This window comes from Xanthomonas chitinilytica, assembly GCF_026107455.2.
Lineage (GTDB): Bacteria > Pseudomonadota > Gammaproteobacteria > Xanthomonadales > Xanthomonadaceae > Stenotrophomonas > Stenotrophomonas chitinilytica.
On record NZ_JAPCHY010000010.1, the window covers coordinates 1 to 115,343 of the forward strand.

92 protein-coding genes and 2 pseudogenes (1 of these 94 running past the window's edge) are annotated in these 115,343 nt (G+C 70.3%); 66 read left to right on the forward strand and 28 right to left on the reverse strand.

Annotated features, from left to right (window positions below; genetic code table 11):
- From OK345_RS11870 to xylB, 3 genes are all read right to left on the reverse strand, one after another.
- On the reverse strand, positions 1-545 hold a 545-nt coding region (locus tag OK345_RS11870), incomplete at its 3' end, for an MFS transporter (RefSeq protein WP_265128194.1).
- Positions 546-782: 237 nt separating this feature from the next.
- On the reverse strand, positions 783-2,117 hold the full coding sequence (xylA, locus tag OK345_RS11875; RefSeq protein WP_265128195.1) for a xylose isomerase: 1,335 nt from the start codon (positions 2,115-2,117) through the stop codon (positions 783-785).
- A gap of 40 nt (positions 2,118-2,157) precedes the next feature.
- Complete coding sequence (gene xylB, locus OK345_RS11880; protein ID WP_265128196.1) at positions 2,158-3,654, reverse strand: xylulokinase; 1,497 nt, start codon at positions 3,652-3,654, stop codon at positions 2,158-2,160.
- A gap of 294 nt (positions 3,655-3,948) precedes the next feature.
- Between xylB and ttcA the strand changes: the two genes are divergently transcribed.
- From ttcA to OK345_RS11895, 3 genes are all read left to right on the forward strand, one after another.
- Positions 3,949-4,860, forward strand: a complete 912-nt coding sequence (gene ttcA, locus OK345_RS11885) for a tRNA 2-thiocytidine(32) synthetase TtcA (protein ID WP_265128197.1) — start codon at positions 3,949-3,951, stop codon at positions 4,858-4,860.
- A gap of 55 nt (positions 4,861-4,915) precedes the next feature.
- The gene (locus OK345_RS11890) at positions 4,916-5,824 is read left to right on the forward strand and encodes a recombination-associated protein RdgC (RefSeq protein ID WP_265128198.1); all 909 of its coding nucleotides are present in this window, start codon (positions 4,916-4,918) and stop codon (positions 5,822-5,824) included.
- Between the two features lie 124 nt (positions 5,825-5,948).
- The gene (locus OK345_RS11895) at positions 5,949-6,743 is read left to right on the forward strand and encodes a M48 family metallopeptidase (protein WP_265128199.1); all 795 of its coding nucleotides are present in this window, start codon (positions 5,949-5,951) and stop codon (positions 6,741-6,743) included.
- Between the two features lie 250 nt (positions 6,744-6,993).
- Here the strand turns inward: OK345_RS11895 and OK345_RS11900 are convergent, their stop codons facing one another.
- On the reverse strand, positions 6,994-7,860 hold the full coding sequence (locus OK345_RS11900) for an alpha/beta fold hydrolase (RefSeq protein ID WP_265128200.1): 867 nt from the start codon (positions 7,858-7,860) through the stop codon (positions 6,994-6,996).
- Positions 7,857-8,816: a ferrochelatase gene (hemH, locus tag OK345_RS11905; RefSeq protein WP_265128201.1), complete on the reverse strand. Its 960-nt coding sequence runs from the start codon at positions 8,814-8,816 to the stop codon at positions 7,857-7,859. The genes OK345_RS11900 and hemH overlap by 4 nt, the downstream gene beginning before the upstream one ends.
- Positions 8,817-8,982: 166 nt before the next feature.
- Here hemH and OK345_RS11910 point away from each other — a divergent pair, with 166 nt between their 5' ends.
- The 6 genes from OK345_RS11910 (at position 8,983) to OK345_RS11935 (ending at position 13,561) form a co-directional block, all read left to right on the forward strand.
- Positions 8,983-9,864, forward strand: coding sequence for a lipid-binding SYLF domain-containing protein (locus OK345_RS11910; RefSeq protein ID WP_265128202.1), 882 nt, complete (start codon positions 8,983-8,985; stop codon positions 9,862-9,864).
- Between the two features lie 75 nt (positions 9,865-9,939).
- Positions 9,940-10,167: a Sec-independent protein translocase subunit TatA gene (gene tatA, locus OK345_RS11915; protein WP_265128203.1), complete on the forward strand. Its 228-nt coding sequence runs from the start codon at positions 9,940-9,942 to the stop codon at positions 10,165-10,167.
- A gap of 15 nt (positions 10,168-10,182) precedes the next feature.
- On the forward strand, positions 10,183-10,650 hold the full coding sequence (tatB, locus tag OK345_RS11920; protein WP_265128204.1) for a Sec-independent protein translocase protein TatB: 468 nt from the start codon (positions 10,183-10,185) through the stop codon (positions 10,648-10,650).
- Complete coding sequence (gene tatC, locus OK345_RS11925; protein ID WP_265128205.1) at positions 10,647-11,402, forward strand: twin-arginine translocase subunit TatC; 756 nt, start codon at positions 10,647-10,649, stop codon at positions 11,400-11,402. Before tatB ends, tatC begins: the two co-directional genes overlap by 4 nt.
- Before the next feature lie 789 nt (positions 11,403-12,191).
- Positions 12,192-13,187 carry a trypsin-like serine peptidase gene (locus OK345_RS11930; RefSeq protein ID WP_265128206.1) on the forward strand — a complete coding sequence of 332 codons (996 nt, stop codon included), beginning with the start codon at positions 12,192-12,194 and terminating at the stop codon, positions 13,185-13,187.
- A gap of 113 nt (positions 13,188-13,300) precedes the next feature.
- Complete coding sequence (locus tag OK345_RS11935) at positions 13,301-13,561, forward strand: hypothetical protein (protein WP_265128207.1); 261 nt, start codon at positions 13,301-13,303, stop codon at positions 13,559-13,561.
- A gap of 320 nt (positions 13,562-13,881) precedes the next feature.
- Here the strand turns inward: OK345_RS11935 and OK345_RS11940 are convergent, their stop codons facing one another.
- From OK345_RS11940 to OK345_RS11950, 3 genes are all read right to left on the reverse strand, one after another.
- Positions 13,882-14,778: a BPSS1780 family membrane protein gene (locus OK345_RS11940; RefSeq protein WP_265128208.1), complete on the reverse strand. Its 897-nt coding sequence runs from the start codon at positions 14,776-14,778 to the stop codon at positions 13,882-13,884.
- 462 nt (positions 14,779-15,240) lie between these two features.
- Complete coding sequence (locus OK345_RS11945; RefSeq protein WP_265128209.1) at positions 15,241-15,969, reverse strand: glutamine amidotransferase; 729 nt, start codon at positions 15,967-15,969, stop codon at positions 15,241-15,243.
- 246 nt (positions 15,970-16,215) lie between these two features.
- Positions 16,216-18,033 carry a GspE/PulE family protein gene (locus OK345_RS11950; RefSeq protein ID WP_265128210.1) on the reverse strand — a complete coding sequence of 606 codons (1,818 nt, stop codon included), beginning with the start codon at positions 18,031-18,033 and terminating at the stop codon, positions 16,216-16,218.
- A gap of 192 nt (positions 18,034-18,225) precedes the next feature.
- On the opposite strand from OK345_RS11950, the gene glyQ reads away from it, so the two are divergent.
- The 10 genes from glyQ to OK345_RS12000 all read left to right on the forward strand — a co-directional run bounded on the left by glyQ (position 18,226) and on the right by OK345_RS12000 (position 43,435).
- On the forward strand, positions 18,226-19,137 hold the full coding sequence (gene glyQ, locus OK345_RS11955) for a glycine--tRNA ligase subunit alpha (protein WP_265128211.1): 912 nt from the start codon (positions 18,226-18,228) through the stop codon (positions 19,135-19,137).
- Positions 19,134-19,397, forward strand: coding sequence for a hypothetical protein (locus tag OK345_RS11960; protein WP_265128212.1), 264 nt, complete (start codon positions 19,134-19,136; stop codon positions 19,395-19,397). The genes glyQ and OK345_RS11960 overlap by 4 nt, the downstream gene beginning before the upstream one ends.
- Positions 19,394-21,538, forward strand: coding sequence for a glycine--tRNA ligase subunit beta (gene glyS, locus OK345_RS11965; protein WP_265128213.1), 2,145 nt, complete (start codon positions 19,394-19,396; stop codon positions 21,536-21,538). Before OK345_RS11960 ends, glyS begins: the two co-directional genes overlap by 4 nt.
- 345 nt (positions 21,539-21,883) lie before the next feature.
- The gene (locus OK345_RS11970) at positions 21,884-23,668 is read left to right on the forward strand and encodes an autotransporter assembly complex protein TamA (protein WP_265128214.1); all 1,785 of its coding nucleotides are present in this window, start codon (positions 21,884-21,886) and stop codon (positions 23,666-23,668) included.
- Between the two features lie 44 nt (positions 23,669-23,712).
- Positions 23,713-27,522, forward strand: a complete 3,810-nt coding sequence (locus tag OK345_RS11975) for a translocation/assembly module TamB domain-containing protein (protein WP_425510970.1) — start codon at positions 23,713-23,715, stop codon at positions 27,520-27,522.
- Between the two features lie 207 nt (positions 27,523-27,729).
- Complete coding sequence (locus OK345_RS11980) at positions 27,730-29,874, forward strand: S46 family peptidase (protein WP_265128215.1); 2,145 nt, start codon at positions 27,730-27,732, stop codon at positions 29,872-29,874.
- 93 nt (positions 29,875-29,967) lie between these two features.
- Positions 29,968-30,729, forward strand: a complete 762-nt coding sequence (locus tag OK345_RS11985; RefSeq protein WP_265128216.1) for a response regulator transcription factor — start codon at positions 29,968-29,970, stop codon at positions 30,727-30,729.
- A 406-nt stretch (positions 30,730-31,135) separates the two neighbouring features.
- Positions 31,136-39,037 (forward strand): SdrD B-like domain-containing protein, encoded by a 7,902-nt coding sequence (locus tag OK345_RS11990; protein WP_265128217.1) that lies wholly within the window; start codon positions 31,136-31,138, stop codon positions 39,035-39,037.
- The gene (locus OK345_RS11995) at positions 39,034-42,411 is read left to right on the forward strand and encodes an Ig-like domain-containing protein (RefSeq protein WP_265128218.1); all 3,378 of its coding nucleotides are present in this window, start codon (positions 39,034-39,036) and stop codon (positions 42,409-42,411) included. The genes OK345_RS11990 and OK345_RS11995 overlap by 4 nt, the downstream gene beginning before the upstream one ends.
- Positions 42,412-42,421: 10 nt before the next feature.
- Positions 42,422-43,435, forward strand: coding sequence for an OmpA family protein (locus tag OK345_RS12000; protein ID WP_265128219.1), 1,014 nt, complete (start codon positions 42,422-42,424; stop codon positions 43,433-43,435).
- 46 nt (positions 43,436-43,481) lie between these two features.
- Here OK345_RS12000 and OK345_RS12005 read toward each other — a convergent pair whose 3' ends face one another.
- Positions 43,482-45,428, reverse strand: coding sequence for a GGDEF domain-containing protein (locus tag OK345_RS12005; protein WP_265128220.1), 1,947 nt, complete (start codon positions 45,426-45,428; stop codon positions 43,482-43,484).
- A 135-nt stretch (positions 45,429-45,563) separates the two neighbouring features.
- Here OK345_RS12005 and OK345_RS12010 point away from each other — a divergent pair, with 135 nt between their 5' ends.
- Positions 45,564-46,964, forward strand: coding sequence for a sensor histidine kinase (locus OK345_RS12010; RefSeq protein ID WP_265128221.1), 1,401 nt, complete (start codon positions 45,564-45,566; stop codon positions 46,962-46,964).
- A gap of 60 nt (positions 46,965-47,024) precedes the next feature.
- Positions 47,025-50,477, forward strand: coding sequence for a hybrid sensor histidine kinase/response regulator (locus OK345_RS12015; RefSeq protein WP_265128222.1), 3,453 nt, complete (start codon positions 47,025-47,027; stop codon positions 50,475-50,477).
- Positions 50,478-50,592: 115 nt separating this feature from the next.
- On the opposite strand, the pseudogene OK345_RS12020 reads toward OK345_RS12015, so the two are convergent.
- A pseudogene (locus tag OK345_RS12020) lies at positions 50,593-51,072 on the reverse strand (manganese efflux pump MntP); the annotation flags it as partial.
- A gap of 2 nt (positions 51,073-51,074) precedes the next feature.
- Between OK345_RS12020 and OK345_RS17765 the strand changes: the two are divergent.
- Positions 51,075-51,389: pseudogene (locus tag OK345_RS17765) on the forward strand (response regulator); the annotation flags it as partial.
- 170 nt (positions 51,390-51,559) lie between these two features.
- On the opposite strand, the gene OK345_RS12030 reads toward OK345_RS17765, so the two are convergent.
- The 4 genes from OK345_RS12030 to acs form a co-directional block, all read right to left on the reverse strand.
- Positions 51,560-54,382, reverse strand: coding sequence for an AAA family ATPase (locus tag OK345_RS12030; RefSeq protein ID WP_265128223.1), 2,823 nt, complete (start codon positions 54,380-54,382; stop codon positions 51,560-51,562).
- A 412-nt stretch (positions 54,383-54,794) separates the two neighbouring features.
- Positions 54,795-55,364: a manganese efflux pump MntP gene (locus OK345_RS12035; RefSeq protein WP_265128224.1), complete on the reverse strand. Its 570-nt coding sequence runs from the start codon at positions 55,362-55,364 to the stop codon at positions 54,795-54,797.
- A 561-nt stretch (positions 55,365-55,925) separates the two neighbouring features.
- Positions 55,926-56,591, reverse strand: coding sequence for a response regulator transcription factor (locus OK345_RS12040; RefSeq protein WP_265128225.1), 666 nt, complete (start codon positions 56,589-56,591; stop codon positions 55,926-55,928).
- Between the two features lie 102 nt (positions 56,592-56,693).
- Positions 56,694-58,637, reverse strand: a complete 1,944-nt coding sequence (acs, locus tag OK345_RS12045) for an acetate--CoA ligase (RefSeq protein WP_265128226.1) — start codon at positions 58,635-58,637, stop codon at positions 56,694-56,696.
- Positions 58,638-58,872: 235 nt separating this feature from the next.
- Here acs and OK345_RS12050 point away from each other — a divergent pair, with 235 nt between their 5' ends.
- The 3 genes from OK345_RS12050 (at position 58,873) to OK345_RS12060 (ending at position 63,622) form a co-directional block, all read left to right on the forward strand.
- Positions 58,873-60,255, forward strand: a complete 1,383-nt coding sequence (locus OK345_RS12050; RefSeq protein ID WP_265128227.1) for a DcaP family trimeric outer membrane transporter — start codon at positions 58,873-58,875, stop codon at positions 60,253-60,255.
- Between the two features lie 128 nt (positions 60,256-60,383).
- Complete coding sequence (locus tag OK345_RS12055) at positions 60,384-62,045, forward strand: MFS transporter (protein WP_265128228.1); 1,662 nt, start codon at positions 60,384-60,386, stop codon at positions 62,043-62,045.
- A gap of 170 nt (positions 62,046-62,215) precedes the next feature.
- On the forward strand, positions 62,216-63,622 hold the full coding sequence (locus OK345_RS12060; protein ID WP_265128229.1) for a coniferyl aldehyde dehydrogenase: 1,407 nt from the start codon (positions 62,216-62,218) through the stop codon (positions 63,620-63,622).
- 9 nt (positions 63,623-63,631) lie between these two features.
- Here OK345_RS12060 and OK345_RS12065 read toward each other — a convergent pair whose 3' ends face one another.
- Positions 63,632-64,402 carry an SDR family oxidoreductase gene (locus tag OK345_RS12065; RefSeq protein ID WP_265128230.1) on the reverse strand — a complete coding sequence of 257 codons (771 nt, stop codon included), beginning with the start codon at positions 64,400-64,402 and terminating at the stop codon, positions 63,632-63,634.
- Positions 64,402-64,728 carry a nuclear transport factor 2 family protein gene (locus OK345_RS12070; protein ID WP_265128231.1) on the reverse strand — a complete coding sequence of 109 codons (327 nt, stop codon included), beginning with the start codon at positions 64,726-64,728 and terminating at the stop codon, positions 64,402-64,404. Before OK345_RS12070 ends, OK345_RS12065 begins: the two co-directional genes overlap by 1 nt.
- An 82-nt stretch (positions 64,729-64,810) precedes the next feature.
- Between OK345_RS12070 and OK345_RS12075 the strand changes: the two genes are divergently transcribed.
- Both OK345_RS12075 and xth read left to right on the forward strand, forming a co-directional pair.
- Positions 64,811-65,149: a winged helix-turn-helix transcriptional regulator gene (locus OK345_RS12075; protein WP_265128232.1), complete on the forward strand. Its 339-nt coding sequence runs from the start codon at positions 64,811-64,813 to the stop codon at positions 65,147-65,149.
- 221 nt (positions 65,150-65,370) lie between these two features.
- Positions 65,371-66,138 (forward strand): exodeoxyribonuclease III, encoded by a 768-nt coding sequence (gene xth, locus OK345_RS12080; RefSeq protein WP_265128233.1) that lies wholly within the window; start codon positions 65,371-65,373, stop codon positions 66,136-66,138.
- 140 nt (positions 66,139-66,278) lie between these two features.
- Here xth and OK345_RS12085 read toward each other — a convergent pair whose 3' ends face one another.
- Entirely contained in the window at positions 66,279-66,530 is a 252-nt protein-coding gene (locus tag OK345_RS12085) for a GlsB/YeaQ/YmgE family stress response membrane protein (protein WP_265128234.1), read from the reverse strand.
- 96 nt (positions 66,531-66,626) lie between these two features.
- Between OK345_RS12085 and OK345_RS12090 the strand changes: the two genes are divergently transcribed.
- From OK345_RS12090 to OK345_RS12180, 19 genes are all read left to right on the forward strand, one after another.
- Complete coding sequence (locus OK345_RS12090) at positions 66,627-67,283, forward strand: 4'-phosphopantetheinyl transferase family protein (protein ID WP_265128235.1); 657 nt, start codon at positions 66,627-66,629, stop codon at positions 67,281-67,283.
- A 69-nt stretch (positions 67,284-67,352) separates the two neighbouring features.
- Positions 67,353-67,994, forward strand: a complete 642-nt coding sequence (gene rsmG / locus OK345_RS12095; protein WP_265128236.1) for a 16S rRNA (guanine(527)-N(7))-methyltransferase RsmG — start codon at positions 67,353-67,355, stop codon at positions 67,992-67,994.
- A gap of 174 nt (positions 67,995-68,168) precedes the next feature.
- A complete protein-coding gene (locus OK345_RS12100; protein ID WP_265128237.1) occupies positions 68,169-68,966 on the forward strand; it encodes a ParA family protein in 798 nt (265 codons plus the stop codon).
- The gene (locus tag OK345_RS12105) at positions 68,966-69,895 is read left to right on the forward strand and encodes a ParB/RepB/Spo0J family partition protein (protein WP_265128238.1); all 930 of its coding nucleotides are present in this window, start codon (positions 68,966-68,968) and stop codon (positions 69,893-69,895) included. The genes OK345_RS12100 and OK345_RS12105 overlap by 1 nt, the downstream gene beginning before the upstream one ends.
- 76 nt (positions 69,896-69,971) lie before the next feature.
- Positions 69,972-70,280, forward strand: a complete 309-nt coding sequence (locus tag OK345_RS12110) for a helix-hairpin-helix domain-containing protein (RefSeq protein ID WP_265128239.1) — start codon at positions 69,972-69,974, stop codon at positions 70,278-70,280.
- A 91-nt stretch (positions 70,281-70,371) separates the two neighbouring features.
- A complete protein-coding gene (locus tag OK345_RS12115) occupies positions 70,372-71,337 on the forward strand; it encodes an NAD-dependent epimerase/dehydratase family protein (protein WP_265128240.1) in 966 nt (321 codons plus the stop codon).
- Positions 71,338-71,409: 72 nt separating this feature from the next.
- The gene (locus OK345_RS12120) at positions 71,410-72,132 is read left to right on the forward strand and encodes a glycosyltransferase family 2 protein (RefSeq protein WP_265128241.1); all 723 of its coding nucleotides are present in this window, start codon (positions 71,410-71,412) and stop codon (positions 72,130-72,132) included.
- A gap of 2 nt (positions 72,133-72,134) precedes the next feature.
- The gene (locus tag OK345_RS12125) at positions 72,135-72,476 is read left to right on the forward strand and encodes a lipid-A-disaccharide synthase N-terminal domain-containing protein (RefSeq protein ID WP_265155100.1); all 342 of its coding nucleotides are present in this window, start codon (positions 72,135-72,137) and stop codon (positions 72,474-72,476) included.
- A 96-nt stretch (positions 72,477-72,572) separates the two neighbouring features.
- On the forward strand, positions 72,573-73,007 hold the full coding sequence (locus tag OK345_RS12130) for a GIY-YIG nuclease family protein (protein WP_265128243.1): 435 nt from the start codon (positions 72,573-72,575) through the stop codon (positions 73,005-73,007).
- 120 nt (positions 73,008-73,127) lie between these two features.
- On the forward strand, positions 73,128-74,918 hold the full coding sequence (locus OK345_RS12135; protein WP_265128244.1) for a DUF885 domain-containing protein: 1,791 nt from the start codon (positions 73,128-73,130) through the stop codon (positions 74,916-74,918).
- Positions 74,919-75,071: 153 nt separating this feature from the next.
- On the forward strand, positions 75,072-75,242 hold the full coding sequence (locus OK345_RS12140; RefSeq protein WP_265128245.1) for a hypothetical protein: 171 nt from the start codon (positions 75,072-75,074) through the stop codon (positions 75,240-75,242).
- Positions 75,243-75,246: 4 nt separating this feature from the next.
- Positions 75,247-75,882 (forward strand): cation efflux transmembrane domain-containing protein, encoded by a 636-nt coding sequence (locus tag OK345_RS12145; protein WP_265128246.1) that lies wholly within the window; start codon positions 75,247-75,249, stop codon positions 75,880-75,882.
- A 67-nt stretch (positions 75,883-75,949) separates the two neighbouring features.
- Complete coding sequence (locus OK345_RS12150) at positions 75,950-76,642, forward strand: hypothetical protein (protein WP_265128247.1); 693 nt, start codon at positions 75,950-75,952, stop codon at positions 76,640-76,642.
- A 222-nt stretch (positions 76,643-76,864) separates the two neighbouring features.
- Positions 76,865-77,101, forward strand: a complete 237-nt coding sequence (gene rpmB, locus OK345_RS12155) for a 50S ribosomal protein L28 (protein WP_265128248.1) — start codon at positions 76,865-76,867, stop codon at positions 77,099-77,101.
- A gap of 10 nt (positions 77,102-77,111) precedes the next feature.
- Positions 77,112-77,279 (forward strand): 50S ribosomal protein L33, encoded by a 168-nt coding sequence (gene rpmG, locus OK345_RS12160; protein WP_231806348.1) that lies wholly within the window; start codon positions 77,112-77,114, stop codon positions 77,277-77,279.
- A gap of 201 nt (positions 77,280-77,480) precedes the next feature.
- The gene (gene cls, locus OK345_RS12165; RefSeq protein WP_265128249.1) at positions 77,481-78,902 is read left to right on the forward strand and encodes a cardiolipin synthase; all 1,422 of its coding nucleotides are present in this window, start codon (positions 77,481-77,483) and stop codon (positions 78,900-78,902) included.
- A gap of 87 nt (positions 78,903-78,989) precedes the next feature.
- Positions 78,990-80,390, forward strand: a complete 1,401-nt coding sequence (locus OK345_RS12170) for an FAD/NAD(P)-binding protein (RefSeq protein WP_265128250.1) — start codon at positions 78,990-78,992, stop codon at positions 80,388-80,390.
- Positions 80,391-80,431: 41 nt separating this feature from the next.
- On the forward strand, positions 80,432-82,627 hold the full coding sequence (uvrD, locus tag OK345_RS12175; protein WP_265128251.1) for a DNA helicase II: 2,196 nt from the start codon (positions 80,432-80,434) through the stop codon (positions 82,625-82,627).
- A 457-nt stretch (positions 82,628-83,084) separates the two neighbouring features.
- A complete protein-coding gene (locus OK345_RS12180) occupies positions 83,085-83,411 on the forward strand; it encodes a low molecular weight protein tyrosine phosphatase family protein (RefSeq protein ID WP_265128359.1) in 327 nt (108 codons plus the stop codon).
- Positions 83,412-83,479: 68 nt separating this feature from the next.
- Here OK345_RS12180 and rtcR read toward each other — a convergent pair whose 3' ends face one another.
- The gene (gene rtcR, locus OK345_RS12185) at positions 83,480-85,087 is read right to left on the reverse strand and encodes an RNA repair transcriptional activator RtcR (RefSeq protein WP_265128252.1); all 1,608 of its coding nucleotides are present in this window, start codon (positions 85,085-85,087) and stop codon (positions 83,480-83,482) included.
- Positions 85,088-85,273: 186 nt separating this feature from the next.
- Here rtcR and OK345_RS12190 point away from each other — a divergent pair, with 186 nt between their 5' ends.
- The 3 genes from OK345_RS12190 to rtcA all read left to right on the forward strand — a co-directional run bounded on the left by OK345_RS12190 (position 85,274) and on the right by rtcA (position 89,872).
- Positions 85,274-86,821, forward strand: coding sequence for an RNA-binding protein (locus OK345_RS12190; protein ID WP_265128253.1), 1,548 nt, complete (start codon positions 85,274-85,276; stop codon positions 86,819-86,821).
- A 701-nt stretch (positions 86,822-87,522) separates the two neighbouring features.
- The gene (locus OK345_RS12195) at positions 87,523-88,752 is read left to right on the forward strand and encodes an RtcB family protein (RefSeq protein ID WP_306332097.1); all 1,230 of its coding nucleotides are present in this window, start codon (positions 87,523-87,525) and stop codon (positions 88,750-88,752) included.
- 109 nt (positions 88,753-88,861) lie between these two features.
- Complete coding sequence (gene rtcA / locus OK345_RS12200; protein ID WP_265128255.1) at positions 88,862-89,872, forward strand: RNA 3'-terminal phosphate cyclase; 1,011 nt, start codon at positions 88,862-88,864, stop codon at positions 89,870-89,872.
- Positions 89,873-90,112: 240 nt separating this feature from the next.
- On the opposite strand, the gene OK345_RS12205 is transcribed toward rtcA, so the two are convergent.
- Positions 90,113-90,997, reverse strand: coding sequence for a DUF2785 domain-containing protein (locus OK345_RS12205; protein ID WP_265128256.1), 885 nt, complete (start codon positions 90,995-90,997; stop codon positions 90,113-90,115).
- A gap of 195 nt (positions 90,998-91,192) precedes the next feature.
- Positions 91,193-91,924, reverse strand: a complete 732-nt coding sequence (locus OK345_RS12210) for a ThuA domain-containing protein (protein ID WP_265128257.1) — start codon at positions 91,922-91,924, stop codon at positions 91,193-91,195.
- Between the two features lie 392 nt (positions 91,925-92,316).
- On the opposite strand from OK345_RS12210, the gene OK345_RS12215 reads away from it, so the two are divergent.
- Together OK345_RS12215 and OK345_RS12220 are read left to right on the forward strand one after the other, a co-directional pair.
- Positions 92,317-92,598 (forward strand): LbetaH domain-containing protein, encoded by a 282-nt coding sequence (locus OK345_RS12215; protein WP_265155102.1) that lies wholly within the window; start codon positions 92,317-92,319, stop codon positions 92,596-92,598.
- A gap of 79 nt (positions 92,599-92,677) precedes the next feature.
- Positions 92,678-93,124, forward strand: coding sequence for a universal stress protein (locus tag OK345_RS12220; protein WP_265128258.1), 447 nt, complete (start codon positions 92,678-92,680; stop codon positions 93,122-93,124).
- A 76-nt stretch (positions 93,125-93,200) separates the two neighbouring features.
- Here the strand turns inward: OK345_RS12220 and OK345_RS12225 are convergent, their stop codons facing one another.
- Positions 93,201-93,362 carry a hypothetical protein gene (locus OK345_RS12225; protein ID WP_265128259.1) on the reverse strand — a complete coding sequence of 54 codons (162 nt, stop codon included), beginning with the start codon at positions 93,360-93,362 and terminating at the stop codon, positions 93,201-93,203.
- A gap of 187 nt (positions 93,363-93,549) precedes the next feature.
- Entirely contained in the window at positions 93,550-93,834 is a 285-nt protein-coding gene (locus OK345_RS12230; protein ID WP_265128260.1) for a DUF2782 domain-containing protein, read from the reverse strand.
- 81 nt (positions 93,835-93,915) lie between these two features.
- Here OK345_RS12230 and polA point away from each other — a divergent pair, with 81 nt between their 5' ends.
- From polA to OK345_RS12245, 3 genes are all read left to right on the forward strand, one after another.
- Positions 93,916-96,684, forward strand: coding sequence for a DNA polymerase I (gene polA, locus OK345_RS12235; RefSeq protein ID WP_265128261.1), 2,769 nt, complete (start codon positions 93,916-93,918; stop codon positions 96,682-96,684).
- 616 nt (positions 96,685-97,300) lie between these two features.
- A complete protein-coding gene (locus OK345_RS12240; protein WP_265128262.1) occupies positions 97,301-97,480 on the forward strand; it encodes a hypothetical protein in 180 nt (59 codons plus the stop codon).
- Positions 97,481-97,526: 46 nt separating this feature from the next.
- A complete protein-coding gene (locus OK345_RS12245; RefSeq protein ID WP_265128263.1) occupies positions 97,527-98,003 on the forward strand; it encodes a DUF421 domain-containing protein in 477 nt (158 codons plus the stop codon).
- 10 nt (positions 98,004-98,013) lie between these two features.
- Here the strand turns inward: OK345_RS12245 and hemF are convergent, their stop codons facing one another.
- From hemF to OK345_RS12275, 6 genes are all read right to left on the reverse strand, one after another.
- The gene (gene hemF / locus OK345_RS12250) at positions 98,014-98,964 is read right to left on the reverse strand and encodes an oxygen-dependent coproporphyrinogen oxidase (RefSeq protein WP_265128264.1); all 951 of its coding nucleotides are present in this window, start codon (positions 98,962-98,964) and stop codon (positions 98,014-98,016) included.
- A 45-nt stretch (positions 98,965-99,009) separates the two neighbouring features.
- Complete coding sequence (locus tag OK345_RS12255; RefSeq protein ID WP_265128265.1) at positions 99,010-100,638, reverse strand: hypothetical protein; 1,629 nt, start codon at positions 100,636-100,638, stop codon at positions 99,010-99,012.
- Positions 100,639-100,669: 31 nt separating this feature from the next.
- Complete coding sequence (locus OK345_RS12260; RefSeq protein ID WP_265128266.1) at positions 100,670-101,251, reverse strand: hypothetical protein; 582 nt, start codon at positions 101,249-101,251, stop codon at positions 100,670-100,672.
- A gap of 34 nt (positions 101,252-101,285) precedes the next feature.
- Positions 101,286-101,720, reverse strand: a complete 435-nt coding sequence (locus OK345_RS12265) for an NUDIX hydrolase (protein ID WP_265128267.1) — start codon at positions 101,718-101,720, stop codon at positions 101,286-101,288.
- A 154-nt stretch (positions 101,721-101,874) separates the two neighbouring features.
- On the reverse strand, positions 101,875-104,238 hold the full coding sequence (locus OK345_RS12270) for a S9 family peptidase (RefSeq protein WP_265128268.1): 2,364 nt from the start codon (positions 104,236-104,238) through the stop codon (positions 101,875-101,877).
- A gap of 135 nt (positions 104,239-104,373) precedes the next feature.
- On the reverse strand, positions 104,374-105,399 hold the full coding sequence (locus tag OK345_RS12275) for a chorismate transformation FkbO/Hyg5 family protein (RefSeq protein ID WP_265128269.1): 1,026 nt from the start codon (positions 105,397-105,399) through the stop codon (positions 104,374-104,376).
- Between the two features lie 157 nt (positions 105,400-105,556).
- Here OK345_RS12275 and OK345_RS12280 point away from each other — a divergent pair, with 157 nt between their 5' ends.
- The 12 genes in view from OK345_RS12280 to OK345_RS12335 are tightly spaced (at most 23 nt apart) and all read left to right on the forward strand, a layout consistent with a single transcriptional unit that may run on beyond the window.
- Positions 105,557-106,297: a beta-ketoacyl synthase chain length factor gene (locus OK345_RS12280; RefSeq protein WP_265128270.1), complete on the forward strand. Its 741-nt coding sequence runs from the start codon at positions 105,557-105,559 to the stop codon at positions 106,295-106,297.
- Positions 106,290-107,093, forward strand: a complete 804-nt coding sequence (locus tag OK345_RS12285) for a lysophospholipid acyltransferase family protein (RefSeq protein ID WP_265128271.1) — start codon at positions 106,290-106,292, stop codon at positions 107,091-107,093. The genes OK345_RS12280 and OK345_RS12285 overlap by 8 nt, the downstream gene beginning before the upstream one ends.
- Entirely contained in the window at positions 107,080-107,340 is a 261-nt protein-coding gene (locus OK345_RS12290) for a phosphopantetheine-binding protein (RefSeq protein ID WP_265128272.1), read from the forward strand. The genes OK345_RS12285 and OK345_RS12290 overlap by 14 nt, the downstream gene beginning before the upstream one ends.
- A gap of 23 nt (positions 107,341-107,363) precedes the next feature.
- Complete coding sequence (locus tag OK345_RS12295; protein WP_265128273.1) at positions 107,364-107,618, forward strand: acyl carrier protein; 255 nt, start codon at positions 107,364-107,366, stop codon at positions 107,616-107,618.
- A gap of 20 nt (positions 107,619-107,638) precedes the next feature.
- Positions 107,639-108,190, forward strand: coding sequence for a COG4648 family protein (locus tag OK345_RS12300; protein ID WP_265128274.1), 552 nt, complete (start codon positions 107,639-107,641; stop codon positions 108,188-108,190).
- Positions 108,183-109,874, forward strand: coding sequence for an ApeI family dehydratase (locus OK345_RS12305; RefSeq protein WP_265128275.1), 1,692 nt, complete (start codon positions 108,183-108,185; stop codon positions 109,872-109,874). The genes OK345_RS12300 and OK345_RS12305 overlap by 8 nt, the downstream gene beginning before the upstream one ends.
- The gene (locus OK345_RS12310) at positions 109,864-110,652 is read left to right on the forward strand and encodes a glycosyltransferase family 2 protein (RefSeq protein WP_265128276.1); all 789 of its coding nucleotides are present in this window, start codon (positions 109,864-109,866) and stop codon (positions 110,650-110,652) included. The genes OK345_RS12305 and OK345_RS12310 overlap by 11 nt, the downstream gene beginning before the upstream one ends.
- Positions 110,649-111,590: a lysophospholipid acyltransferase family protein gene (locus tag OK345_RS12315; RefSeq protein WP_265128277.1), complete on the forward strand. Its 942-nt coding sequence runs from the start codon at positions 110,649-110,651 to the stop codon at positions 111,588-111,590. Before OK345_RS12310 ends, OK345_RS12315 begins: the two co-directional genes overlap by 4 nt.
- Positions 111,580-113,127, forward strand: a complete 1,548-nt coding sequence (locus OK345_RS12320; protein ID WP_265128278.1) for an HAL/PAL/TAL family ammonia-lyase — start codon at positions 111,580-111,582, stop codon at positions 113,125-113,127. The genes OK345_RS12315 and OK345_RS12320 overlap by 11 nt, the downstream gene beginning before the upstream one ends.
- The gene (locus OK345_RS12325; RefSeq protein WP_265128279.1) at positions 113,117-113,536 is read left to right on the forward strand and encodes an acyl-CoA thioesterase; all 420 of its coding nucleotides are present in this window, start codon (positions 113,117-113,119) and stop codon (positions 113,534-113,536) included. Before OK345_RS12320 ends, OK345_RS12325 begins: the two co-directional genes overlap by 11 nt.
- A 20-nt stretch (positions 113,537-113,556) precedes the next feature.
- On the forward strand, positions 113,557-114,174 hold the full coding sequence (locus OK345_RS12330; protein WP_265128360.1) for an outer membrane lipoprotein carrier protein LolA: 618 nt from the start codon (positions 113,557-113,559) through the stop codon (positions 114,172-114,174).
- A 7-nt stretch (positions 114,175-114,181) separates the two neighbouring features.
- On the forward strand, positions 114,182-115,343 hold the beginning of the coding sequence (locus OK345_RS12335; protein WP_265128280.1) for an MMPL family transporter. Its footprint extends 1,169 nt past the window's final position; the window shows 1,162 of its 2,331 coding nt (coding positions 1-1,162); its start codon is at positions 114,182-114,184; the stop codon falls past the right edge of the window.

Genomic DNA, 115,343 nt, shown 5'->3' on the forward strand with positions numbered 1-115,343 from the left:
CACAGCGCCTCGGTGGAGGCGCCGGCGGCCTTGGCCAGCAGCCAATTGGACAGGAACGCGCAGAACAGGCCGCTGATGATCGCGATCTGCTGCACCGTGGCCAGCCGCCCGCGGTAGCGGGCCGAGGCGACCTCGGCGATGTAGGCCGGCGACATCACGCTGGCCGCGCCGACGGCGAAACCGCCGATCACCCGGGCGACGATGAACACCAGCGAGCTGCCCGCGGCGCCGGCGCCCAGCGCCGAAACCAGGAACATCAGCGCCGCCACGATCAGCACCCCGCGCCGGCCCATCCGGTCGCCCAGGCGCCCGGCGAAGAACGCGCCGATCGCGCAGCCGAGCAGCATCGAGGCCACCTCGAAGCCGATGCCGGCCGAACTGGACTGGAAGGTCTGCTTCAGGCCGTCGACGGTGCCGTTGATGACGCCGCTGTCGAACCCGAACAGGAACCCGCCGATGGTGGCCACGCAGCTGATCAGGACGATGAAACGGGTGTTCTCCGCAGCGTGCGCGGTCGCGGCGGTTCCAGGCGTGGCGCTGCTCATGCCGGTGGATTCCCTCGGTTGTGTTCGGATCCATCGCACCGGCCGGGCCGGTGCCCCTCCCTCGATCGAACCGGTCGCGACCGGCCTTCGCGGTCCTTCGTGATGCGTGGATTCATCCGTCCTTCGTGATATGTGGATTCATCCGTAGAGCCGAGCTTGCTCGGCTGGAGCTTCGCCAGGAAAAGCAGCCGAGCAAGCTCGGCTCTACCGCATTCCCGGTCGGGCCGCCCTGCGCCATCAGCGCAGCAGGTACTGGTTCAACAGGTTCTCGTAGGCCTCCTGGCGGCCGCTGAGCTGCTTCGGCTCGCCGTTCCCGGCAGCCAGCGCGGCCAGTTCGGCCAGGCCCAGCTTGCCGTCGGCGAAGTCCTTGCCGGCGCCGTCGTCGAAGCTGGCGTAGCGCTGCGCGCGCCACTGCTCCCACGGCGAGGCGGTCAGCAGCGCGTGCGCCACCTCCAGCCCGCGCGCGAACGCGTCCATACCGCCGATGTGGGCGATGAACAGGTCTTCCATGTCGGTGGATTCGCGGCGCGGCTTGGCGTCGAAGTTCAGGCCGCCCTCCAGCCCGCCCTGGCGCAGCACCACCAGCATCGCCCCGACCGTGTCGTACAGGTCGGTCGGGAACTGGTCGGTGTCCCAGCCGTTCTGCGCGTTGCCGCGGTTGGCGTCGATGCTGCCCAGCAGGCCGGCGTCGGAGGCGACCTGCAGGTCGTGCTCGAAGGTGTGGCCGGACAGCGTGGCGTGGTTGGCCTCGATGTTGAGCTTGAAGTCCTTGTCCAGGCCGTAGTGGCGCAGGAAGCCGACCACGGTGGCGCTGTCGAAGTCGTACTGGTGCTTCATAGGCTCCATCGGCTTGGGCTCGATCAGGAAGTTGCCCTTCAGGCCGATGCTGCGGCCGTAGTCGCGGGCCGCGGTCAGGAAGCGCGCGAAATGCTCCTGCTCGCGCTTCATGTCGGTGTTGTGCAGGCAGGCATAGCCCTCGCGGCCGCCCCAGAACACGTAGTGCTCGCCGCCCAGCGCGACGGTGGCCTCCAGCGCCGCCTTGACCTGCACCGCGGCGCGCGCGACGACGGCGAAGTCCGGGTTGGTGGCCGCGCCGTTCATGTAGCGCGGGTGGCTGAACAGGTTGGCGGTGCCCCACAGCAGCCTGATGCCGCTGGCGTCCTGGCGCGCCTTGGCCAGCGCCACCATGTGCCTGAGGTTCTTCTCGTACTGGCCGATGTCGTCGGCGTCCGGCGCCAGGTCGATGTCGTGGAAGCACCAGTAGGGCGTGCCGAGCTTGGTGAAGAACTCGAAGGCGGCATCGACCTTGGCCTCGGCGGTGGCCATCGCCTCGCCCTGCTCCCATGGGAAGCGGCGGGTGCCGGGGCCGAACGGGTCGTGGCCAGCGTTGCCGAAGGTATGCCAGTAGCAGGTGGCGAAGCGCAGGTGCTCGGCCATGCTCTTGCCGCCGATCTCCCTGTCCGCGTCGTAGACCTTGAACGCCAGCGGGTTGTCCGAGTCGCGGCCTTCGAACGCGATCCGGCCGACATTGGGGAAGTATTCCCGGGCGCCGATGAAGGGTTGGATGCTCATGCGATGCTCCTTTCGTGATGCATATGCGAGGGGGAAGACGTCAGCTGGCGTACAGCGGCCGCACCGCGCCGAGGTGTTCGAGGAAGCGCTGGTAGGGGGGGCGATAGGCCGCCACGCGCTGCGGGTCCGGCACCGCGGCCAGCGCCGGGTCGGTGGCGACGTGCGCGGCGACCAGCTCGGCCAGCGGCGTCGCCTCGCCCTGCGCCCGGCGCAGCGACCACAACGCCTGCAGGGCCGCGCCGAAGGCCGCGCCTTCGGTATGCCGCGGCACCTCCACGCGCAGGTCGAACACGTCGGCGACCATCTGCCGCCAGGCCGGGCTGTTGGCGCCGCCGCCGGTCAGCACGATGCTGTCGAAGGCCATGCCGGCGCGGACGAAGGCATCGAAGCCGTACTTCAGGCTGTAGGTCGCCCCTTCCATCGCCGCGCGGTAGAAGTTGGCCGCGCTGGCGTTGGCCGGGTCCAGGCCGGTCAGCACGCCCTTGCCGTGCGGCAGGTCCGGGGTGCGCTCGCCGTTGAGGAACGGCAGCAGGGTCAGCCCGCCGGCGCCGGGCGCGGTGGCGGCGATGCGCGCATCGCCTTCGCGCGCGCTGAAGCCGAACAGCCTGGCGATCGACTCGGTGGCGACCGTGCAGTTCATCGTGCAGATCAGCGGCAGCCAGCCGCCGGAGGACGAGCAGAACGCCGCCCAGGCGCCGTCGGCATCGACCACCGGCGTGTCCGAATAGGCGAACAGCGTGCCCGAGGTGCCCAGGCTCATCGCCAGCCTGCCCGGCACCACCGCGCCGGTGCCGAACGCGGCCATCATGTTGTCGCCGCCGCCGGCCGCGACCACGACGCCATGCGGGAGGTCCAGCGCCTCGGCGGTGGCCGCCGCCAGCGGGAACAGGGTGCCGGCCTCCACCAGCGGCGGCAGGCATCGGCCCAGGTCGCGCTGCGGATCGGTGGCGTGCAGCAATTCCTTGGACCAGGTGCGGCTGCGCACGTCCAGCCAGCCGGTGCCGGAGGCGTCGCCGTACTCGCAGAAGTACTCGCCGGTGAGCCAGGAGTTCACGTAGTCGTGCGGCAGCAGGATGTGCGCCAGTTCGGCGTAGACCTGCGGCCGGTGCCTGCGCGTCCACGGCAGCTTGGAGGCGGTGTAGCCGGCCAGGATCGGGTTGCCGGCCAGTTCGATGGTGCGTGCCGGGCCGCCGAGCGCGGCCATGATCTCCCCGCATTCGGCCTGGGTACTGGTGTCGCACCACAGCTTGGCCGGCGCCAGCACCCGGCCGGCGGCGTCCACCGGCACGAAGCCGTGCTGCTGGCCGGACACGCCGATCGCTACCACCCGCGCGCGCTGCGCCGGTTCCAGCCGGGCAAAGCAGGCGGCGATCGCCTCGATCCACCATTCGGCACGCTGCTCGCGGCTGCCGTCCTCGCCGGCGATCAATTCCAGCGCCTGGTCGTGGGTGGCGACGAGGGCGCGCGCCTGCGGGTCGTAGGCGACCAGCTTGACGCTCTGGGTGCCGACGTCCAGCCCGACGAACAGGCCGCTCATGCCGCGCTCCGGCAGGTCGGCGGGTTCATGTTAGCGCTACCAAAACGGCTCCGAAAAAAAGCCACCGGGGAAGGGGCGATCGCTTGCATGCGGCTGCGGTTCGTGTCGTGGAGGCCTGAACTCTAGCAGCAGAAATCGAAAAGGCTTGTTGCATTGCGGAAGGGCGCCGGCCGCCGGCGCGGCCTGGCCGCGAAGCGTTGCCGGAGGGGGAGGAGACCTCCGCCGGCGGCGCCGTCGCCGCGGCCGGGAAAAGCGCTCGGGAGCCCGACGGGCACCGGCTACAATGCCCGGCTCATGAGTGCCGTCATTTCCCTGCCCGATCCCGCCCCCCGTGCGCGCGACCCGCGCGTGGCCGAGCGCGAACAGCACAAGCTGGCCAAGCGCCTGCGCCGCCAGGTCGGCCAGGCCATCGCCGATTTCGGCATGATCGAGGCCGGCGACAAGGTGATGGTGTGCCTGTCCGGCGGCAAGGACAGCTACACCCTGCTGGACATCCTGCTGCAGTTGCAGAAGAAGGCGCCGGTGCCGTTCGAGCTGGTGGCGGTGAACCTGGACCAGAAGCAGCCGGGCTTCCCCGAGCACGTGCTGCCGGAGTACCTGGCCGGGCTGGGCGTGCCGTACCACATCATCGAGCAGGACACCTATTCGGTGGTCAGCCGGGTGATCCCGGAAGGCAAGACCATGTGTTCGCTGTGCTCGCGCCTGCGCCGCGGCGCGCTGTACAACTACGCCGAAACCCATGGCTTCACCAAGATCGCACTGGGCCACCACCGCGACGACAGGGTGGCCACGTTCTTCATGAACCTGTTCCACCACGCCAAGCTCTCCGGCATGCCGCCCAAGCTGCGCAGCGACGACGGCAAGCACGTGGTGATCCGCCCGCTGGCCTACGTGCGCGAGAGCGACATCGTCGACTACGCCGCCGCGCGCCGGTTCCCGATCATCCCGTGCAACCTGTGCGGCAGCCAGGAAAACCTGCAGCGCAGGCAGGTCGGGCTGATGATGAAGCAATGGGAGAAGGACCACCCCGGCCGCATCGAGCAGATCGCGCGCGCGCTGGGCGACGTCCGCCCCGCACAGCTGGCTGACCCCACCCTGTTCGACTTCATGGCGCTGGGCCGCCGCGACGACGCGCCGCTGCCCGACGCGCATGCGTGGCTGGTCGGCGGCACACCCGACGCAGGTGCTGAGACGCCTGCCGGTTAATCTCGGGAGCGCGATCGCGTTCCCATCCTTACGAATCCCCGACTGCTGGTAATCCATGTTCTTCAAAAACCTGACGCTGTTCCGTTTCCCCACCTCGGTGGATTTCTCCGAAGTCGACAAGCTGCTGCCGCACGTGCTGCTCAAGCCGGTCGGCGCGCTGGAAATGACCTCGCGCGGCTTCATCTCGCCGTTCGGCCGCGAAGAGAAGGAAGTGTTCTCGCACCGCATCGGCGACGCGCTGTGGCTGACCGTCGGCGGCGAGGAGAAGATCCTGCCCGGCGCGGTGGTCAACGACCTGCTGGCGCGCAAGCTGGAGGAGATCGAGGAGAAGGAAGGGCGCAAGCCCGGCGGCCGCGAGCGCAAGCGGATGAAGGACGACCTGCTGCACGAGCTGCTGCCGCGCGCCTTCGTCAAGAGCTCGCGCACCGATGCGCTGCTCGACCTCAAGCACGGCTACGTGGCGGTGGACAGCTCCAGCCGCAAGACCGGCGAGAACGTGATGAGCGACATCCGCGGCCTGCTCGGCAGCTTCCCGGCGATGCCGCTCAACGCCGAGGTCGCGCCGCGCGCGATCCTCACCGGCTGGATCGCCGGCGAGCCGCTGCCCACCGGCCTGAGCCTGGGCGAAGAGTGCGAGATGAAGGACCCGGTGGAAGGCGGCGCGGTGGTCAAGTGCCAGCACCAGGAACTGCGCTGCGACGAGATCGACAAGCACCTGGACGCCGGCAAGCAGGTGACCAAGCTGGCGCTGGTGTTCGAGGACAACCTCTCGTTCGTGCTCGGCGACGACCTGATCGTGCGCAAGCTCAAGTTCCTCGACGGCGCCCTGGACCAGCTCGAACACGCCGACGAGGACGGCCGCCGTGCCGAACTGGACGCGCGCTTCGCGCTGCAGAGCGGCGAGATCCGCCGCCTGTTCCTGCTGCTGGAAGAGGCCTTCAAGCTGAGCAAGGCCGACAACTGAACCACCAACGGCGTCCACCCTTCCTGTAGGAGCGATGTCAGTCGCGACCACGCCTTCCCGGGAAAGCCCGGTCGCGACCGACATCGCTCCTACAGGTTGCCTGCGGCCGTCGTATGCTGTCGCCATGTCCCCCTCGCTGTTCCGTCGCCTGATGCCCGCCCCCGCCACGCCGGTGATCCAGCGCGACACGGTGCGGCTGCGGCTGGAGGAAGCGGAGATCGACGTGCTGCGCGTGCGCGATCCGCGCGCGCGCCGGCTCAAGCTCAGCGTCGACGAACGCGGCGTGCGGCTGACGCTGCCGCCGCGCGCCAGCCTGGTCGCCGGCGAGCGTTTCATGCAGGCCAACCGGCAATGGCTGATCGAGCAGCTGGCGCACTACCACCGCGACGACGCGCTGCCGCCGTTGCGGCGCGACGAACCGGGCTGGCTGCCGCTGCGCGGCGAACTGCTGCCGGTGCGCTGGCAACCGGGCCGCTTCGCGCAGGTGGAGGTGGACGCCGACGGCGCCTGCATCCGCCTGCCGCCGCGTGCGGGCGAGGCGGCGCTGCGGCGCGTGCTGCGCGAGTTCTACGAGGCGCAGATGCGTGCCGACGTCGGCCGCTGGCTGCCGCGCTACCTGCCGGGGTTGCCGCGGGCGCCGGCGCGGCTGCGGCTGAAGGTGATGTCCTCGCAATGGGGATCGCTGGCGCCGGACGGCTCGATGGCGCTGGACCTGGCGCTGGTGCTGGGGCGGCCGTCGGCGTTCGAGTACGTGCTGGTGCACGAGCTGTGCCACCTGCTGCAGGCCAACCACTCGCCGGCGTTCTGGGCCGAGGTGGAGGCGCGCTTCCCCGACTGGCGCGCCGAGCGCGCCTATTTCCAGGCCGAAGGCCGGCGACTGAAGGCGATGCTGCGGCAGCTGCTGCAGGCCGAGGACTGAGGCCCCGCGCCTGCCACCTGCCCAAAGCCGTTGCAAGAGCGACGTGGGTTGTGACCGGTGAGTCACCGACGGCCCTGATGAAGTCGGGAATCCAGCGCCCGGTCGCCCAGCCGGTATTTCCCGGGGGAAACCAGCGCTCGGCGGGCTGCCCGGAAAGCTCTTGACTGACGTCGCTCCTGCAACGGCTTTCTGCTGTGGGCAGGGGCGACGCTGCGCGGCCTCGGGCCGTCAGGTCGCGACCGAACCATGTTCAACGCGGGTCGGGCAGCGCCGCGTCCAGGAATTCCCGCACGATCCGCGCCACCGCTTCGGCCCGGTCCATGTGCAGGTGGTGATGGCCGGGCAGCACCGCCAGCTGGCCGCGGCGCAGCAAGGCGGCGCGCGCGCTGCGCAGCGGTTCGGGGAAATAGGCCTGTGCCGGGCTGGCGTAGATCACCTGCGCCGGACATTCGATGGCCGCCACCAGCGCGTCGATCTGCGCCTCGGTCGGGCGCAGCGCGGTCGGCAGCATCAGCCGCGGATCGCTGCGCCAGCTGTAGCCGCCGGGCACTTCCCGCACCCCGCGCTCGACCAGCAGCCGTGCCGACGTTTCGCCGAGCTGGTTGGCCATCATCCGTGCGCGCACCGGTGCGGCCAGGTCGGGAAACACCCGCAGGCGCTTGTCCGGCAGCGCGCGCAGCGCGGCCACATGCGCGCGCAACCGCTGCGCGGTGTCTTCCAGCGGCGCCGACAGCCCGCCCAGCGCCTCGATCGCCACCAGCGCCTCGACCCGCGCCGGTGCCGCGGCCGCCACCAGGCTGGCGATGCCGGCGCCCATCGAGTGGCCGAGCAGGGTGAAGCGCTCCCAGCCCAGGGCGTCGGCCGCCTCCAGCACCCGGGCGATGGCCTCCACCGCGGTGTACGGCGCGCCGGGCGGCAGGTGGTCGCTGTGGCCATGGCCGGGCAGGTCCAGCAGCACCAGGTCCAGCTGCGGCAACTGCGCGGCCAGCGGCAGGAAGCTGGCCGCGTTGTCGAGCCAGCCGTGCAGCGCCAGCACCCTGCGCCCCCCGGCATTGCCGCAGCGCAGCCCGGCGACCGCGAGCGGGCCGAGGTCGAGCCGGAACGGCTGCGGGGTCATGGGTCGGCGCTGGCCAGCGCCGCCAGTGCGCGGGCGTGGGCCGGGGCGTCGTTGAGGCAGGGGATGTAGCGCAGCTGCGCGCCGCGCTCGGCGACGGTCGCGGCGAAGCCCATCGCCACCTCCTCCAGCGTTTCCAGGCAGTCGGTGGCGAAGCCGGGGCAGACCACGTCGATCCGGCGGATGCCGCCCTCGGCCATCGCCCACAGCGTGGGTTCGGCATAGGGCTGCAGCCAGCGCTCGCGGCCGAAGCGCGACTGGTAGGTCAGCCGCCAGTCGTCGTCGCCCAGGTCCAGCGCGGTGGCGATGGCGCGCGCGCTGGCCTCGCAGCGCTGCGGGTAGGGGTCGCCGTCGTCGGCCACCCGCTGCGGGATGCCGTGGAAGGAGAACACCAGCTTCTCGCCGCGGCCGTGGCGCTGCCAGTGGTCGCGGATCGAGCCGGCCACCGCCGCCACCCAGCCCGGGTCGGTGGCGTAGTCGCGGATGCAGCGCACCGCGACCTGCGGGTTGCGCGCCTGCCACAGCCGCAGCCGGTCCTCGACCGAGGCGGTGGTGGTGGTCGAATACTGCGGATACAGCGGCAGCACCACGATCCGGCGCACGCCCTCGCGCGCCAGCGCGTCCAGTGCCGGGTCCAGCGCCGGCTGCCCGTAGCGCATCGCCTCGCGCACCCGCCACTGCGGCAACTCGCGCTGCATGCCTTCGGCCAGGCGCCGGGTGTGGACCGCCAGCGGCGAGCCTTCCGGCAGCCACACCTGCGCGTACTTGGCCGCCGAGCGGCCGCTGCGCAGCGGCAGGATCACCCCGTGCAGCAAGGGTTTCCACAGCAGCGGCGGGATCGCCACCACGCGCGGATCGCCGAGGAATTCGGCCAGGTAACGCCGCACCGCGGGGGCGGTCGGCGTCTCGGGCGTGCCTAGATTGACCGCGAGCAGGGCGGTGTCGGGTGCGTCGAGCATGGGCGCATTCTCGCAGGTGCGGGCGACGGCGGCGACGCCGCGGTGCCGATCGCGGCGATATGTCGCACCGATCGCGCCCCGGATCCGCTCACTGGCGATTCATCGCCGCGCTACTAATTTCAGGCACTTGCTTTATCTTCTTGTGCACCGACTTCTGGAGTCCGCCATGCGCCGCCTGCCGTGCCTCGTGTTGCTGTTGTCCGCCAGCCTGCTGTCCGCCGCCGCCGTGGCCGGCCCGCAGGAGGATCAGCGCGCCCGCAACGCGGTGCGCGTGCTCAGCGAGATCCAGGAGATCCCCGAGCAGGCCATCCCCGACAAGCTGCTCGACGAGGGCCGCGCGATCATCGTCATTCCCGACACGATCAAGGCCGGCCTGGTGATCGGCGGCCGCCGCGGCCACGGCCTGATGTCGGTGAAGATGGCCGACGGCGCCTGGTCCAACCCGGTGTTCGTCAAGCTCACCGGCGGCAGCATCGGCTTCCAGGCCGGGGTGCAGTCCTCCGACGTGATCCTGGTGTTCCGCAACGACCGCAGCCTGGACAACATCGTCAACGGCAAGTTCACCCTCGGCGCCGACGCCGGCGTGGCCGCCGGCCCGGTGGGCCGCAATGCCGCCGCCGCCACCGACGGCCAGCTCAAGGCCGAGATCTGGTCGTGGTCGCGCGCGCGCGGCCTGTTCGCCGGGGTCGCGCTCGACGGCGCGGTGCTGCAGATCGACGATGCCGCCAACCTCGACGCCTACGGCGCCAACACCACGCCGCGGATGATCTTCGAAGGGCGCGTGAACGAACTGCCGTCCGCCGACGTGGTCGCGTTCCGCGACCGCCTGGAGGAGTCCACCTACGCCGCCCGCGAGAAGCGCGGCACCAACGGTGCCGGCGCCGCGCCGCGCACCGCGCCGGTGGCGGTCGTCCCGCCGCCGGCGGACAACACCGAGGCCAGCACCGCGCCGTTGCAGCAGGTGCCGGCCCAGGACGTGCCGCAGCAGGGTTTCCAGCCGGTTTCCGAAGGCGAGATCCGCACCGAGACGCTGGACGGCGACAACTGACCTTCGGCACGCGCGCCCGTCGCTGCCGGGTGCGCTATCCTCGACTTCCTTATTCACGGACAACGCGAGCGGATCATGGGCAGTTTCAGCATCTGGCACTGGTTGGTGGTGCTGGTGATCGTCCTGCTGGTGTTCGGCACCAAGCGGTTGACGAGCGGCGCCAAGGATCTGGGCAGCGCGGTCAAGGAATTCAAGAAAGGCATGCGCGACGACGACAAGCCGGCGGCGCAGCTCGGCGACGAGTCGCGCAGTCAGGAAGCGTCGCGCGAAGCGCAGTCCGAGCGCGACCGCGACCCGCGCTGATCCGGGTTTTCCGGCGTGTTCGATATCGGATTCAGCGAACTGCTGCTGATCGCGGTGGTGGCCCTGGTGGTGCTCGGCCCCGAGCGCCTGCCCAAGGCGGCGCGCTTCGCCGGGCTGTGGGTGCGGCGCGCGCGCAACCAGTGGGATTCGGTGAAGCAGGAGCTCGAGCGCGAACTGCACGCCGAGGAACTCAAGCGCAACCTGCAGGACATGAAGGCCTCGCTGCGACAGACCGAAGCCCAGCTGCGCGACAGCGGGCAGCAGCTGCGCGACGAGGCCGGCGAACTGCGCCGGCAGCTGGAGCAGGAACAGGCCTCGGCGCTGGGCGAAACCGGGGACGGCGAACGCGCCACGGCTCCGGATGCCGACGGCGCGTCGGTCGATGCCGCGCCGAAGCTGGCGTCGACCGAACCGGAATCCGGATCCGAATCCGCCACACAAACGCCTGCCATGCATGACACTCCGCCGGAGCCGCGACCATGAGCGGCGGCGATGCCGGCGAGTCCAGCCTGGTCGAACACCTGATCGAATTGCGCGCACGGCTGGTACGCGGCCTGGTCGGCCTGGGCGTGGTGCTGCTGGCGCTGCTGCCGTTCTCGCGCACGCTCTACACCCAGCTGGCGACGCCGCTGATCTCGCAGCTGCCGGCCGGGCAGTCGATGATCGCCACCAACCCGGCCGGCGCCTTCTTCGCCCCGCTCAAGCTGACCTTCTTCACCGCGTTGTTCGTCGCGGTGCCGTGGCTGCTGTACCAGGCCTGGGCATTCGTGGCGCCGGGGCTGTACGCGCGCGAGAAGCGGCTGGCGCTGCCGCTGCTCGGCTCGGCGGTGGCGCTGTTCTACATCGGCTGCGCCTTCGCCTACTTCCTGGTGCTGCCGGCGGTGTTCCACTTCCTGACCACCTTCCGCCCGGACGTCATCGCCATCACTCCCGATGCCGGCGCCTACCTGGATTTCGTGCTGGCGATCTTCTTCGCCTTCGGCATCAGTTTCGAGCTGCCGGTGGCGATGGTGATCCTGGTGCTGCTGGGCTGGGTGACGCCGGCGCAGCTGCGCGAGGGCCGCGGCTACGCCATCGTCGGCATCTTCGTGATCGCCGCGGTGCTGACTCCGCCGGACGTGGTGTCGCAGCTGATGCTGGCGATCCCGATGTGCGTGCTGTACGAGCTGGGCATCCACGCCGCGCGCTGGCTGTCGCCGGGCCCACGCCCCGACCACAACGAATCGCCGCAATGACGAACGCCCCGCTGCGTTCCGTCGGTTGACCGCGGCATCGCCCGCGATACCGGACGCCCGAACCTCGATGGTCGGCGGCCGGCCAGTTCGAATCCCGCCTCCGCGCCATCGGCAACGACCAGCGCCCCCATGTTCCCTGGCGGGCAAGGCGCAGGTGCATCGCCTGCCAGCGAACTGCCGATCTCCGGATGCACCGGACGATACGGGACGGTCATCCGGAGCGCGTGAGGGATGACGGATATCGATGGATGCTCCCGGCATCCGCCGCGTGAAGCGGCAGCCATGCGGCCCACGGATGCGGTCGACGTGCGGCACCCCGCACGGGCATCCGTGATACGGGTCACGGCAACGCCGCGCTGCGCGGGGTATTAGCTTTCCCTGCAGGGGATCGGCCGACATGCCATCAATCCGAAGGCGACAGCGGATGACGTCCTGCATCCCGGCGTTGGATAGCCCAGCCAGCACGATCACACCCAGCTCCGCCCATCGGCCGCAGCAGGCCGGTGGGGCAGCGGGCCGCAGCGTTTGCGCGGATCGGACCGCGCCGTCCCCGGGCGCGGCGGCCGACGACGACAGACGAACAGGCAACGGATCGCGACACCAGGAACGGCAGGGCGCCGCAGGCAGCCCTGTCGGCACGGCCATGGAAGACCGTGTCCGCGGAGACGGGCGCATGGGCGCCGCCGTCTCCGCAACCCTCCGGGCTCGTACCGGACAAGGTCGGGAGCGCGCAGGACGCAGCTCCCCGGCCTCTCGCGAATGGATATTCCATCGACAAAGGAGCGTGTTATGAAAAGTCTGGCTGCACTGGGTTTGGCGCTGCTGGTATCGGCTACGGCGGCGGGCACGGCGGAGGCGGGGAAACCGGCGTTCGAGAAACTGGGCGGGAAAGCGAAGTTCATACACGGCGACAACCTGGTGACCGATGTGTTTCCGGAAACCGGCGCTTCGCTCGACGAGCGCCTGCAGACGCCGCGGCAGAAGGCGGCCGGGTTGAGCGCGATCATGGTCACCCGCGAGGGCGACCAGTACGTATCGAGGATGGCTCCCGAGGACGTGGAGCTGTTCGAGGATGCGATCAAGGCGCTGGAACTGCTCGGCCGCGTGCCGGACGCGATGCCCGGCTCGCCGCCGACGCTGCCGACCGTCCACGGCGACGCCTGGGCGGTGCCCAACGTCGTCATCGGCGCCGACAACAGGGTGCAGGTGACCAATACTACCGTCGCGCCGTACTGGAACATCGGTCGTATCGGGATCGGCTGCACCGGGACGCTGATCGGGCCGAAGCACGTCCTGACCGCGGGCCACTGCGTGTCCAACGGCGCCGGCAGCTGGTATTCCAGCCTGAACTTCACCGTGGCCCAGAACGGCAGCTACCAGCCGTGGGGGACGAAGTCGTGGGCGAACGTCATCACCTCCTCGGAGTGGCACAACAACGCGAACACCAACTACGACTATGCGTTGATCGTCCTCAGCGAACCCGCCCATGGCGGCTATGCCGCCTGGGGAACGTACTCCGGAGGCAACCACACCATCACCGGGTATCCGGGCGAGAAGCCGTTCGGGACGATGTGGACGCATTCCGGGGCGGTCTCGACCAGCGGTTCCTACCGGCTCTGCTACACCATCGACACCAGCGGCGGGAACAGCGGAAGCGGCATCTACGACAGCGGCAACCGCGTCCGCGGGATACATACCACGGGCTCGTCCAGCCAGAACTGCGGGACGCGGCTGACCAGCACCGTGTACAACACGATCCAGAACTGGATCTCCAGCAACCCGTGAGCGGGCGCTTGCGATCCTGAGCGGCGTCGCCGTGGTGCCCGGATGACCGGGCACCACGGTTCTCGCCGAAGCAACCCAGACGCGAGGTGGCGGACATGAGATGGATGCTTGCCGTGACGCTGGTACTTCTGGCGGGCTGTGGCATCGGCGGCAAACCGCCGGCGGTGGATCGCGAGCCGCTGGAGGCCGCGCTGATCGTCGGCAGCGCGGAATCCCCGGACCCGGTGCTGGCCAGGGTCATGGAGCTGGAGGAAAGCGGCGTGGTGGAAGACGTGGTGGTACACGAATCGTTCCCGGTGCAGATCCGCCTGCGCGCGCCGCGGCGGGTGATCGACGAATTGAACGGGATCCCGCGGGCCGGAGAGCTGCGTTAGGGCGTTTCGCGGCGCCCCTTCATGGCGACGGAAGCCGGTCGGATCCATGCCGGCCGCCCGCGGCGCTCCTGCAGCGGGAGCGAAGCCTCGCCGCTTGCCGCGGGGTCTTCCAGATCGTCATCCCCGCGCAGGCGGGGACCCAGCGACTCGACTGCGATGCTGGATGAAAGCCGGCGGTTTTCCGGAACCAGTGCCGGATCTGCATGAACGCCTGTGGATGACCGGCCCAACGGCTGTCGAAGAGCGCTTCCGCCAGCGCGGGGATGGCGAACAACGCCAGCCCGAAACGAAAACCCCGGCCGGGGCCGGGGTTCTGTGCATCATGCCGCGAAGATGTTGTCCGGCTGCGGGACCGACGACGGCGTCTGCGGGCCGTGGTCGAACATCTGCTTCCAGGCTGCATAGACGGCGCCGGCGAGCACCGGCATCACCACCGCCATCAGCAGCAGCTGCGCCACCCACAATGCCAGCAGCTGGCCGCCGATGAGCTGGGCGACCAGCGCCACGATCATCACCGCGAAGTAGATCGCGAACACCGCGACGAAGGCGAGCAGGAAGAACACCAGCATCGCCAGCAGGTTGTGCAGGCAGCCGCGCAGGCTTTCGCGCAGCGCCAGCAGGCCGTTGCGGTGCTGGAACATCACCTGCGGCGACAGCGTGAACAGCGCCAGCGCCATGGCGGCGAAGGTGGCCACCACCAGCAGCAGCCACAGCAGGATGCGCCCGGCCGGCAGGCTGGCGACCAGCGCCTCGATCGCCGCCGGGTCCGGCTGCGCGCCGGACTGGCTCATCTCGTTGAGCCGGGTCATCACCTCGCCCAGCTGCTGCAGGCCGCTGGTGCCCAGCAGCAACAGCAGCAGCGCGCCCAGCAGCAGGCCGGCGCCCAGCTGCGGCAGCAGCGCCACCAGCAGGTGCGGCGCACGGCCGTCGTGCAGGCCCTGCAGCAGGTGCGAGGGACGCGCTTCGCGGCCCTGGTCGACTTCGCGCACCGCCCATACCATGCCGCCGAAGAACACCGGGCCGGCCAGCGCCAGCAGGAACTGGGCCACGGTGGCCAGCGCCGGGTGCAGCAGCGACACCGACATCACCACCAGCGCCGCCACGCCCCACATCACGCCCAGCAGGCCCAGCGCCCGCGGCGCCTTGCGCAGCAGCACGAAGCCGGTCAACAGCCATTCCGCGCCGGCGGAGGCCGGCACCTTGCGAATCTCGCTCATTCCAATTCCGAAGCAGGGGGAAACGCCGGCAGGTCACCGACGTGGCGGGATTATCGCCGGAACCCGCGCCACCGGCGAGCCGGGCCCGCGGTTGCCGGGGCCCGGCCGGAAGACGTTCCTCGGCAACGGAGGGGCGGGTGCCGGCGATGCGACAGGAAGCGGCGGTCGGCTGCTGGCCGGATCGCGGCCCGACACGACGCAAGGAGGCGTGTCCATGCTGCCGGGACGCGTCGGCGCAGGCAGCGATGCCGGTGAGATGTGGCGCGGCGGCAGGCGGTCGCGGGGCCGTGCCGGGGATGCCGGTAGCCGCCGCCGGTGCGCGTGTCCCAGCCGGAGCGATCGATGACGGCAGGCGGGGCCGGAGGAAAGCCGGCCGCGGATCGTCGTGCCGTTGCCGGTCGTGCCGCAGGGCGGGCGACGCCGGTTCGCTGGAGAGCGGCGCCGCGCCTTGCCCGTCGCCGCTCAGTGCGTGGTGCCGGTGCGGACGTGGCGGACGAAGCGCCGCAGCAGCTGCCGCGCCAGCGGGGCGGCGCTGACCTCGCGGGCCACGGTGCGGGCGCAGCCGCCATGGCGGGCGATGCAGTCGGCGCGGGCGCGGACGTAGCCGCGCATGTGGTGGGTGGCGAACTCGGGATGGAACTGCAGGCCCCAGGTGTTGGCGCCCCAGCGGAAGGCGTGGCAGTTGTCCTGCACCGAGCGCGCCAGCACGGTGGCGCCGGCCGGGGCGCGCAGCACCGTCTGCAGGTGGGTGGCGTGGGCCGGGAAGCTGGCCGGCAGCCCGGCGAACAGCGGATCGTCGGCGGCCGGCGGCTGCAGGTCCAGGCGGATGGTGCCCGATTCGCGACCGGCCGGGTTGTATGCCACCTCGCCGCCCAGCGCATGCGCCAGCAGCTGGTGGCCGTAGCAGATGCCCAGCAGCGGCATGCCGGCGTGGGCGGCCTCGCGCAGCCAGCCGGCGCTGCGTTCGCTCCACTCGGCGCGGTCGGTGACGAACGCGGCCGAGCCGGTGACGATCGCCCCGGCGAAACCGGTGCGCGCCGGCAGCGGATCGCCGGCCGCCACGTTCGCTACCACGGTCTCGCGCGGGCCCAGCCCGGCGGCCACGCGGATCCAGTGCGGGAAGCGTCCGTAGCGCTTGAGCGGGGCGGCCGGCTGGCCGGTCTCGAGGATCAGGAAGGGCGGCGGACTCATCGTGGCGACATGGGACGGTACGTGGTCGATTCTAGGCGGTGCCGGACGCCGGGGCGCGGCCGTGCGGCCCGGCGCCTTAGAACCATGGGTTTGGTCTAAAGAACCATCGCACCATCTTTCGTAGAGCCGAGCTTGCTCGGCTGGGGCGTCATGGGAAGGCTTCAGCCGAGCAAGCTCGGCTCTGGGAAGGCCTCAGCCGAGCAAGCTCGGCTCTACTGGGACGGTTTCAGCCGAGCAAGCTCGGCTCTACTCCGTCGGTGGCAGCACCGACAGCACTTCCTCGACCGTGGTCAGCCCGGCGGCCACCTTTTCAAGCCCGGCGCGGCGCAGCGTGCGCAAGCCTTCGCCACGCGCGGCACGGCTGAATCCGGCCAGATCCATGTCGGCGCGGATCAGCCCGCGCAGCCGCGAACCCAATGGCAGCAACTCATACAGGCCGATCCGGCCCATGTAGCCGGTGCGCCGGCACTCCAGGCAACCGACCGGTGCACACGCCGCCACTTCATCAGGCAATGCCTCATCGGCATCGCGCAGGACCGCCCAGTCGGCCTCGGACAGGGTGTCCGGCTGCTTGCAGTGCGGGCACAGGGTGCGCACCAGCCGCTGCGCCAGCACCCCGTTCACGGTGGAGGCGATCAGGTAGTGCGGCACCCCCAGGTCGAGCAGGCGGGTGATCGCCGAGGGCGCGTCGTTGGTGTGCAGGGTGGACAGCACCAGGTGGCCGGTGAGCGAGGCCTGCACCGCCATCTGCGCGGTCTCCAGGTCGCGGATCTCGCCGATCATGATGATGTCCGGGTCCTGCCGCAGCAGGGTGCGCACGCCGGCGGCGAAGTCCAGGTCGATGTTGGTCTGCACCTGCATCTGGTTGAACTCCGGCGCGATCATCTCGATCGGGTCCTCCACCGTGCACACGTTCACGTCCGGGGTGGCCAGCCGCTTGAGCGTGGAATACAGGGTGGTAGTCTTGCCCGAGCCGGTCGGGCCGGTGACCAGCACGATGCCGTGCGGGCGCGCCACCAGCTCGTTCCAGCCGGCCGCTTCTTCCGGGCTAAAGCCGAGCTGGTCGATGCTCTTGAACGCGGCGTCCGGGTCGAAGATGCGCATCACGCACTTCTCGCCGAACGCGGTGGGCATGGTCGACAGCCGCATCTCCACCTCGCGCCCGCCCGGCGAACGGGTCTTGATGCGGCCGTCCTGCGGCCGCCGGCGCTCGGCCAGGTCCATGCGCCCGAGCACCTTGATGCGGCTGACCACCGCGGTCATCACCGCCGGCGGCAGCTCGAACACCTTGTGCAGCACGCCGTCGATGCGGAAGCGCATGCGCCCCATGTCGCGCCGCGGCTCCAGGTGGATGTCGCTGGCGCGCTGCTCGTAGGCGTACTGCAGCAGCCAGTCGACGATGTTGACGATGTGGTGGTCGTCGGCATTGACGTCGCCGGCGCGGCCCAGCTCCACCAGCTGCTCGAAGCTGGGCAGGGTGCCGCTGACCTCGCCACGGGCATCGCCGCGGGCGCCGCGCACCGAGCGGGTGACGCCGAAGAACTCCATGGTGTAGCGGTGCAGGTCCAGCGGGTTGACCAGCACCGTCTCGATCCGGCGCCGGGTCAGGTGCTGCAGGTCGGGCAGCCAGTCCTGCGCGGTCGGTTCGCTGGTGGCCACCAGCACCTTCTCCGTATCCACCGCCAGCGGCAGGATCCGGTGCCGGCGCGCGTAGGCGTGCGAGACCACCGCGGTGGCGGCGGCCACGTCGACCCGGGTCGGGTCGATGCGCAGGTGGCGGCTGCCGGTGCGCGCGGCCAGCCATTCGGTCAGCCGCTCCAGCCCCAGTTCGCCGGCCGGTGGCCGCGCCGCGGTCAGCTTGAGGTTGGCCAGCAGCACCAGCGGGTGCACCTCGCTGGCGTTGCGCGCGCCCTGGGCGGAAAAGCGGATGCGCTCGTGGTCGGCCTCGGCCACCATGCCGTCGGCGACCAGCGCCGCGGCCACGCGTTCGAACACCAGTCGCCCGGGAGGCAGCTGCGCTGCGCTGGGAGCCGGCCCGAACTGCACCGTTTGCCGCTGATCCATCCGCCAAATTCCTCAGAGCGTGCCATGTACATCGTGGTGGGGCGGCGGCCGGGTGGCTGTCGCGCTGCAGGCGTCCCTATGCAGACGCCGCGCGCAGCGACGCGCCCGTTGCCGCGGCGTGCCGGCATGCCGGGGAGCGCGGCCGCGACCGCTCGCTATACTAGCGCACCCCTCCGTACGGCAACCCGCAGCATGTCCGCACCCCGGCCTGTTCCGATCACTTTCCAGGGCCTGATCCAGACCCTCAACGATTTCTGGGCCCGGCAGGGCTGCGTGCTGATCCAGCCGCTGGACCTGGAGGTCGGTGCCGGCACCTTCCACCCGGCCACGTTCCTGCGCTCGATCGGCCCGGAAAGCTGGAATGCCGCATACGTGCAGCCCTCGCGCCGTCCCACCGACGGCCGCTACGGCGAGAACCCCAATCGCCTGCAGCGCTACTACCAGTACCAGGTGGCGATGAAGCCGAGCCCGGACAACATCCAGGAGCTGTACCTGGACTCGCTCAAGGCGCTGGGCATCGATCCGCTGGTGCACGACCTGCGCTTCGTCGAGGACAACTGGGAATCGCCGACGCTGGGCGCCTGGGGCCTGGGCTGGGAAGTCTGGCTCAACGGCATGGAGGTGACCCAGTTCACCTACTTCCAGCAGGCCGGCGGCCTGGAGTGCAAGCCGGTGCTGGGCGAGATCACCTACGGCCTGGAACGGCTGTGCATGTACCTGCAGAACTGCGACAACGTCTACGACCTGGTGTGGACCTACGGCCCGGACGGCACCGCGGTCACCTACGGCGACGTCTACCACCAGAACGAGGTGGAGCAGAGCACCTACAACTTCGAGTACGCCGACGTGGACGAGATGTTCCACCGCTTCGACGCCTGCGAGAAGGAAGCGCAGAAGCTGGTCGAGGCCGGCCTGCCGCTGCCGGCCTACGAGCAGGTGTGCAAGGCCAGCCACTCGTTCAACCTGCTCGATGCGCGCCGCGCCATCAGCGTGACCGAACGCCAGCGTTACATCCTGCGCGTGCGCGCGCTGGCGCAGGCGGTGGCGAAACTCTACGAGGCCAAGCGCCTGGAAGCCGTGGCCGCGAGGGCATCGGCGCCATGAGCCTTTCCGGAGCCGACGGGCTCGCCAGCGCCGGCTACGTGAACTTCCTGTTCGGAGCCCTGCTGGCCGCCTGGGCGATGAGCAACGGGCGCAGCGGAATCCTGTGGCTGATCTTCGACAGGGTGCTGGCACCGGTCGCCGGCCCGGTGATGCTGTTCGTGCATGGGCGCGCGCTGCGCCGCAAGCCCGATTCCGATGTTTCCGTGTTTCCCCCAACTGGGCGCAGCGACCTGATGTCGATGCGCAAGGACGTCATATGAGTGAAATGAAACCGCTGCTGATCGAGCTGGGCGTGGAGGAGCTGCCGGTCAAGGCGCTGCCGGGCCTGTCGCAGGCGTTCTTCGACGGCGTGATCGATGGCCTGGCCAGGCGCGGCGTCGCCTTCGACCGCGAAGGCGCCAAGCCGCTGTCCACCCCGCGCCGGTTGACGGTGCTGCTGCCGGGCGTGGAAACCGAACAGCCGGAACAGCGCTCGGAAGTGCTGGGCCCGTACGTGAACATCGCGCTGGATGCCGACGGCCAGCCGACCAAGGCGTTGCAGGGCTTCGCCGCCAAGGCCGGGATCGAGTGGACCGCGCTGGAGCGCACCAGCGACGCCAAGGGCGAGCGCTTCGTGCATCGTTCGGTCACGCCGGGCGCGCGCACCGCGCAGCTGCTGCCGGAGATCCTGCGCGAGGCCATCGCCGCGATGCCGATTCCCAAGCCGATGCGCTGGAGCGACCACGACTACGGCTTCGCCCGTCCGGTGCACTGGCTGGTGCTGCTGCACGGCAAGGACGTGGTGCCGGCCAGCGTGCTCGGCGTCGATGCCGACCGCATGAGCCGCGGCCACCGCTTCATGCACGACAAGCAGGTGTGGCTGAGCACGCCGACGGATTACGTCGAGTCGCTCAGGGCCGCGTTCGTGCTGGTCGATCCGGATGCGCGCCGCGAGCGCATCGTGCACGAGGTCAATGCCGCCGCCGCCAGGGCCGGCGGCGTGGCGCGCATCACCGACGACAACCTCGAGCAGGTGGTGAACCTGGTCGAGTGGCCGTCCGCGGTGCTGTGCGGCTTCGAGCGCGAGTTCCTGGCGGTGCCGCAGGAAGCGCTGATCGAGACCATGGAGGTCAACCAGAAATTCTTCCCGGTGCTGGACGGCGCCGGCAAGCTGACCGAGAAGTTCATCGGCATCGCCAACATCGAGTCGAAGGACGTGGCCGAAGTGGCCAAGGGCTACGAGCGGGTGATCCGCCCGCGCTTCTCCGATGCCAAGTTCTTCTTCGACGAGGACCTCAAGCAGGGCCTGGTGGCGATGGGCGAGGGCCTCAAGAGCGTCACCTACCAGGCCAAGCTGGGCAGCGTGGCCGACAAGGTGCAGCGCGTATCGGCGCTGGCGCAGGCCATCGCCCCGCAGGTGGGCGTTGACCCGGTGCTGGCCAAGCGCGCGGCCGAACTGGCCAAGAACGACCTGCAGTCGCGCATGGTCAACGAATTCCCCGAATTGCAGGGCATCGCCGGCCGCCACTACGCCATCGCCGGCGGCGAGGGCAGCGACGTGGCGCTGGCGATCGACGAGGCCTACCAGCCGCGCTTCGGCGGCGACGACATCGCGCTGTCGCCGCTGGGCAAGGTGCTGGCGATCGCCGAGCGCCTGGACACGCTGGCCGGCGGCTTCGCCGCGGGGTTGAAGCCGACCGGCAACAAGGACCCGTTCGCGCTGCGGCGCAATGCGCTGGGGTTGGCGCGGACGGTCATTGAGTCGGGTTTTGATCTGGATATTTCGGACTTACTTGGTGTTGCCTTCGGCAATGTGGATGAAAGTCGCGTCGAAGTCATGCAAAGAAATGCTTCTGCAAAGGGCGGCCTTCAGCTAGTTGGAATGGGTGTAGTCAATCCCGACCCGAGGCCAACCGACTTGTACGACTTCATCCTCGACCGCTTGCGCGGCTACTACACCGACAAGGGCGTCCCGGCTACCCACTTCAACGCGGTGGCCGAACTGAAACCGGCCTCGCTGTACGACTTCGACCGCCGCATCGATGCCATCGGCACCTTCGCCACCTTGCCGGAGGCCGAGGCACTGGCCGCGGCCAACAAGCGCATCCGCAACATCCTGCGCAAGGTCGAGGGCGAGATTCCGGGGCAGATCGACCCGGCGCTGCTGGCCGAGCCGGCCGAGAGCGAGCTGGCCGAAGCCGTGGTCGCCGCCATCGACGACACCAACGCCACGCTGGCGCAGAAGGATTACGTGGCCGTGCTCGGCCGCCTGGCGCGGCTGCGCCCGCAGGTGGACGCGTTCTTCGACAAGGTGATGGTCAACGTCGACGATCCGGCCGTGCGCGGCAACCGCCTGGCGCTGCTGCGCACCCTGGGCGACCGCCTGGGCAGCGTCGCCGCGATCGAGCACCTGTCCGGCTGATTGACGTTGCCCGCGATGGCCGGCGATCCGCAAGATCGCCGGCTGCGCGTTGCGGTGCCGGTTTGCGGCTGACCATCTTGGAGGGGGCTGCGGTAGGTACGATGGCGAGGTTCTTTGCCAGAAGGCAGTCCGTGCCTTTCTGTCGCGACTGACGTCGCTCCTACAAGGCAGCAGGGAACCCTGTAGGAGCGACGTCAGTCGCGAGCTTTTCGAGCAGCAGATGCGCCCCGCGAATGCGCACGCCGCGTCGACGCGCAGCAGGCATCCGTTCACGGCGATTTAACTGCGTCTGTGAAGCACGTCATGCGATATCGTCTGTCGCCGACGCCCCGTTATGCTGTGGCGATGCAGCCAAGATTCCTCGCCTCGCTCGCCCTGTTCCTGTGCCTTGCCGCGGTCGCGACCGCGCATGCCCGCGGCACCATCGAAAAGGTGGAGATCACCGGGCTGGACAAGGACGACGACGCGGCGATGATCGAGAACATCGAGGTCTCGCTGACGCTGTACGAGAGCCTGGGCAAGGTACAGGGCGAATCGCGGCTGGAGTACCTGCTGGCCCAGGCCGAACGCCAGACCGCCCAGGCGCTGGAGCCGTTCGGCTACTACAACCCGACCATCACCGTGGAGGCGCCGCGCGAGGGCGACCGCCTGCAGGTGCGGATCCACGTCGACAAGGGCGAGCCGGTACGGGTGCGGCGCGCGGACATCGCCATCACCGGCCCGGGCGAGGACGACCGGTACCTGCAGCAGGACCTGCGCGACTTCCAGCCGCGCAAGGGCGAGGTGTTCGACCACACCGCCTACGAATCCAGCAAGGTGGTGATCACCCGGCGGCTGGCCGAGCGCGGCTATTTCGATGCCGACTTCACCCAGCGCCAGGTGGCGGTGACGCGCGCGGAGAACGCCGCCGACATCGACCTGAGCTGGGACAGCGGCGGCCGCTACGACATGGGGCCGACCCGCTTCCACCAGGACTACTTCAACCAGGACCTGTTCGACCCGCTGGTGTACTGGGAAGAAGGCAGCTACTACCACGAGGGCAAGCTGGACCGGCTGCGCGAGTCGCTGACCAAGCTGGACTACTTCAGCACCATCGACATCCAGCCGCGGCCGGAGGAGGCCGACGACGACTGGCGGGTGCCGGTGGACGTGAACCTGGCGCTGGCCAAGCGCAACATCTACTCGGCCGGCCTGAGCTATGGCAGCGAGAGCGGCGCCGGTGTGCGCGCCGGCGTCGACCGCCGCTACGTCAACCGCCGCGGGCACAAGCTCAGCACCCAGCTGGACTACGCGCAGAAGCGCAAGAGCCTGACCACCAGCTACCGCGTCCCGGCGTTCCACTGGCTGGACGGCTGGTACACGCTCACCGCCGCCGCCTACGACGAGCAGACCGACTACATCGACCTGCGCAACGTGCGCCTGATCGGCAGCCGCAGCGGCGAGATCAACGAGCACTGGACCGCGATCGCCTCGATCAACGCGCTGCGCGAGCGCTGGCGCTACAGCTCGGCCGACAGCTTCGAGGGCTCGCGCTACGAATACTCCACGCTGCTGTACCCGCAGCTGGTGGCCGACTACGTGGCGGTGGACGACGAGTTCTTCCCGCGCCGCGGCTTCAGCGGCAACGCCACCCTGCGCGGCGGCGTCGAAGGCGCCGGCTCGGACACCAGCTTCGTGCAGGTGCACGCCACGCTGCGCTGGTACCTGCCGATCGGCGACAGCAACCGCCTGGTCCTGCGCGGCGAGGGCGGCACCACCTGGACCAGCGACCTGGTGGCGATGCCGCCGAGCCTGCGCTACTTCGCCGGCGGCGACCGCAGCATCCGCGGCTACGCCTTCCGCGAGGTCGGGCCGCGCACGCCGGCGCCGGACAAGTTCGCGCTCGGCGCCAAGAACGTGGTCACCGCCAGCGCCGAATACGAACACTATTTCGGCGGCGGTCCATGGGGCGCGGCGGTATTCGTCGACACCGGCAGCGCGTTCGACAACGACATCGACCTGCACACCGGCGTCGGTTTCGGCGTGCGCTGGAAATCGCCGGTCGGGCCGGTGCGAGTGGACATCGCCCACGGCCTGAACCATCCCGATTCGCAATTCCAGCTGTACCTCAACATCGGAGCGGACCTGTGAGCCGGCCTGCCGACGACATCACCCCGGAACAGCGCGAAGCGCGCATCGCCGAACTGCGCGCGCGCCGCCGGGCGCGGCTGCGGGTGCTGGCCGTCCGCAGCGGCATCGCCTTCGGCGCGCTGGCGGTGCTGCTGCTGTTGCTGCTGTACTGGCTGCTGCAGACCGTGGCCGGGCGCGAGGTGCTGATGGCGCAGGTGGTGGCGCGGCTGCCGGCCGGCGCCACGCTGACCTGGGAGCGTGCCGAGGGGCCGCTGGCCGGGCCGCTGATCCTGCACGACCTGGAGTTCCGCTACGACGACCTGCACTTCACCGCCAAGCGCGCCTACCTGGACCCTGACATCCGTCCGCTGCTGGGCCGCAAGCTGCGGCTGGACGCGCTGCAGATCACCGGCGCCACGCTCAACCTGGGCAAGAGCGACGAGCCGTTCGAGCTGCCGTCGTGGCCCGGCTCGCTGCCGCAGATCGAGATGCCGCTGGCGATCCAGGCCGACAGCATCGTCATCGACGGCTTCCGCATCACCCAGCTGGAGCAGCCGCTGATCGACATCGCCAAGGTGCGCGGCGGGCTGGAGATCGCCAACGGCGAGCTGCGCACCCGCCAGCTGCAGGTCGAAAGCGACCGCGGCGATTTCCGCCTGCACGGCGACTACCTGCCGCGGCGCGACTACCGCACCGACCTGGTGGTGTCGGCGCGGCTGCCGGCCGCGCCGGGCCGCACCCCGGCCTCGCTGGGGCTGGTGGCGCGCGGCGACCTGGCGAAGATGGAAGTGGCGCTGGCCGGCAACGCCCCGGCGCCGCTGCAGGCGCAGCTGGTATTCACCGGCCGCACCGATCCGGTGTGGGCGCTGACCGCGCGCAGCGACGCGCTGGACCTGTCGCTGCTGATGCCGCCGTCCGGCGATGCCGGCGATGGCGAGCCGCTGGCGTTCGACTTCACCGCCGAGGGCAAGGGCGGCCGCGCACAGCTGCAGGGCAACGCCCGCTATGGCGACATGGCGGTGGTGCTGGAGCCGTCGCGCGTCAGCCTGGACGACCAGGTGCTGTCGGTGGCGCCGCTGGTGGTCAATGCCTTCGACGGCCGCATCCGCCTCAACGGCACCGCCGATTTCCGCGACACGGACAACGCCAACTTCCGTTTCTCGGTGATCGCCAGCCAGCTGCGCTTCGTGCCCGCCGCCGATCCCGCTACCCCGGGGCAGGCGCCGGTGCCGGTGGAACTGGTGGAAGCGCGCATGGGCCTGGCCGGCAACCCGCAGAACTGGGCCGCGGTCGGCACCGCCACGCTCGAACGCGACGGCGAGCAGGCGCACCTGCAGTTCGACGGCCGCGGCAACGAGAACAACCTGCAGTTCAAGCAACTGCACGCCACCACGCCGGGTGGCGAACTGGACGTCACCGGCACGCTGGGATGGGCGCCGGCGCTGGAGTGGGACCTGACGGCGAAACTGGGCGGCTTCGATCCCGGCTATTTCGCGCCGGGCTGGGACGGGCGCCTGTCCGGCCAGCTGGCCAGCCGCGGCCGGCAACTGCCGGCGCCCGCCGCCGGTGCCGCCAGCCCGGGCTACGAGGCGCGCCTGGACATTCCCGGCCTGAAGGGCACGCTGCGCGGCCGCCCGCTCGACGGCAAGGGCCGCTTCGCCCTGCAGGGCCAGCAGGGCGAGGGCGAGCTGACGCTGGCGCTGGGCGGCAGCCGGGTGCAAGCCAAGGGCAAGGTCGGCGACCGGCTGGACATCGACGCGCAGCTGCAGCCGCTGCAACTGGACGACCTGCTGCCCGGCGGCAGCGGCAGCCTGCGCGGCAGCGTGCAGGTGCAGGGGCCGCGCAATGCGCCGGACATCACCGCCGAACTGTCCGGCAACGGCCTGCGCTGGGACGACTGGAGCGCCGACAGCCTGAGCCTGCAGGGACGGCTGCCGTGGCGCGGCGACAACGGCACGCTGGCGCTGCGCGGCAGCGCGATCGACGTCGGCATGGTGCTGGACAGCGTGCGCGTGGACGCCCGCGGCAGCATGGAGGACCTGCGTGTGGACGCGCAGCTGGGCAACGAGATGGCGCAGCTGGCGCTGCAGGGCGGCGTGCGCCAGGCCGGGCAGCAATGGCGCGGCGAGCTGGACGTGCTGCGCATCGACCCGGCCAAGGGCGCGCCGTGGCACTTGCGGCAGCCGGCCAGCTTCAGCGTGCAGGGCGCGGACTTCACCCTGACCGACACCTGCCTGGGCGCGGCCACCGGCGGCGCGCTGTGCCTGGCCGCCAACTGGCCGCGCGAGGGCCTGGTGCTGCGCGGCGACGCGTTGCCGCTGTCGCTGGTGCAGCCGTGGCTGCCGCCCAACGCCGGCCGCCGCATGCACCTGCGCGGCGAACTGACCCTGGACGGCTCGCTGCGTCCGCGCGGCAACGCCTGGGAGGGCGGGTTGAAGGTGGCCTCGCTGGAGGGCGGCATCCGCCTGGGCGACAACGCCCGCGGCGAACTGGTGCGCTACGACCATTTCTCCTGGGACGTGGACCTGACCCCGCAGCGCATCCATTCGCGGCTGGGCGTCGGCTTCCAGGGCGACGGCTACGTCGACGCCACCGTGGAGACCGGCTGGGATGCCGCCGCGCCGTTGACCGGCGAGCTGTACCTGCACATGTCGCGGCTGTACTGGATGGAGCTGTTCTCGCCGGACCTGGTGCGTCCGCAGGGCGTGATCGAAGGCCACGTCAGCCTGCGCGGCACCCGTTCGCAGCCGTCGCTGGGCGGCGAGGCACGGCTGAGCAACTTCACCGGGGAGTTCCCGGCGCTGGGCCTGAACTTCACCGAGGGCAAGGGCAACTTCACCGCGCAGCCGGACGGCTCGGCGCGCATCAACGCCTCGCTGCGTTCGGGCGAAGGCACGCTGGTGGTCGACGGCGGGCTGTCGTGGTTCGGCGACGCCACGCCGCTGCAGCTGCACATCAGCGGCAACAACGTGCTGGTGGCCAACACCAGCGAGTTGCGCGCGGTGGCCAATCCGGACCTGGACTTCACCATCGTCGGCCGCACCATGCAGCTGCGTGGCAGCGTCAACATTCCCGAGGCCGACCTGGACCTGGAACGACTGGACCGCGGCACCTCGGTGTCCGAGGACGTGGTGGTGCTGGACCCGGCCGATCCGGAGGAAACCGCTTCCTCGCCGCTGGACATGGACCTGGCGGTGACCCTGGGCGACGCGGTGAAGATGTCCGGCTTCGGGCTCAAGGGCGCGCTGGCCGGCAAGATGCAGGTGCGCGCGCGCCCGGGCCGCGAGATGACCGCCACCGGCGGGCTGGAAGTGAGCGGGCGCTACAAGGCCTACGGCCAGGACCTGACCATCACCCGCGGCCACCTGGTGTGGAGCAACCACGTCGTATCCGACCCACGCATCAACATCCGCGCCCAGCGCGTGATCGGCGACGTTACCGCCGGCATCGACGTCACCGGCCGCGCCCTGGCGCCGCGCGCCGACGTCTGGTCCGAACCGGCGATGTCGCAGTCCGAGGCGCTGGCCTACCTGGTGCTGGGCCGCAGCCTGACCGGCGTCGGCGGCGACCAGGCGCAGCAGGTCAACGCCGCTGCGGCGGCGCTGTCGGCCGGCAGCGGACTGCTGGCCTCGCAGCTGGGCGCCAAGCTCGGCTTCGACGACGCCGGCGTCAGCCAATCGCGCGCGCTGGGCGGCTCGGTGGTCGGCGTCGGCAAATACCTCTCGCCCAAACTGTACGTCGGCTACGGCGTCTCGCTGGTCGGCAGCGGCTCGGTGCTGACGCTCAAATACCTGCTGCGCCGCGGCTTCGACATCGAAGTGGAATCGAGCACGGTGGAGAACCGCGGCTCGATCAACTGGCGCAGGGAGAAGTAGCCGGTTCCCCCGCTGGCCGCAGGCAGAAACTGGGGAAGGGCATAGATGCGCAGCGTGCTGCTGTCTGCGGTGCTGCTGGTGGGCCGAAAGGCATGGGTGGGTGACGCGCTGCAGGTGACGGCGTGCCCCCATGACCGTTGGCGGTTGCCCAGCCAGGGAACCGGGGCTACCGTCGCCGTTTGACCTGCTCGTGCCTGTGGAGTGCCCATGAATCGCAAACCCCTGACCGCCGCGCTTGCGCTGGGACTGGCCGTCGCCGCCACCGCCCATGCCGATGAAGGCATGTGGATGCCGACCCAGCTGCCGGAACTGGCCAAGTCGATGAAGGCCGCCGGTTTCAAGGGCAATCCTTCCGGCCTGGCCGACGTCACCGCGCCGCCGCTCAGCGCGGTGGTGCGTGCCGGCGGCGGCACCGGCTCGTTCGTTTCGCCGGAGGGACTGCTGCTGACCAACCACCACGTGGCGATGGGGGTGATCCAGTACAACTCCAGCCCGGAACACGACTTCATCGCCGATGGTTTCATCGCCACGGGCCGCGCCGACGAGCGTCCGGCCAACCCGGATTTCCGGGTGATGGTGACGGTGGGCTTCGACAAGGTCACCGACGAGGTGCTGGCCGATGCGCGCGGCAAGACCGGTCGTGCCTATTACGACGCGGTGGACCGCGCCGGCAAGCGCATCGTCGCCGAGTGCGAGGCCGACGGCGCGGTGCGCTGCTCGGTGGCCAACATGTACTACGGCACGGACTTCTACCGCATCCGCCAGCTCGAGCTGCAGGACGTGCGGCTGGTGTACGCGCCGCCGCGCGCGATCGGCAACTACGGCGACGAGATCGACAACTTCATGTGGCCGCGCCACACCGGCGACTTCACCCTGCTGCGCGCCTATGTCGGTAGGGACGGCAAGCCGGCGGCCTACAGCCCGGACAACGTGCCCTACGCGCCGCCGGCGCACCTGAAGCTGTCGCTGGAAGGCCCGAAGGAAGGCGACTACGCGATGCTGGCCGGCTATCCAGGGATCACCTACCGCCACCGCACCGCCGGCGAGTTCGCCAGCCAGATCGACACGGTGCTGCCGCGCCGGGTGGAGGTGTTCCAGCAGCTGATCGACACCATCGAGGCCGCCACCGCCGCCGATGCCGCCGCGCGCACCCGCTACGCCTCGCAGCTGCAATCGCTGAAGAACAACCGCAAGCGCGCCGCCGGCGAACTGGAAGGGCTGCTGCGCAGCGATGCCAAGACCCGCCGCGCGGCCGACGAGCAGGCGATGCTGGCCGCCACCGACGGCAAGTATCGTGGCGACATCGACGCGCTGCTGGTCTCGCTGTCGCAGGGCGATGCCCTGGCCGAACGCGATTTCCTGCTGGAGCTGATCGCCGGGCAGACCCAGCTGTTGCGTTCGGCGCTGCTGCTCGAGCGCCTGCGCATCGAGTCGACCAGGCCCGATGCCGAACGCGAGAGCGGCTACCAGCAGCGCGACCAGGCGCTGATCGAAGGCACGCTCAAGCAGGTGCAGCGCCGCTACGATCCGGCGGTGGAGAAGGTGCTGCTGACCGCGTTGCTCACCCGCTACCAGCAGCTGCCCGACGCGCAGCGCGTGCCCGAGTTCGACGCTGCCTTCGGCCGCACTCCGGCGCAGCTGGGCAAGGCGCTGGATGCGCTCTACGCCGGCACCCGGCTGGGCGAGGAGGGCGAGCGCCTGGCGCGCTTCGCCGCCGCGCGCGAAGGCAAGCCGCTGGCGGCCGATCCGCTGCTGGCTGCGACCGCACCGCTGGTGGCCGCGCAGCTGCGGCTGGAGAACGAGCGCAAGGAACGCGAGGGCGAGCAGCTGCGGCTGCGTCCGGCCTACATGCAGGCGCTGTTCGCCTGGCGCAGCAGCCAGGGCCGCGCGCTGTACCCGGACGCCAACCGCACCCTGCGCATCAGCTACGGCAAGGTCGAGGCGCTGCACCCGCGCGATGCGGTGCACTTCCCGCCGGTGACCACGGTGGCCGGCATCGTCGAGAAGAACACCGATGCCTATCCGTTCGATGCGCCCCGGCCGCTGCTCGACGCCATCGCCAAGGGCGATTTCGGCAACACCGCCGACCCGGCGCTGAAGACCCAGACGGTCAATTTCCTCACCAACCTGGACACCACCGGCGGCAACTCCGGCTCGCCGGTGCTCAACGCCAAGGGCGAGCTGATCGGCCTGAACTTCGATTCCAACTGGGAATCGGTCAGCGCCAACTGGTGGTTCGACCCGCGCTACAAGCGTGCGGTGCACGTGGACATGCGCTACATGCGCTGGCTGATGGCCAAGGTCTACCCGGCGCCCGGCCTGCTGGCGGAGATGGGCGTGCCGCAGGAATAGCCGTCATGGCGGTCGCCGCGGCCCGCCGGTTTGGCCGGCCGCCGGCCGCGGGCTAGACTGCGACCCGGTTGACGGGGAGGCAGCGATCAGGTGATGGGGGGACACGACGATCCGGCCGGCGACACGCCGGCGGCCACGCGCACGGAACTGGAGGGGCTGGCGGTCTGGGTGGTCGAGGACGATCCGGAACTGCTGGAACTGATGGTCGACGACCTGCGCTGGCGCGGTGCGCAGGTGCGCGGGATGGACAGCGGCGAGGCGCTGTACCGCGAACTGGCGGTGGGCCGCTGCGACATCGTCGTGCTCGACGTCGGCCTGCCCGGCGAGGACGGCTACACCGTCACCCGCCACCTGCGTCGCGCGGTGGACATCGGCATCGTCATGCTGACCGGCCGCGGCGGCGCGCACGACATGGCCCACGGCCTGTCGCTGGGCGCGGACATCTACCTGGTCAAGCCGCTGGACCTGGACGTGCTGGCCGCGGCACTGCGCAGCCTGCGCCGGCGCCTGCCGCCGGCGATGGCCGCAGGTACGCCGGCCGCCATGGCGCCGGCGCCGCGCCAATGGAGCCTGCAGGCCGACGGCTGGAAGCTGTGCGCGCCCGATGGCCAGGTGCTGGCCCTGACCGAAGCCGAGCGCGCATTCCTGCGCGCGCTGTTCGCCACGCCCAGCGCGCCGGTGGAACGCGAGACCCTGATCGCGGCGATCACCGACCAGCCCTGGGATTTCGACCCGCATCGACTGGAGGTGCTGGTGCACCGCCTGCGCAGCCGGGTGAAGACGGCGACCGGCCAGCCGCTGCCGGTGCGTGCATTGCGTGGCGTGGGCTACCTGTGCCTGCCCAACGGAGACTGAGCAGGTAGCGACCGGGGTCTTCGCCCGGACCGTCCGAAGAGGTTCCATCGCATGGATGGCCACGGCGTGGCGTGATGCTGCCTGCCGGAGGTGCCGGGTGCGGGGGCGCCGTCATCCGCATCGTCGCCGGGCGGCGATCGCGATCGTTGCAGCGCGACTCCGGCACCCTCTCCATCAGAGCGTCGCATCGAGGCGGGGCTCCCGCCGGGTTTGCCCGGCTGCCGTGAGCCTGTGAGAGCGAGCGAGATCGTCCGGTACTGTCATTGACGGTACTCCCTCCCAGAATTCCCCCGCCCCATTGTCGCTGACCGACAAGGGGCATGGCCTGTCCGCGAGCCGGCACAGGCAGCCACATGCAGCGCACAGCAGACAGCGCCGCTGCAAACGATGGAATAGGGGAAAACGCGTGTACAAGCAGCAGGGTCGTGCCAGCGCCGGCATGGGCGCTTTGGGTGCCGTACTGTCACAGGTGAAGGCCGCCTTCTCGGCGGGCAACCATCGCCTGGGCATCTTTGGCCTGGCGGCCGCGCTGCTGGCTGCGCCATCGGCGCAGGCGGCGGTGACGCCCACCCAGGTCACCACCGCGCCGGATATCGGCATCGGCCAGCAGGTGGACGTCTCCATCAACTGGACGCGCACCGGGGGCGCAGGCGACACCATTTCCATCGTCATCCCCGCGCAGCTGCAGGTCGATCCGCCGGCGCCGCCGGCCAACTGCACCTATTCGGCGCCGAACATGACGTGCACGGCGCCTGCCGGCAGCAGCGGCATCCTGGTCTTCCCGGTGCAGGGTGCGATCGCGGGCGGTTTCAACCTCTCCGCGACCGGCACCTCCGGCCCGGCGGCGGCGTTCTCCGGCCAGGTACGCAACGCCGGCGACCTCACCGTCGTCAAGGACATGACCAGCCCGGCCAGCGGCAATCCGCTGGCCGGTGGCCTGGTCACCTTCCAGCTGGCGCCGAACATCGCCACGGGCGGCAACGAGGTGCCGGTCGGCGGCAGCATCACCATCACCGACACCCTGCCGGGCAATGCCAGCACCGGACTCGTGCTGGAGGAGATCGTGGTCAGCGGCCCGCTTACGCCCTCCTGCAACACCGTCGCCAATGCCAACAGCACGCGCACGCTGACCTGCACCTACAGCGCCGGCGGCAGCGCCATCACCGCAGCCCAGCTCAATGCCAGCCGGATCAACGTCACCGGCCGCACCGAGAGTCACGGCAGTTTCGTCAACACCGCCCAGATCAGTTCGGGCAACACGCTCTACATCGATCTGAACGCCGGCAACAACACCGTAAGCCTGCCCTACAACACCAATCCGGCCACGGACCTGGCGGTGGCCATCACCAGCACGATCAGCAACAGCTCGGCCTCGCCGTCGCCGGGCCTGAGCAGCCGGACCATCACCTTGACGGTGAGCAACAACGGGCCGATGACGTCGGCTGCCGGCGCCGTGGTGGAAACCGTGGTTCCCGCAGGCTTCACCCTGGGCACGCTGCCGGCCGGCTGCACTGCCGCAGCGGGCAGCCTGACCATCTCGCCGCCGGTCGGTGGAGGCACCCAGACCGGCAGCTGGAGCGGCACCAAGGTCACCTGTACCGCCGGTGCATTGAACGAAGGCCAGAACGCCCAGTTCGTGCTGCCCATCACCCTGGACAACGCGGGTCGCAACGGCCTGTACCTGCCGGCGGTGGTCACGCCCCCGGCAGGCCAGAACGATGGCAGGCTGGAGAACAACAGCGCGACCCGGCGCTACTGGATGGCGCCGTCGGCGGCCGACCTGGGCATGGGCAAGAGCAAGTCGCCGGCCAAGGTGGCGGCGGGCGGCACGGTCACCACCTCCCTGCGCGTCACCAACCATGGCCCGGAAACGGTCACCTGGGATGCCGACCATCGCCTGCGCGTGGTGGACTGGCTGGATCCGCGCGAAATCGCCGGCGGTGCCATCGGCACGCCGACGGGCGGCTGGAGCTGCATCGTCACCCCCAACTCGCCGCGAGCGGGCTATCCCGACCTGACCACCCAGGTGTCCTGCGAACACACCGGGCCGGGCATGATGGCGGTCGGCCAGTATCGCGAGTTCAGCTTTACCCATACCGTGGTCGACGCGGCCACCCTCGGCCCCGATCCGGTGGCGCTGCAGAACCTGGCCTGTACCGGCAGCGAGGTACTGCGCCTGCTGGGGCTGGACGAGAACGACGGCCCGCAGCCGGCGGACCCGGCCGATTCCGGCGCGTCCGGCGGCATCGGCGAGAACGGCCTCGATGGCCAGGACTGCCGCGGCGTCACCGGCCAGGGCACGACGATCCTGGCGGGCGAAGCGCGCGTCGGCATCGTCAAGGCATCCTCGGTGGACGGTACCAACTGGTACGACAACGTCGCCGATGCGCCGACGCTGGCGGCCGCCGACAACGACCTGCACTGGCGGATGACCATCACCACGGCATCGGTCGCCCAGAACCCCGCGCAGAAGACCATCCCGAACCTGCAGGTGAAGGACATCTACCGTGGCCTGATGCGGGCGGCGGGTACGCCCGGTTACGTCTCTCCGAACATCACCTTCAGCTACGACACCAGTGGCGCGCCCGGCGTGACGCACAGCTGCCCGGCGAGCATCTCCGGCAACCCGCAGAACCATGGGCATGGCAACGGCGTGGTCGAGACTGGCGGCACCTACGAGCAGGTCTGCAACTTCAACAACGTGCCGCCGGGTTCCACCATCGTGGTGACCGCCACGCTGACCCGGCCGCTGGGCGTGACCAACGCCAACGGCTGGCTGGACAACGAGGCCACGCTGGACTCGATCAACGCCTTCCTGGAGGACCTGTCCGGGGGCGGCAACCTCAGCGACAGCGCCCGCGTGGTGGTGGAGCGCCGCGCCGACGTGGCCCTGACCAGCAAGACCGTGGCGACCTCGATCCCGGCCAGTGGCGGCAACAACCCGATGGCCTCGGTGGGCGAGACCGTGATGTTCACCATCACCGCCCGCAACCAGGGCCAGGACCACATCGCCGCCGGCAACTTCCGCATCACCGACAGCCTGTTCACCGGCACGCCGAGCCCGACCGTTCCGGCGTTCGAGGTGCTGGGCGTCGACGCGGCCGACCCGGCGAAGATGAGCTGCGCGGCCAGCAACCTGGCCAGCGGCAGCATTTCCTGCGTCAACACCGGCGTCATCAGCCGCCACGAGGTGCAGACCATCACCGTGCGCGCGCGCGTCAAGCGGCCGGCGAGCTACGCCGGCGTGCTGGGCGACAAGCTGTACGAGAACGTCACCAACACCGCCTACGTCCACCTGGACAACATGTGCGAGTACCGCGTCGACGGCGTGGCGGACTCGGCCACCTGCGGCGACGCCAATGCGCTGGCCAACAACACCGCTTCGGCCGTGTTCGACGTGACCGTGCCCTCGTTCGACCTGCAGCAGGGCAAGGTGCCGCTGTTCCCCGCCGGGCAGAGCGAGTTCCGCGCCGGCGACGACCTGCGTTACCGCTTCAGCATCCGCAATGCCGGCCCGTCGATCGCCGAGAGCATCGTCATGACCGACAGGCTGACGGTGCCGGCCGGCTTCACCCTGGTACTGCAGGCACCCGCGCCGGGCAACCTGAACGCCGCCCCGGCCAGTTCCGGCTATACCCTGGCCAACAAGACCATTGCCTGCAGCCAGGCGGCGCCGAGCGCCGAGGCGGTGTGCACCTTCGACACGCTGGACGTGAACGAAGAGGTCAACTTCGAGCTGGTGTTCCGTCCGGTGGGCGTGGCCGACACCACGGTGATCTTCGGCAACGCGGTCAACGTCTGCGCCGACGAAACCAACAGCTACGAATCCTCGGGCAAGTGCGATGCCGATCCGGCCCAGGCCGGCAACAACCTGGCCGCGATCAACAACGTGCTGTTCCCGAGCACCGACCTGGAAGTGGTGAGCAAGACCGCCACGGTGTCGCCGGTCGATGTCGGCCAGCCGGTGCCCTGGCAGATCGTGCTGCGCAACAACGGTATCTCCACCTCCACCCAGATGCGCCTGGTGGATACCCTTCCGGCCGGTTTCGAGTGGGTCGGCAGCACCGCGCCCGGCGTCGGCAGCGCCACCGGCGGCGCCACGCTGAGCGCCGGCGGCGGCAACCTGACCGTGCTGGCCGGCCCGCCGGCGTCGCCGGACGCGGCCAACGTGTGCTACGTCTCCAACGGCATCGCCAACGTCACCGGCCCGGCCCAGCAGCAGGAAGTCACCTGCCACATCGACGGCAACTTCCCGGCCAACAGCGGCTTCACCCTGACCCTGCACGCGCGGCCCAAGGCCGGCGTGTACACCGGCCCGTACCTGAGCAACGTCAACAACCATGCGACCGTGTCGCCGGGCAAGGACGCGGACGGCGAAGACCTGGCCAAGGACAGCGACCCGGACAACAACGACGGCGACGGTCCGGTGCAGGTGCGCGACGCCTCCATCGGCGGCCGCGTGTTCCTGGACCGCAACAACAATGGCGACCAGGACGGCACCGGCGCTCCGCAGGATGCCGGCCTGAACGGCGTGAACCTGACCCTGACCGGCATCGACCTGTACGGCAACACGGTCAACCTGACCGTCACCACCGACGCGCAGGGCGACTACAGCTTCGGCAACCTGGCCCCGTCCAATGCCGACGGCTACACCATCACCCAGGACCAGGGCACGGTGCCGGCCGCCTACAACAACGGCGTGCCGCAACCGAACACCCCGCGCAGCAACCGCAACGGCACCAGCACCGGTGTGACCCCGGCGGCGGGCGGCTATGCGGTGAACAACACGCCGGGCAGCAGCGTCATCGGCGGCATCGTGCTGGGCAGCGGCGGCCAGGGCGTGCAGTTCGACTTCCCGGAAACCGACCTGCTGTCGCTGTCGGGCTACGTCTTCGCCGACAACGAACCCGACGACGTGTACGTGCCCGGCGTCACCGACACGCCGATCGCCGGCGCGACGCTGGAACTGCTGATCCTGCAGGGCGGCGTCTACGTTCCGGTCGGCGGTCCGTCCGCTACCGCCGTTACCGGCAGCGACGGCTTCTACGAGTTCAGCGGCCTGGTCGGCGGCGAAACCTACGCCGTGCGCCAGCTGCTGCCCACCGGCTATGCCAACAAGCCCAGCGCGGTGCGTCCGGGCCGGATCGGCGGCAGTCCCTGCACCGTCTGCAGCGTCGCCACCGGCGTGTCCGGCGACGCGGCCACCACCGACCGCATCAGCGGCATCGTGCTGAGCGCCAACGGTACCGACTTCAACTTCGGCGAGATGGCCCGCAACAGCAGCATCGGCGGCAAGGTGTGGATCGACCGCAACAACGACGGCGTGGTGGATCCGGACGAAACCGGCCTGCCCGGCGTCGACGTGACCCTGACCGGCACCGACGCGGCCGGCAACGTGCTGCCGCCGGTCACCGTGACCACCGATGCGGACGGCAACTACACCTTCGAGAACCTGCCGCCGGGCACCTACACCGTGACCGAGCCGACGCAGCCGGCCGGTACCAACAACGGCCAGACCGTTCCGGGCACCACGGGCGGCACCGGCACCCCGGCCACCACCACGCCGTCGGCGATCACCGGCATCACGCTGGGCGTCAACGAGCATTCCACCGGCAACAACTTCGGCGAGATTCCGCCGGGCGTCATTTCCGGCCGCGTCTACAACGACGGCAACGACAACGGCCTCGTGGACAACGGCGAGGGCGGCATCGCCAACGTCACCGTGGAACTGACCGGCACCGACGACCTCGGCCAGCCGGTGAGCATGACCACCACCACCGACGCCGATGGCCGCTACCGCTTCGAAGGCCTGCGTCCGGGCACCTATACCGTGACCGAGCCGACGCAGCCGCCGGAGACGCTCAACGGCATCACCACGCCGGGCAGCATCAACGGCACCCCCGTCGGCGTGGCCACGGACAAGGACACCACGCCGTCGGCGATCAGCCAGATCGTGCTGCCGCTGGGCGGCTCGTCCATCGACAACAACTTCGGCGAGATCGGCGATTCGCCGGACATGCTGGTCAGCAAGTCCTCGACCACGGTCAAGTTCACGGTCAACAACCTGGCCACGTACGTGATCCGCGTGCGCAACGGCGGCCAGCAGCCGTCCGCCGGCGAATACGTGGTGCACGACCGCCTGCCGACGGGCCTGAGCCTGGCCGCGACCCCGGCCGGCAACGGCTGGACCTGCGGCGGCGCGGTGGGCGATACCCGCTTCGAGTGCCGCAGCTCGGACGTCATCGGCGCCGGTGCGACCTCGCCCTCGGAAATCACCGTCACCGTGAACGTGTCGGCGGCCGCGGCCGAAGCCGGCACCGTGAACAATGCGGTGCTGGTCGAAGGTGGCGGCGAGAACCCGTTCCGCACGCCCACCCCGGAAGAGCGCGCCGCGTTCGACGGCGACGTGGAAGACCTGCCGCTGTGCGAAGACGGCATCACCCGCAACGCCTGCCGCGTGCCCAACGAGGTGCAGCTGTCGGCGTCGGTCGGCGGCACCGTGTGGTTCGACATCGGCAGCGAGGACTCGCTGCTGGACGGCGGCGACGAACGCCTGCCGTCGTGGATCGTCGAACTGGTCGATCCGGCCAGCGGCGAGGTGGTCAAGACCACCACCACCGCGGCCGACGGCAGCTACCGCTTCGGCGACGTGGTCCCGGGCGTGGAGTGGAACATCCGCTTCCGCGATCCGGCCTCGGGCACGCTGTGGGCGTGGCCGGTGAACCGAGAGAACGCGGCCGGTACCGGCGTGTCCTGCGATGCGGCGGCGGCCATCGCCAACGGCGAGGCCAGCGCCTGCCGCACCACCGACGGCGGCGTCAGCCAGCTGCAGGTCGTGCTCAAGCCGGGCGCGCACCTGCCGCAGCAGAGCCTGCCGGTGGATCCGTCGGGCGTGGTCTACGACTCCAGCACCCGCGACCCGGTACCGGGCGCGGTGGTGACGCTGGTGCCGGTGGGCGTGTGCAACGGCTACGACCCGCTGACCGCGGTGCTCAACGCCGCCGGCGGCGGCTACACGGTCGAGGGCAATGCGATCTCGATGACGGTGGGCAGCAACGGCTACTACCAGTTCGTGTTCGGCCCGGGCGCCCCGGACCGCTGCGAGTTCCGGCTGACGGTGACCCCGCCGGGCGGCTACCAGTTCGTGTCGCAGGTGATCCCGCCGCAGGACGGTTCGCTGTCCCCGCCGGGCGGACGCGGCAGCAGCCATCCGGTGCAGCCGCAGGCGACCGCGCCGACCGGTGCCGTCGGCACGGAGACCCAGTACTGGCTGACGCTGTTCTCCGGTTCGGCGACCGGCGGCATCATCCACAACCACATCCCGCTGGATGCGGCGGTGGCGCCGGGCCTGGTCATCACCAAGACCGGCGACCGCCGCATCGCGGAGATCGGCGACACCGTGCAGTACACCATCACCATCCGCCAGACCGCGGGCAATCCGCTGCAGACGGTGAACGTGGTCGACACCCTGCCGCGCGGCTTCACCTACATCGAAGGCACCGCGCGTGCCGGCGGCGTGGCCGTGGCCGAACCGCTGGGCAAGCCGGGTCCGCAGCTGGGCTTCGACGTTGGCCCGCTCAGCACCGGCGGCCAGATCGTGCTGACCTACCGCGTCCGCATCGGCGTCGGCGCGCAGCAGGGCGATGGCGTCAACCGCGCCCAGGCCCACGGCTGCTCCATCGCCGGCGGCTGCATCGATCCGGTCAGCCTGACCCCGTTGCCGGGCTCGGTGCCGTCCAACCGTGCCGAGTACCGCGTGCGCGTCACCGGCGGCGTGTTCGCCGAGGAAGCCTGCGTGCTGGGCAAGGTGTTCGTGGACTGCAACAACAACCACGTGCAGGACGAGGAGGAGCTGGGCATCCCGGGCGTGCGCCTGTACTTCTCCAACGGCACCTGGGTGATCAGCGATTCGGAAGGCAAGTACAGCTACTGCGGCCTGCCGCCGCAGAGCCACACGCTGAAGGTGGACCCGTCCACCCTGCCGGCCGGTTCGCGCCTGACCACCAGCTCCAACCGCAACCTGGGCGACGCCGACAGCCTGTTCCTGGACCTGAAGAACGGCGAGCTGCATCGCGCCGACTTCATCGAGGGCAGCTGCTCCAACCCGGTGATCGAGCAGGTCAAGGCACGCCGCACCCAGGGCGAGGTGCGCGCGCCGGAGACCGAAACCGGGCAGTCGCAGCTGCGTTTTGAAAGCAAGCCGCTCCGTGCGCCGCAGCAGGCCACGGACTCGGCCAACCAGAGACCGATCGTGGAACCCAGACCCAACCCGCCATCGGCGTCGGCCGCGCAGGAGGTGCAGCCGTGAGCCGCCTGTCCTGCCTGCGGCAGATGCCGCGACTGAGCCTGCTGGCCTGTGCCCTGGCCGCAGCGCCGGCGCTGGCCCAGAGCGTGGCCACCGGCAGCCGCTTCACCCCGGTGCTGGGCGATGCCGACACCCTGTACCCGCGTTCGCCGGCGAGCGTGGACGCGGCGCCGGAAGCCATCGCCACCCGTTCCGGCGCGGCCGACTATCGCCTCAACCAGGGCGTGGACCGCGTGCGGGTGGAGGTGGACCGCGACGGCGTGCCGGCCGACGGCCAGACCCCGGTGCACATCCGCGTGCAACTGCTGGATGCCGAGGGCAGACCGCTGGCCGGCAAGGCCTTCGCCACCATCGAGCACAGCGGCGGGCGCATCCGCCTGCCCGGCTCGCGCACCGACGAGTTCGGTCCCGGCGCCAGCGATGCCGACAAGGTCACCCCCGGCATCCAGCTGGCGGTGGAAGACGGCGTGGCCGAGTTCGACCTGCTGGCCCCGCACGAGCCGCAGGACGTGGTGCTGCGCATCACCGCCGGCGGCCACACCGCCGAAGGCGTGATCGGCTTCCTGCCGGAGTTGCGCGAGCTGCTGGCCACCGGCCTGATCGAGGGCGTGGTCAACTTCCGCAACAAGTCCAACGCCAGCCTGATCTCGCCGGTCGAGCACAACGACGCGTTCGACCGCGACATCCGCCGCTGGGAGAAGCAGTTCAACAACGGCAAGGCGAACGCTGCCGCGCGCACCGCGTTCTTCGTCAAGGGCCGGATCAAGGGCGAGTACCTGCTCACCGCCGCCTACGACTCGGACAAGGACGTGCGCGGCCGCCTGCTGCGCGACATCCAGCCGGAGGAGTTCTACCCGGTGTACGGCGACTCGTCGCTGCGCGGCTTCGACGCGCGCTCGGCCGAGCGCCTGTACGTGCGCATCGACAACAAGCGCAGCTACCTGCTGTACGGCGATTTCCAGACCGGCGACACCCTGGCTACGGCCACCGGGATCGGCGGCAGCGGCGCGATCCCGCAGCGCAGCCTGAGCACCTACAACCGCACCGCCACCGGCCTGGGCTGGCACTTCGAAAGCGAGCGCGTGCGTTCCAACGTGTTCGCGATCCAGGACTCGTTGCGGCAGGTGATCGAGGAGTTCCGCAGCCAGGGCAGCGGCCCGTACGCGCTGCGCAACAACGCGGTGCTGGAAGGCAGCGAGCGGGTGGAAGTGATCGTGCGCGACCGCAACCAGCCAAGCCGCATCGTCTCGGTGCGGCCGCTGGCGCGGCTGGTGGACTACAGCTTCGAGCCGTTCTCCGGGCGCATCCTGCTCAACCAGTTCATGCCGTCCTTCGACAGCGACCTCAACCCGGTGTCGCTGCGCATCACCTACGAACTGGACCAGGGCACCGAGAAGTTCTGGGTAGTCGGTGCCGACGGCCAGTTCAAGCTGACCGACAAGCTGGAAGTGGGCGCCTCGGCGGTCGACGACCGCAACCCGTTCGCCGAGTTCAAGATGGCCAGCGTCAATGCCGGCTACCGCTTCGGCGCCAATACCGCGCTGGTGGCCGAGTTCGCCCGCACCCGCAGCGAGATCAACACCAACTCGCTCAACCAGATCACCTCGCAGGGGCTGCAGGACCTGAGCGGCGAAGTGGAAGGCGATGCCTGGCGGGTGGAGTTCGGCCACGACGGCGAGAAGTTCGACGCGCGCCTGTTCGCCGCGCGTACCGATCCGGCGTTCAACAACCCGGCCTCGCCGCTGTACGGCGGCCGCGGCGAGTACCAGGCACGGTTGGGCTATACCGTCGGCCCGCGGCTGGAGCTGTATGTCGAAGGGCTGCGCAGCGAGGATCGCAATCCCGATGGCGGCAAGCGCGATGCCGGCGGCGCCGGCGTGCGCATCGGCGCCAGCGAACGGCTGACCTTCGACCTCGGCGTGCGCAGCATCCGCGAGACCATCGGCACCACCTCGCCGTGGTCCTCGGGGACGCCGTTCGGCAACCTCGGCGGCCTCACCGGCGGTTTCGCCACCGGTGCCGGCGGCGGTGCGCTGGGCTATGGCCAGCAGGCGCTGGACCCGGCCACCGGGCTGATGGTGATCAACGGCTCCTCGACCGGCAGCCCGATCACCAGCGACCTGCCGGTGGGCACCAGGCTGGAATCGGACAGCGCCCGCATCGGCGTCGGCTACCGCTTCAACGACCGCTTCAGTGCCGGCGCCGAAGCGGAGCAGAGCGTCAGCGGCGAGGACCGCCACCGCGTCGCCGCCGGCCTGGACTACCAGGTGTTCGAGCGCAGCCGCGTCTACGGCCGCTACGAGAGGCAGACCGGCCTGACCAGCGCCTACGGCATCACCACCACCGACCGGCAGGCCGATGCGCTGGTGTTCGGTATCGACAGCAGCTACCTGCGCGATACCCAGACCTTCAGCGAGTACCGCCTGCGCGATGCCATCAGCGGCCGCGACGTGCAGACCGCCTCGGGCATCCGCAACAACTGGGATATCGCCGAGGGCCTGCGCCTGAGCAGCTCGGCCGAGCACGTCAAGGTGATCGACGGCAACACCGGCGACAGCACCGGCCTGGCGCTGGCGCTGGACTACAGCGCCAACCCGCTGTGGCGCGGCGCCATCCGTGCCGAGCACCGGATTTCCGAGGACGTACCCGGCACCGAGGCCAACGAGGCGTTCGACACCACGCTGCTGCAGTTCATGCTGGCGCGCAAGCTCAGCCGCGACTGGACCCTGCTGGCGCGCAACTACCTGCTGGCGACCGACTACGAAGAGCGCGGCGACGTACTGCAGGACCGCTTCCAGATCGGCCTGGCCTACCGCGACACTGACCGCAACCGGGTCAACGCGCTGGCCCGCTACGAATACAAGCTCGAACGCGACGAAAGCGGACTGCTGCTGGTGGCCGGGCAGGCGGTGGACGGCGGCAGCCAGGACGTGCGCACCCGCGCGCACATCGTCTCCACCCATGCCGACTGGCACCCGTCGCGGCCTTGGTGGCTGACCGGGCGCATCGCCGGCAAGTGGCAGCAGGACCAGTTCGCCTATGGCGACGGCTCGCGCGTGGACAGCAGTTTCCGTGCGGTCCTGCTGTCCGGCCGGGTGGTCTACGACATCACCGAGAACTGGGACATCGGCGTGCTCGGCTCCACCTTCCGCGGCCAGTACGGCGCCAACCAGTACGCCTACGGCATGGAAGTGGGCCGGCTGCTGCGGCAGAACCTGTGGCTGTCGGCCGGCTACAACTGGACCGGTTTCGAAGGCGACCGCGACCTCAACGGTTACGAATACACCCAGCAGGGCTTCTTCCTGCGCCTGCGCTTCAAGTTCGATGAAGACCTTTTCCGCCCGGACCCGGTCCGTTACCGCGACCCGGCTCGCTGAGGATGACCCGATGACTCTTTCGCATACCCGTATCCGCCTGTCCCGCACGCTGCTGGCCAGCGCCCTCCTGGCCGGCCTGGCCGGCGCCGCCGGCGCCCAGCAGACCCGGCTGCAGCCGCAGGAAAAGCGCATCACCGACGAGGCGATCCATGCCGACCTGCAGGGCTACGAAGCCACCCAGGGCCGCATCCAGGCGCTCAACGACGGCGGCCGTCCGATCCGCGACTACCACCTGTCCAAGGCCCAGTGCTGGCTGGACGTGTCGTTCCACGAGTACACCCGCAACGACCGCAGCGCCTTCCCGCAGCAGGCGCTGACCGAGTCGGAGAAACTGATCGTGGACATGGAGAACGGCGTGGCGCCGATTCCCACCGACACCCCGCTGGTCAACGGCGCCAAGTACCTGCGCGACGACCTGTGGCAGCGCCTGCGGGTGATCCACGGCACCCCGGGCTTCGCCTGCGCGCAGCAGAAGGTGGCCTGCGGCGAGGTCGAGCTGGTGCATGCCGGCAACGAGTTCAACCAGCAGCAGTGGCGCCATTCCAAGCCCTACATCCAGATCGCCGAGGACCTGGTCAACGAGGCCGAGGCGCTGGCGCGCCAGTGCGACGTCGGCCCTGCCGCACCGGCGGCGCCGCTCGGCCCGCTGATCGCCAACGTGCTGTTCGAGTTCGACCGCGACCAGTACCGCGACATCCGCACCTACTCGCTGGAGAGCGTGGACCGTGCGCTGGCGACCATCGAGGGCGAGCAGCTGAAGCTGGCCGGGGTGGCGCTGGTCGGCCACGCCGACCGCATGCAGGGACGTGGCTACGACTACAACCAGGGCCTGTCGCAGCGGCGCGCGCAGACCGTGCGCGAACTGCTGATCGGCCGCGGCATCGACCCGGACAGCATCCGCTACGAGTACCGCGGCGACACCCAGCAGGTGCAGCAGTGCGAAGGCGTCAAGCCGCGTGCGGCGCTGCTGGAATGCCTGCTGCCCAACCGTCGGGTCGAGGTGCGTTTCGAGCTGGGGGAGTGAGCGCGGTCCTGCGGGTGCGGCGGCATGCGCACCCGCGGCGGACGGATCAGGAGCGATCGCCGCGGACGGCACCGCCGGACCGTGGCGGCACCACCGCCGTCGGCGGCGCTCCGTCGCCGCGGGGCGGCGACCACGACATCGGGCGGTCACCGCTGATCATGATCCAGCCCTGCGCCAGCGCCTGTTCGGGGTCGCGGAGGACGCTGTAGTGGTCGACATCGCGACCGGCGGCCAGCCCCCACAGTCCCGCCCAGGCATTTTGTCCGCTGCGCCGCGCCACCTGCAGCGCGCGGCTGGTCGCGCGCAGGGCATCGTCCGGGCGCATGCGCCCGCCGGGGAACAGCGGGTAGGACGCCACGCCGATCGACACCGTCAGGGTGAGGTGCTGGTCATGGCCGATTTCCACCTGCAGGCGTTCGATGCAACGGCGCAGATGCCCGGCCAGCGCGAACGCGGCGGCCGACGAGGTGTCGTGGCGCACCATCAGGAACGTGGCACCGCTCCAGCGGGCCAGCAGGTCGTGCTGGTCGCAGCCCTGGCGCAGGCTGTCGGCCACCGCGCGCAGCAGCAGGTCGCCGGCGGCATGCCCGTGCTGGTCGTTGAGCGCCTTGAAGCCGTCCACTTCCAGCAGCAGCACCGCGCTGCGGTTGTCGCCGGCGGGTGCTGAGGTGGCGGCCTGCAGCAGGCGCTCGGCCTCGCGCCGGTTCGGCAGTCCGGTCAGCGCATCGGTGGTGCCCAGCTGGCGCAGCCGCCGCTGCTGGCGGCGCATGCGCAGGTACGCGCCGCCGCCGCCCAGCAGCAGAACGCCCAGGGCGGCGAGGGCGGCATTGCGCAGCAGCCGGTCGCGGTTGGCTTCCTGGCTGGCGTTGATCCGCACCGGGTCCAGTGCCTGTTCCGCCCTGGCCTGCAGCCTGGCCAGGCGGTTGAGGCTGTCGCCCTTCATCCGCCCCTGGTCGATCTGCCGGGCCTGGCGCAGGTAGTCGCGGGCCTGCGCGGCATTGCCCAGCACGGTGTGGATCTCGGCCAGCAGGTCCAGGCTGTCGCGCACGCCTTCCGGGTACTTGCCGGGTTCGGCCACCGCCAGCGCCTGCTCGGCACGCGCCAGCGCGGCCTCCGTTCCGCCCTGTTCCAGCTCGATCCGTGCCAGCCGCTGCAGGGTCACCACCTGGCCCAGCGGATCGTTCTTCTCCTGCCAGGGCAGGATCGCCACGAACCCGGCCCGGGCTGCTTCGCTCTGCCCTTCGATGCGCAGCACCTCGGCACGGTGGCTGCGGATGCGGTGCAGCAGGATGTCCTGGTTCGGCACCCGGACGGCGATGGCCTGGGCACGGGCGAACGCCTTGCCGGCCTCGTCGTAGCGCTTGAGGTTGAGCAGGGTGTAGCCGTAGTTGTAATGCAGCATCATGTCCTGCGGCACCGGTGGCCGCTTGAGGTGGTCCGACAGCCGGATCGCCTGTTCCATGTAGCGCAGCGCGCCCTCCGGGTCGTCCATCTGCTCGGCGCGGATCAGCGCGATGCCGATCAGCGCGTTGATCTGCAGGTTGAGGTCGGCCTCGGCGATGCTCCGTTCCAGCAGTGCCTCGAGCAGCTCCAGGCCTTCCTGGGTCTGGCCGTTGCGCTGCAGCAGCACGGCGGCCATCTGCGAGGCCTGGCTGCGGTCCGTCGACGGCAGCTCCGGGGTATCCATCAGTGCGCGCAGGCGTGCGGCCGAGGCCAGGCTGGCGCCGCCCTGGCCCAGCAACTGCTGGGCGAAGCCGCGGCAGCTGACCGCCCCGATCTCCACCGACGGCGGCAGCGGCGATGCCGCCAGCAGCTCGTCGGCGATGGCCAGGGCCTGGGGCGGCGCGCCGTGCAGGACCGAATGGCAGCGCCTCACCTGCTCCATCAGGCGGCTGCTGCCGGCGACGGGTTGACCGTGGGCATGGCCGGCCATGAGCACGACAAGGCAGAGCAACAGCCGGCGGGAGCGCGCGGCGATCGGGGGAAAAGGCATGGAGGCTGGCATTTCCGGTCGATGGAACGGTTCCGCGAGGCAACAGCGGCATGGGCATCGCGGCTGCGGATGACCCGTAATATAGCGTTGTTCAAGAACATGGGCGGCACCCCGATGCCGCCGGGACCCCGAGTGATGCCCCTTACCGACCCCCGGCGGGATGCTTCCGCCGATCCCGCCGTGTTCGCGCCGCGCCCGGCCTGGTGGCGCGCGCCGGCCGCGGCCGACGTCGTGGACAAGCGCGGGATATCGATGCTGCGCCGCTTGCTGCTGCTGGTGCTCGCCTACCAGTTGGTCATGCTGCTGTGGGCCGGCTGGCGGCTGGGCGCGCAGCTGGACCGGACGATGCTGGCGCTGACCCTGGGCGGCATGCTGGTGTGCGTGGTGTCGCTGCAGCTGCTGCGCCGGCGCCGGCTGCAACTGGCCGCGGCGCTGTTCGTGCTGGTCGACCTGCTGCTGATGTCGGTGGCCTACGGCTACTGGGGCCTGCGCGCGCAGCTACAGGGATTGCTGCTGCAACTGCTGCCGGTGCTGCTGGCCGGTGCCTTGCTGGGCCGGCGCGCGTTGTGGCTGGCGGCGCTCTGGCTGTCGGCGCTGCTGGCGGTTGGGGCCTGGTCCGATGCCGCCGCCGGCTTCTACTACCCGAACCGGGTGGCGGCGGCGCTGCTGGACCTGGCCCTGGCCGGCTTCGGCGTGCTGATGGCCGCCTTCGTGCTCGACCAGTCGATGTCCTCGCTGCGCGAGAGCCTGCGTACCGCGCAGCGGCGTGGCAACGACCTGGCGCGCAAGCGCGACGAGCTGCAGCTGGAAATGCAGGAGAAGGAGCGTTCGCGCGAGCAGCTGGTGCACGCGCTGAAGATCGAGAACGTGGGGCGGCTGGCCAGCGGCGTGGCCCACGATTTCAACCACCTGCTGGCGCTGATCATGGGCTATGCCGGCAAGGGCCGTCGCAGCGACGACCCGGCCGAACTGAAGGCGGCGCTGCAGGGCGTGGAATCGGCCGCGCGGCGGGCGTCGGCGGTGACCCGGCGGTTGCTGGATTTCAGCCGCCAGGAAGTGGCCCGGCCGCAGCTGCTCGATGCCGCGGCGACCGTCGCGGCGATGGAGCCGATGCTGCGCCAGCTGTTCGATGCGAAGGTGGCGTTCGAGCTGGATACCGGCGGCGTGCGCTGCCAGATCCACTTCGATCCGGCGCAGCTGGAGCTGATCCTGCTGAGCCTGGCCGCCAACGCGCAGCAGGCGATGCCCGAGGGCGGCCGCTTCCGGCTGTCGCTGTCGTACCCGGAGCCGCGCGCCGAACTGCACATCGAGGTGTGCGACAGCGGCCATGGCATGAGCGAGGAGGTGCGCGCGCGCTGCCTGGAACCGTTCTTCACCACCAAGCCCAGCGGCCAGGGCACCGGCCTGGGCCTGGCGGTCACCGCCAACCTGGTGACCGCCGCCGGCGGCCGGATCACGGTGGACAGCGCACCCGGGCAGGGCGCCTGCTTCCGCCTGCGGCTGCCGGCGCGGCCGCTGCCCACCGTTCTCGGCTGAGCGCGATGGCACGCGTACGGTAGCGGCTACACTGCGCCCGGCCCGTCCGGAAACATATCCGTGGTTTCTAGCTGGATCCTGCTGCTGGTGTCGATCGGCTACGCTGCGCTGCTGTTCGGCGTGGCGTGGTGGGGCGACCGTCGCCCGATGTACCCGGACCGGCCATGGCTGCGCCCGGCGGTCTACAGCCTGGCATTGGCGGTGTACTGCTCGTCGTGGACGTTCTACGGCGCGGTCGGCACCGCGGTGCGCCATGGCGTGGGCTACCTGCCGATCTATCTCGGGCCGATCCTGCTGCTGCTGTTCGGTTGGCGCATCATCGAGCGGCTGGCGCTGATCGCGCGCAGCGAGAACGTGGTGTCGATCGCCGACTTCATCTCCTCGCGCTACGGCCGTTCGCGGCGGCTGGCGGCGCTGGTGGCGCTGATCGCGCTGATCGGGGTGATTCCCTACCTGGCGCTGCAGTACAAGGCGGTGGCGATGAGCCTGCAGGTGCTGGCCGGCGACTCCAGCGCCGGCAGCGGCTTCTTCACCGACCCGGCGCTGTACGTGGCGCTGCTGATGGCGCTGTTCGCCACCCTGTTCGGCACCCGCCAGGTGGATGCCACCGAGCACCACCACGGCATGATGCTGGCGATCGCGCTGGAATCGATGATCAAGCTGGTGGCGATGGTGGCGGTGGGCCTGTTCGCCTACCTGTGGCTGAGCGACCGCACCGCGGCGGTCGGCGAGTCGGTGCGCACGCTGTTCCAGCACACCCCGCCGGTGGGGCTGGTGTCGCAGACCCTGCTCAGTTTCCTCGCCATCATCTGCCTGCCGCGCCAGTTCCACGTGGCGGTGGTCGAGTGCGGCGACGTCGGCGACGTGCGCCGCGCGCGCTGGCTGTTCGGCGGCTACCTGGTGATCATCTCGGCGATGGTGCTGCCGATCGCCACCGCCGGCGTCACCCTGTTCGGCGCCAGCGGGCTGGTGGCCGACGACGCCATGGTGCTGGCGCTGCCGCTGGCCGAAGGCCGCACCGCGCTGGCGCTGGTGGCCTACATCGGCGGCTTCTCCGCCGCCACCGGCATGGTCATCGTGTCCTCCATCGCGCTGGCGACGATGATCAGCAACGACCTGGTGATGCCGGTGCTGCTGCGCCGCTCCGGCGACCACCAGGAAGCGGCCGACGTCGCCTCGCGGGTGCTGTGGATCCGCCGCCTGGCGATCCTGCTGCTGGCGCTGGCCGCCTACGGCTACTACCGCAGCAGCAGCAACGACAGCTCGCTGGCGTCGTACGGGCTGATGGCGTTCGCGGCGGTGGCGCAGTTCGCGCCAGGGCTGATCGGCGGCCTGTACTGGCGCGGCGCCAGCCGCCGCGGGGTCGAGGCCGGCATGGTGCTCGGCTTCGCGGTGTGGGTATACACGCTGCTGCTGCCGACCCTGACCCAGGGTGGCTGGATCGATTCGGGCTGGTTGCGCAACGGTCCGTTCGGCCTCTCCTGGCTGCGGCCGCAGCAGCTGTTCGGCTTGACCGGCTGGGATCCGCTGACCCACGGCACGTTCTGGTCGCTGCTGGTCAACGCCTTCACGATGATGGTGGTGTCGGCGCGCTGGCGGCCCGGCGTGGCCGAGCGCCTGCGCGCGGCGCCGTTCCTGGAGCCCTACGCGCAGCGCCCGGTGGTGGCCGGCGGCTGGCCCGGGCACGTGCAGGTCGGCGACCTGCTGGCGCTGGCGGTGCGCGTGGTCGGCGAGCGCCATGCCCGCCGCGCCTTCCAGGAACAGGCGCAGCTGCTCGAACGCGAGCTGCAGTCCTCGGCCGCGGCCGACCGCCTGTGGGTGCAGTTCACCGAGCGCCTGCTGGCCGCCTCGATCGGCGCGGCCTCGGCGCGGCTGCTGCTGACCAGCCTGCTGCGCGGCTCGGGCATGGACCTGGGCGAAGTGGTGGCGGTGCTGGACGAGGCCGGGCAGGAACTGCGCTTCAACCGCGAGATCCTGTCGACCACGCTGGAGAACATCAGCGCCGGGGTCAGCGTGGTCGATCCGGACATGCGCCTGACCGCCTGGAACCGCCGCTACCAGCAGATGTTCGACTATCCCGACGGCATGCTCTACGTCGGCCGGCCGGTGGCCGACCTGATCCGCTACAACGCCGAGCGCGGCGAGCTGGGCGAGGGCGACATCGAGGTGCAGATCGCCCGCCGCATCCGCTACATGCGCGCCGGCTCGCCGCACGTGTTCGAGCGCACCCGCGCCGACGGCAAGGTGATCGAGCTGCGTGGACAGGCGCTGCCGGGCGGCGGCTACGTCACCAGCTACAACGACATCACCGACTACAAGCGTGCCGAGAAGGCGCTGCTGGAGGCCAACGAGACCCTCGAACAGCGCGTGGCCGAGCGCTCGCACGCGGCCGAGGCCGCGCAGCAGTCCAAGACCCGCTTCCTGGCCGCGATCAGCCACGACGTGCTGCAGCCGCTCAACGCCGCGCGGCTGTTCGCCTCGGCGCTGCGCGACAGCCAGCACGACAACGAGGAGCAGCGCCACCTGGCCGAGCGCGTCGACGCCTCGCTGCGCGCGGCCGAGGAACTGCTCGACGGCCTGCTCGACGTGTCGCGGCTCGACGCCGGCGGCCTGCATCCGACCCTGGAGGATTTCGACGCCAGCGTGCTGATGCACGAGCTGGCCGCGCAGTACACCCCGGTGGCCGCCGGCCGCGGCCTGCGCCTGCACGTGTTCGCGCGCCAGGCCTGGGTACGCAGCGACCGCCGGCTGCTGCGCCGGGTGCTGCAGAACTTCATGGCCAACGCGCTGCGCTACACCCGCGCCGGCCGCATCGTGCTGGCGCTGCGGGTCCGCGGCGAGCAGGTGGAACTGCAGGTGTGGGACACCGGCCCGGGCATTCCCGAACACCACATGCGGCAGATCTTCGACGAGTTCCACCGCTACCAGCAGCCGTTCGACTGGGGCGAGCAGGGCCTGGGCCTGGGCCTGTCGATCTGCCAGCGCATCTCGCGCCTGCTCGGCCACGGCCTCAATGCGCGCAGCATCGTCGGCCGCGGCAGCATGTTCTCGATCAGCCTGCCGAAGGTGGCGCCGCTGCCGAGCCGGCCGGTGGCCGCACGGTCGCCGGCGCTGTCCAGCGGCGATTCGCTGGCCGGGCTGCGGGTGCTGTGCGTGGACAACGACCAGGAGATCCTCGACGGCATGCGCGCGCTGCTCGGCCGCTGGCAGGTGCAGGTGATCGCCGCCAGCACCGTGGACATGGCGCTGCAGAAACTGGTCGAACAGCCGGACGTGATGCTGGTGGATTACCACCTGCACGATCGCCTGGACGGCCTGGATGCGCTGGTGGCGCTGCGCGAGGCGGCGGGCCGGCCGCTGCCCGGCGCGCTGCTCACCGCCGACGGCCGCGACGAACTGAAGCGGCTGGCGCGCGAGCGCGGCTACCGGGTGCTGACCAAGCCGGTCAAGCCGGCCTCGCTGCGCGCCTTCCTGACTGCGTTCCACGACCCGTTGAAGGGGCGGGACGCATGATTCGATATCCGTAGAGCCGAGCTTGCTCGGCTGGGCTTTCCCGGCAATGCCCCAGCCGAGCAAGCTCCAGCCGAGCAAGCTCGGCTCTACAGGTCCCGGATTCCGGATCGCGGTTCTACGCGACCGGGTTCAGGTGTTCGTACAGGATGGTGCTGCCGACCAGGATCAGGATCACCCCGCCGACGATCTCGGCACGCTTGCCCACCAGCGCGCCCAGCATACTTCCGAGCATGATGCCGACGGTGACCATGACCAGCGTGCACAGGCCGATCACCGCCGCGATCACGCCGATGTGCACGTCGAGGAAGGCCAGGCTCACGCCCACCGCCATCGCGTCGATGCTGGTGGCGAAACCGGTGGTCGCCAGTGCCAGCAGGCCATGGCGCGCCGGGGAATCGTCTTCGGCATCGTCGGGCCTGAGCCCGGCGACGATCATGTGGGTGCCGAGCGCGCACAGCAGGCCGAAGGCGATCCAGTGGTCGAAGGCCTCGACGTAGCTGGAGGCGGCGCGGCCCAGCAACCAGCCGATCACCGGGGTGACGCCTTCGATGACGCCGAAGACCAGGCCGGCGCGCAGCGCATCGGGCAGCCGCGGGGGAGATCCTCGACAGCATGCGCGCTGCTCGGCCGCTGGCAGGTGCAGGTGATCGCCGCCAGCACCGTGGACATGGCGCTGCGGAAGCTGTCCGAGCGGCCGGACGTGATGCTGGTGGACTTCCACCTGCACGACCGCATGGACGGCCTGGACGCGCTGGTGGCGCTGCGCGAGGCGGCCGGCCGCTGCCCGGCGCGCTGCTCACCGCCGATGGCCGCGACGAACTGAAGCGGCAGGCGCGCGAGCGCGGCTACCGGGTGCTGACCAAGCCGGTCAAGCCGGCCTCGCTGCGCGCCTTCCTGACTGCGGTGCGGTAGCCGCCGTGCTTGTCGCAGGAGTGGGTTCAGGTCGAGGTTACGAGGGTGTTGGCAACGGGTGCCATGCTTGTGGCGGCAGGTTGGGGATTTGCATTCACCTACGCCTGTTCCACATGCGACTTGGCTGAAGAGGCGTAGCCCCGATCTGCGGGACTCAACGAACGGCCGGCTCAACGCAGGTCGTCGGCCTCGATCAGGCTGGCCTGTGCCGACTCGTTTGCGGCGAGGCGCTCGGCCTGGCGCTCGATCGCGCGCTCGAACACCTGGCGAACCGCGCGCGCGTTGCCGAAGTGCCCGTCGCGGTTGCGGTGCAGCACCACCATCAGTTCGGCGGCGGCGTCCCGCGCTGCGTCGGTCAGCACGAAGCCGGCGTCCTCGAAGAACCTGAGCAGGATTCCCGCCAGTTCCTCGGGGCCGTAGTCGTCGAACTCCACCATGCGGGTGAAGCGCGAGGCCAGCCCGGGGTTGGAGGCGATGAAACCCCGCATCTGCGTGGTGTAGCCGGCGACCACCACGCACAGCCGCTCGCGATGATCCTCCATCGCCTTGAGCAGGGTGTCGATGGCCTCCTGGCCGAAATCCTGCCCGCCGCCCTGCGACAGGGCATAGGCCTCATCGACGAACAGCACGCCGTCGAGCGCCTCGCGGACCACCTCCTGTGTCTTGAGCGCGGTCTGGCCGACGTGGCCGGCGACCAGGCCGCTGCGATCTACTTCCACCACATGCCCCTTGCGCAACAATCCTAGAGCGGCATAGATCTCACCGATCAGCCGGGCCACGGTGGTCTTGCCGGTACCTGGGTTGCCGCTGAATACCAAGTGCAGCGACACCGGCTGCGCCCTGCCGCCCTCGCTGAGGCGCCGCTGGTTGGCCCTGGTCAGGCTGACCAGCTTGCGCACTTCGGACTTCACCCCTTCCAGCCCGATCATCTGCTCCAGCCGGCGCATCGTCCCGTCGAGGTCGATGGCCACCGCCGCGGATGCGCCGCCGGGAATGTCTTCCTCCAGCAGTTCGGCGGCGTCGGCATCGTCCTGCCCGGCCAGGCGCTCGGCTTGCTTCTCTAGGATCTCCTCGAACAGCCGTCGGATCGCGCGCGCGTTGCCGAAGTTGCGGTCGCGGGTGCGGTGCATCTCGTTCACCACCCGCGTGATCTTCTCGCGCGCGCCGGGGGTCGCCCTGAAATGGTGCGTCTGCAATTGCCGGTCGAGGATCGCCAGCAGGGCGGCAGGATCGTAGTCGTCGAATTCCACGTAGCGGGTGAAGCGTGATTCCAGGCCCGGGTTGGAGGCCACGAAGCGGCGCATCTGCGCGGTGTAGCCGGCCACGATCACCGAGAAGTGGTCGCGCCGATCCTCCATTGCCTTGAGCAGGGTGTCGATGGCCTCCTGGCCGAAGCTGTCCTCGCCCTCGGACAGAGTGTAGGCCTCGTCGATGAACAGGATTCCACCCTGCGCGCGTTCCACCGCCTCCTGGGTTTGCGGCGCGGTTTGGCCGACGTAGCCGGCAACCAGTTGGCCGCGGTCAACCTCGACCAAGTGGCCCTTGTCGAGCAGGCCGAGTTGGCGGTAGATCCGGCCGACCAGCCGCGCCACGGTGGTTTTGCCGGTGCCGGGGTTGCCGGTGAATACCATGTGCAAGGACACCGGCGGCACCGGCAGCCCCTGTGCGCGGCGTCGCTCCTGCACTTTCACCAGGTTCACCAGTTTGCGGATCTCGGCCTTGACTCCGTCCAGGCCGATCAGGGCGTCGAGTTCGGCCAGCGCGTCGCCGTCGTCGGCCGGTGACGGTACCGTCGACACGGCGGCGCCCGTCTGGATCCGCGCCAGTACCTGACCGCTGGCCACGCTGTCGCCTTCCTCGAACGCCAGCGACTCCAGCACTCCATCGGCCGGGGAGGGCACCTCCAGCACGACCTTGTCGGTTTCCAGATCGACCAGCACCTCGCCCGAGCGAACCGCATCGCCGGCACGTTTGTGCCAGCTGGCGAGCACGCACTGGTCAATGCCGTCCGGCAGGGGCGGGATCCGCACCTCGTGCAGCGCCGAGCGTTGCACGCCGGCCACCTGAACCACCCGGCCGGTATTCCCTGCCTCTACCTGCACTTTGCCGAACACCTTGATCGCGCCATCCGGGTGGCAGTCGATCAGCCTGGCCGACGCATCGGAGTCGCACAGCACGTCGTTGGGCCGGTTGTCGCGGAAGGTGCATCCGGTGAGCACGATCGAGCCGCCATCCTGGGTCTCGACCGCATTGTCGTCGCAGTCGGCGAAGCTGCAGTCACCGGCTGCGACACGCGACCCGTCCACCACGTACAGGCCCGACGATGGCGTGCCATCGACGGTGCAGCGGTGCAGTTCACCGTGCGTCTGCTCGCCGAAGTGCATGGCCGGGCAATTATCCCCGCCACAGGCGGAGAACCGGCAATCCTCGGCCTGCAGGGTGGCGCCGGCACTGACCATGAGCGCATTGCTTGTGGTCTCGTGGATCGTGGTCGAGCGCATCGACAGGTGGCTGCCAGCCCCCTGTACCTGCACCGCCCCATCGACGCAGGCGGTGATGTCGCTGTCGGCCAGAGTGCACGCGATGCCCTCGTCGACCAGCAGCGCGGCTTTGACGGCCTTGAACCGGCACTTGCCGATGCCTGCCGTGGTCCCTTCCGAGACCGCCACCGCCGGCAACCGAACCTGTTCGAATACGCAGTTGTCCACCGCCAGCGGCGTCTCGCGTGCGAGGATGCCGTTGCCGTTGAGTTGCCAGAACCGGCAGGCGCGGATCGCCAGCCCGCTTGCCCGCTTGGCGTACACCCCGGTGCCGTCGCCCGTCAGCACGCACTGCTCCAGGTTCAGCCCGGCCTGCGGCATCACGCTGATGATCGCTCCGTCCGCCCCGGGTGGCATGGTCACAGTGAGATTGCGCAGTATTGCCGGAGCGGCGATGGTCAGCCGGCTGATGACGAAGGTGTCGTTGGAGGACGATGCGGCGCGCAGAACCACTGCCTTGTCGATCCGGCCAGCAGGATGGGCGTGTCGGCCCGGGGGCAACACGATCTCGTCCCCTGGTTGAGCTTTTGCCAGCGCGCTGGACAGGCTGAGTCCGCCGAAAAATCCCGTCTTGACCTCGATCACAGCCATACGCGAGCGCCTCCCCCTAGGCATGGTGCCCGTCGTTGTGGACGACGGGAAAGGCCATGACGTTATCACAACGGTTGCGGTGCAGACTTCGTGAGGCCGGTCATATCTCCGGCCATTTCCAGCAAACTGTTCGGATCTTCATTGAATAGCCATGATGAGGGCGGCCGCCAGCGGAGCAGGCTCCGCTATCGTGGAAGCTGACAGGGGATGTCTGCCATGCCGGTTGAGGTAGGTCGGAGCCATATCCCCGGCACTTGCTTCGGGCCGTGAGGCGTTATGTCGCAGCTTGCAGGTGTTCGTACAGGATGGTGCTGCCGACCAGGATCAGGATCACCCCGCCGACGATCTCGGCACGCTTGCCCACCAGCGCGCCCAGCATGCGTCCGAGCATGATGCCGACGGTGACCATGACCAGCGTGCACAGGCCGATCACCGCCGCGATCACGCCGATGTGCACGTCGAGGAAGGCCAGGCTCACGCCCACCGCCATCGCGTCGATGCTGGTGGCGAAACCGGTGGTCGCCAGTGCCAGCAGGCCATGGCGCGCCGGGGAATCGTCTTCGGCATCGTCGGGCCTGAGCCCGGCGACGATCATGTGGGTGCCGAGCGCGCACAGCAGGCCGAAGGCGATCCAGTGGTCGAAGGCCTCGACGTAGCTGGAGGCGGCGCGGCCCAGCAACCAGCCGATCACCGGGGTGACGCCTTCGATGACGCCGAAGACCAGGCCGGCGCGCAGCGCATCGGGCAGCCGGGGAGTGCGCATCGCCGCGCCCTTGCCGATCGCCGCGGCGAAGGCATCGGTGGACATGGCGAAACCGATCAACAGGATGGAAAGCAGGGACATCGCAGGCAGTACAGGTCGAGCGGATGCGGACAGCACGCGCACGCGCCCAACCTGTCGTTGCGCACGCGTGCCGCTGGTCTCGCCAACCGGTCTGGCTGCCCACGCCACGGCGCACTGGCCGAGCATGTTGACGTGGGCGCTTCCTGGAGCAGGAAGCAGGCTACTCCCCAAGGGGACGCGCATGATACGCCGCGAAATGCGGCGATTGCGCTTTTTTAGCGCACGTGCAGGCCCAGCTTCGATTCATAGCGCTGGCTATGCCGCAGTGTTCGCGGGCATGCTCGCGGACGTTTCGCCGCATCCGCGCGAAGGTGCGGTGGCGGTCCGTCGGACGGCGATCGTCGATGGTTCTGTTGTGTGGCCAAGCGCTCGGCCTGTGGCGCGGATGTCGGCCGGAACGCGGCGCCGCGTCGGTCGCCTGGCCTGGACGGCGAGGACGTGCATCGTCGCGGCACAGCGGGGGCGGTGCATGTCGGCAGCATCGCCCGGTCCGGCAACGGCCGGCGGCAGGGAAGCGTGCCGCTCGCACCGACGCCATGGCCGCGCCGGTGCAGGAGCGGCTCAGTCCTCTTCCGGCGGCAGCACGATGGCGTCCTCGTCGATTGCCAGCTTGCCGGCCATCAACACCGCCTGGGTGCGGTTGGTGACGCCGAGCTTGCGCAGGATCGCGGTGACGTGGGCCTTGATGGTGGCTTCGGAGACGCCTAGGTCGTAGGCGATCTGCTTGTTGAGGCTGCCCAGGCCGAGCATCTGCAGCACCCGGAACTGCTGCGGGGTCAGTTCGCGCAGGCGCTGGCCGATCTCGCGCTCCTCGTCGCCGGTGGGCGGCACGGTGTGGGCCTCCGGCGGCGCCCAGCGCTCGCCGTCGAGCACGGTGCCCAGCGCCTGGCCGATGGTGTCCGAATCGGCCGACTTGGGGATGAAGCCGAACGCGCCGTGGTCCAGCGCGCGGCGCATCACCGTGGCTTCCTCGCGCGCGGAGACCACCACCACCGGCAGCTGCGGGTGCAGCGCGCGCATGTGCACCAGCGCGTTGAAGCCCTGCGCGCCGGGCATGTTGAGGTCCATCAGCACCAGGTCGGCGTCGTTGTGCTGGTCGGCCAGCGCGTACAGCGCCTCGACGCTGTCGGCTTCGTACAGCTGCACGCCGGGGATCACCCGCTGCACCGCGCCGCGCAGGGCCTCGCGGAACAGGGGGTGGTCGTCGGCAATCAGGAGGGTAGGCATGGGGGCAGTCTGGTACATGGATGGAAAAACCGGAACAGGGGAACACGCCAGGTGGCGGCCGCGGACCCTCCCTCCGCGCGCCGCCGCCTGCCGGCAGTGCCGTTACCGCACCTTGCGCTCGTCCACCAGCGAGGCCACCACCGACGGATCGGCCAGGGTCGAGGTGTCGCCGAGCTGGTCCGGCGCGTTCTCGGCGATCTTGCGCAGGATGCGGCGCATGATCTTGCCCGAGCGGGTCTTGGGCAGGCCCGGCGCCCACTGCAGGTGGTCGGGCGCGGCGATCGGGCCGATCTCCTTGCGCACCCAGGTCACCAGTTCCTTCTGCAACTCGTCGCTGGGCTGCTCGTCGGCCACCAGGGTGACGTAGGCGTAGATGCCCTGGCCCTTGATGTCGTGCGGGAAGCCGACCACCGCGGCCTCGGCCACCTTCGGGTGCGAGACCAGCGCGCTCTCCACCTCGGCGGTGCCGATGCGGTGGCCGGAGACGTTGATCACGTCGTCGACGCGGCCGGTGATCCAGTAGTAGCCGTCCTCGTCGCGGCGGCAGCCGTCGCCGGTGAAGTAGCTGCCCGGGTAGGTGCGGAAATAGGTGTCGATGAAGCGCTGATGGTCGCCGTAGACGCTGCGCATCTGGCCCGGCCAGGAGTCGCGCAGGATCAGGTTGCCCTCGGTGGCGCCGTCCTTGATCTCGCCGTCGGCATTGACCAGAGCCGGCTGCACGCCGAAGAACGGCAGCGTGGCCGAACCGGGCTTGAGGTCGATGGCGCCGGGCAGCGGCGAGATCAGGATGCCGCCGGTCTCGGTCTGCCACCAGGTGTCCACGATCGGGCAGCGGCCGTCGCCGACCACGTCGTAGTACCAGCGCCAGGCTTCGGGATTGATCGGCTCGCCGACGCTGCCGAGCAGCCGCAGCGAGCTGCGCGAGGTCTTCTTCACCGGCTCCTCGCCCTCGCGCATCAGCGCGCGGATGGCGGTGGGCGCGGTATAGAAGATGGTGACCTGGTGCTTGTCGATGACCTGCCAGAAGCGCGACACGTCCGGATAGTTGGGCACGCCCTCGAACATCAGCGAGGTGGCGCCGTTGGCCAGCGGGCCGTAGACGATGTAGCTGTGGCCGGTGACCCAGCCGACGTCGGCGGTGCACCAGTAGATGTCGTCCTCGCGCAGGTCGAACACCGCCTCGTGGGTGTAGGCCGCGTACAGCAGGTAGCCGCCGGTGGTATGCAGCACGCCCTTGGGCTTGCCAGTGGAACCGGAGGTGTAGAGGATGAACAGCGGGTCCTCGGCATTCATGCGCTCGGGTTCGCATTGCGCCGGCTGGCTGTCGACCACGTCGTGGAACCAGCGGTCGCGCGGGGCCTGCATGTCCACCGCGCCGCCGGTGTGGCGCACCACCAGCACGGTCTCGACGGTATTGGTGCCCGGCAGCTTCAGTGCGGCGTCGACGTTGGCCTTGAGCGGGATCTTGCGGCCGCCGCGCAGGCCCTCGTCGGCGGTGATGATCAGCTTGCTGCCGCAGTCGCCGACGCGGTCGGCGATCGAGTTCGGGGCGAAGCCGCCGAACACCACCGAGTGCACCGCGCCGATGCGCGCGCAGGCCAGCATCGCCACCGCCGCGTCGACGATCATCGGCAGGTAGATGGTGACGCGGTCGCCCTTCTTCACGCCGAGGCTGCGCAGTGCGTTGCCGAGCCGGCAGACGCGCTCGTGCAGCTCGCGATAGGTCACGCCCTTGGCCGTGGCCTCCGGGCTGTCCGGCTCGAACAGCAGCGCGACCTTGTCGCCGCGCTTCTCCAGCTGGCGGTCCAGGCAGTTGACGCTGGCGTTGAGCTCGCCGTCCTCGAACCACTTGATGCGGAAATCCTGCAGGTCGTAGCTGACGTTCTTGATCTTCGTCGGCTTCTTGAACCAGTCCAGGCGTTCGGCCGCCTTGCCCCAGAAAGCATCGGGATCTTCCACCGATTCGCGGTACAGCTTCTCGTACTGGTCCTTGTCGATGCGCGCCTTGGCGGCGAACTGCGGATCGACGGGATAGATATCAGCCATGGCACCCTCACCTTGCACTTGGACATTTATGTGCGGCCGCAGCATGCCGCGCGGCCAGACCACTCCAGTTTGCCGCATCCGCCGCGGGCGGAGGCGCGGCCGGGCTTAGACCTTGGTCGTAACCCGCTCCGGCTTCGACTAATGGCGAATGGCGGCCCTTGCCGGCGACGCGCAACCTCGGCCCGACCGTGCCTGTAGCGCGGCAACGTCTTGCCACCGGGAGAGAGGCAATCCAATGAACCAACGCATGATGAAGACGGCCCGCAGGCCGTTGGCGGCCGCACTGTTCGTCGCGCTGATCGCGCCGGGCATGGCGTTCGCGCAGACCGCCAGAGAGCAGGCGCTTGAGGCCCGCGTGGCCGACCTGGAGCGTCAGGTGCAGCTGCTGCTTTCGGCCCAGCAACAGCAGCAGGGCCAGATCAGCCAGACGCAGACCGAGATCACCGAGGTCAAGGCCAGCCAGGCCGAACGCCCGGCGGTGCCGGCCGGCAAACAGCCGATCCAGGTCACCAGCATCACTCCGGGCGCCGCGCCGGGTACCACGTTCAAGTTCGGCGGCTTCATCAAGGCCGACTTCCTGGCCACGCAGACCGGCGACGGCCAGCTGGCCGACGACGCCACCGGCCGCGCGCTGTACCTGCCCGGGCAGACCCCGGTGCACGGCGCCGGCGGTTCGGGCGAGCGTTCCAGCGTGGACTACAACGCCCACGCCAAGTTCTCGCGCTTCAACCTGGGCGTGGACCACGTCAGCGAATCCGGCGACAAGGCCGGCGCGCTGGTGGAGATGGACTTCTTCGGCAACTCGCTGGGCAACCAGACCGCCACCAACACCTACGGCGTGACCCTGCGCCACGCCTACATGTACTGGAACAACTGGCTGGCCGGCCAGACCTGGTCCAACTTCATGGACGCCGGCTCGATCCCCGAAGCGGTGGATTTCGTCGGCCCGACCGATGGCGTGCTGTTCGTGCGCCAGGCGCAGATCCGCTACACCAATGGCGGTTTCAGCGCGTCGCTGGAGAATCCGGAAACCACGCTGATCGGCGGCGTCAACTCCGATCGCGGTTCGCTGCCCGACCTGACCCTGCGCTACGGCTGGAAGGGCGACTGGGGCACCTTCGGCGTCGCCGGCCTGCTGCGCCAGCTCAAGGTCGACAACCAGGCTACCGGCGCCGATGCGACCAAGGTGGCCGGCGGCCTGACCCTGGGCGGCAAGTGGGTGGTCGGCGACAGCGACAGCATCCATTACCAGCTCAGCGGCGGCGAGGGCATCGCCCGTTACGTCGGCCTTGGCATCACCCAGGACGCGTCCTACGACGTGCTGCGCGACGAGCTCGACCCGACCGGCGTGATCGCCGGCTACGTCGGCTGGCGGCATGCGTTCACGCCCAAGCTGCGCACCAACCTGATCTACGCCCGCAGCGACTACGACAACGACGCCTCGATCACCGGCCCGCTGGTGACCAAGAGCGTGCAGAGCATCCGCGGCAACGTGTTCTACACGCCGATGCCCAAGGTCGATGTCGGCGCCGAACTGATGTACGGCGTGCGCGAGATCGAGGACGGCCGCAAGGGCGACATCAGCCGCGTCCAGTTCACCACCAAGTACAGCTTCTGACGGTGACGCGAAGGGGTGCCGGCGCCGGCACCCCTTCGTCGATCCTGCAAATCCCCACGTCGGTCCGTTCCATGTCCTGAACACCCACCACATCCCGCTACACGATTGCTTCGGAGGGGAAGCGACTCATGTCCAGCACAACCGCAGCCACACCGGCCCCTGGTGCACTCACCAAGGGCCACAAGAAGGTCATCTTCGCATCGAGCCTGGGTACCGTTTTCGAATGGTACGACTTCTATCTGTACGGCTCGCTCGCGCTGATCATCTCCCGCCAGTTCTTCAGCGGCGTCAACGAAACCACCGGCATGATCTTCACGCTGCTGGCTTTCGCCGCCGGTTTCTTCGTGCGTCCGTTCGGCGCGGCCTTCTTCGGCAGCCTCGGCGACCGCATCGGCCGCAAGTACACCTTCCTCATCACCATCCTGATCATGGGCATCTCGACCTTCCTGGTCGGCGTACTGCCCAACTACGCCTCGATCGGCTTCACCGCGCCGGTGATCCTGATCGTGCTGCGCCTGGCGCAGGGCCTGGCGATGGGCGGCGAGTACGGCGGTGCCGCCACCTACGTGGCCGAGCATGCGCCGCCGGGCAAGCGCGGCTTCTACACCAGCTTCATCCAGACCACCGCGACGCTGGGCCTGTTCCTGTCGCTGGCGGTGATCCTGGGTTGCCGCTACGCGCTGGGCGTGGAGGCGTTCGAGGACTGGGGCTGGCGCATTCCGTTCCTGGCGTCGATCGTGCTGCTGGGCATCTCGGTGTGGATCCGCCTGCAGCTGAGCGAGTCGCCGCTGTTCCAGCAGATGAAGGCCGAAGGCAAGGGTTCCAAGAAGCCGTTCCGCGATTCGATCAAGGGCGGCAACCTGAAGCTGATGCTGCTGGTGCTGTTCGGCGCCACCGCCGGCCAGGCCGTGGTGTGGTACGGCGGCCAGTTCTACGCGCTGTTCTACCTGCAGAGCATGCTCAAGGTCGATCTGACCGTGTCCTACCTGCTGATCGCGGCGGCGCTGCTGCTGGCCACGCCGTTCTTCCTGTTCTTCGGCTGGCTGTCGGACAAGATCGGCCGCAAGAAGATCATCATGGCCGGCTGCCTGCTGGCCGCGGTGACCTACATCCCGATCTTCAAGGGCATCACCCACTTCGCCAACCCGGCGATCGACGAGGCCAGCCGCAACTCGCCGGCCGTGGTCGTGGCCGATCCCAACACCTGCAGCTTCCAGTTCGATCCGGTGGGCGTGCGCAAGTTCACCAGCTCCTGCGACATCGCGACCGCCGCGCTGACCCGTGCCGGCGTTCCGTACACCGTGGAAGCCGCGCCGGTCGGTTCCCTGGCCCAGGTCAACGTGGGTGAGCACTCGCTGAGTTCGTACGAGGCGGCCGGGCTGGCGGGCGATGCGCTCAAGTCCGCGCAGGGCGACTTCGGCGCTGCGCTGAAGGAGGCCCTGGTGGCGGCCGGCTATCCGGCCAAGGCCGAGACCGACCGCATCAACATCCCGATGACGATCCTGCTGCTGTGGCTGCTGGTGATCTACGTGACCATGGTCTACGGCCCGATCGCCGCCTACCTGGTCGAGCTGTTCCCGACCAGGATCCGCTACACCTCGATGTCGCTGCCGTACCACATCGGCAACGGCTGGTTCGGCGGCTTCCTGCCGGCGATCTCGTTCGCGCTGGTGGCCGGTACCGGCAACATCTACTACGGCCTGTGGTACCCGATCGGCATCGCGCTGATGACGCTGGTGATCGGCACGCTGTTCCTGCGCGAGACCAAGGACGTGGACATCACCAAGTAACGTTCTCTCCCGGACCGGCATTGCCGGTCATCCCGAGGCGCCGGTTCCCACCGGCGCCTTTTTTTTTGCCGGTGCGATGGCGGGAGCGGTCCGCCATGGCACCGCGTGGCTGCGCGGCGGCGGGCGAACGGCCACAATGGGCCGTCGTCGCCACCCGGTCGCCTGCCGCCATGTCCGAACAACCCGTCACGCTCGATGCCCTCCTGCTGCGCACACGCCAGGCGTGGGCGCGGCAGCGTCCCGATTTCCAGCAGCGCCGCGACGACCTGCGGCGGCTGCGCGCGGCGTTCAAGACGCGGCTGCCGGCGATGACGGAAGCCATCGCCGCCGACTTCGGCCACCGTTCGCACCACGAATCGCTGATCGCCGACGGCATGGCCGTGCTCGGCGAGATCGACCACCTGCTGCGCCACCTCAAGGGCTGGATGAAGCCGCGCCGGGTCGGCGTCGGCTGGCGCTTCTGGCCGGCGCGGGCGCAGCTGCGGCCGTTGCCGGTGGGCGTGGTCGGGGTGATCTCGCCGTGGAACTATCCGGTCAATCTGGCGTTGGTGCCGCTGGCCACCGCGATCGCCGCCGGCAACCACGTGCTGCTCAAGCCGTCCGAGCACACTCCGCGCACCAGCGCCTTCCTGCAGGAGCTGCTGGCCGAGGTGTTCCCGCCGGAGCGGGTGGCGGTGGTGCAGGGCGGCGCCGAGGTGGCTGCCGCGTTCGCCGCGCTGCCGCTGGACCACCTGGTGTTCACCGGTTCCACCGCGGTCGGGCGCAAGGTGATGGCCGCGGCGGCGGCGAACCTGACGCCGCTGACGCTGGAGCTGGGCGGCAAGTCGCCGGCGATCGTCTGCCCCGGCTATCCGCTCGAGCGCGCCGCCGCGCGGCTGGCCACCGGCAAGTGGTTCAACGCCGGCCAGACCTGCATCGCCCCGGACTACGTGCTGATCGATGCCGGCCGCGAGGCGGCGCTGGTGCAGGCGCTGCGCGCGCAGGTGCTGGCCCGCTACGGCGATTTCGCCGATCCGCGCGACTACACCCGGATCGTCAACGAAGGCCAGTACCGGCGCCTGCGCGGCATCGTCGACGACGCCCGCGCGCGCGGGCTGGAGGTGATCGAACTGGCGACGCTGGACCCGGCCGTGGCCGAGCGCGAGCGGCTGCTGCCGCCGACCGTGATCCTGCAGCCCGGCGACGACGCGGCGGTGATGCAGGAGGAGATCTTCGGGCCGATCCTGCCGGTGCGCGGCTACCGCTCGCTGGACGAGGCCATCGCCACCGTCAACGGCCGCGAGCGGCCATTGGCGCTGTACCCCTTCAGCGACGACCGCGACGCGATCGAACGCATCCTCGGCGCCACCGTCGCCGGCGGCGTCACCGTCAACGACACCCTGCTGCATTTCGCGATCAACGGCCTGCCGTTCGGCGGCATCGGCGCCAGCGGCATGGGCGCCTACCATGGCCGCGCCGGCTTCGATGCGATGAGCAAGCAGCTGCCGGTGCTGTGGCAGGCGCGCCGCGCCGGCAGCGATCTGCTCAAGCCGCCCTATGCCAGGGTGGCGCGCTTCATCGACCTGATCGTGCGCTGAGGCGCACGATCAGGTCACCGGCAGCGTGCCGCCGTCGATGGTGAATTCGCTACCGGTGATGGCGGCCGCAAGCGGCGAGAGCAGGAAGGCGATCAGGTTGGCCACCTCGGCCGGCCTGGCCGGCCGGCCCAGCGGAATGCCGCCCAGCGCCTGCATGACGATGCGCTTGCCGCCCTCGTAGTCGGTGCCGGCCTGTTCGGCCAGCCGCTGCGCCAGCGCCACCGAGGCCTCGGTCTCGACCCAGCCCGGCGCCACCCGCACCACGCGCACGCCGCGGGCGGCCACTTCCTTGGACAGGCTCTTGCTGTAGGTCGCCAGTGCGGCCTTGGCCGCGGCGTAGGCGGTGGTGGATTCGGGCAGCGGCAGCCGGCTCTGGATGGAGGTGACGTGGACGATCGCGCCGGCTCCCTGCGCCAGCATGCCCGGCAGCAGCGCGCGGTCCAGCCGCACCGCCGGGAACAGGTTGAGGTCCAGTTCCTTCCGCCATTGCGCATCGTCCAGCACGGCGTAGCCGCCGCCCGGCGCCGACGAGCCGCCCAGCACATGGACGATGGCATCCACGCCGCCAAGGCGTTCGGCCACCGCCTCCACCACCCGGTCGCAGCCGTCGGCCGTGCTCAGGTCGGCGGCGACGCACAGTGCATCGGCGTCTTGCGGATGCGTGCGTGCCACCGCGAGCACGCGCGCGCCCAGTTCGCGCAGCAGCGTCGCGGTGGCGCCGCCGATGCCGCGGGTGGCAGCGGTGACCAGCACCCGCCTGCCGTGCAGCGCCAGCTCCATCAGCGGATCTCCAGCGAGGCGATGCGGTCGCCGGCCAGTTCGACCGTGTAGTCCAGTTCGGCCGGGCTGCCGGGGAAGTCGCCGCTGGTGCGCACGCGCAGCCGCAGGGTAGCGCCGCGCCGCTGCACCGACAGCGGCTCGACCCGGTAGCGGTAGCGCGCCTTGGACGCGCGCTTCCAGGCCTGGATCGCCTCGATCCCGCGTATCGTGCCGCCCTCGTCGCGCACCACGGCATCGGCGGCGAAGCAGCGCGCGATGGCGTCCACGCCGTCGTGGTTCTCCTCTTCCAGGTACAGCGCCAGCGGCTGCGGCAGTTCGATGTCCATCGACGATTCCTCGGGGGATTTCTTGCGGGGCGAGCATCCTCGCCCTAGGCTGGCGCATGGACAAGAACGCACCGGAAAGTGAGTGACTGACGCCGGCGTAAGCAGGAAGGCCTACACCCCCGAAGCGGCGGCACGCGACGTCGAGGCGACGATCCGGCTGCTGGAAGGACGCTGGAAGCTGCTGATCCTGTTCCACCTGTTCGACGGCAAGGTGCAGCGCTATTCGGACCTGGAACGGCTGATCCCCGGCATCTCGCAGAAGATGCTGGCGCAGCAGCTGCGTGGACTGGAGGCCGACGGCATCGTGGCGCGGACGGTGTACCCGGAAGTGCCGCCGAGGGTGGAATACCGCCTGACCGAATGGGGCCAGGCGCTGTGCCCGGCGCTGGATGGCCTGCTGCAGTGGGCGGAGAAGAAGTGATCCCGGCCGCTCCCGCCGCTTTCCTGCGGGCACGACCCCGGTCGCGACGCGGTCTTGCCGGTGTGGCCGGTGCTGGCAGAAAACGGGAGTGCCGCCTGCTGCGGCAGGAATCCCGGTGGCGGCGGATTTTTCCCGCAAGGAAGCCGTCCTTCGATCCGCACCGTGCCTGCGCAGGCGGCAGGCCCTAAACTGGCCTGCGTTTTCGCCCGAACCCCGCATCCATGAAGATCGCCAGCTGGAACGTCAATTCGCTCAACGTGCGCCTGCCGCACCTGGAACAGTGGCTGGGCGCTTTCGCCCCGGACGTGGTCGGGATCCAGGAAACCAAGCTGGAGGACCACAAGTTCCCCGATGCGGTGCTGGCCGGGCTGGGCTACCGCAGCGTGTTCGCCGGGCAGAAGACCTACAACGGCGTGGCGATCCTGTCGCGGCAGGCGCCGGAGGACGTGCAGATCGGCATCCCCGGCTTCGACGACGAGCAGAAGCGCGCCATCGCCGCCACCATCGGCGACACCCGGGTGGTCAACCTGTACGTGGTCAACGGCCAGGACGTGGGCACCGAAAAGTACGCCTACAAGCTGCGTTGGCTCGATGCCGTGCACGACTGGCTGCGGGACGAGCTGCAGCGGCACCCGCAGCTGGTGGTGCTGGGCGACTTCAACATCGCCCCGGACGCGCGCGACGTGCACGACCCGGCGGTGTGGAACGACAACCACATCCTCACCTCCACCGCCGAGCGCGGCGCGCTGAACAAGCTGCTGCAGTTGGGCCTGCACGACGCCTTCCGCCTGCACCACGACGACGGCGGCATCTTCAGCTGGTGGGACTACCGTGCCGCCGGCTTCCGCCGCGACCTCGGCTTGCGCATCGACCTGACCCTGGTGTCCGATGCGCTGAAGGCCCGCGCCGTGGCCGCCGGCATCGACCGCGAGCCGCGTACCTGGGAGCGTCCCAGCGACCACGCGCCGGCCTGGGTGCAGCTGGGGTGAGGCACTGCCGGCCAGCGTGCGCCCCGGCCCCCTGAGTCGGCGGGCTGGGGCGAAGTGGCGGGTACGGGATGACGGGGAGAGGCCCACGGTCCGCCTCGCAGGCCGTGGGATGCCGGTGCGGATGCGGGGACGCGTTTCCTCTAGCGGATGCTCTTGCGGGTGAACAGGTTGACGATCGCCAGCAGGATCACCGCGCCTATCAGCGAATAGATGAAGGTGCGCAGGGTGATGGCATCGTTGATGCCGCCGCCGAACAGGAAGCCCGCGATCAGCGCGCCGATGATGCCGACCACGATGTTGAGGATGATGCCTTGCTGCGCATCGCGGCGCATGATGATGCTGGCCAGCCAGCCCACGATGCCACCGACGATCAACCAGATGATGATGCCCATGCTTGCCTCTCCTTGTCGCTGCGGTGCACCGGAGCCGGTGCTGTCGCCACAGTTAAAGCGCAGGCTCGTGAAGCCATCGTGCACTGGCCCGGCGGCATGAGCGGCGGCGGTATGGCCGGCGGGCACGGCCGCTGGCGGTTCGGCCCGGTGACGGTGTGGCGGCTGCCGCACGTGCCCGGCACCCGCGGCGAGCCGCAGGCGCGCGAACTGCTGGCCGCCGAGCTGGGCGGCAGTCCGGAACAGCTGCCGTTGACCCGCGACGAACGCGGCCGCCCGTGGCTGTACGGGCGCCTGGCGCATTACGGCACCGGCTGGAGCCACAGCGGCGGCTGGCTGCTGGTGGCGCTGGGCCGGCAGGTGCGGCTGGGGGTGGACCTGGAGCAGCAGCGGCTGCGGCCGCGGATGCTGGAGGTGGTGCGCCGCTTCTTCCATCCCGACGAGGCGGACTGGCTGGAAGCGCTGGACCAGACGGCCCGCGAACACTGGTTCTTCCGGGTCTGGTGCGCCAAGGAGGCGCTGCTCAAGGCGCACGGCCATGGCATCTCCTTCGGCCTGCACAAGCTGGCATTCGCGCCCACGGCCGACGGCGCGCTGCAGTTGGCGTGGTGCGATCCGGCGCTGGGCCAGGCCGGCCGCTGGCACCTGCACGAATGGCAGGCCTCGGCCGATTTCCGCGCTGCGCTGGCGTGGTACCCGGCCGCGCCGGTGCCGCCTTCGTTGCCCGGCCCGGAGTCGCCGCCGGCGGACGCCTGAGGCATGCCCCCCGCCGTCGGATACGCAAGGTTTGCGGTCCGGCCGAGCGCGCCTGCGATAATCGCCGCCATGAACGATTCTTCCCTGCCGGCCGGTGTGGCCGCCGAACTGGAGCGTGGCCTGCAGGCCATGGGCCTGGACGCCGCCACGCTGGCGCCACCGCTGCTGGCCTACCTGGCGCTGCTGGCGCGCTGGAACCGCACCTACAATCTCACCGCCATCCGCGACCCGCACGAGATGGTCACCCGTCACCTGCTCGATTCGCTGGCGATGGCGCCGCATGTCGAGAGCGGCAGCCTGGCCGACCTGGGCACCGGCCCGGGGCTGCCGGGCATCCCGCTGGCCATCGCCCGGCCGCAGTTGCAGGTGACGCTGGTGGAGAGCAACGGCAAGAAGGCCCGCTTCCTGCGCGAGGCGGTGCGCCAGCTGGGCCTGGGCAACGCCCGGGTGGCCGAATCGCGGGCCGAGGCGCTGGCCGAGCCGGAGGCCTACGACCACCTGACCGCGCGCGCGCTGGACACCCTGGCCGGGATCGTTGCCGTCGGCGGCCACCTGCTGCGCCGCGGCGGCACGCTGCTGGCGATGAAGGGCGTGTACCCGCACGAGGAGATCGCGCAGCTGCCGCCCGACTGGGAAGTGGCGCAGGTGTTGCCGTTGCAGGTCCCCGGCCTGACAGGCGAGCGCCATCTGGTGGTCTGCCGCCGGAAATAACGGCACACCCGACCGCCCCTGTAGGAGCGACGTCAGTCGCGACAGGCTTCATCGGGAAGGCCCCGGTCGCGACTGACGTCGCTCCTACGCAGGGCAGGGAGCCCGATTTCCCTGATCCGGTCCCCAGCCCGCATAATGCCCGGTCCAACCCTCCAGCCCACGAGGCTTTCCTGCATGGCTAGGATCATCGCCATCGCCAACCAGAAGGGCGGCGTCGGCAAGACCACCACGGCCGTCAACCTGGCCGCCGCCCTTGCCAGTACGCCCAAGCGCGTGCTGCTGGTCGATCTGGACGCGCAGGGCAATGCCACCATGGGCAGCGGCGTGGACAAGCGCGAGGTGGCCGCCTCCACCTGCGACCTGCTGCTGGGCGAGAACAGCGCCGCCGACATCCGCGTCACCGCGCCGGAAGGCTTCGACCTGCTGCCGGGCAACATCGACCTGACCGCCGCCGAGATCCAGCTGATGGAGCAGGGCGAGCGCGAGCAGCGGCTCAAGCGCGCGCTGGCGCCGATCCGCGACGAATACGACTTCATCCTGATCGACTGCCCGCCGGCGCTGTCGCTGCTCACGCTCAACGCGCTGGCCGCGGCCGACTCGGTGATCGTGCCGATGCAGTGCGAGTACTACGCGCTGGAAGGCCTGAGCGCGCTGGTGGAGACCATCGAGGCGCTGCGCGCCGGCCTGAACCCGGCGCTGGAGATCGAAGGCGTGCTGCGCACCATGTTCGACGTGCGCAACAACCTGGCCAACGCGGTCTCGGCCGAGCTGACCGAGCACTTCGGCGACAAGGTGTTCCGCACCATCGTGCCGCGCAACGTGCGCCTGGCCGAGGCGCCCAGCCACGGCCAGAGCATCGTCGGCTACGACCGCGCCTCGCGCGGCGGCGTGGCCTATCTCGGGCTGGCGGGCGAGATCATCCGCCGCAACAACGAACGCAACAAGGCCGCCAGGGCCGTGGAGACCGTCTGATGAGTATCAGCAAGCCGGCCGGTGGCAAGAAGCGCGGCCTCGGCCGTGGCCTGGACGCACTGCTCGGCCCCAAGGGCGCGGTGACCCAGGTGGCCGCTGCCGCCATTGCCGAGCCGCTGCCGGGCGAAGTGCTGCGCAAGCTGCCGCTGGACCAGCTGCAGCCGGGCAAGTACCAGCCGCGCCGCGACATGGACGACACCAAGCTGGCCGAGCTGTCCGAGTCGATCAAGGCCCAGGGCGTGATCCAGCCGATCCTGGTGCGGCAGCTGCAGGGCGACCGCTACGAGATCGTCGCCGGCGAACGCCGCTGGCGCGCCTCGCGCCTGGCCGGGCTGGACGAAGTGCCGGTGGTGGTGCGCGAGCTGGAAGACCGCACCGTCATCGCCATGGCGCTGATCGAGAACATCCAGCGCGAAGACCTCAACCCGCTGGAGGAGGCCGAGGCGCTGCAGCGGCTGATCAGCGAGTTCACCCTGACCCACGCCGAAGCGGCGCAGGCGGTGGGCCGCTCGCGCGCGGCGGTGTCCAACCTGCTGCGGCTGCTGGAACTGCCGGTGGCGATCCGGGTATTGCTGGAAAGCCGGCGGCTGGAAATGGGCCATGCCCGCGCGCTGCTGACGCTGGCGCCGGAACTGGCCAGCAAGCTGGCGCAGGAAGCGGCCGACCAGGGGTGGTCGGTGCGCGAGGTCGAGCACCGCGCCCAGCAGTTCGCCGCCGGCAAGGTGCCCGGCGCGCGCAAGGCCAAGCCGGCCGCCAGCACGCCGCAGGCCGACATCGCCTCGCTGGAGACCGAGCTGTCCGAATCGCTGGGCACCAAGGTGGCGATCAACCACGGCCGCGGCGGCAAGGGCAAGCTGGTGATCCACTACACCGACCTGGATACGCTCGACGGCGTGCTCGAGAAGCTGCGCGCGCGGCGCGACGCCTGACCCCGGCGCGCCGACCGATGCCACGTGTCGCCACGCCCCCGGACCCTGTCGCGCCGCACCCCGTACAGAAGAGCCGATGAACCCGAACAAGGTCGACCGCAACCACCTGCTGCGTCTGACCGACCTGCCGAACGTCGGGCCGGCCTGCGAGAAGGATCTGCGCCTGATCGGCATCCGCGTGCCGGCGCACCTGCGTGGTCGCGACCCGTACGACATGTACGCCCAGCTGTGCCTGCGCACCGGGGTGATGCACGACCCCTGCGTGATCGACGTGTTCCTGTCGATCGTCCGCTTCCTGGAAGGCGAACCGCCGCGGCCGTGGTGGGCCTTCAGCAAGGAGCGCAAGCAGACCCTGGCCCGGGAGGCGCCGCTCACCCTGTGGTGAGCGCCAGGGCAGGGAACGACGGAAACGCCATGAACGTCGCCGCATCGCCACGCGCCAGTACAGCTACCGCATCACGAGCCGGATCGATCCGATGAGCATCCTCGTCACCGGCGCCGCTGGTTTCATCGGCGCCTACACCTGCCAGGCCCTGGCCGCACGCGGCGAATCCGTGGTCGGGCTGGACAGCTACAACGACTACTACGACCCGCAGCTCAAGCGCGACCGCGTCGCCGCACTGTGCCCGGACACGGACATCCGCATGCTCGACCTGGGCGACCGCGACGGCCTGGCCGCGCTGTTCGACCAGGTCCGGCCGGAGCGGGTGATCCACCTCGCCGCGCAGGCCGGGGTGCGCTACTCGCTGCAGAACCCGCACGCCTACGTCGACAGCAACCTGGCCGGTTTCGTCAACGTGCTGGAGCTGTGCCGCCACCGCGGCGTGCGGCACCTGGTGTATGCCTCCAGCAGTTCGGTCTACGGCGATTCGGCCACGCCGCCGTTCTCCGAGGACCAGCGCGTGGACCAGCCGCGTTCGCTGTACGCGGCGACCAAGGCCGCCAACGAGCTGATGGCCCATGCCTACGCCCAGCTGTACGGCCTGCGCGCCACCGGGCTGCGCTTCTTCACCGTATACGGCCCGTGGGGCCGGCCGGACATGGCGCCGCTGCTGTTCTCGCGCGCGGTGCTGGCCGGACGCCCGATCGAGGTGTTCAACGAAGGCCGCATGCAGCGCGACTTCACCCATGTCTCCGACATCGTCGCCGGCGTCCTCGGCGCGTTCGCGCATCCCTCGGACGAGGCGGTGCCGCACCGGGTCTTCAACCTGGGCAACCACACCCCGGTGGAACTGGAGCGCTTCATCGGCGTGATCGAGGCCGCCGCCGGGCGGCCCGCGCACAAGGTCTACAAGCCGATGCAGCCGGGCGACATGGTCCGCACCATGGCCGATACCTCGCGCGCGAAGGCCGCCTTCGGCTACGAGCCGGCGACGCCGATCGAGAGCGGCCTGCCGCCGGTGGTGCAATGGTGCCGCGACTATTTCGGGGAACGCGCCTGACTTCATCCTCGGCTAACTTGCGCCAGGGAAAATGCGCGATCTTTGCTTTTCAAGGCACGGCCGGATCCTGCGATGAACCAACCCGAGCTCTCGGTGGTCATTCCCGTCTTCAACGAGCGCGACAACGTCGCGCCGCTGGTAGCTGAAATAACCGCGGCCCTGCGCGGCCGCACCGCGTTCGAGATCGTCTGCGTCGACGACGATTCCAGCGACGGCACCCTGGCGGTGCTGCAGGGCCTGAAGGCCTCCACCCCGGAACTGCGGGTGCTGCACCATGCCAACCGCAGCGGCCAGAGCACCGCGATCCGCAACGGGGTCAAGGCCGCGAACGCGCCCTGGATCGCCACCCTCGACGGCGACGGCCAGAACGACCCGGCCGACATCCCCAGGCTGCTGGCCGCGCGCGCCGCCGCCGCGCCGCAGGTCAAGCTGTTCGCCGGCTGGCGCGTCGACCGTCGCGACTCGGGGTCCAGGCGCTGGGCATCGAAGTGGGCCAACGCCATCCGCAGGCGGCTGCTGCGCGACGACACCCCGGATACCGGCTGCGGCATCAAGCTGTTCGAGCGCGCCGCGTTCCTCGACCTGCCGTACTTCGACCACATGCACCGCTACCTGCCGGCGCTGGTGCAGCGCGCTGGCTGGCAGACGCTCAGCGTGCCGGTCAACCACCGCCACCGCGGCAGCGGCGTGTCCAAGTACACCAACCTGGGGCGCGCGCTGGTCGGCGTGCGCGACCTGCGCGGGGTGGCCTGGCTGATCGCGCGCAGCAAGCGCACCGCGGTGGAGGAGTGTTGAGCATGGAGCTGGCCCTGCTCGACCGGCCCATCGAGTGGCTGTTCTGGACCGGCCTGCACGTCACCGGCTGGAAGCTGATCGGCTACACCGGCGCGCTGATGTTCGGCGGCCGCTGGCTGGTGCAGTTCGTCGCCTCGCGCCGCGCCGGCCGGCCGGTGATCCCGCGGCTGTTCTGGTACATGAGCGTGCTCGGCAGCCTGATGACGCTCAGCTACTTCCTGTTCTCGGCCAAGCAGGATTCGGTGGGCGTGCTGCAGAACCTGTTCCCCGCCTTCACCGCGCTCTACAGCCTGCGCCTGGACATCAAGCACCGCGGCTGGAAGCGCGACCGGGGTACGCATTGACGGCCGGCCCGCAGGCGATACTTCCCGCGACCGGTACGGGGCCGCGCAAGCCGGCGATGGCTGCAAGCAGTGGCGACGATGGAGGCGGAGACGACAGTGGCTGACGTGGATTTCGAAAAGTGGCCGTGGGTCGAGGAAATGAAGGACGTCGACTGGCGCGCCCTCACGCAGGGGCCGCACCTGGTCTACCTGCTGGCGCACGCCAGGCGCGAGGCGTTCTACATCGACGTGGCGACCAATGCCGGTGGGATCGAGGCGGCCTGGTCGCGCATCGTGCAACAGCAGCAGTCAAGCCTGCCCGAGTCGCAATGGAGGCCGCCCTACCTGGTCTGGTTCGAGCGGGCGGACGATGAGGCCAGCGCACAGGCCCGGGCCGCGCACATCCGGACCTTGCCGCATGCATGGCAGCGGCGGATGGTGGACATGATCAATCCCCTGTGGATGGACCTGCATGGCTGCTCGCTGGGGCTGCCGCTGGAATACATGCCGGTTGTCGGCGAGCGGTGCGTGGCCTCGTTCACCCATCGGTAGCAGGCGGCCGCGATCACTGCGGCCGCAGGACGGCGCCTGCGCCCGCGCAGGACTTTCGATCCATGCCGGGACCGGCCATGGGTGCCATGATGGGGCCTGCCTTCCCGGGAACCTGTGCTCGTGAAATCACCGCTCGTCGTCGCCCTGCTGCTCGTCCTGTCCCTGCCCGCCGCCGTCCAGGCCGCATCTCCCGCCGCCGCTGCCGCACCGGCCAGCCTGGCCGCCGAGAGCGCTGCCGATGCGCAGTTCCGCGCGATCTACGAGAAGGAATGGACGTGGCGCCAGAGCGGTGGCGGCGAAGCCAGCGAGGACGGCGACGCTCCCGCCAATGCCACCCGCCTGCCCGACGTCGGCGCCGCCGCCCAGGCCGAGCGGCTGAAGGTGTGGGAGGACGTGCTGGCGCAGCTGGACCGGCTCGACAGCAAGGCGCTGTCGGCCGAGAACCGCGTCAACTACGCCATCTACCGCTACCAGGTGGAGAACCTGGCCGACGCGGTGCGGCTGCGTGCCTACGAGATGCCGTTCAATTCCGATTCCTCGTTCTGGTCGAACCTGTCGTTCATGGCCCGGCGCGAGATGAAGACGGCGCAGGACTACCGCAACTACATCGCGCGGCTGGACGACGTGCCGCGCTACTTCGACCAGCAGATGGACAACATGCGCGCCGGCTTGGCGCGCGGCTTCAGCGTGCCGCGCGAGGTGCTGGAAGGGCGCGACGGCTCGATCTCGGCGGTGGCCGAACTGCAGGACCCGGCCGAATCGCCGTTGTACGCGCCGTTCAAGCGGCTGCCGGCCAGCATTCCCGCCGCCGAGCAGAAGCAACTGCAGGACCAGGCCCGGCGGGCGATCGGCGGCAGCGTGGTGCCGGCGTTCGGCAAGCTGCTGACTTTCTTCCGCGAGGAATACGTGCCGCAGGCGCGCACCACGCTGGCCGCCGAGGCGATGCCCGGCGGCGAAGCGTTCTACCGCCAGCAGATCCGCGAATACACCACGCTGGACCTGACGCCCGAGCAGATCCACCGCATCGGCCTGGAGGAAGTGGCGCGCATCCAGCAGGAGATGGACGCGATCATCGACCGGGTCGGGTTCCAGGGCCGCAGCCCGCAGACCCGCTTCGCCGACTTCCTGCAGTTCCTGCGCACCGATCCGCAGTTCTACGCCAGGACCCCGGAGGAACTGCTGCACCGCGCGGCCTGGATCTCCAAGCGGGTGGACGCGGTGATCGGCCGGTACATGACCCTGCCGCGCGCGCGCTTCACCATCGTCCCGGTGCCGCCGGACATCGCCCCGTTCTGGACCGCCGGCCGCGGCGGCATGGGCACCTACTGGGTCAACACCTACAACCTGCCGGCGCGGCCGCTGTACAACCTGCCGGCGCTGACCCTGCACGAGTCCGACCCCGGCCACGCGCTGCAGGGCGCGCTGGCGGCCGAGCAGGGCGAGCAGCCGGAGTTCCGCCGCAACAACTACATCTCCGCCTACGGCGAGGGCTGGGGCCTGTACACCGAGAAGCTGGGCGTGGAGATGGGCATCTACGAGACCCCGTACGAGGACTTCGGCCGCCTGACCTACGAGATGTGGCGCGCCTGCCGGCTGGTGATCGACACCGGCGTCCACCACAAGGGCTGGACCCGCGAGCAGGCGCTGGCCTACCTGCGCGACCGTACCGCGCTGAGCGAGCACGAGGTCACCACCGAGGTCGACCGCTACATCTCCTGGCCGGCGCAGGCGCTGAGCTACAAGCTCGGCGAAATCGCCATCGTGCGCCTGCGCGCGCAGGCGGAGAAGGAGCTGGGCGAGAAGTTCGACCTCAAGGCGTTCCACGACGTCGTGCTCCGGCAGGGCTCGGTGCCGCTGCCGGTGCTGGAGGAACAGATCCAGGCCTTCATCGCCGAGCGCAAGCAGGGCTAAGGCGCCACGAAGCCCCCCGTGGCAGCGCGGGCTGATCCGCGCGGCACGGCCCGGTCGCCCGGCCTGGCCGGGTGCGGCGGAACTGCGTTGCCCCGCACGGGCGGGAGCAACGGGCGCAAGGGCGCGGAAGGAACATGCGCGCAACGCGGTGGGGTGTCTCGCCAAGTAACCTCGCCCCCACGCCGGCGGGCGGCAGCTCCGGAAATACAGCGGCCGCTGGCCACGGTGGCGATCGGCGGCATCGTGTCGTCCACGTTGCCGGTGCTGTACCGCTGGGCGTACCGGCACGACAATGCCGGCGACGGGGCCGGACAGGAAGATTGAGGCGATGAGCGGGTGCTGCGGCTGCGGCAAGACCCTGGACGTGGCGGCGTTGCAGGCGCGGCAGCGGCGGGCGCTGTGGCAGGTGCTGGCGATCAACGCCGGCACGTTCGCGATGATGGTGCTGGCGGCCTGGCACAGCGGCGCGGTGTCGCTGCTGTCCGGCAGCCTGGACAACCTGGGCGACGCATTGACCTATGCGCTGAGCCTGGCGGTGGTCGGCGCCAGCCTGGCCGCCAAGGCGCGGGTGGCGCTGTTCAAGGCCGGCCTGATCCTCGCCGCCGCGCTGGCGGTGGCGACGGGCATCGGCTGGAAGCTGGCGCACCCGCAGGTGCCGCTGTTCGAGAGCATGGGGTTGGCGGCGATGCTGAACTTCGCCGCCAACCTGTTGTGCCTGCGCCTGCTGTGGCCGCATCGCCAGGGCGACATCAACCTGGCCTCGGCCTGGGCCTGCTCGCTGAACGATGTCTACGAAGGGCTGGCGGTCATCGCCGCCAGCGCCGCGGTATGGGCGTTCGGCGCCGGCTGGCCCGACCTGCTGGTCGCCGTCGCGCTGCTGCTGCTGTTCCTGCGCTCGGCCTGGAATGTCGCGCGCGCGGCGTGGCGCGAGCTGCATCCGCCGGGCGATGCCTGCGCCGGCTAGCCGCGCATGACATGATGCCGGCCGTCCGCCGCTTCCAGGGTCGGATGGCATGTCCAGGGAGACGGCCATGAAGGCGCGCCATGCTGTCATTGCTGCCGGGCTGCTGTTGGCGCCCAGCGGCAACGTCGCTGCCGAGGACGGCGACATCTACATCGAATTCCTGTGGTCGAAGCCGCCGGCCGGCGCCATCGCCCGGCAGCAGACTCGGCAGTTCGTCACGGAAGGCAACCACGACCACCAGGTCTGCGTCGCCGCCAATGCCGAACCCACCGAGGTGGGCGGGCTGCGGCTGGAGTTCCTCGACGCGCAGGGCGCCCGCGTTTCGCTGGAGCGACATCCGCACTACCGCGGCGCCAAGCACTGCTACCCCGCCAACCTCGGCAAGGGCGGGGTGCCGGGAGACTGGACGGTGCGTGCCGTGCTCGGGGACGGCCGCGAGCAATCGGCGCAGATCCGGGTGGACCCGCGCATCGAGGACTCCCCGCAATATCTGGAGCGCGGCGTGCCATACGTGGCCGGGCGGCCCAACTACGATGCCTCGATCCCGCCCGAAGCATGGGTCGGACGGCTGGTCTGGGCGATGGATGTCGATCCGCAGGGCAAGGTCACCCACGTGGAGGTGGAAGTGGCCGAAGGGGTGGGCGAGCGCCTGCGCGACCGGGCGATCGCGGCCGGCTACCTGACCCTGTTCCCGCCCGATCCCGGCCGGGTCGCCGAGCCGCTGCGCTGGCGCCGGACGTTGTCGTTCGCCCCCGAGTGACGAGGCCCCGGCCGTGGGCGGGCCGTGGATTTGCACTGGCGGCGGGCTCCCGGCATAATTGTCGGCTCGCTGTGTCCGGAAACCTCCGGGCCGGCGGCCGGGAACGCGTCATCCGGCCGCCCTCGACGGCGTAACCCATTGATTCCCATGACGCGTGGCGGGCAACCGCCGGGGCCGCCGTCTTCCTGGCCAAGGAAGTCACAACATCTATCGAGGTGCGCAATGTCCCGCGTATGCCAAGTTTCCGGCAAGCGAGTGCAGACGGGTAACAACGTCTCGCACGCCAACAACAAGACCCGTCGTCGTTTCCTGCCCAACCTGCACGAGCGCCGCTTCTGGGTGGCCAGCGAGAACCGCTGGGTCAAGCTTCGTGTTTCCGCGCACGCGCTGCGCACCATCGACAAGAACGGCATCGACGCCGTTCTGGCTGAGCTGCGTGCGCGCGGCGAAAAGGTCTGAGGAGTAAAGCATCATGGCAGGCAAGCGCGACAAGATCCGTCTGATTTCCTCGGCCAACACCGGCCATTTCTACACGACGGACAAGAACAAGAAGAACACCCCCGGGAAGATGGAGATCAAGAAGTACGATCCCGTCGTCCGCAAGCACGTGATCTACAAGGAAGGCAAGATCAAGTGACGTAGCGGCGCGTTCGCTTCGCGAACGTCTTTGCCGGCAGGTCATCCCCGCGCAGGCGGGGGATCCTGCGCCTCCAACGAAGCCCGCCGCAAGGCGGGCTTCGTGTTTTTCACTCCCGCCAAGGGCGGCGATCTTCCCCCGGCCGCTTGCGTTCCCCCGCCACTCCAGCAGAATCGGTCATCCTCCCTTCCGAGCGATGCGATGCTGTCCGAGGGGTTCCAGGCTTCCTGGCTGTTGCTGGCGCTGGACTGGCTGATCCGGCTGGCCGCCCTGTGCTGGATACCGGTGCGCACCAGCCCCGGCGCCGCGCGCAGCTGGCTGCTACTGGTGGGGTTCGTGCCGTTGCTGGGGCTGCCGCTGTACCTGCTGCTCGGCCATCCGTGGCTGTCGCACCAGCGCGTGCAGCGCCAGGCGCAGGTATCCCGCCGCATCCGCGAGCAGCAGGCGCTGCAGCACGCGCAGCGCTGGGCGCCGCGGACCGACACCGCCGTGGCCGAGATGGCGCCGCTGGTGGAGCGCCTGGGCGACTTCATGCCCACCCACGGCAACGCGGTGGAACTGCTGGACGACTACGACGGCGCGCTGCAGGCGCTGCTGGCCGATATCGAGCAGGCGCGCGAACGCGTGCACCTGCTGTACTACCTGATGTTCGACGACGCCGTCGGCGAAGCGGTGACCGCGGCGCTGGAACGGGCAGCGGCGCGCGGCGTGCGCTGCCGGCTGCTGCTCGACGCGGTGGGCGCCAAGCGCGGCCTGCGCCGCTACCGGGCCCGCCTGCTCGCCGCGGGCGTGGAGGTGCAGGCGATGCTGCCCGGCGGCCTGCGCTGGCGCCGCAGCGGACGCATGGACCTGCGCAACCACCGCAAGATCGCGATGATCGACAACCGCATCGGCTACGTCGGTTCGCAGAACCTGGCTGCGGCCGGATTCATCCGCGGCTTCCCCAACCGCGAGCTGGTCGCGCGGGTACAGGGACCAGTGGTCGCGCACCTGGAAGCGGTGTTCGCCGGCGACTGGTTCATCGAGACCGGGCAGGCGCTGGAAGTGCTGGCGGCGGTGCCGGCCCGCGCCGCCGACGTCGCCACCCAGCTGCTGCCCAGCGGTCCCGCCTATCCGTTCAGCAACGCGCGCGACTCGGTCGATGCGCTGGTGCACCTGGCGCGCCGGCGGATCGTGCTGGTGACGCCGTACTTCGTGCCCGACGAGGCCACGCTCGCCGCCCTGCGCATCGCCGCGCTGTCGGGCGTGGAAGTGCAGCTGATCCTGTCGGCCAGCAACAACCAGCCGCTCACCGCGTGGGCGCAGCAGGCCTACTACGACGAACTGCTGCGCTGCGGCGTGCGCATCGCGCTGTACCGGCCGCACTTCCTGCATGCCAAGCACCTGAGCGTGGACGAGGACATCGCCCTGGTCGGTTCGATCAACCTGGACATCCGTTCCTTCGCGCTCAACGCCGAGATCGGCCTGCTGTGCTACGACGCGGCGCTGGTGCAGCGCCTGCGCGGCATCGAAGCGGACTACCTGGCGCAGTCGCAGCAGCTGACGCTGGCGCAATGGCGGCAGCGCCCGACCTGGCGCCGCAGCCGCGAAGGCATCGCCCGGCTGGCCGACGCGCTGATGTGATTTAACGATTCCGAAACAGGAGCGTCGCGCATCACCTGATGCATGGCCGCCATCAGTCCGTCAGGTGCCATCCACTACAATCCGCGCATGATCGGAACCGATAACGCGCGGGTGTTCGACCTCGCCATCATCGGCGGCGGTGCCGCTGGCGTACTCACTGCCATCCAGGCGCTGCACCATGCCGGCCGGCCGTTGCGGATCGCGTTGCTCGAACCGCAGCCGCCGCTGGCGCGCGGCGTGGCCTACGCCACCCGTTATCCCGAGCACCTGCTCAACGTGCCGGCCGGCCGGATGAGCGGCCTGGTCGACGCGCCGGACGACTTCCTCGACTACCTGTGCGCGCAGCAGGCCTATCCGCAGCTGGATCGCGACACCCTGGCGCGCAGCTATGTCGCGCGCGCGCACTATGCGGACTACCTGCAGGCGCGGTTGCGCCAGGCGCAGGCCGACAGCGCGGCGCAGCTGGAGGTGGTCGAGGACCGGGTGGTGGCGCTGGAAGCCTCCGCCGACGGCCTGCGGTTGACGTTGCAGCAGGGCGGTGCGTTGTGGGTGCGGGCGGCGACGCTGGCCGCGGGCAATGCGCTGCGGCCGCTGCCGGCACGCGGCGCCGGTGCGCTGTCGCCGCGGCAGCGGGTGGAAGCCTGGGATTTCGACGCGGTGCAGGCGATCGACGCCGAAGCGGCGGTGTGCATCGTCGGTTCCGGGTTGAGCATGGCCGACAGCGTGGTGTCGCTGGCCGGGCGCCGGCATCGCGGCACGCTGCACGTGATCTCGCGCCACGCGCTGCTGCCGCTGCCGCATGCCGAAGGGCCGGCCGCCGATTTCGACCCGCAGCCGCTGCTGGCGATGGACCTGCGCCAGCGGGTGCGGGCGATGCGCGTGCATGCCGCGCAGGCGCAGGCGCGCGGCATCCCGTGGCAGAGCGTGATGGACCGCATCCGGCCGCTGGTGCAGGCGTTGTGGCAATCGTTGTCGTGCGCCGACCAGCGCCGTTTCCTGCGCCACGTGGTGCGCTACTGGGACGTGCACCGCCATCGCATCGCCGAACCGGTGCACGCGCAGCTGCGGCAGTTGCAGGAAAGCGGCCAGCTGCGGCTGCACCGCGGGCGGCTGGAGACGGTGTTCGCCGAAGGCGCCTGCGTGCAGGTGGCGGCGCTGGACGCGCAGCGGCGGCCGCTGCAGCTGGAAGTGCAGTGCGTGATCAACGCCACCGGCGTGGAGATGCGCGCGCAGGCCATGCGCAATCCGCTGCTGCAGCAGATGCTGGGGCGCGGCCATGCGCGGCCCGGCCCGCACGGCATCGGCATCGATACCGACGCCGACGGCCGCCTGGTCGATGCCGGGGGCCGGGCCGAGCCGCGGCTGCAGGTGGTCGGCAGCCTGCGCATCGGCCGCCTGTGGGAAAGCCTGGCGATCCCGGAACTGCGGGTGCAGGCGCGCGACGCGGCGCTGCGGATGCTGCAGCAGGTGCCGGCCGGCGCGGACTGAGCGCGTCCATCGCGCCGGCGGGTTTCCCGTAAAATGCGCCGATGGATGTTTCCCACCTGCTCGACGGCCTGAACCCGGCCCAGCGCGAGGCGGTTTCCGCGCCTCCCGGCCACTACCTGGTGCTGGCGGGCGCCGGTTCCGGCAAGACCCGCGTACTGACCCACCGCATCGCCTGGCTCAACGAAGTGCACGGCGTGCCGGCGCACGGCATCTTCGCGGTGACCTTCACCAACAAGGCCGCCGGCGAGATGCGCCACCGCACCGACCTGCAGCTGCGCAACGGCAGCCGCGGCATGTGGATCGGCACCTTCCACGGCCTGGCCCACCGCCTGCTGCGCCTGCACTGGCACGACGCCAGGCTGCCGGAGAGCTTCCAGGTCATGGACAGCGACGACCAGCTGCGGCTGGTCAAGCGCGTGGTGCAGCAGCTGGAGCTGGACGACGGCAAGTACCCGCCCAAGCAGATCGCCTGGTGGATCAACCAGCAGAAGGACGAAGGCCGCCGACCGCAGCACATCCAGCCCGAGCCGCACGACGCCTGGCTGGAGACGATGCGCCAGGCCTACGCCGCCTACCAGGAGCGTTGCGACCGCGCCGGGCTGGTCGATTTCGCCGAGCTGCTGCTGCGCGCGCACGAACTGCTGCGCGACAACCCGGCGCTGCTGGCGCACTACCGCACGCGCTTCCGCGAGATCCTGGTGGACGAGTTCCAGGACACCAACGCCATCCAGTACGCCTTCGTGCGGGTGCTGGCCGGCGACAGCGGCCACGTGTTCGTGGTCGGCGACGACGACCAGGCGATCTACGGCTGGCGCGGCGCCAAGGTCGAGAACGTGCAGCGCTTCCTCAAGGACTTCCCGGGCGCGCAGACCATCCGCCTGGAGCAGAACTACCGCTCCAGCGCCAACATCCTGGGCGCGGCCAACGCGGTGATCGCGCACAACCCCGACCGCATCGGCAAGCAACTGTGGACCGACAGCGGCGACGGCGAGCCGATCGACCTGTACGCCGCCTACAACGAGGTCGACGAGGCGCGCTACGTGGTCGAGCGCGCGCGGCAGTGGGTGCGCGACGGCGGCAGCTACGGCGACATCGCCGTGCTCTACCGCAGCAACGCGCAGTCGCGCGCGTTCGAAGAGGCGCTGCTGTCCGAGCAGGTGCCCTACCGTGTCTACGGCGGCATGCGCTTCTTCGAGCGCGCCGAGATCAAGGACGCGCTGGCCTACCTGCGGCTGATGACCAACCGCGACGACGATGCCGCGTTCGAACGCGCGGTCAACACGCCGGCGCGCGGCATCGGCGAGCGCACCCTGGACGAGGTGCGGCGGCTGGCGCGCGAGCAGGCGCTGTCGTTGTGGGAGGCCACCCTGGTCGCCACCCAGGGCAATGCGCTGGCCGCGCGCGCGCGCAACGCGCTGGCCGGCTTCACCGTGCTGGTCAACCAGCTCGGCGCCGAGACCGGCGACATGCCGCTGGCCGAGCGCATCGACCACGTGCTGGTGCGCTCGAGCCTGCGCGAGCACTGGTCCAAGGAAAGCCGCAACGCGCTGGACTCGGAATCGCGCACCGACAACCTCGACGAACTGGTGTCGGTGGCCTCGCGCTTCGTGCGCCGCGACGACGACATCGAGGAGGCCGGCGAGAACATGAGCGAGCTGGTCGCGTTCCTGTCCTACGCCTCGCTGGAGGCGGGCGAGGGCCAGGCCCAGGCCGGCGAGGACGGGGTGCAGCTGATGACGCTGCATTCGGCCAAGGGCCTGGAGTTCCCGCTGGTGTTCCTGGCCGGCATGGAGGACGGGCTGTTCCCGAGCGCGCGTTCGCTGGAGGAGAGCGGACGGCTGGAAGAGGAACGGCGGCTGGCCTACGTCGGCATCACCCGCGCGCGGCAGAAGCTGGTGCTCAGCTACGCCGAGTCGCGCCGCATCCATGGCCAGGACAGCTACAACATGCCGTCGCGCTTCCTGCGCGAGATCCCGCGCGAGCTGCTCAACGAAGTGCGGCCCAAGGTGCAGGTCTCGCGCCCGGCCTCGCTCGGCGCCAACCGGGTGATGGGCGGCCACGCCAACATCGAGGCGGCGCCGATCAAGCTGGGTGCGCTGGTCAACCATCCCAAGTTCGGCGAGGGCATGGTCACCGACTACGAAGGCAATGGCGCCCACGCCCGCGTGCAGGTCGAGTTCGCCGAGGCCGGCAGCAAGTGGCTGGTGATGGCCTACGCCAACCTGACGGTGCTGTGAGGTTGGCGTGGTGGTCGGGCCGTGGTCCTTGCGGGTGCCGGCTGTCGCGGATGGTTTGAAGGATGAAAGGATTCCTGAGCGGAGTCGCCTTCCTGGCCATCTACCTGGGTGGGGTTTTCGCTTTCTGGAGTTTGTCACTCGGCGGCGGGTGGTCCCTGTTGTTCGGAATCGCGTGGTTCCCCGTGGTGTCGAAACTCGTTGCCCAGATGGGCGTCTGGTTGGGCTGGACGAGGTCGAAGTCTTCTTGATGTCTCTTCGGGCGCGGCGACAACAACGAGGTTCTGGGCAGGTACCTGTCGTTGCTCGAAAGGCTCGCGACTGACGTCGCTCCTACAGGGTTCCATGCCCCCGTAGGAGCGACGTCAGTCGCGACGGGCGCGCGCCGAACCTCGATGCCTTCCGGGAAAAGTCGGCGATGGCCCGTGCCGATCCGGCGATGACCCGAGGTATGCGCCCGATGACCCGCCACGTGCTTTTCGTCTGCAGCCAGAACCGGCTGCGCAGCCCGACCGCCGAGCAGGTGTTCGCCGACTGGCCGGGCATCGAGACCGCCTCGGCCGGACTCAAGCCGGATGCCGAGGTGCCGGTGAGCCCGGAGCTGCTGCAGTGGGCCGACCTAGTCTTCGTGATGGAGCCTGTCCACCGCACCCGTCTGTCCAGCCGCTTCCAGCGCTGGTTGGGCGGCAAGAAGATCGTCTGCCTGGGCATTCCCGACGACTACGGCTACATGGATGCGGAGCTGGTCCGCCTCCTCGGGCAGAAGGTGCCGCCGCACCTGCGCTGACGCGGGCGCGCGACCGGGGCGCCACCATCGCCCGCAATCGGGGCGGCAAAAGCGCACCGGTCGCCGCGTCAGTCCGCGGTCGCATCGCTCGGGCGGCGCACCTGCTCCCAGTCCAGCCCGAAGCGGGCGAGGTACTTGCGCAGGCGATCGGCGTCGTTGGTGCTGGCGCGCTGGCTGCGCGATACCGCGAACAGTTCGCGGCCGGCGGCGGACAGCGAGCGCGAGCGGGCGCAGACGCGCACCACCTCTTCCAGCTGCACGCGGTCGAAGCGGTCGAGCCGGTCCGCCGCTTCGCCCAGCAGCGCGTCCAGCGGCGAGGGCCGGGTGCCGCCGCGCCATTGCCCGCGCAGCCGCGCGATTTCCTCCTCGACCCCCTGCAGTTGGATGCGGCCGGCGTTGGCCAGCGTCGCCAGGCGCATGATCGAGGCGCTGAGGTCGCGGAAGTTGCCCTGCCACGTCGCCTCGGGACCGGTGGCGAAGGCGAGGTAGCGGGCGCGTGCCTCGCGGTTGAACGCGACCCGCTGGTGCTGCTCGCGCGACCAGCGCTCCAGTTCGAACTCCAGGTTCGGCTCGATGTCCTCGGCGCGCTCGGCCAGGCCGGGCAGGCGATAGGTCCACAGGTTCAGGCGCGCCAGCAGGTCCTCGCGGAAGCGCCCCTGCAGCACGGCGTCCTGCAGGTCGCGGTTGGTGCCGGCGATCAGCTGGAAATCGCTCTCCACTTCCCGGTCGCTGCCGACTGGCAGGAAGCGCTTCTCTTCCAGCGCCCGCAGCAGCATCGCCTGTTCGTCCAGCCCCAGCTCGCCGATCTCGTCCAGGAACAGCAGTCCCTGGTGGGCCGAGCGCAGCAGGCCGGCGCGGTCGCCGGAAGCGCCGGTGTAGGCGCCCTTGACGTGCCCGAACAGGGTGCTCATCGCGCCGTCGCCGCGCAGGGTGGCGCAGTTGACCTCGACGAAGCGGCCGGGGAGCTGGTGCTTGAGTTTCTTCAGCTCGAACACGCGCTTGGCCAGCTGGCTCTTGCCGGCACCGGTCGGTCCCGTCAGCAGCATCGGCGCGCGCGAACGGGTGGCGACGGTCTCGATCTGCTCGATCATCCGGTTGAAGGCGGGGTTGCGGGTGGCGATGCCGCTCTTGAGCAGGTCGCGGTCCTGCAGCTGCTGCTGGTGGAAGCGCTGGGCGATGCGGTCGTAGCGCGACAGGTCCAGGTCGATCACCGCGTACATGCCCGGGTCCTTCCCGTTCTGCTTGCGCGGCGGCGCGGTCTGCAGCAGGCGGCCGGGGAAATGCCGGCTCTCGGTCAGCAGGAACCAGCAGATCTGGCTGACGTGGGTGCCGGTGGTGATGTGGATGTAGTAGTCCTCCTCCTCCGGCCGGAACGGATACCCGGCCAGGAAGTCGTGCAGGCAGGCGTATACGCCCTCGAACTCCCAGGGATCGGCCAGGTAGGTGTCGTGCAGGCGTACCTCGGTTTCCGGCGACACCAGCGCCAGGTCCTCGCGTACCAGGGCAGCCAGCTTGCCGAAGCGGCGCTGGTCGACCAGCAGCTCGAAGCGGTCCGGCAGGAAGTCCTCGTGCATGCCCAGCGACACCGTGGGGCGCCATTTTTCCCAGCGGCCGGGGCCGGCTCCCGCATCGAGCTGGGTGCCGAGCATGCCGAATACCACCTGGCGACGGTCCATATCCATCCTTATAAGAGGCGCGATGGAAATATATATAAATCCGTTGAGGTTGTGGCGTCTGGATCTCCTGAAATCAAGAAATATCCTTTTAATACAATTTGTTGGGTGGATTTCTGGAAAGTTGGCACGGCCGTTGCTCTATCCAGGGCAAGACACGACGCGGGCATTCCCGCCAAGGACAACGACATGGCCAACACCTCCCTCTTCGCTTCCCTCCGCGGCCGGCTGCTGCCGGCGGCCGGTGCCCGCAACGAAGCCGGCGGCCTGGCCCATGCCCGCGATCCGCGTGCGGCGCTGGCGCTGTTCGCCGCCACCGGCTGCCTCAACGGCACCTTCTATGCCGATGCCGACGTGCAGCTGGAGCGGGTGTTGGCGCTGTGCGCCGAGGTCGAGCCGGGGTTCGTCGCCCGCACCGCGGTGTACGCCCGCCGGAGCGCGCACATGAAGGACATGCCGGCGCTGCTGCTGGCCACGCTGAGCCTGCGCGACGCCGAGGCGTTCGCGCTGGCCTTCCCGCAGGTGGTCGACAACGGCCGTCTGCTGCGCACCTTCGTGCAGATCATGCGCAGCGGCCGGATCGGTCGCCGTTCGCTGGGTTCGCTGCCCAAGCGCATGGTGCGGCAATGGCTGGAGCAGGCATCGCCGATGGCGATCGTGCGCGCCGCGATCGGCCAGCAGCCGTCGCTGGCCGACGTGATCCGCATGGTCCACCCGAAGCCGCAGGACGCGGCGCGCGAGGCGCTCTATGCCTGGGTGATCGGGCGGCCGTACGACCAGGCGCTGCTGCCGGCGCAGCTGCGGGCCTACGAGGCGTTCAAGCGCGAGCCGCGCGGGATGCTGCCGGACCTGCCGTTCCAGTACTACACCTCGCTGGCGCTGGACACCGCGCAGTGGGCGCTGCTGGCGCGCAACTCGACGTGGCAGCAGCTGCGGATGAACCTGAACACCTTCGCGCGGCATGGCGTGTTCGAGGACCCGGCGATGGTCGCCGAGGTCGCGGACAAGCTGCGCGATCCGGAGCAGATCGCCCGTTCGCGGGTGCTGCCGTACCAGTTGCTGATGGCGTACCACGCCGCCGCGAACCTGCCGCAGCCGATCCTGGATGCGCTGCAGGACGCGATGGAAGTCGCCACCGCATCGGTGCCGAAGCTGCAGGGCGACGTGGTGGTGGCGGTGGACGTGTCCGGGTCGATGCAGTCGCCGGTGACCGGCTATCGCAAGGGCGCCACCTCGGCGGCGCGTTGCGTGGACGTGGCGGCGTTGATCGCGGCCTGCGTGCTGCGCGGCCATCCGCAGGCGCGGGTGCTGCCGTTCGACACGGCGGTGCGCCCGCAGCGCCTGAACCCGCGCGACAGCGTGATGACGCTGGCGCGGCAGCTGGCGATCAACGGCGGAGGAACCGCGGTGAGCGCGCCGCTGGCATGGCTCAACCAGCGGCGCGCCAGGGTGGATCTGCTGGTGCTGGTGTCGGACAACGAGAGCTGGCGCGACACCCGCGGCGGCGGACCGACCGAGACCATGCGCCAGTGGGCCGCGCTGAAGGCGCGTTGCCCGCAGGCGCAGCTGGTGTGCATCGACCTGCAGCCGGTGGCCACCAGCCAGACGGTGGAGCGCGGGGACGTGCTGCACATCGGCGGGTTCAGCGATGCGGTGTTCGAGCTGCTGGCCAACGCCAGCCTGCCGCTGGACCAGCGTCCGCGCTGGGTCGAACGCATCGCCGGGATGGCGTTGTAGGGGGCGACACGGAGGTCGCCGGGTAATGCCCGGCTGGCAATGGGGCCAGCCGGGCCGGGGAGGAGAAATCAGTTATCAGCTACATGGGAGAAGGCGGATGCCGGCCTGACTACATCGGGATCCGCCGGTTCGAATCCGGCACGTCAGGCCACTGTTGCCGTCTGCTCCCACCCTTTCGATGTCGGCGTGCACGAATGCCGGCGGAACTACAGCCCTTCACGCTCCAGGTCGCGGGTTCGAATCCCGCCCGCCGCGGCAACGCGGCGGTAGCTCAGTGGTCAGAGCGGGATGCCGCGGTCTCCATGCGGAGCCGCGGCAAATGTTCCGTCACTCTCGTCGTGCACGCCGGCGCCATGGTTCGCAACGCTTCATGCGCGGGCGCATGAGGTCCCTTCAATGTCGGCAGGCACGAATGCCGAAGGAACTACAGACTCTTAATCTCCGTGTCGCGGGTTCGACTCCCGCCCACCGCAGGCTGCGGTGGTAGCTCAGTGGTAGAGCAGGATGTTCCTTCACCCCTCGTCGTGCGGGCCGGCACCGATTTGCAACGTTCCATGCGGTGAATGCAGGTGGAACTACACAGGTAACCCTTCGGGGCGGGTTCGAATCCCGATTGCATCGCCAGGCATCCGCCTGGCCTCGCAAGCGGTTCCACCCCACCTTGTCACCGCACCTTTTGATTCGAAGATGACAGGAAAGCCATCATGAGCAACATCAATTACGACGTCATCCAGCAGCCGGGCGCGGCGCCGATCAAGCTGTGGACCCGCGGCGTGCCGCTGGAAGACCAGGCGCGCGAGCAGCTGCAGAACATCGCGCGGCTGCCGTTCATCCACCAATGGATCGCGGTGATGCCCGACGTGCACCTGGGCAAGGGCGCGACCGTGGGTTCGGTGGTGCCGACCGTCGGCGCGATCATCCCGGCCGCGGTCGGCGTGGACATCGGCTGCGGCATGATCGCCACCCGCACCACGCTGACCGCCAGCGATCTGCCCGACAACCTGTCGGCGCTGCGCAGCGCGATCGAGCGCGCGGTGCCGCACGGGCGCAGCGTGACCCGCGGTGGCCGCGACAAGGGCAGCTGGGACACGCCGCCGGAGCTGGCCGTCGAGGGCTGGTCGCAGCTGGCGGCCGACTTCGCGCTGATCTGCGAGCGCCACCCGAAGCTGAAGAACACCAACAACCTCAAGCACCTGGGAACGCTGGGCACCGGCAACCACTTCGTCGAGGTGTGCCTGGACGGGGAGCAGCGGGTGTGGTTCATGCTGCACTCCGGTTCGCGCGGCGTGGGCAATGCCATCGGCACCTACTTCATCGAACTGGCCAAGCGGGAAATGCGCCGCTGGATGATCAACCTGCCCGACCAGGACCTGGCCTATTTGCCGGAAGGCAGCCAGTACTACGGCGACTACGTGTTCGCGGTGGACTGGGCGCAGCGTTTCGCCCGCATGAACCGCGAGGTGATGATGCGCAACGTGGTCGCGGCGGCGCGGACCGTCATCGCCAAGCCGTTCGAGGCGCAGGCCGAGGCGGTCAACTGCCACCACAACTACGTCAGCCGCGAGCGCCACTTCGACAAGGACGTGCTGGTCACGCGCAAGGGCGCGGTGAGCGCGCGCAAGGGCGAGCTGGGCATCATCCCGGGCAGCATGGGCGCCAAGAGCTTCATCGTGCGCGGCCTGGGCAACGCCGACAGCTTCCACAGCTGCAGCCACGGCGCCGGCCGGGTGATGAGCCGCACCCAGGCGCGCAAGCTGATCAGCGTGGACGACCACGCCAAGGCCACCGCCCATGTGGAATGCCGCAAGGACGCCGAGGTGGTGGACGAGTCGCCGGCCGCCTACAAGCCGATCGAAGCGGTGATGGAGGCGCAGCGCGACCTGGTGGAGATCGTGCATACCCTGCGCCAGGTGGTCTGCGTCAAGGGCTGAGCGACAGCGCACGCCGCCCGTGCATGTGCATGCGCGTACGCGACATGCATCCAACGACATCCCGGCACCGAGGTGCCGGCAAGCTGCAATGGATTTTCCGGATATGGAGATGATCGAACTGGACGGGAGCGGTGGCGGCGGACAGCTGCTGCGTTCCGCCTTGACCCTCAGCCTGTGCACCGGCATCGGCTTCGGCATGAGCAACATCCGCGCCGGACGCCGTCGCCCGGGGTTGATGCGCCAGCACCTGACCGCCGTCAACGCCGCCGCCGCCATCGGCGGCGCACGCACGTACGGCGCTGAGCTGGGGGCGACGACGCTGCGCTTCGAGCCCGGCCCGGTGCAGGCCGGCGACTACCGTTTCGCCACCGGCAGCGCCGGCTCGGCGACGCTGGTGCTGCAGACCGTGCTGCCCGCGCTCTGGCAGGCGCCGGCGCCATCGCGGCTGCGGCTGGAGGGCGGCACCCACAACCCGCTGGCACCGAGCGCGGACTTCATCGCTGGCAGCTACCTGCCGGCGCTGGCGCGGATGGGCGTGCAGGCCTCGCTCGCGCTGGAACGGCCGGGCTTCCACCCGGCCGGCGGCGGCGTGCTGCACGCTACGGTGGCGCCGTGCGCGGCGTTGCGGCCGTGCGACTTCGACGCGCGCGGCGCATTGGCCGCGGTCGAGGCCAGGGTGCTGCTGTCGGGGCTGCCGGCCGCCATCGGCCAGCGCGAGCTGCAGGTGCTGGCCGAACGGCTGGGCGTGGACGCCCATCCGCGCCACGTCGAATGCGTGCGTCCGGCGCTGGGGCCGGGCAACACCGTCCTGGTCCAGGTCCGCCACGACGCGCACGTGGAAGTCTTCAGCGGCCACGGCGAGCGCGGCGTGTCGGCCGAACGGGTCGCCGGGCGCGTGGCCGAGGAGGTGCGCCGCTACCTGGATGGCGGCGCCTGCGTGGGCGAACACCTGTCCGACCAGTTGCTGCTGCCGATGGCGCTGGCCGGGGCCGGCGGCTTCACCACTCACGTGCTGAGCGACCACCTGGTCGGCAACGCGCGCCTGATCGAGAAATTCCTGCCGGTCGAGTTCGAGTGGCGGCAGGCCGGCGGGCAATGGCGGGTGACGGTGAGCCGTTGAGTCCCGGCGCGTGCGGCTGGTCCCGGCCCACCGGACAAGGGGGGCGGGGACGTGCCGGCCCGGTAGCGGTCGGTGATGCCGGGCAGTGGGCTGTGGGCAGATCCGTGCAGCGCGAGTGGCCACCGCCCCGCGGGGTGCCGTTGCATTCGAGGCGCTGCCATTGAAGTTCGGCGTTCCGGGCGTTCCCGGAGCCGGGTTCGTGCTGTGCTGCGACGGGTAGGCCGGAGCGGCTGCCTGCCGTCAGCCCAGGGTCCGCAACGCCGTGCGCAGCGCCTGGTGCAGTGGTGCCAGCGCAGGATCCGGGGCGAGATCGAGCTGCGCGTTCAGCGCCGCCAGGAAGGTCAGCAGGTTGTGCCGCCGCACCAGCCAGTCGCGATCGTTCCAGGCCGGTCCGGCCTCGTCCAGCCGCGCGGTCAGGCCGGAAAACCAGTGCCGCCAGTAGTCTTCGTCGTGCAGCCCGCGGCGCGCGGCGTACAGGACCGGCCGTGCCAGCCGCTCGTACTCGCCCTCGACATAGGCATGCGGCGCCGGCGGCAGCACCTGGCTGGCCACGGCGGCGAGCAGTGGATCCAGTTGCGCGCGGTCGAGGGCCGGATTCAACGCCAGCTGCATCAGCCAGTCGGCACCGTGCGCGATCCCGTGGCGCCAGCCGTCGCGGCTGTCGTAGCCGCGGTAGTCGCGGATCCCGGCCAGGTAACGCGCCGCCTGCGCCACCATCGCCACACGTTCGTCGTCGCCCATCCATGGCGCCCGCCGGTCGGTACGGGCGATCTCGGCCAGCATCAGCGCGGCGAACGGCGGGCCGAAGCCGGCAGGGTCCGGGGCGTGCAGGCGCGCGTAGCCATGCTCGCGCAGTTCGCGCAGCGTCGCCTCGTCGAGCAGGCCGCCGCGCATCCAGGCGGTCAGCGCGGCCAGCGCGGTGCCGTCGCGCAGCGCCGGGTCCCGCGCTTCCAGGCAGGGCAGCAGCGCCAGTGCCAGGCGATGGCGCTGCCCGGACTCCGCGATGGCGAAGTCTCCCTGCCTGAGCCGCTCGAACGTGGCGGGGTCCGCCGAGGGCGACGGGCAGGCGGCAGCGATCGCCGGGGCGAAGAGCAGGCCGAACGACAGCAGCAAGGCCGTGCGCATGAAGGGGAATCCTTGGGAATCGGGAGCATCACGTTGCCGCAATCGCAGGGGGGAGCCCTGTCGGCGTCGGGCCTGATGCTTGACGGGCCTTGGCATTGAGGCGGCATGGATGCCGAGGGTGCCGGAAGCGGAGGAGGCATATCGGAACGAAGGGGCACCCGGTGTGGCGATGATCGATGCCGGCCGGATTCCCCTTCAGCACTCCGTCGCCTGGCCGGCCGCGTAGCGCAGGCCGCGCCGCAGCTGCGCCAGGAAGTTCGCATCGGCGTAGACCGCGTCGTCGTGGCCCAAGCCGGTGTACCAGCTGCGGCCGCCGTCGAAGGCGTGGCACCAGGCGATCGGATGGTCCGCGCCCATGCGGCCGCCTTCGTAGAGCGTTTCGTCCACGGTGGCGACCACCCGTACCTGGCCGCGCGGATTGCTGCGGTAGTTGTAGAGCTCGTCGCGGATCGGCCAGGCTTCGCCGTCGGGCCGGCCGTCGCGTTCGGGCTGCACGCGGGTCGACTGCAGGCCCGGCGGGTGCCCGCCGAACCAGGCGCCGACCAGCTGGCCGTACCACGGCCAGTCGTACTCGGTGTCGGCCGCCGCATGCACGCCGAGGAAACCGCCGCCGCCGCGGACGAAGCCTTCCAGCGCCGCCTGCTGCGCCGGGTCGAGCACGTCGCCGGTGGTGCTGGCGAACACCACCACCCGGTAGCGGGCCAGGTTGTCCGGGTTGAAGTCGCCGGCATCCTCGCTGTGGTCGGCGGCCATTCCGGCGTCGGCGGCCAGCCGCCGCAGCGTCGCCACCGCGGTCGGAATCGAATCGTGGCGGAACCCGGCGGTCTTGCTGAAGACCAGGACGCGCTCGGCGGCAGGCGCGGCGGGAACGCTGCCGGCCATCAGCACGGCAAGCGAACACAACAGGACGAAGGCGGATCGGCGCATGTCCCGATTCTGCCATGGCCGCCAGCCCTGCCAGGTTGCGCACTGCAGCGAAGTCGCCGACGACCATCGGAGACCGGCATCGCCGCCGCCGTCTTTCCCGCACGGTCACGCCGTGGTCGGCATCCTCCCGGTCCGAGCGGAGGAATGGCGATGGACCCGAGCGAGAAGCGGAAGATGCCGCCCGGCCAGCCGCACGACCCGGGCGATGCGCAGCTGCAGGCCGGGCAGGCGGCGGCGACGGCGTGGATGGTGCGCTACAGCGCGGCGTTGGCCGAGCCGCCGGCGATGCGGCATGCGCGGCTGCGCGGACGGCCCGGCCCGGCCGGCGGCGGCGTGCTGGTACGGCTCCGTTCCACTGCGGCTGCGGCTACAACCCGCACCTGGAGGCCGGCGTGTTCCTGGACTTCGACTGCGTGGTCCGGGACGCGGCCGAGGTCCGCATCGGCGCCGGCACCGGGCTCGGGCCGGCGATACGGAACCACGCGGCCGACCATCCGCGCGATGCGGCCGGCCGCGCCGGTAGGCTGGAGTTGGGGCGGCCGGTGCGGATCGGGCGCGGCGTCTGGATCGGAGGCGGTGCCGCCGTCCTGCCGGGCGTCACCATCGGCGCCGGCACGGTGGTCGGCAACCCGGCGCGGCCATGCGCCCGCCATGCCGACGTCGCCGGCAATTGATCTGGCTCAAGGCGCGGCCGTCCGCACCGGTGTGTCATGGTAATCATCCCGCGAACGCGGGCAGTCCAGGAGCAACGACATGTACAAGCGCATTCTGATCGCCACCGACGGTTCCGAGCTCTCCGCCAAGGGCCTGAGCAAGGGCCTGGAACTGGCCCAGGGCCTGGGAGCCGAAGTCGATATCGTCACCGTGTCCGAACCGTGGGCCGTGGGCATGTACGACGCCATGGGCTGGAGCGTCGGCTACGAGACCAGCCCGGAGTACAAGCAGGACCGCGAGGATGCCGCGCAGAAGATCCTGCAGCCGGCGCTGGAGGCCGCGGCCGCGGCCGGGGTGAAGGCGACCCCGCGGCACGTGCTGGACCGCTACGCGGCCGACGGCATCATCGATACCGCGGCCGAGTGCCAGAGCGACCTGATCGTGATGACCTCGCATGGCCGCCGCGGCGTGAGCCGGGTGCTGCTGGGCAGCCAGACCACGGAAGTGCTGGCGCGCAGCACGGTGCCGGTGCTGGTGATCCGCTGAGCGCCGGCGCGGTCCCGGCCGAGCGGGGGCGGCACGGTGGGGGCGGCTGCCGGGCCGCCCGCGCGCGCACCGGCCTTCAGTTGCGCAGCTTGAGCGTCTGCGATTCGTCCAGCGTGCCGTCGCTCTGGACCACGACGTAGCGGGGGCTGGCACGTTCGAACAGCACCGGGACCGGGTCGCGGAACAGCGGCCTGCGGACGAACCTCAGCTGCCAGCCGAAGAACTCCAGGGTTTCCACGGCCTGTCGTTGTTGCGGGGTGAGCCCTTCGTGCAGGCTCGCGGGAGTGTGGAGGGTACGGCGTTCCGGCGTGTTCATCGGGAGGGGGAGGACGGCAATGACCTCTCCCGTGCAAGCAAGGAGCGTTCCGTTCCGGCCGGTACGCGGGGGAGTGGGAGTGGCGGCGACGCCTTGTCGCCGCTGCCGCTTACCAGCTGTACAGCTTCCAGTACACCGGCGACACCTTGTCCTTGTCGTTGTCCATGCGGCCGTCGCCGTTGCGGTCGTAGATGTAGTACGGCGCGCCGCGCAGCGGCGTCACCTTGACCATGCGCAGCTGGCCGCTGACGCGGTATTCCTCGACCGTGTCGCCGTTGTCCAGGGTGCGGCTGGCGACCTCGGCGCCGGTCACGTCCACGGGCGCGTCGGCAAGGCCGCCACTGCTGGCGCAGCCAGCCAGGGCGAGCAGGGAAACCAGCATCAGGTTCTTCATCGACGGCATTCCTTTCGGGGGTTCCTGCACGATTATGCCCCCGGCGCAGGCCGCGCGAGTGCGGACGCGTAGAATCGCCGCATGAGCAGACTAGTCCTGATTGACGGTTCCAGTTACCTGTACCGCGCCTTCCACGCGCTTCCACCATTGAGCAACGCCGCCGGCGAACCCACCGGCGCGCTGTTCGGCGTGGTCAACATGCTGCGCGCGACGCTGAAGGAGAAGCCGGAATACGTCGCCTTCGTGGTCGACGCACCGGGCAAGACCTTCCGCGACGAGCTGTATGCCGAGTACAAGGCCAACCGGCCGCCGATGCCGGACGAGCTGCGCTCGCAGGTCGAGCCGATGTGCCGGATCGTCGAGGCGCTGGGCATCACCATCCTGCGCGTGCCCGGGGTGGAGGCCGACGACGTGATCGGCACGCTGGCGCTGCGCGGGGCGGACGAGCAGCTGGACGTCACCATCTCCACCAGCGACAAGGACTTCGCCCAGCTGGTGCGGCCCGGGGTGCAGCTGGTCAACACCATGACCGGCAGCCGTACCGACTCCGATGCCGCGGTGATCGAGAAGTTCGGCGTGCGCGCCGGACAGATCGTCGATTACCTGGCGCTGATGGGCGATGCCGTGGACAACGTGCCCGGCGTGGAGAAGTGCGGGCCCAAGACCGCCGCCAAGTGGCTGGCCGAGTACGGCTCGCTCGACGGGGTGATGGCCGCGGCGGAAGCGATGAAGGGCAAGATCGGCGAGAACCTGCGCGCCGCATTGCCGCGGCTGCCGCTCAACCGCGAGCTGGTGACGATCCGCACCGATGTGGAGCTGGAGCAGGGACCACGCAGCCTGGTGCTGCGCGAACGCGACGCCGACACGCTGCGCGAGCTGTACCAGCGCTACGGCTTCACCCAGGCGCTGCGCGAACTGGACGGCGGCGCGCCGGCGGTCCCGGCGGGGGGCGAATCCCCGGCCAGCCTGCGCGGCACCGCCGCCGGCTATGCCAAGGCCGCCGTGCCGGCCGGGGAAGCGCCGGAGGCGGCGCTGTCCGCCAGGGGCGAGTACCAGACGGTACTGGACGGCGAGCAGTTGCAGGCATGGATACAGCGTCTGCGCGCGGCCGACGAGTTCGCGTTCGATACCGAGACCGACGCGCTCGATGCGATGCGCGCCAACCTGGTGGGCGTGAGCCTGGCGGTGGAGCCGGGCAAGGCCGCCTACATTCCGGTCGGCCACGACTATCCGGGCGCCCCCAGCCAGCTGCCGCGCGGGCAGGTGCTCGACGCGCTGCGACCGCTGCTGGAGGACCCGGGCCGGAAGAAGCTGGGCCAGCACGGCAAGTACGACCTGCACGTGCTGCGCCGCCACGGCGTGGAGGTTCGCGGCTACCACGACGACACCATGCTCGAGAGCTTCGTGCTCAATTCCACCGCCAGCCGCCACGACATGGATTCGCTGGCGCAGCGCTACCTCGGCTACCAGACCATCCGGTTCGAGGACGTGGCCGGCAAGGGCGCCAAGCAGATCCCGTTCTCGCAGGTCGGCATCGACGAGGCCAGCGACTACGCCGCCGAGGATGCCGACATCACCCTGCGCCTGCACCGCGTGCTGTCGGCGCAGCTGCAGGCCGAGCCGGCGCTGGAGAAGGTCTACCGCGAGATCGAGATGCCGCTGGTGCCGGTGCTGGCGCGCATCGAGGCCAACGGCGTTTCCATCGACAGCGTCGAACTGAAGCGGCAGAGCGCGGACCTGTCCGCGCGCATGCTGGCCGCGCAGCAGAAGGCCACCGCGCTGGCCGGTCGCACCTTCAATCTGGACTCGCCCAAGCAGCTGCAGGCGGTGCTGTTCGACGAACTGGGCCTGCCGGCGCTGGTGAAGACGCCCAAGGGCCAGCCTTCCACCAACGAGGAGGCGCTGGAGGCGATCGCCGACCAGCACGAACTGCCGCGGGTGATCCTCGAGTACCGCGGGCTGGCCAAGCTGCGCAGCACCTACACCGACAAGCTGCCGGAGATGGTCAATCCCGACACCGGCCGCGTGCACACCAGCTACCACCAGTCCGGCGCCGCCACCGGCCGCCTGTCCTCGTCCGATCCGAACCTGCAGAACATCCCGATCCGCACCGACGACGGCCGCCGCATCCGCAAGGCGTTCGTCGCCCCGGCGGGACGCAAGCTGATGGCCTGCGACTACTCGCAGATCGAGCTGCGGATCATGGCCCACCTGTCCGAGGATCCGGGCCTGATCGGCGCCTTCGAGCAGGGCCTGGACGTGCACCGCGCCACCGCCGCCGAGGTGTTCGGTCGCAGCCTGGAGGAGGTGACGTCCAACGAGCGCCGCGCCGCCAAGGCGATCAACTTCGGCCTGATGTACGGCATGAGCGCGTTCGGACTGGCGAAGAACCTGGGCATCGATCGCGGCCAGGCGCAGGATTACGTGTCGCTGTACTTCAGCCGCTACCCGGCGGTGCGCGACTTCATGGAGCGCATGCGCGTTCAGGCGCGTGAACAGGGCTATGTGGAAACCCTGTTCGGCCGCAGGCTGTACCTGAACGACATCCACGCCCGCAACCAGGGCCTGCGTGCCGGCGCCGAGCGCGCGGCGATCAACGCGCCGATGCAGGGCTCGGCGGCGGACATCATCAAGCGCGCCATGGTCAGCGTGGACGACTGGCTGTGCGGACACCGCGAGCGCGCGCTGATGATCCTGCAGGTGCACGACGAACTGGTGTTCGAGGCCGACGCCGATTTCGTCGACACCCTGCGCGACGAAGTGGTGGCGCGGATGTCGGCGGCGGCGACGCTGCGGGTGCCGCTGGTGGTGGATACCGGGGTGGGGGATAACTGGGACGAAGCGCACTGATCCTGGCCCTTCACTCCACCGGCGCGTGGCGACGCGGCAGGCGTGAACGCTGTGGGGGTGCGGCTGCATGGCGCGGGACGAAGCGCACTGATCCCGGCCCTTCACTCCACCGGCGCGTGGCGACGCGGCAGGCGTGGACGCTGTGGGGGTGCGGCTGCATGGCGCGGGACGAAGCGCACTGATCCTGGCCCTTCACTCCACCGGCGCGTGGCGACGCGGCAGGCGTGGACGCTGTGGGATGCGGCGGCGCGGCGCGGGACGAAGCGCACCGATCCTGGCCATTCACTCTCCGGCGGGCTGACACCGGTTATTCACGTCCGGTGTGCAGGATGGATGCACCGGCGAAGGATCGATGCGGCGCACCGGGTGCATGGACGCACGCTGTTCACGTTTGCGAGGCGATTCGCGTCCCTGCGCCGAAAACAGGCCGGCCGGCGTCCAAACACAGGGTTCGCGAGCACGGATGGAATGGTGTATTGCGTTGCGCGCGTTCATCCATCAAGTGCGCATCACGGGAATGAATCCGTCCTTAATCGAACGTTCCGGCGTTGCGATTCTTCACGAACTATCAATGTGCGGAGTGGTCATATAGCTCGCGACAGGCGCAATACCTGTCGTGGATCTCTCCCATCCCCTGGAGCAGATCTCGGAGCGGAAACTCCTCCCCAAGTTTCCGTTCCCCGGCCCCGCCGACCTCCCCCTGGTCGGTGGGGCTTTTTTATGGCCGTTCGTCCGTCTGCGGGAGAAGCGCATCCCGGGGCTGCCCGAAAAGCTCGCGGCCATCGCGCGGCATTGATCCCGGCCGCGCCAGCATGGGCTACCGTCGGTGCGGGGGAATGACGATGTCGGACCTGTTCGATCTGGCGATGCCCTGGTGGGAGTTCGTACTGCGGGCGATCGTGGTGTACGTGCTGGTGCTGGGGATGGTGCGCATGTCGGGCAAGCGCGCGCTGGGCCAGTTCACGCCCTTCGATGTGTTGCTGATCGTGCTGCTGGGCAACGCCGTGCAGAACGCGTTGCTGGGCAAGGACACCTCGCTGGGCGGCGGGCTGCTGCTGGCCGCCACGCTGGTGGTGCTGAACTACGCGGTTGGCTGGGTCAGTTCCCGCAGCCTTGCGGTGGAACGGCTGGTGGAAGGCGAGCCGGTGCTGATCGCGCGCCATGGCGAGCTGCTGGAGTCGGTGCTCAGGCAGGAACTGGTGACCCGTGCCGATTTCGATGTGGCGATGCGCCAGCAGGGTTGCCGCGACATCGCCGAGGTGGAGCTGGCGCTGCTGGAGACCAACGGGCACATCACCATCGTCCAGCGCGGGAAATGAACGGGCCGGCTCAATCCAGCCAGTCGCGCGGCACCAGGTAGTCGGCCAGCCGCGCCTCGGCGCTGCCGGCCTCGGGCTGGAAGCCGTATTCCCAGCGCGCCCGCGGCGGCAGGCTCATCAGGATGCTCTCGCTGCGGCCGCCGCTCTGCAGGCCGAACAGGGTGCCGCGGTCGTAGACCAGGTTGAACTCGACGTAGCGGCCGCGCCGGTAGAGCTGGAACTCGCGTTCGCGCTCGCCGTACGGGGTGTCCTTGCGGCGTTCGACGATCGGCAGGTAGGCATCGAGGAAACCGTCGCCGACCGCGCGCAGGTAGGCGAAGTCGCGCTCGAAGTCGTCGTGCAGGTCGTCGAAGAACAGCCCGCCGACGCCGCGGGTCTCGTTGCGGTGGCGCAGGAAGAAGTAGTCGTCGCACCAGCGCTTGTGCGCCGGGTAGCGTTCGGCGCCGAACGGCGCGCACAGCTCGCGGGCGACCCGGTGCCAGTGGCGCACGTCCTCGTCGAACGGATAGAACGGGGTCAGGTCGAAGCCGCCGCCGAACCACGAGGCCACGTGTTCGCCGTCGCGCTCGGCGCGGAAGTAGCGCACGTTGGCGTGGGTGGTGGGCAGGTACGGGTTGCGCGGGTGGAACACCAGCGACACGCCGGTGGCGCGCCACGAGGCCCCGGCCAGCTCCGGGCGGTTGGCCGACGCCGAGGGCGGCAAGCGGGTGCCGGCCACGTCGGAGAAGCCGATGCCGGCCTGCTCGAACACCGTGCCCTCGCGCAGCACGCGGGTGCGGCCGCCGCCGCCCAGGGACGGGCCAGCGCCGTGGGAGGCCGGGTCCCGGGAATGACCGCCGCCGTCGCCGCGCTGCCAGCAGTCCTCGGCGAAGCGGGCGCTGCCGTCGGCCTGCTCGATGGCGGTGCAGATACGGTCCTGCAGGTCGGTCAGCCAGGTGCGGACCCGTTCGAATTCGTTCATGCCGGTACTTTAGCGCAGGCCCTGGCCGGGACCTGCGCCGTCGCGCTATTTGCCGAACTTGCCCTGCGGATGCGGGGCGGTCGCTTCGCCGTCGTCGCCGTCGTCGTGTCCGCCGGCTTCAAGGGCGTCGGCGGCCTGTTGCAGCCCGGCGCCCAGCGCCAGCAGCGCCCAGTTGCTGGTGGCGTGTACGTCGCAGGCGACGTGGGTGTGCGCGCCGTCGCCCAGGCAGATCCGTTGCAGGGTTTCGGGGATGGTGTCGTCGCCGGTGTTGCCGAAGACCCCGCGCAGGTTCTCGCAGCCGGCGCGCACGCCGGCCTCGCACAGCTTGCGGTAGTACGGCGCGGCGCCGGACCAGTCGCCGGTCAGCGCCTTGTGGTGGCCCAGGGCATTGCAGCCCTGCAGCTTGCCGGCCGCGCAGCAGGCTTCGGCGCCGCCGGGGGTGCCCACCGCGGGGCAGTCCTGCGGCAGCGGCCGCTCCACGTAGACGACCGGCGCGGCGCAGCGGTCGGCGCCGCCCTGGCGCTGGTACAGGGCATAGCGGTTCCAGTTGTCCAGGCCGAGCAGGCGCTGGCCGTCGAGCACCTGAAACACGAAATCGCCCCCCTTGTCGTGGCGGATGCGGACCTGGCCGTCTTCCAGCCGTGCCCGCAACTGGCCGCCGAAGGGCACCACGACCAGGCCATGGTCGCCGAACGACAGGCTGTCCATCAGGCCGACCGCGGCCCGGTAGTCGCCGCAGGGCAGGGCCGCGGCCGGGGCGGCGGTGGCATCGGCCGGGCGCAGGCCGGCCAGCGCGGCGGCCTTGCCGCAGGCACCGGGGTCCAGGCCGGGCGAGCAGGCCAGCTGCAACGCCTCGCGCGCCTGCAGGTACTGGCCGGCGTTCCAGTGCTCGTCGGCCACCTTGGTGCAGAAATCGCCGTCGGGATGCGCGCGGCACAGCTGCATCAGGTCCTGCAGCGATGCGGCTGGCAGCCGCGGGCCGGCGTGGTCGACGCCCAGCAGCGACCGGGCCATGGCCTTGGCCAGCGCCTCATGGGCGGCGGTGCGGCACGCGCTCTCGTCGAACAGCGGCGAATCCTGCTTGCAGACATCCGGTTCGACCAGGTCGGGGTCGCCTGCGGTCGCGGCCTCGCGCGCCTGTTCGCGGTAGCGCTCCAGCAGCCGCGAACAGGCGAACGGCAGGTCCTCCCGGCACCATTGCCGCAGCTGGCGGTCGTCGGCGTCGTAGGTCCGGGCGATGCAGGCGTCGATGTCGGCGCGGCAGCTGCCGGCCGGGGCCGGAGCGGGTGCCTTGCAGGCGGCCGCTTCGGCCAGCGCGTATCCGCTGTAGCCGCCTTCGATGCGCTGGCCGTCGTCGCTGAGCGTGTACTGGTCGGCATGGCCCAGCGACAGGTCGACCACGTCCAGGGTCGTTCCGCGTTGGCGGACCAGGTAGCGCGTCGGCGGCATGGCGTCGCTGAGGCGGGTAGCCTCGGCCGGACTGTCGACGAGCAGGCGCGCGCTGCCGTCTTCGCTGCGGTAGGTGCCGCAGCGCAGTTCGGCGGCGGCCAGCGGCGCCGCCGTCGTCAGCAGCAGGGCCAGCAGCGCGGCGCGGCGGCCGATGCGGAAGCGGGAAAAACGGGCGGGCATCGACAGGCCGCCGCCAGGTGCGGAAGAAGCGTTGGATCGGGTCATCCGCGCATTCTAGGATGCGCGGCCGACGGGGTCAGCGCCGGAACTGCTCGCGTATGTCTTCCCGCTTGAAGCGGATCACCAGCCAGCCGTGCAGGACGGCGAACGCCAGCGAGGTGAGGCCGCCGGTGATCAGGCTGGTCCAGCGGCTGATCTGCAATTGCGCCCACAGCTCGCGCCCCTCGACCGAGTCGAATATTTCGGCGGGGAACATGTCGGCCAGGCCGGAGAACATGGCGTCGATCAGCGGCAGGCAGGCGAAGTTGGCCACCGCCACCAGCACCAGGAACGCGATGAAGCCGAGCCGCGCCCATTCGTGCCGCGCCAGCAGGCCCCACGACACCGCCAGGAACGCCAGCGAGAACAGCAGCATCAGCACGCCCAGGGCGACGGCGTGGTCCAGCAGCCATTGCAGGCCGGCGGGGGGCGCAAGGCCGCGCACGCTCAGCCAGTGGCCGATGTCGGCCAGCCCCAGCGCGCCGACCAGCGCCAGCTGCAGCACGCTGTACAGCACCGAGAGCACCGCCATCACCAGCGCCAGCTTGGCGGTGACGTCGACGAAGGAACGGGCCTTGGAACGTGGCTGGCCGGTGCCGGGCAGGGGCGGGAGGTTCACGCGATCGTCCGTGTCCATGCGGGAAGGGGCCGCACTATCGCCCGATCCGCGCCGTTTGCCCAGCGCCGGCGAGCACGGCGCGCGCCGCCGGCAGGATGTGGCCGGCGCTCAGCGGCGCCAGCGCCACGCCATGCGGCGGCTGCAACGGAATCCAGGCCAGTTCGGCGATTTCCGCCTGCGTGGCCGGAACGCCTTCGATCTCGACCAGGAACGCTTCGCCCTGCACCTGGCGCCCCGGCTCGTTGACCGCCTCGGCCTGGAACCGGCCCAGCGGCCGCGCGCTGCCGGCCACGACAGCCACGCCCAGCTCCTCGTGCAGCTCGCGCGCCAGCGTGGCCAGCGTGTCCTCGCCCGGTTCGCGCTTGCCGCCGGGTTGGATGAAGGTGTCCGAGCCGTGCTTGCGCACCACCAGCACGCGGCCGGCGGCGTCGAGGATCACGGCGACGACGATGCGGATGGCGGGAGGCATGCGGGTCCTTGCGGCTGGCGCCCTGTCTGCCTGTCCGTAGGAGCGACGTCAGTCGCGACCGGGCTTTACCGGTGAAGCCACATCGCGACTGACGTCGCTCCTACAAGGGCCTGCAGGGATGGAGGGAAGAGGGCGGCCAGTGGCCGCCCTCCGCTCACTTCAGGTTTTCCTCGAACAGCTTGAGGATGCGCTTGTACTGGTCCAGCCAGGAATCGGCGCGGACGTAGCCGTGGCGTTCCAGCGGGTACGGGGCGATGGTCCAGTTGTCCTTGTGCAGTTCGATCAGGCGCTGGGTGAGGTTGATCGAATCCTGGAAGAACACGTTGTCGTCCATCATCCCGTGGGCGATCAGCAGGTGGTCCTGCAGGCCTTCGGCGTACTCGATCGGCGAGGATTTGCGGTAGGCCTCCGGATCGATGTCCGGGGTGTTGAGGATGTTGCTGGTGTAGCCGTGGTTGTACTGGTGCCAGTCCACCACCGGCCGCAGCGCGGCGCCGGCCTTGAACGTACCCGGCGCACGGAACAGCGCCATGAAGGTCATGAAGCCGCCGTAGGAGCCGCCGTAGATGCCGGCGCGGTCGCGATCGCCCTGCCTGGTCTGGGCCAGCCAGTCCAGGCCGTCCAGGTAGTCCTCCAGTTCCGGATGGCCCATGTTGCGGTAGATGGCGGTGCGCCAGTCGCGGCCGTAGCCCTCGCTGCCGCGGTAGTCCATGTCCAGCACGATGTAGCCCTGCTGCACCAGCAGGTTGTGGAACATCTGCTCGCGGAAATAGGCCGGGTAGCGCTGGTGCACGTTCTGCAGGTAGCCGGCGCCGTGCACGAACATGGCGATCGGGTACTTTTTGCCCGGCTCCAGCGTCTGCGGCCCGTAGTACTTGGCCCAGACATGGCCGGCGCCGTGCCTGGACGGCACCTGCACCAGCTGCGGCTGGATCCACTCGCGCGCCTTGAACTCGGCGCTGCGGGTGTCGGTCAGCACCCGTGCCTGGCCGCCGGCGGCCGGCACCACCGCCAGCTGCGGCGGCAGGTAGGACGCCGAGTAGCGCACCAGCAACTGGCCGCCGTCGGGCGAGAGCGAGAAATCTTCCACGCCATCGAGGCTGGTCAATTCCTTCACCTGGCGGCTGCCGGTGTCCACCGTGCAGACCTCGTAGTCGTGCGGGGCCTGCGGGTTGCACAGGAAGTAGAAGCCGCGGCCGTCGGCGGTCTGCACCGGCATCGAGGCTTCCCAGCGGCCGCCGGTCAACGCCTGCGGCTTGCCGCCGCCCTGCTGGGTGTACAGGTGCGAGAAGCCCGATTCCTCGGACAGCAGCCACAGCGTGCGGCCGTCGCCCATCCAGCCGAAGTCGTTGAAGCCCCAGTTGATCCAGGCGTTGTCGGTCAGGCGGTGGCGGGTTTCCAGCTTGGCGCTGGCCGGGCTGACGCTGGCGATCCAGCGGTCCTTGTTGTCGTTGGCGCGGAGCATGATCGCGGCCTGGCTGCCGTCATCGCTCCAGCGGATTCCGGAGTTGCCCCTGCCGCGCAGCACCTGCAGCGGACGATTGCCCTTGAGCGCGTCCTTGCCGGCGGCCTTGCGCAGCGCCGCCAGCGGATCGTTGGCGATGCCCGGCAGGCCGTCCAGCGACAGCGGCTTGAGCGTGCCGGTGGCCGCGTCCACCAGCCACAGGGCATGCGGCTCGGGATTGTTGCGGCCGACGCGGGTACGGGTGTCCTCGGCCTCCTCGTAGCCGGACTCGGTCACGTACAGCGGCATCTTGCCGCCGCGGCCTTCGTCGAAGCCCTTCGGCTTGGTCACCACGATCAGGTGGCGGGCATCGGGCGAGAGCACGCTGTCGACGATCTCCACGTCCGCGCCCAGGTAGATCGGGCCCGGCGCACGGGTGGCGTCGGCGCGGCGCCAGCTTTCCTCCTGCGCCTTCAGCGCTTCGCGCTGGGCGCGGTCGCGGCGCAGGGTCTCCAGCGTGCGCAGCTGCTGCTCGCGCAGCACATCGGCCTTGGGCGGCTCGTCGGGGTTCTTTTCCGCCTTCAGGGTGGCGACCTGGGTGGCGCCGGCGGCGGCGGTCCAGTGGAACCAGTTGTGGCCGATGCGCCAGATCACCCCGCCATCGTTGGCGAAGCCGGGCGCGCTGGCGCGCTCGCTGCTGCGGGTCAGCTGGGTCAGCGCCCCGCTGCGCAGGTCGCGCACGAACACGTCGCCGTTGCGCACGAAGACCGTGCGCTGGCGGTTGCGGTCGTAGACCGGGTTGGCCACGTCCAACGTGCCGCGCTGGTCGTCGGCCACCTGCTGCGCCGCGCCGCCGGCGAGCGGCTGGCGGAAGGTGTCGCGCACCGGGCTGCCGTTGCGCTTGAGCTGATACTCCACCTGCTGGCTGTTCCACGACCACCAGGCGCTTTCGACCGGCGGCCCGATCCAGTCCGGATCGGCCATGGCCTGTTCGATGGTGATCGGGGTCGGTGCGGCGTGGACACCGCCGGCGGCGGCGAGCAGCAGCAGGGACAGGGGCAGCAGTCTGGGCATTGCGGGCGGCACCAATGAGGAAAACCCGGCAAGCCTAACAGTCCCTTCACGGCCGGGGCTGGGCCACAGGTCATGGCGCGCCGGTTCGGCGCCGGCGGTTTCCGGCGGCTGTCGCCGCAAGCTCGCGGCGGGAGCTCAGCCGTGCAGGCTCTCGATCTCGACCAGCAGCTCGGCGCGGCAGACCTCGGCGTGCAGCACCAGGAACGGCGGCACCGGCGCCGGCAGCGCCCGCATCTGCGCGGCGACGGCGTCCATGTCCTCGGCGCGGCGCACGTACACCTTGAACAGCGAGCCGGCGCCCGGCACCGGCGCCAGCGCCGGCCGCTGCAGGCGCGCGGCGTCGACCAGGCTCTGCAGGTTGGTCAGGGTCTCGCGCAGCTGGTCCGGCAACGCCCCGGGATGCTGCGAGACGTGGCCGACGATGGCGGCGGTGCCCGATTGCAGCAGTGGCAGGCCGGTGGCCGGCGGCGGCAGCAGCGCGCGCGAGAAGCTCGGCGACTGCGGGCCGTACTGGCGCGGGTAGCGGTAGGCGCTGACCTGCCGCGGGTTCTCCAGCGGCCGTCCGGCATGGCGGCCGGACAGCCAGTACACCTGGAGCCGGCGCACGCCGTCGTAGCGGCCGATGCAGGTGGCCGCCGGCAGGCTGGCCTCGTCCAGCGTGCCCATCCCGCGCACCCGGCCCACGCAGAAGCGGCGATAGCGCTCCTGGTCGCCCTGGCCCTCGGTGATGGCGTCGAGGTAGTTCCAGGTGCGCAGCAGGTGCGGATAGCCGCAGCCGCCGAGGAACCGCCCCAGCCGCGCGTAGGCCTGCTCGGCCGCGGCTTCGATGCCGCCGTCGGCCTCGTCGATCTCCAGTGCGCCGAACAGCACTTCGCCGTCCTCGGCCCAGGCCAGGCCGTCGTCGCGGCCGTGGCGCACCGGGCGCGGACTGCGCCAGACCTCCAGCATCGCCGGGCCATGGGCCTGCAGCGGAATCCGCAGGAAACGCGGATCGTCGCCCGCCGGCTCCGGCGTGCCGGCGAAACCGAATACCGCCAGCACCTGCGGGTCGGCCAGCACCTGGTCCAGCGTGCCGGCCCCGGCATAGCCCAGGTCGAAACGGGGAACGGGGGGGGTGGGATCGGCGGCGGGCGGCGCGGCATTCGCCAGCGGGAAGCTCATTGCAGGGGACGGCAGTGTGAGTTGCGAGGCCGCCATGATAGCGTGCGCGACTTTGGTGGCCTGGCTCCCGGCAACTGCATGAATGCGGCGGGGGCGGCCCGCGGGTCGTGGCTCCGGTCCGCCGGAGGGGGGCGTTCATGTATTGCTGGCAGGAAGGATGATCGAGTTTTCGGTAACGGATTGGGCGGCGTGGGCACCGGGACTGGTGCAGCGCGAGGACTGGCAGGCATGGGCGCGGCAGCCGTTCCTGCCCAGCGGCGAGGACACCCCGGCGCTGGGCGAGGTGCCGGCGATGCAGCGGCGGCGGATCGAGCGGCTGGGGCGCATGGCGATCCAGGCGGCCTGCTGGTGCGAGGCCGAGACCGATGGCGACCGCGTGCCGCTGGTGTTCGCCTCGCGGCACGGCGATGTCGTCCGTTCGATCGAGCTGCTCAACAGCCTGTCCGACGATGCCGCGCTGTCGCCGACCGCGTTCGGGCTGTCGGTGCACAACGCGGTGGCCGCGCTGTATTCGATCGTGCGCGGCAAGCGCGGCAACTACCTGGCGCTGGCGGCGGGCAAGGCCACCGTCGAGGCGGCCTGCCTGGAGGCCTACGGCCTGCTGGCCGATGGCGCTCCGGAGGTGCTGGTGGTCGGCTACGAATCGCCGCTGCCGGAGGTGTATGCCGGATTCCGCGACGAGCCGGACCCGTTCTTCGCCTGGTGCTGGCGGATCGCCGCGGCCGGGCCGGCGGGGGCGCGGCTGTCGCTGGCCTGGGGCGAGGCCGGCGCCGCCGGCGACAGCGCCGCGGGGCTGCTGCCGCACGGCCTGGACGTGCATCGCTTCCTGCTGTCGGGCGAGCCGCGGCTGGAATTCGCCGACCGCGACCAGCAGTGGACCTGGCGCCGCCATGGCTAGACGGCTGTACCAGCGCATGGATCATGCCTGGCGGGTGCTGGGCACCGGCCTGAGCTTCCTGGCGTTCGGCCTCGGCGGGCTGCTGCTGGGCGGGCTGCTGTTCCCGCTGCTGCTGCTGATCGGCGACCCGCAGCGGCGGCGGCGCATCGCGCGGCGGCTGGTGCAGCTCAGCTTCGCCACCCATGTCGGGATCATGCACCGGCTGGGCGTGCTGACCTACGAGATCCGCGGCCGCGAGCGGCTGCGGCGCGACGGCCTGCTGGTGCTGGCCAACCACCCGACCCTGATCGACGTGGTGTTCCTGGTGTCGCTGCTGCCCAACGCCGACTGCGTGGTCAAGCGCGCGGTGGCCTGCAACCCGTTCATGCGCGGCCCGGTGCGCGCGGCCGGCTACGTCTCCAACGACGACGGCGCCGGCCTGGTCGACGACTGCATCGCCGCGGTGCGTGCCGGCGGCAACCTGGTGATCTTCCCCGAGGGCACCCGCAGCGTGCCCGGACAGCCGCCGCGGCTGCAGCGCGGGGCCGCCAACATCGCCGTGCGCGGACGGCTGGACATCACCCCGGTACGCATCACCTGCACCCCACCCACGCTGAACAAAGGCCAAAAATGGTATCGTGTACCGTCACGGCGCTTTCATGTTCTGGTAGACATCGGGGAAGACCTCCCGATCTCGTCTTTTCTGAATGGGGCTGGCGATACGCCAAGAGGGGAAGCCTTGGCCGCCAGGCGTCTGACCGACTACCTTGCCCAATATTTCGATTTCGCCGGAGAGACCACGCGTGCAGGCACTTGAGCACGAGATCAAGGAATTGATCATTTCATCGCTTTCACTGGAAGACATCACGCCTGCGGACATCGATCCGGCGGCCCCGCTGTTCGTGGAGGGGCTGGGGCTGGATTCGATCGACGCGCTCGAACTGGGCCTGGCGCTGCAGAAGCGCTACGGGGTGAGCCTGTCGGCGGACTCGGACGAGACCCGTCGGCATTTCTCCAGCGTGCGCGCGCTGAGCGAATTCGTCGCCTCGCGCAGGCAGCCGTGATGGCTTCGGCAGGAACTTCAGCAATGACCAAGAACGAACTTTTCGAGCGGATCGTGAAGATCCTGCATGACAGCTTCGAGATCGACCCGGCCCGGATCACGCCCGAGGCGCGGCTGTACGACGACCTGGACATCGACAGCATCGACGCGGTCGACCTGATCGTGCAGCTCAAGCCGTTGCTGGGCCGCAGCCTGAAGCCGGAAGCCTTCAAGTCGGTGCGTACGGTGCAGGACATCGTCGACGTGCTGCATGGCCTGATCCGCGACCAGGCTGCCTGAGGCAGCGGTCGGAGACAGTCTTGAGCCGGGTCCGGATAGCGACGTTTGCCGTGTTGTCGCTGGCGTACCCGCTGCTGGTGTACCTGGCGCTGGACCGCTTCGAGCCGCGCTGGCTGGCGCTGCTGCTGTTCGCGCTGGCGGCGCTGCGCGCGGCGGCCACCCGGCAGCCGGTGTGGCTGGTGGCCGCGGCCGGCACCGGGGTGCTGGCGCTGGCGGCCACGGTGCTGAACCAGGTGCTGCCGCTGAAGCTGTACCCGGCGCTGGTGAACGCGGTGATGCTGGTGGTGTTCGCCACCAGCCTGCGTTTCCCGCCGACCGCGGTGGAGCGCATCGCCCGGCTCAGCGAACCGCAGCTGCCGGGCTTCGCCGTGGCCTATACCCGGCGCGTGACCCAGGTCTGGTGCGGGTTCTTCATTCTCAACGGCGGCCTGGCCCTGGTCACGGCGCTGTGGGCGTCGAGCCGGGTCTGGGCGCTCTACAACGGATTGTTGGCGTACGTGATGATGGCGATTCTGTTCGGTGCCGAGTGGCTGGTGCGGCGACGGGTGAAGGCGGCCCACGCGCATGGCTGAGTGGATCGCGCTCGAACGCATCGTCGCCGATGCGGCCGACCCGGCGCGGGTGGTCGGTTACCGCGACGGCGCCGTGGTCGAACACGCGCAGTTCCGGCGCCAGGCGCTGGCCTGGCGGCGGGCGTTCGCCGCCGCGCCCGGCGACGACTGGGCGCTGTACTTCGACGATGCGCTGGACTTCGCCGCCGCGCTGTTCGGCGCCTGGCACGCGGGCAAGCGGGTGTTCCTGGGCGGCGACAACCTGCCCGGAACCCTGGAACGGCTGCGCGGGCACGTGCAGGGTTTCGCCGGCGACGTGCCGGCCGCCTACGCGCCGCTGCCGGCGGCGACGGAAGCAGAAACGGAAACGGCACTGCCGCCGCTGGACCTGGACGCGCTGCAACTGGTGGTGTTCACCTCCGGCAGCACCGGCGAACCGAGCGCGATCGGCAAGCGTGCCGCGCAGCTGGCGCACGAGGTGGACGCGCTGCAGGCCGCGTTCGGCGCGCAGCTGGGCGCTGCGCGGGTGCACGGCACGGTGGCCCACCAGCACATCTACGGGCTGCTGTTCCGGGTGCTGTGGCCGCTGGCGGCCGGGCGCCCGATCATGCCGCGCACCTTCTTCCACGAGGACCTGGTGGCGGCGCTGGCGCGGCACGATTCGGTCCTGGTGGCGACCCCGGCGCACCTGAAGCGGTTGCCGGAGCAGCTGGACTGGCGCGCGCTCGACGGCCGCCTGCGCGCGGTGTTCTCCTCCGGCGGCGCGCTGCCGGCCGAATCCGCGCAGGCGGCGCGGGAACTGCTGGGCGTGCCCGCCACCGAGGTGCTGGGCAGCAGCGAGACCGGCGGCATCGCCTGGCGCCGCTGGAACGGTGGCCAACCGGCCTGGCAACCGTTGCCGGGGGTCGAGTGGCGGATCGAGGACGACTGCCTGGCGGTGTCCTCGCCGCACCTGGACCGGCCCGGCTGGTGGCGCACCCAGGACCGGGTGGAAGCCGATGCCGCGGGCGGCTTCCGCCTGCTCGGCCGCGCCGACCGCATCGTCAAGATCGAGGAACGGCGGGTTTCGCTCGAGGCGCTGGAGCAGCAGCTGCTGGCGCACCCGGCGGTGGCCGAGGCCAAGGTGCTGGTGCTGCCGGGCACGCGCGAGCAGCTGGCGGCGGTGATCGTGCCGACCGCCGAAGGCTGGCGGCAGCTGCACGCCGGCGACCGACGGCAGCTGTCGCAGGCGCTGGCCGCGCACCTGGCGCCCAGCCACGACGCGGTGACGCGGCCGCGGCGCTGGCGCTTCGTCGAGGCATTGCCGATCAACGCCCAGGGCAAGAGCACCGCGCAGGCGCTGGCCGCGCTGTTCCGGCCGCAACTGCCGCAGGTGCGCTGGCTGCGCCGCGAGGCGGACGCGGCCGAACTGGAAATGCGGCTGCAGCCGGAACTGGTCGCGTTCGACGGCCATTTCCCGCAGGCGGCGATCCTGCCCGGGGTGGTGCAGCTGGACTGGGCGGTGCGCTACGGCCGCGAGGCCTTCGCCATGCCGCCGCGCTTCCTGCGCATGGAAACGCTGAAATTCCAGCACGTCGCCCGCCCCGGCGACGTGCTGACGCTGACGCTGGGCTGGGACCCGGCGCGGCGGACCCTGGGCTTCCGTTACGTCTCCGCGCACGGCACCCATGCCAGCGGCAAGGTGCTGTTCGGCGATGACGCCTGAAGCGGCCGCCATGACGCCGGAGGACCGGTTCGACCCGCTGGTGGTCATCCCGGTGTACGACCACGAGCACGCGATCGCCGGCGTGGTCCAGGGCGTGCTCGCCAGCGGCCTGCCGTGCCTGCTGGTCGACGACGGTTCGCATGCCGGCTGCGCGCGCGCGCTGGATGCGCTGGCGGCCGCGCACGCGCCGCGGGTGGCGCTGTTGCGGCTGCCGGACAACCGCGGCAAGGGCGGGGCGATGCTGGCCGGTTTCGCCGAGGCCGGGCGCCGCGGCTGCAGCCACGTGCTGCAGATCGACGCCGACGGCCAGCACGACCCCGGCGACATCCCGCGCTTCGTGGCGCTGTCGCGGCAGTCGCCGCAGGCGGTGATCTGCGGCATCCCGGCCTACGACGCCAGCGTGCCCAGGGCGCGGCTGTATGGCCGCTACGCCACCCACGTCTGGGTCTGGATCAACACGCTGTCGCTGCGGATCCGCGATTCCATGTGCGGGTTCCGGCTGTATCCGCTGCCGCCGGTGCTGCGCCTGGCCGGGGAGGAGACCATCGGCCGGCGCATGGATTTCGACAGCGAGATCCTGGTGCGGCTGTTCTGGCGCGGGGTGGAGGTGGTCAACCTGCCCACCCGCGTGACCTATCCGCGCGACGGCGTCTCCCACTTCGACGTGTGGCGCGACAACCTGCGCATCAGCCGCATGCACGCGCGGCTGTTCTTCGGCATGCTGCGGCGCGCGCCGCGGCTGCTGGCCGCGCGCCTGCGCCCGGTCGCCGATCGATGAGCGCCGTCGCACGCACCCCGCACTGGGCCGAGATCGGCGAGTCCACCTCGGCCGCCGGCATCCTGTTCCTGTGCGGCGTTTACCGCTGGTTCGGGCGCTGGCCGTACCGGCTGTGCGTGTACCCGGTGGTGCTGTGCCACTGGCTGGGCAACCGCGTCGCCCGCCGCGCATCGCTGCAGTACCTGCAGCGCCTGCAGGACCATGCCGGGGTGCTCGGCGGGCCGCCCGGCTGGCGGCACGGCCTGAAGCATTTCGCGCTGTTCGCCGACACCCTGCTGGACAAGCTGCTGGGCCTGGGCGGGCGCTACCCGCGCGAGCGCATCCACCTGCAGCGCGAGCTGATGCTGGAGAAGATCGCGCGTGGCGAGGGCGGGCTGATCCTCACCGCGCACATCGGCTGCCTGGAGCTGTGCCAGGTGCTGGCCGAGGAGGTGCCGGGCTTCCGCATCACCGTGCTGGTGCACACCGCGCATGCGCAGCGCTTCAACCGCCTGCTGCAGCGGCTGGACCCGCTGGCCTCGGTCGAGATCCTGCAGGTGACCGACATGGGCCCGGCCACGGCGATGCAGCTGGCGCAGCGCGTGGCCGACGGCGGCTTCGTCGCCATCGTCGGCGACCGCGTGCCGCTGCGTGGCGGCCGCACCGTGCCGGCGCCGTTCCTGGGCCACACCGCGCAGTTCCCGATCGGCGCCTACGTGCTGGCCGCGGCGCTGGCCTGCCCGGTCTACACCATGGCCTGCACGCACGAGGGCGACGGCTACTGCGTGCGCTTCGAGCACTTCAGCGACCGCATCGTGCTGCCGCGCGGTTCGCGCGACGCGGCGCTGGCCGCGCAGGCGGCGCATTTCGCCCGGTGGCTGGAAACCCAGGTCGTGCGGGCGCCCTACGACTGGTTCAACTTCTTCCCCTTCTGGGATCAGGCATCTCATGACAAGTAACGCACTTCCCGCGCAGCGCTTCGGCGATGCGCCGCTCCGCATCGAGGACGTGGTCGCGCTGTCGCAGCGGCGCGCCACCGCGGCGCTGTCCGACGATCCCGGTTTCCGCGCGCGCATCGACCGCGGCGCCGAGTTCCTGGACCGGCTGCTGCGCGAGGACGGGGTGATCTACGGCGTCACCACCGGCTACGGCGACTCGTGCACGGTCAACATTCCGCCGGCGCTGATCGAGGAGCTGCCGCACCACCTGTTCACCTACCACGGCTGCGGCCTGGGCCGCTACCTGGACGAGGCCGAGACCCGCGCGGTGATCGCCGCGCGCCTGGCCTCGCTGGTGCGCGGCATGTCCGGGGTGTCGCGGCCGTTGCTGGAAGGGTTGGTGACGCTGCTGCGGCACGACGTGCTGCCGCTGATCCCGGCCGAGGGTTCGGTCGGCGCCAGCGGCGACCTGACGCCGCTGTCGTACGTGGCCGCGGTGCTGTGCGGCGAGCGCGAGGTCATGCATCGCGGCCAGCGCCGGCCGGCGGCCGAGGCGCTGGCCGAGATCGGCATGGCGCCGCTGCGGCTGCGGCCCAAGGAAGGCCTGGCGATCATGAACGGCACCGCGGTGATGACCGCGCTGGCCTGCCTGGCCTGGCAGCGCGCCGACTACCTGGGCCGGCTGGCCACCCGCCTGACCGCCTTCAACGTGCTGGCCAGCGACGGCAACGCGCACCATTTCGACGAGGTGCTGTTCGCCGCCAAGCCGCATCCCGGCCAGACCCGCGTCGCCGCGCGCCTGCGCCGGGACCTGCACAGCGGCCGCCCGCCGCGCAACGAGCAGCGCCTGCAGGACCGCTATTCGCTGCGCTGCGCGCCGCACGTGATCGGCGTGCTGGAGGACGTGCTGCCGTTCCTGCGGCAGCTGATCGAGACCGAGCTCAACAGCGCCAACGACAACCCGCTGATCGACGCCGAAGGCGAGCGCATCCTGCACGGCGGCCATTTCTACGGCGGCCACATCGCCTTCGCGATGGACGCGCTGAAGAACGCCGTGGCCAACCTGGCCGACCTGCTGGACCGGCAGCTGGCGCTGCTGGTGGACGCGCGCTTCAACCATGGCCTGCCGGCCAACCTGTCCGGCGCCAGCGGCGCGCGGGCGCCGATCAACCACGGCCTGAAGGCGCTGCAGATCAGCGTCTCGGCGTGGACCGCCGAAGCGTTGAAGCAGACCATGCCGGCCTCGGTGTTCTCGCGCTCCACCGAATGCCACAACCAGGACAAGGTGAGCATGGGCACCATCGCCGCGCGCGACTGCCTGCGCGTGATCGAGCTGACCGAGCAGGTGGTCGCGGCGATGCTGATCGCCGCCCGCCAGGGCATCGGCCTGCGCCAGCGCCAGGGCATGAACGCCGAGCTGCACGATGCGGTGGCGGCGATGCACGAGGACCTGTGCGCGCGCATCGCGCTGGTGGAGGAGGACCGCGCGCTGGACGGCGAGCTGCGCGCGCTGCTGGACGACATCCGCACCGAACGCTGGAACCTGTATGTCGAATGACCTGAGCCTGGCCGTGGAGCTGTCGCCGGCGTTCCACGACTGCGATCCGATGAACGTGGTCTGGCACGGCAACTACTTCAAGTACCTGGAGATCGCCCGCTGCGCGCTGCTGCAGCGCTACGACTACGACTACCCGCAGATGCGCGAGCACGGCCACCTGTGGCCGGTGGTGGACGCGCGCATCAAGTACATCCGCCCGCTGCTGTACGGGCAGTCGTTGCGGGTGCGGGCGCAGATCGTGGAGTGGGAGAACCGGCTGAAGATCGCCTACGAGATCCGCGACGCCGGCAGCGACGCGCTGCTGACCCGCGCCCACACCATCCAGGTGGCGGTGGACGCGGCGACCAACGAGATGCTGTACCTGTGCCCGCAGGTGCTGTGGGACAAGCTGGGAGTGCAACCGCAATGAACGTCTTCCTCCGCGCGCTGATGCGCATGTCGCAGGCCGCCATGCTGGCGGCGGGCCTGCTGGCCGGGCTGCCGGCGCAGGCCGCCGACGAGCTGGACGCGATCCGCCAGCGGGTGGCGCAGGTCGAGGTGCTGCGCGGCGAGTTCAGCCAGGAAAAGCAGATGGCCGGCTTCAACAACCCGCTGCGCTCGCAGGGCAGCTTCCTGCTGGCGCGCGAGCGCGGCGTGGTCTGGACCACGCTCAAGCCGTTTCCCTCGGAGATGGTGCTGACCGGCGACCGCATCCTCAGCCGCCAGCGCGACGGCAGCCGCCGCATCGAGCTGGACGGCCGCCAGCAGCCGGCGCTGCGTTCGGTCAACGCGATGATGTTCGCGCTGATGAGCGGCGACGTGCAGGCGCTGTCGGCCTCGTTCCAGGTCGAGGCCGAGCTCCTGCCCGGCGACGGCTGGCGGCTGCGGCTGACGCCGCGCCCGGGCATGCTGGCCAAGGCGTTCACCGCGCTGCGCCTGAGCGGCGACCGCTACGTGCGCGAGGTGGAGATCGAGGAGGCCAACCAGGACCGTACGACGATCCGCTTCAGCGCGCTGAGCGAGACCCCGGCGCAGCTCAGCGCCGAAGAGGGGCGCCGCTTTGACTGAACCGGGAATGCCGCCGGACCGCCCGCTACGCTGGTGGCGCTGGCTGGGCCTGGCCTGGCTGCTGCTGCTGGTCGGGCTGGGCGTGCAGCAGTGGCAGCTGTGGAAGCAGGCGCCGCGGATCGACACCGACATCCTGGCGCTGCTGCCGCAGGACGCGCACGACCCGCTGCTGTCGGACGTGACCCGGCGCATCGCCGATGCCAGTTCGCGGCAGATCGTGGTGCTGCTGGGCAGCGCCGACGCGACCGCGGCCCAGGCCGCCGACGCCGCGTTCCGCGAGCACCTGCAACGGCAGGGAAGCGCGCTGCTGAAGCCGGCCGGCTCGATCGAGGGCTGGTTCGAGCAGGCGCGCACCTTCTATGCGCCGTACCGCGACCGCCTGCTGACCGCGGAGCAGCGCCGGCAGCTGCGGCAGGAAGACGGCGCGGAACTGGCGCAGGCCGCGCTGGCGGCGCTGTACGGGCCGATGGGCGCGCCGCGCCTGACCGAGTGGCGGCAGGATCCGTTGGGGCTGTGGCCGCAGTGGTGGCAGCAGCGCGCGCTCGGTTCGGGCCTGCGCATGGGCGAGGACGGGCTGCTGGAGGCCGATGGCAGGCACTGGTCGGTGCTGCAGTACGAGACCCGCGGCTCGGCGTTCCAGCTCGACGGCGAACGCCATCTCGACGCGCTGCTCGACGATGCGGCAGCGGCCGCGCGCCGCCACGCGCCGGACCTGGAGCTGCTGCGCGCCGGCGTGCCGCTGCATGCCGAGGCCGCGGCGGTGCAGGCCAACCGCGAGATCAACACCATCGGCTGGGGCTCGCTGGCGGCGGTGCTGCTGCTGGTGTGGCTGTCGTTCCGCTCGCTGCGGCCGATCCTGCTGGTGGCCGCCTCGCTGCTGATCGGCTGCGGCGTGGCGCTGGCGGCGACGGTGCTGGTGTTCGGCAAGGTCCACGTGCTGACGCTGGTGTTCGGCGCCTCGCTGGTCGGCGTGGCCGAGGACTACGGCATCCACTGGTTCGCTTCGCGCCAGGCCGAGCCGCGCGAGCGCCGCTGGGCGCTGCTGCGGCACCTGCTGCCGGGGCTGTGGCTGGCGCTGCTGACCAGCGCGCTGGCCTACCTGGCGCTGGGACTGGCGCCGTTCCCGGGCCTGCGGCAGATGGCGCTGTTCTCGGTGGTCGGGCTGGCCG

Bases quoted from the DNA above. Each gene is read 5' to 3' on its own strand.
- xylA (WP_265128195.1), bottom strand. From the start codon at position 2,117: ATGAGCATCCAACCCTTCATCGGCGCCCGGGAATACTTCCCCAATGTC.
- xylB (WP_265128196.1), bottom strand. From the start codon at position 3,654: ATGAGCGGCCTGTTCGTCGGGCTGGACGTCGGCACCCAGAGCGTCAAG.
- ttcA (WP_265128197.1), top strand. From the start codon at position 3,949: ATGAGTGCCGTCATTTCCCTGCCCGATCCCGCCCCCCGTGCGCGCGAC.
- OK345_RS11890 (WP_265128198.1), top strand. From the start codon at position 4,916: ATGTTCTTCAAAAACCTGACGCTGTTCCGTTTCCCCACCTCGGTGGAT.
- OK345_RS11895 (WP_265128199.1), top strand. From the start codon at position 5,949: ATGTCCCCCTCGCTGTTCCGTCGCCTGATGCCCGCCCCCGCCACGCCG.
- OK345_RS11900 (WP_265128200.1), bottom strand. From the start codon at position 7,860: ATGACCCCGCAGCCGTTCCGGCTCGACCTCGGCCCGCTCGCGGTCGCC.
- hemH (WP_265128201.1), bottom strand. From the start codon at position 8,816: ATGCTCGACGCACCCGACACCGCCCTGCTCGCGGTCAATCTAGGCACG.
- OK345_RS11910 (WP_265128202.1), top strand. From the start codon at position 8,983: ATGCGCCGCCTGCCGTGCCTCGTGTTGCTGTTGTCCGCCAGCCTGCTG.
- tatA (WP_265128203.1), top strand. From the start codon at position 9,940: ATGGGCAGTTTCAGCATCTGGCACTGGTTGGTGGTGCTGGTGATCGTC.
- tatC (WP_265128205.1), top strand. From the start codon at position 10,647: ATGAGCGGCGGCGATGCCGGCGAGTCCAGCCTGGTCGAACACCTGATC.
- OK345_RS11930 (WP_265128206.1), top strand. From the start codon at position 12,192: ATGAAAAGTCTGGCTGCACTGGGTTTGGCGCTGCTGGTATCGGCTACG.
- OK345_RS11940 (WP_265128208.1), bottom strand. From the start codon at position 14,778: ATGAGCGAGATTCGCAAGGTGCCGGCCTCCGCCGGCGCGGAATGGCTG.
- OK345_RS11945 (WP_265128209.1), bottom strand. From the start codon at position 15,969: ATGAGTCCGCCGCCCTTCCTGATCCTCGAGACCGGCCAGCCGGCCGCC.
- OK345_RS11950 (WP_265128210.1), bottom strand. From the start codon at position 18,033: ATGGATCAGCGGCAAACGGTGCAGTTCGGGCCGGCTCCCAGCGCAGCG.
- glyQ (WP_265128211.1), top strand. From the start codon at position 18,226: ATGTCCGCACCCCGGCCTGTTCCGATCACTTTCCAGGGCCTGATCCAG.
- OK345_RS11960 (WP_265128212.1), top strand. From the start codon at position 19,134: ATGAGCCTTTCCGGAGCCGACGGGCTCGCCAGCGCCGGCTACGTGAAC.
- glyS (WP_265128213.1), top strand. From the start codon at position 19,394: ATGAGTGAAATGAAACCGCTGCTGATCGAGCTGGGCGTGGAGGAGCTG.
- OK345_RS11970 (WP_265128214.1), top strand. From the start codon at position 21,884: ATGCAGCCAAGATTCCTCGCCTCGCTCGCCCTGTTCCTGTGCCTTGCC.
- OK345_RS11980 (WP_265128215.1), top strand. From the start codon at position 27,730: ATGAATCGCAAACCCCTGACCGCCGCGCTTGCGCTGGGACTGGCCGTC.
- OK345_RS11985 (WP_265128216.1), top strand. From the start codon at position 29,968: ATGGGGGGACACGACGATCCGGCCGGCGACACGCCGGCGGCCACGCGC.
- OK345_RS12000 (WP_265128219.1), top strand. From the start codon at position 42,422: ATGACTCTTTCGCATACCCGTATCCGCCTGTCCCGCACGCTGCTGGCC.
- OK345_RS12005 (WP_265128220.1), bottom strand. From the start codon at position 45,428: ATGCCTTTTCCCCCGATCGCCGCGCGCTCCCGCCGGCTGTTGCTCTGC.
- OK345_RS12010 (WP_265128221.1), top strand. From the start codon at position 45,564: ATGCCCCTTACCGACCCCCGGCGGGATGCTTCCGCCGATCCCGCCGTG.
- OK345_RS12035 (WP_265128224.1), bottom strand. From the start codon at position 55,364: ATGTCCCTGCTTTCCATCCTGTTGATCGGTTTCGCCATGTCCACCGAT.
- OK345_RS12040 (WP_265128225.1), bottom strand. From the start codon at position 56,591: ATGCCTACCCTCCTGATTGCCGACGACCACCCCCTGTTCCGCGAGGCC.
- acs (WP_265128226.1), bottom strand. From the start codon at position 58,637: ATGGCTGATATCTATCCCGTCGATCCGCAGTTCGCCGCCAAGGCGCGC.
- OK345_RS12050 (WP_265128227.1), top strand. From the start codon at position 58,873: ATGAACCAACGCATGATGAAGACGGCCCGCAGGCCGTTGGCGGCCGCA.
- OK345_RS12055 (WP_265128228.1), top strand. From the start codon at position 60,384: ATGTCCAGCACAACCGCAGCCACACCGGCCCCTGGTGCACTCACCAAG.
- OK345_RS12060 (WP_265128229.1), top strand. From the start codon at position 62,216: ATGTCCGAACAACCCGTCACGCTCGATGCCCTCCTGCTGCGCACACGC.
- OK345_RS12065 (WP_265128230.1), bottom strand. From the start codon at position 64,402: ATGGAGCTGGCGCTGCACGGCAGGCGGGTGCTGGTCACCGCTGCCACC.
- OK345_RS12070 (WP_265128231.1), bottom strand. From the start codon at position 64,728: ATGGACATCGAACTGCCGCAGCCGCTGGCGCTGTACCTGGAAGAGGAG.
- xth (WP_265128233.1), top strand. From the start codon at position 65,371: ATGAAGATCGCCAGCTGGAACGTCAATTCGCTCAACGTGCGCCTGCCG.
- OK345_RS12085 (WP_265128234.1), bottom strand. From the start codon at position 66,530: ATGGGCATCATCATCTGGTTGATCGTCGGTGGCATCGTGGGCTGGCTG.
- OK345_RS12090 (WP_265128235.1), top strand. From the start codon at position 66,627: ATGAGCGGCGGCGGTATGGCCGGCGGGCACGGCCGCTGGCGGTTCGGC.
- rsmG (WP_265128236.1), top strand. From the start codon at position 67,353: ATGAACGATTCTTCCCTGCCGGCCGGTGTGGCCGCCGAACTGGAGCGT.
- OK345_RS12100 (WP_265128237.1), top strand. From the start codon at position 68,169: ATGGCTAGGATCATCGCCATCGCCAACCAGAAGGGCGGCGTCGGCAAG.
- OK345_RS12105 (WP_265128238.1), top strand. From the start codon at position 68,966: ATGAGTATCAGCAAGCCGGCCGGTGGCAAGAAGCGCGGCCTCGGCCGT.
- OK345_RS12110 (WP_265128239.1), top strand. From the start codon at position 69,972: ATGAACCCGAACAAGGTCGACCGCAACCACCTGCTGCGTCTGACCGAC.
- OK345_RS12115 (WP_265128240.1), top strand. From the start codon at position 70,372: ATGAGCATCCTCGTCACCGGCGCCGCTGGTTTCATCGGCGCCTACACC.
- OK345_RS12120 (WP_265128241.1), top strand. From the start codon at position 71,410: ATGAACCAACCCGAGCTCTCGGTGGTCATTCCCGTCTTCAACGAGCGC.
- OK345_RS12125 (WP_265155100.1), top strand. From the start codon at position 72,135: ATGGAGCTGGCCCTGCTCGACCGGCCCATCGAGTGGCTGTTCTGGACC.
- OK345_RS12145 (WP_265128246.1), top strand. From the start codon at position 75,247: ATGAGCGGGTGCTGCGGCTGCGGCAAGACCCTGGACGTGGCGGCGTTG.
- OK345_RS12150 (WP_265128247.1), top strand. From the start codon at position 75,950: ATGAAGGCGCGCCATGCTGTCATTGCTGCCGGGCTGCTGTTGGCGCCC.
- rpmB (WP_265128248.1), top strand. From the start codon at position 76,865: ATGTCCCGCGTATGCCAAGTTTCCGGCAAGCGAGTGCAGACGGGTAAC.
- cls (WP_265128249.1), top strand. From the start codon at position 77,481: ATGCTGTCCGAGGGGTTCCAGGCTTCCTGGCTGTTGCTGGCGCTGGAC.
- OK345_RS12170 (WP_265128250.1), top strand. From the start codon at position 78,990: ATGATCGGAACCGATAACGCGCGGGTGTTCGACCTCGCCATCATCGGC.
- uvrD (WP_265128251.1), top strand. From the start codon at position 80,432: ATGGATGTTTCCCACCTGCTCGACGGCCTGAACCCGGCCCAGCGCGAG.
- OK345_RS12180 (WP_265128359.1), top strand. From the start codon at position 83,085: ATGACCCGCCACGTGCTTTTCGTCTGCAGCCAGAACCGGCTGCGCAGC.
- rtcR (WP_265128252.1), bottom strand. From the start codon at position 85,087: ATGGACCGTCGCCAGGTGGTATTCGGCATGCTCGGCACCCAGCTCGAT.
- OK345_RS12190 (WP_265128253.1), top strand. From the start codon at position 85,274: ATGGCCAACACCTCCCTCTTCGCTTCCCTCCGCGGCCGGCTGCTGCCG.
- rtcA (WP_265128255.1), top strand. From the start codon at position 88,862: ATGATCGAACTGGACGGGAGCGGTGGCGGCGGACAGCTGCTGCGTTCC.
- OK345_RS12205 (WP_265128256.1), bottom strand. From the start codon at position 90,997: ATGCGCACGGCCTTGCTGCTGTCGTTCGGCCTGCTCTTCGCCCCGGCG.
- OK345_RS12210 (WP_265128257.1), bottom strand. From the start codon at position 91,924: ATGCGCCGATCCGCCTTCGTCCTGTTGTGTTCGCTTGCCGTGCTGATG.
- OK345_RS12220 (WP_265128258.1), top strand. From the start codon at position 92,678: ATGTACAAGCGCATTCTGATCGCCACCGACGGTTCCGAGCTCTCCGCC.
- OK345_RS12230 (WP_265128260.1), bottom strand. From the start codon at position 93,834: ATGAAGAACCTGATGCTGGTTTCCCTGCTCGCCCTGGCTGGCTGCGCC.
- polA (WP_265128261.1), top strand. From the start codon at position 93,916: ATGAGCAGACTAGTCCTGATTGACGGTTCCAGTTACCTGTACCGCGCC.
- OK345_RS12245 (WP_265128263.1), top strand. From the start codon at position 97,527: ATGTCGGACCTGTTCGATCTGGCGATGCCCTGGTGGGAGTTCGTACTG.
- hemF (WP_265128264.1), bottom strand. From the start codon at position 98,964: ATGAACGAATTCGAACGGGTCCGCACCTGGCTGACCGACCTGCAGGAC.
- OK345_RS12255 (WP_265128265.1), bottom strand. From the start codon at position 100,638: ATGACCCGATCCAACGCTTCTTCCGCACCTGGCGGCGGCCTGTCGATG.
- OK345_RS12265 (WP_265128267.1), bottom strand. From the start codon at position 101,720: ATGCCTCCCGCCATCCGCATCGTCGTCGCCGTGATCCTCGACGCCGCC.
- OK345_RS12270 (WP_265128268.1), bottom strand. From the start codon at position 104,238: ATGCCCAGACTGCTGCCCCTGTCCCTGCTGCTGCTCGCCGCCGCCGGC.
- OK345_RS12275 (WP_265128269.1), bottom strand. From the start codon at position 105,399: ATGAGCTTCCCGCTGGCGAATGCCGCGCCGCCCGCCGCCGATCCCACC.
- OK345_RS12280 (WP_265128270.1), top strand. From the start codon at position 105,557: ATGATCGAGTTTTCGGTAACGGATTGGGCGGCGTGGGCACCGGGACTG.
- OK345_RS12285 (WP_265128271.1), top strand. From the start codon at position 106,290: ATGGCTAGACGGCTGTACCAGCGCATGGATCATGCCTGGCGGGTGCTG.
- OK345_RS12295 (WP_265128273.1), top strand. From the start codon at position 107,364: ATGACCAAGAACGAACTTTTCGAGCGGATCGTGAAGATCCTGCATGAC.
- OK345_RS12305 (WP_265128275.1), top strand. From the start codon at position 108,183: ATGGCTGAGTGGATCGCGCTCGAACGCATCGTCGCCGATGCGGCCGAC.
- OK345_RS12310 (WP_265128276.1), top strand. From the start codon at position 109,864: ATGACGCCTGAAGCGGCCGCCATGACGCCGGAGGACCGGTTCGACCCG.
- OK345_RS12315 (WP_265128277.1), top strand. From the start codon at position 110,649: ATGAGCGCCGTCGCACGCACCCCGCACTGGGCCGAGATCGGCGAGTCC.
- OK345_RS12320 (WP_265128278.1), top strand. From the start codon at position 111,580: ATGACAAGTAACGCACTTCCCGCGCAGCGCTTCGGCGATGCGCCGCTC.
- OK345_RS12325 (WP_265128279.1), top strand. From the start codon at position 113,117: ATGTCGAATGACCTGAGCCTGGCCGTGGAGCTGTCGCCGGCGTTCCAC.
- OK345_RS12330 (WP_265128360.1), top strand. From the start codon at position 113,557: ATGCGCATGTCGCAGGCCGCCATGCTGGCGGCGGGCCTGCTGGCCGGG.